The 115343-nt window shown below is 60.3% G+C and carries 96 protein-coding genes (2 of these 96 running past the window's edge); 56 read left to right on the forward strand and 40 right to left on the reverse strand.

The window, feature by feature from the left end; genetic code table 11:
* From J2857_RS21905 to J2857_RS21935, 7 genes are all read right to left on the reverse strand, one after another.
* Positions 1-311, reverse strand: partial view of an ABC transporter permease gene (locus J2857_RS21905; protein WP_037078620.1) — the 5' end (the start) only. The gene continues 550 nt to the left of window position 1, outside the view; only the first 311 of its 861 coding nucleotides appear in the window; it begins with the start codon at positions 309-311; its stop codon lies off the left edge, out of view.
* Positions 308-1315 carry an ABC transporter permease gene (locus J2857_RS21910; RefSeq protein ID WP_210012188.1) on the reverse strand — a complete coding sequence of 336 codons (1008 nt, stop codon included), beginning with the start codon at positions 1313-1315 and terminating at the stop codon, positions 308-310. Before J2857_RS21910 ends, J2857_RS21905 begins: the two co-directional genes overlap by 4 nt.
* Before the next feature lie 63 nt (positions 1316-1378).
* Positions 1379-3277: an ABC transporter substrate-binding protein gene (locus J2857_RS21915; protein WP_210012189.1), complete on the reverse strand. Its 1899-nt coding sequence runs from the start codon at positions 3275-3277 to the stop codon at positions 1379-1381.
* Between the two features lie 424 nt (positions 3278-3701).
* Positions 3702-4007, reverse strand: a complete 306-nt coding sequence (locus tag J2857_RS21920) for a hypothetical protein (protein WP_037078614.1) — start codon at positions 4005-4007, stop codon at positions 3702-3704.
* An 85-nt stretch (positions 4008-4092) separates the two neighbouring features.
* Positions 4093-4914, reverse strand: coding sequence for an alpha/beta hydrolase (locus J2857_RS21925; protein WP_210012190.1), 822 nt, complete (start codon positions 4912-4914; stop codon positions 4093-4095).
* A gap of 13 nt (positions 4915-4927) precedes the next feature.
* A complete protein-coding gene (locus J2857_RS21930; RefSeq protein WP_210012191.1) occupies positions 4928-6415 on the reverse strand; it encodes an NAD-dependent succinate-semialdehyde dehydrogenase in 1488 nt (495 codons plus the stop codon).
* 17 nt (positions 6416-6432) lie between these two features.
* Positions 6433-7659 (reverse strand): iron-containing alcohol dehydrogenase, encoded by a 1227-nt coding sequence (locus J2857_RS21935; RefSeq protein ID WP_210012192.1) that lies wholly within the window; start codon positions 7657-7659, stop codon positions 6433-6435.
* Positions 7660-7876: 217 nt separating this feature from the next.
* Between J2857_RS21935 and J2857_RS21940 the strand changes: the two genes are divergently transcribed.
* From J2857_RS21940 to J2857_RS21960, 5 genes are all read left to right on the forward strand, one after another.
* Positions 7877-8575, forward strand: a complete 699-nt coding sequence (locus tag J2857_RS21940; protein ID WP_210012193.1) for a GntR family transcriptional regulator — start codon at positions 7877-7879, stop codon at positions 8573-8575.
* 73 nt (positions 8576-8648) lie between these two features.
* Positions 8649-10166, forward strand: a complete 1518-nt coding sequence (locus J2857_RS21945; RefSeq protein WP_245363655.1) for a sugar ABC transporter ATP-binding protein — start codon at positions 8649-8651, stop codon at positions 10164-10166.
* Complete coding sequence (locus tag J2857_RS21950; RefSeq protein WP_210012195.1) at positions 10163-11155, forward strand: ABC transporter permease; 993 nt, start codon at positions 10163-10165, stop codon at positions 11153-11155. The genes J2857_RS21945 and J2857_RS21950 overlap by 4 nt, the downstream gene beginning before the upstream one ends.
* A 55-nt stretch (positions 11156-11210) precedes the next feature.
* Positions 11211-12161, forward strand: a complete 951-nt coding sequence (locus J2857_RS21955; RefSeq protein WP_210012196.1) for a substrate-binding domain-containing protein — start codon at positions 11211-11213, stop codon at positions 12159-12161.
* 60 nt (positions 12162-12221) lie between these two features.
* Complete coding sequence (locus J2857_RS21960; RefSeq protein ID WP_210012197.1) at positions 12222-12815, forward strand: DJ-1/PfpI family protein; 594 nt, start codon at positions 12222-12224, stop codon at positions 12813-12815.
* A 75-nt stretch (positions 12816-12890) separates the two neighbouring features.
* Here the strand turns inward: J2857_RS21960 and J2857_RS21965 are convergent, their stop codons facing one another.
* The gene (locus tag J2857_RS21965; RefSeq protein WP_210012463.1) at positions 12891-14033 is read right to left on the reverse strand and encodes an enolase C-terminal domain-like protein; all 1143 of its coding nucleotides are present in this window, start codon (positions 14031-14033) and stop codon (positions 12891-12893) included.
* 60 nt (positions 14034-14093) lie between these two features.
* On the opposite strand from J2857_RS21965, the gene J2857_RS21970 reads away from it, so the two are divergent.
* The 5 genes from J2857_RS21970 (at position 14094) to J2857_RS21990 (ending at position 19093) form a co-directional block, all read left to right on the forward strand.
* Entirely contained in the window at positions 14094-14789 is a 696-nt protein-coding gene (locus J2857_RS21970) for a GntR family transcriptional regulator (protein WP_210012198.1), read from the forward strand.
* Between the two features lie 105 nt (positions 14790-14894).
* Positions 14895-16133, forward strand: a complete 1239-nt coding sequence (locus J2857_RS21975) for an ABC transporter substrate-binding protein (RefSeq protein ID WP_210012199.1) — start codon at positions 14895-14897, stop codon at positions 16131-16133.
* A gap of 74 nt (positions 16134-16207) precedes the next feature.
* Positions 16208-17113, forward strand: a complete 906-nt coding sequence (locus J2857_RS21980; protein ID WP_245363657.1) for a carbohydrate ABC transporter permease — start codon at positions 16208-16210, stop codon at positions 17111-17113.
* Positions 17110-17961, forward strand: a complete 852-nt coding sequence (locus tag J2857_RS21985; RefSeq protein WP_373426767.1) for a carbohydrate ABC transporter permease — start codon at positions 17110-17112, stop codon at positions 17959-17961. The genes J2857_RS21980 and J2857_RS21985 overlap by 4 nt, the downstream gene beginning before the upstream one ends.
* A 10-nt stretch (positions 17962-17971) precedes the next feature.
* Entirely contained in the window at positions 17972-19093 is a 1122-nt protein-coding gene (locus J2857_RS21990; RefSeq protein ID WP_210012201.1) for an ABC transporter ATP-binding protein, read from the forward strand.
* Positions 19094-19232: 139 nt separating this feature from the next.
* Here J2857_RS21990 and J2857_RS21995 read toward each other — a convergent pair whose 3' ends face one another.
* The 8 genes from J2857_RS21995 to J2857_RS22030 all read right to left on the reverse strand — a co-directional run bounded on the left by J2857_RS21995 (position 19233) and on the right by J2857_RS22030 (position 28683).
* Complete coding sequence (locus J2857_RS21995) at positions 19233-20489, reverse strand: NAD(P)/FAD-dependent oxidoreductase (protein ID WP_210012202.1); 1257 nt, start codon at positions 20487-20489, stop codon at positions 19233-19235.
* A gap of 34 nt (positions 20490-20523) precedes the next feature.
* Positions 20524-22023: a tripartite tricarboxylate transporter permease gene (locus J2857_RS22000; RefSeq protein ID WP_210012203.1), complete on the reverse strand. Its 1500-nt coding sequence runs from the start codon at positions 22021-22023 to the stop codon at positions 20524-20526.
* A gap of 10 nt (positions 22024-22033) precedes the next feature.
* A complete protein-coding gene (locus J2857_RS22005; RefSeq protein ID WP_210012204.1) occupies positions 22034-22492 on the reverse strand; it encodes a tripartite tricarboxylate transporter TctB family protein in 459 nt (152 codons plus the stop codon).
* Positions 22489-24870: a molybdopterin-dependent oxidoreductase gene (locus J2857_RS22010; RefSeq protein ID WP_245363659.1), complete on the reverse strand. Its 2382-nt coding sequence runs from the start codon at positions 24868-24870 to the stop codon at positions 22489-22491. Before J2857_RS22010 ends, J2857_RS22005 begins: the two co-directional genes overlap by 4 nt.
* On the reverse strand, positions 24867-25838 hold the full coding sequence (locus J2857_RS22015; protein ID WP_210012205.1) for a Bug family tripartite tricarboxylate transporter substrate binding protein: 972 nt from the start codon (positions 25836-25838) through the stop codon (positions 24867-24869). The genes J2857_RS22010 and J2857_RS22015 overlap by 4 nt, the downstream gene beginning before the upstream one ends.
* Before the next feature lie 113 nt (positions 25839-25951).
* On the reverse strand, positions 25952-26731 hold the full coding sequence (locus J2857_RS22020; protein WP_210012206.1) for an SDR family NAD(P)-dependent oxidoreductase: 780 nt from the start codon (positions 26729-26731) through the stop codon (positions 25952-25954).
* Positions 26732-26741: 10 nt separating this feature from the next.
* Positions 26742-27689, reverse strand: coding sequence for a 4-hydroxy-tetrahydrodipicolinate synthase family protein (locus J2857_RS22025; protein ID WP_210012207.1), 948 nt, complete (start codon positions 27687-27689; stop codon positions 26742-26744).
* A 307-nt stretch (positions 27690-27996) separates the two neighbouring features.
* A complete protein-coding gene (locus J2857_RS22030) occupies positions 27997-28683 on the reverse strand; it encodes a TetR/AcrR family transcriptional regulator (RefSeq protein ID WP_210012208.1) in 687 nt (228 codons plus the stop codon).
* A gap of 481 nt (positions 28684-29164) precedes the next feature.
* Between J2857_RS22030 and J2857_RS22035 the strand changes: the two genes are divergently transcribed.
* Entirely contained in the window at positions 29165-30253 is a 1089-nt protein-coding gene (locus J2857_RS22035; protein WP_210012209.1) for an MFS transporter, read from the forward strand.
* A gap of 333 nt (positions 30254-30586) precedes the next feature.
* On the opposite strand, the gene J2857_RS22040 is transcribed toward J2857_RS22035, so the two are convergent.
* The 5 genes from J2857_RS22040 to J2857_RS22060 all read right to left on the reverse strand — a co-directional run bounded on the left by J2857_RS22040 (position 30587) and on the right by J2857_RS22060 (position 36576).
* Positions 30587-31147, reverse strand: a complete 561-nt coding sequence (locus J2857_RS22040; RefSeq protein ID WP_210012466.1) for a hypothetical protein — start codon at positions 31145-31147, stop codon at positions 30587-30589.
* A 131-nt stretch (positions 31148-31278) separates the two neighbouring features.
* The gene (locus J2857_RS22045; protein ID WP_210012210.1) at positions 31279-31941 is read right to left on the reverse strand and encodes a transcriptional regulator; all 663 of its coding nucleotides are present in this window, start codon (positions 31939-31941) and stop codon (positions 31279-31281) included.
* A 302-nt stretch (positions 31942-32243) separates the two neighbouring features.
* Positions 32244-33482, reverse strand: a complete 1239-nt coding sequence (locus tag J2857_RS22050; protein WP_210012211.1) for a D-arabinono-1,4-lactone oxidase — start codon at positions 33480-33482, stop codon at positions 32244-32246.
* Between the two features lie 9 nt (positions 33483-33491).
* Positions 33492-34259 (reverse strand): SDR family NAD(P)-dependent oxidoreductase, encoded by a 768-nt coding sequence (locus tag J2857_RS22055; RefSeq protein ID WP_210012213.1) that lies wholly within the window; start codon positions 34257-34259, stop codon positions 33492-33494.
* Positions 34260-34488: 229 nt separating this feature from the next.
* The gene (locus J2857_RS22060) at positions 34489-36576 is read right to left on the reverse strand and encodes a carboxy terminal-processing peptidase (RefSeq protein ID WP_210012214.1); all 2088 of its coding nucleotides are present in this window, start codon (positions 36574-36576) and stop codon (positions 34489-34491) included.
* A gap of 569 nt (positions 36577-37145) precedes the next feature.
* Here J2857_RS22060 and J2857_RS22065 point away from each other — a divergent pair.
* On the forward strand, positions 37146-38084 hold the full coding sequence (locus tag J2857_RS22065) for a hypothetical protein (protein ID WP_210012215.1): 939 nt from the start codon (positions 37146-37148) through the stop codon (positions 38082-38084).
* A gap of 124 nt (positions 38085-38208) precedes the next feature.
* Here the strand turns inward: J2857_RS22065 and J2857_RS22070 are convergent, their stop codons facing one another.
* Positions 38209-39555 (reverse strand): ATP-binding protein, encoded by a 1347-nt coding sequence (locus J2857_RS22070; protein ID WP_210012216.1) that lies wholly within the window; start codon positions 39553-39555, stop codon positions 38209-38211.
* A gap of 197 nt (positions 39556-39752) precedes the next feature.
* Here J2857_RS22070 and J2857_RS22075 point away from each other — a divergent pair, with 197 nt between their 5' ends.
* Positions 39753-40664, forward strand: coding sequence for a MipA/OmpV family protein (locus J2857_RS22075; RefSeq protein ID WP_245363661.1), 912 nt, complete (start codon positions 39753-39755; stop codon positions 40662-40664).
* Positions 40665-40824: 160 nt separating this feature from the next.
* Here J2857_RS22075 and J2857_RS22080 read toward each other — a convergent pair whose 3' ends face one another.
* The 3 genes from J2857_RS22080 to J2857_RS22090 form a co-directional block, all read right to left on the reverse strand.
* On the reverse strand, positions 40825-41547 hold the full coding sequence (locus tag J2857_RS22080; protein WP_040124382.1) for a response regulator transcription factor: 723 nt from the start codon (positions 41545-41547) through the stop codon (positions 40825-40827).
* A 388-nt stretch (positions 41548-41935) separates the two neighbouring features.
* Positions 41936-44998, reverse strand: coding sequence for an efflux RND transporter permease subunit (locus J2857_RS22085; RefSeq protein ID WP_210012217.1), 3063 nt, complete (start codon positions 44996-44998; stop codon positions 41936-41938).
* Positions 44995-46230: an efflux RND transporter periplasmic adaptor subunit gene (locus J2857_RS22090; protein WP_210012218.1), complete on the reverse strand. Its 1236-nt coding sequence runs from the start codon at positions 46228-46230 to the stop codon at positions 44995-44997. The genes J2857_RS22085 and J2857_RS22090 overlap by 4 nt, the downstream gene beginning before the upstream one ends.
* Before the next feature lie 498 nt (positions 46231-46728).
* On the opposite strand from J2857_RS22090, the gene J2857_RS22095 reads away from it, so the two are divergent.
* Genes J2857_RS22095 through J2857_RS22110 form a run of 4 tightly spaced genes read left to right on the forward strand, consistent with a single transcriptional unit; the run spans position 46729 to position 51849 of the window.
* Positions 46729-47955 (forward strand): acyltransferase family protein, encoded by a 1227-nt coding sequence (locus tag J2857_RS22095; protein ID WP_210012219.1) that lies wholly within the window; start codon positions 46729-46731, stop codon positions 47953-47955.
* Complete coding sequence (locus tag J2857_RS22100; RefSeq protein WP_210012220.1) at positions 47940-49043, forward strand: glycosyltransferase family 2 protein; 1104 nt, start codon at positions 47940-47942, stop codon at positions 49041-49043. The genes J2857_RS22095 and J2857_RS22100 overlap by 16 nt, the downstream gene beginning before the upstream one ends.
* Positions 49043-50068 (forward strand): glycosyltransferase family 2 protein, encoded by a 1026-nt coding sequence (locus J2857_RS22105; RefSeq protein WP_210012221.1) that lies wholly within the window; start codon positions 49043-49045, stop codon positions 50066-50068. Before J2857_RS22100 ends, J2857_RS22105 begins: the two co-directional genes overlap by 1 nt.
* Positions 50062-51849, forward strand: a complete 1788-nt coding sequence (locus J2857_RS22110) for an ABC transporter ATP-binding protein (RefSeq protein ID WP_210012468.1) — start codon at positions 50062-50064, stop codon at positions 51847-51849. The genes J2857_RS22105 and J2857_RS22110 overlap by 7 nt, the downstream gene beginning before the upstream one ends.
* A 78-nt stretch (positions 51850-51927) precedes the next feature.
* Here the strand turns inward: J2857_RS22110 and J2857_RS22115 are convergent, their stop codons facing one another.
* On the reverse strand, positions 51928-53511 hold the full coding sequence (locus J2857_RS22115; RefSeq protein WP_210012222.1) for a diguanylate cyclase domain-containing protein: 1584 nt from the start codon (positions 53509-53511) through the stop codon (positions 51928-51930).
* Between the two features lie 193 nt (positions 53512-53704).
* A complete protein-coding gene (denD, locus tag J2857_RS22120; protein ID WP_210012223.1) occupies positions 53705-54688 on the reverse strand; it encodes a D-erythronate dehydrogenase in 984 nt (327 codons plus the stop codon).
* 182 nt (positions 54689-54870) lie between these two features.
* On the opposite strand from denD, the gene J2857_RS22125 reads away from it, so the two are divergent.
* The 5 genes from J2857_RS22125 to J2857_RS22145 all read left to right on the forward strand — a co-directional run bounded on the left by J2857_RS22125 (position 54871) and on the right by J2857_RS22145 (position 60250).
* Positions 54871-56316, forward strand: a complete 1446-nt coding sequence (locus J2857_RS22125; RefSeq protein WP_210012224.1) for an FAD-binding oxidoreductase — start codon at positions 54871-54873, stop codon at positions 56314-56316.
* Between the two features lie 34 nt (positions 56317-56350).
* Positions 56351-57061 carry a FadR/GntR family transcriptional regulator gene (locus J2857_RS22130; RefSeq protein ID WP_210012469.1) on the forward strand — a complete coding sequence of 237 codons (711 nt, stop codon included), beginning with the start codon at positions 56351-56353 and terminating at the stop codon, positions 57059-57061.
* A gap of 341 nt (positions 57062-57402) precedes the next feature.
* Positions 57403-57936: a TRAP transporter small permease gene (locus J2857_RS22135; protein ID WP_210012225.1), complete on the forward strand. Its 534-nt coding sequence runs from the start codon at positions 57403-57405 to the stop codon at positions 57934-57936.
* Positions 57936-59213, forward strand: coding sequence for a TRAP transporter large permease (locus tag J2857_RS22140; protein WP_210012226.1), 1278 nt, complete (start codon positions 57936-57938; stop codon positions 59211-59213). Before J2857_RS22135 ends, J2857_RS22140 begins: the two co-directional genes overlap by 1 nt.
* 32 nt (positions 59214-59245) lie before the next feature.
* Positions 59246-60250: a TRAP transporter substrate-binding protein gene (locus J2857_RS22145; protein ID WP_210012227.1), complete on the forward strand. Its 1005-nt coding sequence runs from the start codon at positions 59246-59248 to the stop codon at positions 60248-60250.
* A gap of 79 nt (positions 60251-60329) precedes the next feature.
* Here the strand turns inward: J2857_RS22145 and J2857_RS22150 are convergent, their stop codons facing one another.
* A complete protein-coding gene (locus tag J2857_RS22150) occupies positions 60330-61244 on the reverse strand; it encodes a DMT family transporter (protein ID WP_245363663.1) in 915 nt (304 codons plus the stop codon).
* Positions 61245-61256: 12 nt separating this feature from the next.
* Positions 61257-62459, reverse strand: coding sequence for a mandelate racemase/muconate lactonizing enzyme family protein (locus J2857_RS22155; protein ID WP_210012228.1), 1203 nt, complete (start codon positions 62457-62459; stop codon positions 61257-61259).
* A 500-nt stretch (positions 62460-62959) separates the two neighbouring features.
* On the opposite strand from J2857_RS22155, the gene J2857_RS22160 reads away from it, so the two are divergent.
* From J2857_RS22160 to J2857_RS22240, 17 genes are all read left to right on the forward strand, one after another.
* A complete protein-coding gene (locus J2857_RS22160; protein WP_210012230.1) occupies positions 62960-64744 on the forward strand; it encodes an IucA/IucC family protein in 1785 nt (594 codons plus the stop codon).
* Positions 64728-66464, forward strand: a complete 1737-nt coding sequence (locus tag J2857_RS22165; protein ID WP_210012232.1) for an IucA/IucC family protein — start codon at positions 64728-64730, stop codon at positions 66462-66464. Before J2857_RS22160 ends, J2857_RS22165 begins: the two co-directional genes overlap by 17 nt.
* Complete coding sequence (locus J2857_RS22170) at positions 66461-67741, forward strand: AMP-binding protein (RefSeq protein WP_210012234.1); 1281 nt, start codon at positions 66461-66463, stop codon at positions 67739-67741. Before J2857_RS22165 ends, J2857_RS22170 begins: the two co-directional genes overlap by 4 nt.
* Positions 67738-69039, forward strand: a complete 1302-nt coding sequence (locus tag J2857_RS22175; protein ID WP_210012236.1) for a DUF6005 family protein — start codon at positions 67738-67740, stop codon at positions 69037-69039. The genes J2857_RS22170 and J2857_RS22175 overlap by 4 nt, the downstream gene beginning before the upstream one ends.
* Positions 69040-69298: 259 nt before the next feature.
* The gene (locus J2857_RS22180) at positions 69299-69814 is read left to right on the forward strand and encodes a sigma-70 family RNA polymerase sigma factor (protein ID WP_210012237.1); all 516 of its coding nucleotides are present in this window, start codon (positions 69299-69301) and stop codon (positions 69812-69814) included.
* 100 nt (positions 69815-69914) lie between these two features.
* Positions 69915-70889, forward strand: coding sequence for a FecR family protein (locus J2857_RS22185; RefSeq protein ID WP_210012238.1), 975 nt, complete (start codon positions 69915-69917; stop codon positions 70887-70889).
* A 197-nt stretch (positions 70890-71086) separates the two neighbouring features.
* Positions 71087-73297 (forward strand): TonB-dependent receptor, encoded by a 2211-nt coding sequence (locus J2857_RS22190; protein WP_245363665.1) that lies wholly within the window; start codon positions 71087-71089, stop codon positions 73295-73297.
* Positions 73298-73403: 106 nt separating this feature from the next.
* The gene (locus J2857_RS22195) at positions 73404-73703 is read left to right on the forward strand and encodes a DUF2218 domain-containing protein (protein ID WP_210012240.1); all 300 of its coding nucleotides are present in this window, start codon (positions 73404-73406) and stop codon (positions 73701-73703) included.
* Positions 73704-73747: 44 nt separating this feature from the next.
* Positions 73748-74647 carry a siderophore ABC transporter substrate-binding protein gene (locus J2857_RS22200; RefSeq protein ID WP_210012241.1) on the forward strand — a complete coding sequence of 300 codons (900 nt, stop codon included), beginning with the start codon at positions 73748-73750 and terminating at the stop codon, positions 74645-74647.
* The gene (locus J2857_RS22205) at positions 74644-75621 is read left to right on the forward strand and encodes an ABC transporter permease (RefSeq protein ID WP_210012242.1); all 978 of its coding nucleotides are present in this window, start codon (positions 74644-74646) and stop codon (positions 75619-75621) included. Before J2857_RS22200 ends, J2857_RS22205 begins: the two co-directional genes overlap by 4 nt.
* A 10-nt stretch (positions 75622-75631) precedes the next feature.
* Positions 75632-76573, forward strand: coding sequence for an iron chelate uptake ABC transporter family permease subunit (locus J2857_RS22210; protein WP_210012243.1), 942 nt, complete (start codon positions 75632-75634; stop codon positions 76571-76573).
* Positions 76570-77328, forward strand: a complete 759-nt coding sequence (locus J2857_RS22215) for an iron ABC transporter ATP-binding protein (protein ID WP_210012244.1) — start codon at positions 76570-76572, stop codon at positions 77326-77328. Before J2857_RS22210 ends, J2857_RS22215 begins: the two co-directional genes overlap by 4 nt.
* A 329-nt stretch (positions 77329-77657) precedes the next feature.
* Positions 77658-79490, forward strand: coding sequence for an ABC transporter ATP-binding protein (locus J2857_RS22220; RefSeq protein WP_210012245.1), 1833 nt, complete (start codon positions 77658-77660; stop codon positions 79488-79490).
* A 37-nt stretch (positions 79491-79527) separates the two neighbouring features.
* The gene (locus tag J2857_RS22225) at positions 79528-81063 is read left to right on the forward strand and encodes an ABC transporter substrate-binding protein (protein WP_210012246.1); all 1536 of its coding nucleotides are present in this window, start codon (positions 79528-79530) and stop codon (positions 81061-81063) included.
* 65 nt (positions 81064-81128) lie between these two features.
* Complete coding sequence (locus J2857_RS22230; RefSeq protein ID WP_210012247.1) at positions 81129-82052, forward strand: ABC transporter permease; 924 nt, start codon at positions 81129-81131, stop codon at positions 82050-82052.
* A complete protein-coding gene (locus J2857_RS22235) occupies positions 82049-82903 on the forward strand; it encodes an ABC transporter permease (protein WP_373426768.1) in 855 nt (284 codons plus the stop codon). The genes J2857_RS22230 and J2857_RS22235 overlap by 4 nt, the downstream gene beginning before the upstream one ends.
* Positions 82900-84636 carry a M14 family zinc carboxypeptidase gene (locus tag J2857_RS22240; RefSeq protein WP_210012249.1) on the forward strand — a complete coding sequence of 579 codons (1737 nt, stop codon included), beginning with the start codon at positions 82900-82902 and terminating at the stop codon, positions 84634-84636. The genes J2857_RS22235 and J2857_RS22240 overlap by 4 nt, the downstream gene beginning before the upstream one ends.
* A 309-nt stretch (positions 84637-84945) precedes the next feature.
* Here the strand turns inward: J2857_RS22240 and hutC are convergent, their stop codons facing one another.
* Both hutC and J2857_RS22250 read right to left on the reverse strand, forming a co-directional pair.
* Positions 84946-85671: a histidine utilization repressor gene (gene hutC, locus J2857_RS22245; RefSeq protein ID WP_210012250.1), complete on the reverse strand. Its 726-nt coding sequence runs from the start codon at positions 85669-85671 to the stop codon at positions 84946-84948.
* Positions 85668-87014 carry a formimidoylglutamate deiminase gene (locus tag J2857_RS22250; protein WP_210012251.1) on the reverse strand — a complete coding sequence of 449 codons (1347 nt, stop codon included), beginning with the start codon at positions 87012-87014 and terminating at the stop codon, positions 85668-85670. Before J2857_RS22250 ends, hutC begins: the two co-directional genes overlap by 4 nt.
* Positions 87015-87111: 97 nt before the next feature.
* Here J2857_RS22250 and hutI point away from each other — a divergent pair, with 97 nt between their 5' ends.
* From hutI to J2857_RS22275, 5 genes are read left to right on the forward strand one after another with little or no spacing between them, the layout of a single operon-like run.
* A complete protein-coding gene (gene hutI / locus J2857_RS22255; protein WP_210012252.1) occupies positions 87112-88365 on the forward strand; it encodes an imidazolonepropionase in 1254 nt (417 codons plus the stop codon).
* On the forward strand, positions 88362-89897 hold the full coding sequence (gene hutH / locus J2857_RS22260; RefSeq protein WP_210012253.1) for a histidine ammonia-lyase: 1536 nt from the start codon (positions 88362-88364) through the stop codon (positions 89895-89897). Before hutI ends, hutH begins: the two co-directional genes overlap by 4 nt.
* Entirely contained in the window at positions 89898-90716 is an 819-nt protein-coding gene (gene hutG, locus J2857_RS22265) for an N-formylglutamate deformylase (protein ID WP_210012254.1), read from the forward strand.
* Positions 90717-90729: 13 nt separating this feature from the next.
* Positions 90730-92403, forward strand: a complete 1674-nt coding sequence (gene hutU / locus J2857_RS22270; RefSeq protein ID WP_210012255.1) for a urocanate hydratase — start codon at positions 90730-90732, stop codon at positions 92401-92403.
* 4 nt (positions 92404-92407) lie between these two features.
* Complete coding sequence (locus tag J2857_RS22275; RefSeq protein ID WP_210012256.1) at positions 92408-92995, forward strand: HutD/Ves family protein; 588 nt, start codon at positions 92408-92410, stop codon at positions 92993-92995.
* Positions 92996-92997: 2 nt separating this feature from the next.
* On the opposite strand, the gene J2857_RS22280 is transcribed toward J2857_RS22275, so the two are convergent.
* The 7 genes from J2857_RS22280 to J2857_RS22305 form a co-directional block, all read right to left on the reverse strand.
* On the reverse strand, positions 92998-93756 hold the full coding sequence (locus tag J2857_RS22280; RefSeq protein ID WP_210012257.1) for an SDR family NAD(P)-dependent oxidoreductase: 759 nt from the start codon (positions 93754-93756) through the stop codon (positions 92998-93000).
* A complete protein-coding gene (locus J2857_RS22285; RefSeq protein WP_210012258.1) occupies positions 93753-94772 on the reverse strand; it encodes a ketopantoate reductase family protein in 1020 nt (339 codons plus the stop codon). The genes J2857_RS22280 and J2857_RS22285 overlap by 4 nt, the downstream gene beginning before the upstream one ends.
* A 250-nt stretch (positions 94773-95022) precedes the next feature.
* A complete protein-coding gene (locus tag J2857_RS31310; protein ID WP_281068637.1) occupies positions 95023-95145 on the reverse strand; it encodes a hypothetical protein in 123 nt (40 codons plus the stop codon).
* Positions 95146-95238: 93 nt separating this feature from the next.
* Complete coding sequence (locus J2857_RS22290; RefSeq protein WP_210012259.1) at positions 95239-95655, reverse strand: organic hydroperoxide resistance protein; 417 nt, start codon at positions 95653-95655, stop codon at positions 95239-95241.
* Positions 95656-95830: 175 nt separating this feature from the next.
* Positions 95831-97150 (reverse strand): ATP-binding protein, encoded by a 1320-nt coding sequence (locus J2857_RS22295; RefSeq protein ID WP_210012260.1) that lies wholly within the window; start codon positions 97148-97150, stop codon positions 95831-95833.
* Positions 97147-97887: a response regulator gene (locus J2857_RS22300; protein ID WP_210012261.1), complete on the reverse strand. Its 741-nt coding sequence runs from the start codon at positions 97885-97887 to the stop codon at positions 97147-97149. The genes J2857_RS22295 and J2857_RS22300 overlap by 4 nt, the downstream gene beginning before the upstream one ends.
* A 115-nt stretch (positions 97888-98002) precedes the next feature.
* Complete coding sequence (locus J2857_RS22305; protein ID WP_210012262.1) at positions 98003-99046, reverse strand: alpha/beta fold hydrolase; 1044 nt, start codon at positions 99044-99046, stop codon at positions 98003-98005.
* A gap of 331 nt (positions 99047-99377) precedes the next feature.
* Between J2857_RS22305 and J2857_RS22310 the strand changes: the two genes are divergently transcribed.
* The gene (locus tag J2857_RS22310) at positions 99378-101153 is read left to right on the forward strand and encodes a cytochrome c biogenesis protein DipZ (protein ID WP_210012471.1); all 1776 of its coding nucleotides are present in this window, start codon (positions 99378-99380) and stop codon (positions 101151-101153) included.
* A gap of 48 nt (positions 101154-101201) precedes the next feature.
* Entirely contained in the window at positions 101202-101957 is a 756-nt protein-coding gene (locus tag J2857_RS22315) for an alpha/beta fold hydrolase (protein ID WP_210012263.1), read from the forward strand.
* 120 nt (positions 101958-102077) lie between these two features.
* On the opposite strand, the gene J2857_RS22320 is transcribed toward J2857_RS22315, so the two are convergent.
* Positions 102078-102986, reverse strand: a complete 909-nt coding sequence (locus tag J2857_RS22320; protein WP_210012264.1) for a helix-turn-helix domain-containing protein — start codon at positions 102984-102986, stop codon at positions 102078-102080.
* Positions 102987-103151: 165 nt separating this feature from the next.
* Here J2857_RS22320 and J2857_RS22325 point away from each other — a divergent pair, with 165 nt between their 5' ends.
* Genes J2857_RS22325 through kduI form a run of 8 tightly spaced genes read left to right on the forward strand, consistent with a single transcriptional unit; the run spans position 103152 to position 111054 of the window.
* A complete protein-coding gene (locus J2857_RS22325) occupies positions 103152-103304 on the forward strand; it encodes a hypothetical protein (protein WP_210012265.1) in 153 nt (50 codons plus the stop codon).
* Positions 103301-104185, forward strand: a complete 885-nt coding sequence (locus J2857_RS22330) for a carbohydrate ABC transporter permease (RefSeq protein ID WP_210012266.1) — start codon at positions 103301-103303, stop codon at positions 104183-104185. Before J2857_RS22325 ends, J2857_RS22330 begins: the two co-directional genes overlap by 4 nt.
* A gap of 2 nt (positions 104186-104187) precedes the next feature.
* The gene (locus J2857_RS22335; protein ID WP_210012267.1) at positions 104188-105096 is read left to right on the forward strand and encodes a carbohydrate ABC transporter permease; all 909 of its coding nucleotides are present in this window, start codon (positions 104188-104190) and stop codon (positions 105094-105096) included.
* A 4-nt stretch (positions 105097-105100) separates the two neighbouring features.
* On the forward strand, positions 105101-106210 hold the full coding sequence (locus tag J2857_RS22340; protein WP_210012268.1) for an ABC transporter ATP-binding protein: 1110 nt from the start codon (positions 105101-105103) through the stop codon (positions 106208-106210).
* A 32-nt stretch (positions 106211-106242) separates the two neighbouring features.
* Positions 106243-107499, forward strand: coding sequence for an ABC transporter substrate-binding protein (locus tag J2857_RS22345; protein ID WP_210012269.1), 1257 nt, complete (start codon positions 106243-106245; stop codon positions 107497-107499).
* A 4-nt stretch (positions 107500-107503) separates the two neighbouring features.
* Positions 107504-109018, forward strand: a complete 1515-nt coding sequence (locus J2857_RS22350; RefSeq protein ID WP_210012270.1) for a glycoside hydrolase family 28 protein — start codon at positions 107504-107506, stop codon at positions 109016-109018.
* A gap of 6 nt (positions 109019-109024) precedes the next feature.
* Entirely contained in the window at positions 109025-110170 is a 1146-nt protein-coding gene (locus tag J2857_RS22355) for a glycoside hydrolase family 88/105 protein (RefSeq protein ID WP_210012271.1), read from the forward strand.
* A 35-nt stretch (positions 110171-110205) separates the two neighbouring features.
* On the forward strand, positions 110206-111054 hold the full coding sequence (gene kduI / locus J2857_RS22360) for a 5-dehydro-4-deoxy-D-glucuronate isomerase (RefSeq protein ID WP_210012272.1): 849 nt from the start codon (positions 110206-110208) through the stop codon (positions 111052-111054).
* Between the two features lie 37 nt (positions 111055-111091).
* Here the strand turns inward: kduI and J2857_RS22365 are convergent, their stop codons facing one another.
* Positions 111092-112141, reverse strand: a complete 1050-nt coding sequence (locus J2857_RS22365) for a LacI family DNA-binding transcriptional regulator (protein WP_210012273.1) — start codon at positions 112139-112141, stop codon at positions 111092-111094.
* Positions 112142-112311: 170 nt separating this feature from the next.
* Between J2857_RS22365 and J2857_RS22370 the strand changes: the two genes are divergently transcribed.
* Both J2857_RS22370 and J2857_RS22375 read left to right on the forward strand, forming a co-directional pair.
* Positions 112312-114237 (forward strand): ABC transporter substrate-binding protein, encoded by a 1926-nt coding sequence (locus J2857_RS22370; RefSeq protein ID WP_210012274.1) that lies wholly within the window; start codon positions 112312-112314, stop codon positions 114235-114237.
* Between the two features lie 89 nt (positions 114238-114326).
* Positions 114327-115343: the beginning of an alpha-amylase family protein gene (locus J2857_RS22375; RefSeq protein WP_210012275.1), read on the forward strand. It continues 1092 nt past the right edge of the window; 1017 of the gene's 2109 nt are visible here — the first part of the coding sequence; it begins with the start codon at positions 114327-114329; its stop codon lies off the right edge, out of view.

Here is a 115343-nt window from a genome sequence, read left to right on the forward strand (position 1 = left end):
CCGCCGACATAACCCGAGATCAGCCCGATCACCAGGGAGAGAATGCGGCTGATGAGCGCTACGATGAAGCCGAAGGCGAGAGTATTGCGAATCGCAAAGGTCAATTGCCAGAAAATGTCCTGACCGCGCGAATTGGTTCCGAATACATATTCCAGCGACGGTGGCGCATCCAAGGCCACAAGGTAGGAGTCGATCGGCTCGTAGGGGGAGAAGAAAGAGGCAGCGGCGATGCCGAGGATGATCGCCATGATCACGCATCCGATCGCAAACTCGCCGTTATAGCGGAACAGGTCTCTGAGGACGGCAATCATTGGCTCACCTGTACGCGCGGGTCGATCAGGGGATAGATGATGTCGATGATGAAGACGGCCGCCGAGACCGCGATGATGGCAATCGACGTGATCCCTAGAACGAGCGAATAATCCGCCGCATGGACTGCCTCGACCAGGAGGCGCCCGATGCCCGGGTATCCGAAAACCTGCTCGGTGATTACCGCACCGTTGAAGATTGCGCCGATCGACATCGCAAGGCCGGTGATCTGCGGCAAGAATGCGTTACGCATCACGTAGGACGTCACCAGCCGCTTCTCGGGAACACCGGCGAGCGCAGCGTATGTGACATAGTCGTCGGTAACGATATTCGAGACCAGCGCCCGCATTCCCATGAACCAGCTTCCGACACCGACGAGGATGAGGGAGAGCGAAGGCAGAATGGAGTGCAACAGAACGCTGCCCACGAATTGCGGCGTCCAGCCGGTCGCAAGATTCATCTCGTAGCCGCCGCTGCTCGGCAGGATCGGCAGCAGGAATGTGAAGACGATCAACAGAACGAAGGCGACTATGTAGTAGGGCACGGGATGGAGCCCCATCATGATCATGCCGAGGATCCGAAGGATCCGATTGCGGCTGTAGTAGCCCGCCAATCCGCCGAGGATATTGCCGATAAACCAGCTCAATACGGTGGACACTGTAAGGAGACCAATAGTCCAGGGGATGGCTCTTCCGATCAGTTCACTCACGGGCGTGGGGAATGCCGACAGCGAGGGGCCGAAGTCGAGCATGGCAAGTCGTCGCCAGAAAATGAGATATTCCTCCCACAGATTGTCGCCGACGCCGTAGAGTTCCTTAAGGGACTGCCGAAGAAGTTCGATGGATTCGGGGCTGGAAAAACCAAATGTACTGACTTGAGCGACGGCATGCTCGACCGGATCTATCGGCGTAAGATGCGTGATCAGAAACGTGATGCTGATGCCGACAAAAACGACCAGCGCGAACTGCAGGACGCGCTTGGCCACGTAGATGGCGTAGGAACGCATTGATGCCTCGCATATCGGGATGAGGTCTCCGCCCGGCGCTTGGAGGCGCCGGGCGGCAGTTTCTCACTTTGCCGGCTTGGTCGGCTTCAAGTTAACCATCATGTATTTGGTGTTACCCCAGTTGGCGACCGGGTTCGTGTAAGGCTTGGTTGCGAGGCTCGGGAAACCGGTCCAATACGTCGTGTCCATGGTCGCGAAGACGTTGTAGGCCATGAGCGGAATGATCGGCATCTCCTCGGTGGCCAGCTTCAGATAATCGAGACCGAGCTCGACCCCGCGGGGATCGTCGAAATCGATCGTGCGGATCTCCTCGATGATCTTGTCCAGCCTCGGTTCTTTCCAACGTTGCCAGTTTCTCGGCGGTTGCACCTTGCCGACATCGACGACAAACTGGGAATGCCAGCTGTCGAGGAAGAACGACAGGTCAGGGTGACCACCCCAGGTCTCCACGCTCCAGCCTATGAAGGTGTCGAAGTCGCCGACGCCTCGCCGGTCAAGCATCGTTCCCTGGGCGACGTCGATATTCGCATCGATGCCGAAACGCCGCCATTGTTGCGCGATGATCGATCCGGCGCGTGTCATGACCGGCCTGAGATCGCCTTCCACCATGACTTTCACGGTGAATGGTTGCCCGTCCGGCTGATGCCAGCGCTCGCCCTGTTTGGTGAAGCCGGCTTTCTGGAGAAGTTCGGTTGCCGCCTCCGGGTCAGGTTTCCACCATCCGCGGCCAAACGCTGTCGCAATATCTGCCGCGTCCGTTGGTATCTGGTCCTTGAGGGACGGACGCAGCATGTCGGCGATCTGCTTGCCCGTAGTCGGGTCGTACGGCTTGATCTTCCGCTTGCCCGTGTCGAGTTCGAAGCCTGTCAGCCACTGCTCCATCGGTTCGAAATAATATTTCGGATAAAGTCCAGTGGGCGGCACGCCGATTGCGGAAATGGTGGCCGCGCCTCGATAGGAGGCCATACTGACGGCCTTGATGTCGATCAGCAGTGCCAGCGCCCAGCGTACGTCCTTATTCTGGAATTTCTCCAGCCGATGGTTGAAGATGACCGAAGGCAATGTCGGATCAGGGTGTGCGTACGGGAAACCCTTGAACCAACTGACCGACGACGGCGAGTCCTTGGCGAGCGTGAACATGCCTTCGGGGGACAGGTCGTGGATGACGTCGAGACGATGATTGAGCTGCTCGATGACCCGTTTTTCCGGCGGTCCCGGGTCAATATAGGCGAGGTAACCTGGGCCAGGCTCGCCGAACCGGGCTACCGTGGTACGCTTCCAATCCTCACGTTTCTTCCAGATGAACCACTTGCCGCCGCGGTCGAAATTGTGGAGCGTATAGGCGCCCAGCCCGACCGGCGGGTTGAAGTCGAACTTGAGAACGTCACCGACCTTCTCAAAGACATGCTTCGGCATCATCCACATGGCATTCCAGCGAACCGTAAACAGTGCGTGGAAGCGCGAATTGGGTTTTTTGAGCTTGAAGAGCACTTCAGTCGGGCTCTTCTTCTCGATCGCGGCGACGTTGATCTGGACCGGGGCGCTCCAGCGTAGGCCGCTGGTCTTCATGTGGGTCTCGATCGTGAACACCACGTCGTCGGCGGTGAATTCGATGCCATCGCTCCAGAAGATGCCGGAGCGGAGCTTGACGGTCATCTCCGTGAAATTCTTGTTATAAATCGGTTTTTCCGTCGCTAGGGAATTGTCCCAGACACCGTCGATGCCGTGATCCGGGTCGATGTACCAGAAGGTGTCCATCACGTTCTGATGGAGACCCGTCGTCTGGCCACCGGCATTGATAGCCCAAATGTTGAACCATCCGGCGTTTTTGATTGTACCTTCCGGATTTTCGAGAATCAGCAGCTGTTCTCGGGGCAAATCGTTGCTCGGCACTTGCCCAAGCGCCGGCCTTGTCGCGAGAAATGTTCCCGCGAGCCACATAAATGTCCTTCTCGAAAGCATGCCGTTATCCTCCCAGTTCCAGCGTGCTAATCGGCTATCCGAATGGCTCGGATACTGCCTGAGCGACTGAGAATGTCAACCGAATTTATGATTTATATCATATTTTATGATATGCTGCGCTGAGCTTGGACGACTGCGTCTAAGCCGGGGAGGAGTTCCCCTGATCGCTGTCTCAGGACTTTTACCGCCGAACGGGAGAAGAGGAACGCTATGAGAGATTGTTGCCGGCCGCCGCGGCGGCCGGGAGCGCGAAGGGTTCGGCAGAACCTTCTCACAGTTGAAGATGACATGCGGATCCATGGACGCAAGACAAGCGGAACTCGCAGGACGTCGTCACGGTTCCTGATCCAGCCGGCGAAACGCTCGGTACCGAGGTCATTGCGACGGGTGCAACGCAAGCTGAGCTCGCCGAGGGCGTGACTTCTTAAATCCCTGACCCGTCGAACTGCTGGGCGTCGCTGCCTTCCCAGGGTGAGGGCAGTGAGAGGCGATTGAGGTTGGCCGAGGGCATCGGCATCCAACACTTCAACTCCGGCTCAGCATATTCGATGACGTGCCCGGGCGAGGAATCAGAGGCGCGCCAGCCTTCACCACCGAACTGATCGCCATTCGACCAATACGCGAGGTCAACTTCTGCTGGTCCCTGTTCGGAAGGGCGGATCGTGACCAAGATCCGACTACCGTCTCTCGGTGCGCTTGCCATGTGGCGCCAGCGGTCTTTCTCGTCCATCGTTTTCCTCCTGCCTTGCCGCAGGTTGCAACTGTCGCCTCGTCATCGAAGACGGTCAACTCAAACTTTGGCGGCGGCTCTTCCTTCAAGAAGAAGACTGAATGAGCCTCGTTAAGATATTGCCGGCGTCGGTCCCTGGAATGCCGAGATCTCGAACGCTGTCCATGTGATTTCGGCCCGGTATGATTTTGGAGGATACCGGAAGCCCTTGCTGTCTCAATGACGCGGCAAAGGCGTTTAGCTGCGCATGAAAGGGCGGAGTTTCGTTGCTGCCGACAGCCAGAATTGCGCGGCAGCTTTGATCGTGCTGATGGTTCAGAGGGGTGAAATCGACGACTTCTTCGCGCGTAAGCGCGATTTCCTTCTGCAGAAAAGATCCCTGCAGCGGTGAAAGATCGTAGAGGCCGCCGAGAAGAAATGCACCATTTACATCGGAGTTCGCTTGCTCACGGTGAAACAAGAAGCTGGCGAGATGCGCCCCGGCGGAATGGCCGCTGATTGTGAGGAGCGACGGGGCGCCGCCATATTCGGTGATCCGCTCGAGAACCCACTGTTTCGCCCGCCGCGCCTGGTCGACGAGTACGGCCATCCGCGCACGAGGCATCAGCGCATAATCGACGATGACCGCAATTGCGCCGGCCTTTGTGATCGTGTCGGCAACGTAGGAGTAGTCCCGTTTGGAGAACATCCGCCAGTAACCGCCATGGATGAATATGTGTACGGGAAGGTTCTCGCGTGATCCTGCCGGAAAAAAGAGGTCGAGCGTTTCGCTTTCTCCTTTCCCGTAGGGCACATCCGCGATCATGGGGAGTTTGTCGCGCGTCGCGGCACTTCGTTCGACAATCTCCTCTACGATCGCATCGAAATCCGCGACATGACCGCGGATGCGGAAGGGGTCGGTCTCCAAATCTCCACTCCTGTCAGAAACTGGTAGCGATGTATTTCGCTTCCATGAACTCGGCTATACCATGGTGTTGGCCGCCCTCACGCCCGAGACCGCTTTGCTTGACACCGCCGAAGGGCGCCGCGGGATCGGAAACAAGGCCTCGGTTCAGTGCGATCATGCCGGCTTCTATTTTGGATGAGACACGGAGCCCTCGCGCAAGATCACGAGTGTAGACGTAGGCCGCAAGGCCGTACTCAGTGTTGTTCGCCAGTTCTATGGCCTCCTCTTCGCTCTGAAAACGGGAAATTGGTGCGACCGGACCGAAGATTTCTTCGTGCGCCATATCGGCGTCGGCCGGGACATCGGAAAGCACGGTCGGCGGATAGAAGAAGCCTGGATCCTTCGACAGCTCGCCGCCGCATAGAACCTTCGCACCACGCGTCTTCGCATCGTCGACCAGGCGACCGATTTTCTCTACGGCTTTCCTGGTGATCATCGGCCCGCATTCGGTGAGGGCATCGGTTCCCGCACCGACGTTCAATGCTGCCATTCGCCTCGTCAGTCCCTCCGCGAACGCGTCGTGAATCCCCGATTGGACATATATGCGGTTCGCGGCCGTGCAGGCCTCTCCGGCATTGCGCATCTTGGCAATCATCGCGCCATCGAGCGCGGCCTCCAGATCCGCGTCATCGAAGACGATAAAGGGGGCGTTGCCACCAAGCTCCATGGAGCAGGAAATGACATGTTTGGCCGCTTCCGCAAGCAGGGTGCGCCCGACGCCCGTCGAACCGGTGAAGGAGAGTTTCCTTACGCGCGGGTCGGCGAGGATCGCTGCTGTCACGGGGCCTGGATTGCTGGTCGTCAAGACGTTGACGACGCCGGGAGGTACGCCGGCTTCTTCATAGATCGACGCGAGCGCATATGCCGTGAGAGGCGTTTCGCTGGCTGGCTTCAGGATCACGGGACACCCTGCTGCCAGGGCGGGAGCGATCTTGCGCGTTGCCATGGCAGCCGGAAAATTCCAAGGCGTGATCAACAGGCAGATGCCGATTGGCTGGTAATCGACGATGATCCTGTTCGATCCCGAAGGAGCAACGCCGTACTCCCCGGTGATCCGGACGGCTTCCTCGGCATTCCAGCGGAAGAACTCCGCCGCATAGGCGACTTCGCCTCTCGCGTCTCTCAAGGCCTTGCCGTTCTCCATCGAAATCAATGTCGCCAGCATCTCCGCCCGCTCGATCATCAGTTCGAAGCAGCGCCTCAGGATTTCCGAGCGTTTGCGGGGTGCGGTTTCACGCCAAGAAACGGCAGCACGAGCTGCGGATTCGACCGCGGCGGCGGCGTCTTCGATCGTCGCATCGGGCACGGCGGCCAGAATGGCCTCGGTCGAGGGATCGATGACCTCTATGGTCTTTCCCGACTGCGACGACACCCATCCACCATCGATGTAGAGCCCGCGTGAAGCGGCCTGAATGTCAGGGAATTGACGATCATGATGAAGGTCCGGTTGGGCAACGGTCATGAAAAATACTCCTGGAATTAGATTGCGCTTGCGGCAAGGTCGCCGTCATAGGCTGCCCGGACGAGGCGTTTCATGGCCTCGAGATCGAAAGGCCGGGGATTGTTCTTGATCAACCGGTCGATGCCGAATGCCTGTTCGGCCGTCCAGTCGATCTTGTCTGCCGGCAGACCGAGTGCATCGAGGGTCGGGGTGATGCCGATTGCCGCGAATAGCCGTCTGACTTCCTCGATCGCTGCCTCTGCCATTTCCTGTAGCCCAAGGCCCGTCTGATCGAGGCCCAGCGCCGCGCCGACCTCCGCCAGTTCCGGCGCCGAGGCGGAACTGTTGTAGCTCATCACATAGGGCATCAGAGTGGCGACGCCGAGACCGTGTGCCGTATGGGTGAGCGCCCCAGCCGGATATTGGATCGCGTGAGCCGCCGCGGTTCCAGCGGTTCCGAAAGCGCAGCCGGCGGCGAGTGCGCCCATCATCACATCGGATCGTGCGTCCTCGTCGGAACCGTCGTTGCAGGCTTTCTCCAGGCTGCGGCCGAGTAGCTTTATGGCAAGCAGGGCAAAGTGATCGGTCAATGCGCTTTTGCCGATGAACACGTGGTTCTGAGCAAGAGAGGCATCCGTACCCCGGTGAGCTGCAGTGAACGCTTCGATCGCATGGGTGAGGGCGTCGGCTCCTGCCACCGCAGTCAGGCCGGGCGGGCACGACATCGTGAGTTCCGGATCGCAAATGGCCGTGCTGGCTATCAAATAGGGACTGGAAATGCCGACCTTGAGCGTCCGATCGGGGTCGGAGACCACCGCAACCGGCGTAACTTCCGACCCGGTGCCTGCGGTGGTGGGAACCGCGATGACGGGAAGCGTCGCTGCTGGAACTTTGAACTCTCCATAATAGTCCTGCAGGTCTCCGCCATGGCTCAGAAGTAATGCCGCGCACTTCGCCATGTCGAGGCAGCTGCCGCCACCAATCCCGATCACCATGTCGGGATTGAAGTCTCGCGCATCGTTCACGCACACCGCAACCGTATCGCGCGGAACGTCCGGCAGGACCCCGTCGTGGATCAGGACGTCGATGGATGCCGCTTGCAACGCCGTTACGATTTCAGCGAAGACGGCGGTTTGAGCGAAGCGCTGATCGGTGCAGACGAGGGCCCGCGTCCCAAATCTTGAAGCAACTCTCGGGAGCGCGTGTCGCTGTCCTTTCCCGAACAGAATTTCGGGCGGTAGCCGAATGGCGGCAAAATGGGTCATTGACGATGTCCTTTGACGGTCGGTGTGTCGTGATCCGAAGGGAATTCCTGAGCTGAAGCGAGATACCGACTCCGTCTCCGACGGCCACGTGGCGCCACGTGGAGGGCAGACTCCCGAGTGACCATTAATTTTGTCTCCAATATTAAATCCTATAGGATATGGGATTGAATTGGTCGCAGCATCATGTTAGCGATTGGCCATGTCAAGAGGCAAAAATATGCAGAATACTCCCATAGTTCCCTCCGACGAGGCCGTCGGCAGTTCCTATATCCAACGCAGCAACAGCCTGGCGGGAAGCGTCTACGAGGTCATTTTCGCACAGCTCATGTCGCTAAAAATTGCGCCCGGATCCCGCATCACGGTCGACAACCTGGTGCGAGAACTGAACGTCTCGCAGACGCCGATCAGGGAAGCATTGGGGCGGCTTGAGGGTGAGGGGCTGGTGGTCAAGACCCATCTGATCGGCTACAGCGCAGCGCCGCAGATCACCCGCCGCAGATTCGACGAGCTATACGAACTTCGTCTTTTGCTCGAGCCGGACAGCGCGGCCAGAGCCGCGACCGCGATGGACAAAACCAAACTCGCGGCCCTTCAGGAGGCGGCCGGGGTCATGGGCCGTCGGGAAGGAACCGACGAACGTATCCGCTACTCCACGTTCGCGCGTCAGGACGCCATCTTTCACGACCGGATCATGGAGTTCGCCGGAAACGAACTCATCCGCGAGACGCTCAATCATCAGCACACGCACTTTCACATTTTCCGCCTGATGTTCCACTCGCGTGTGACCGAGGAGGCTCTGGACGAGCATGAGGCTCTGTTGGCGGCCTTTGCCCTAGGAGATGCCTCAGCCGCCGAAAAGGCGATGCGCGTACATATCGAGCATTCTCGCGACCGGCTCCTGCCGGCTTTCGATTGAGGACGCCTCGATGTCGACTGTTGTGAGCCTTGATCGGGTAAGGAGGAGCAACGTGCCTCGAGGCGAGGAAGCCATGCATCAGCCCGTCCTGCGCGCGGAAGGCATCGCGAAGCAATATGGGCCCGTGACAGTTCTGTCCGAGGTCACTCTCGACGTCCTGCCCGGCGAGATTCACGCAATCATCGGAGAAAATGGCGCCGGAAAGTCAACGTTCATGCGCGTTCTTTCAGGGTATGCCGAACCCACTTCCGGAACGCTGTTCATGGCCGGCCATGAGGTTCGCTTCTCCAGGCCCGAACAGGCTCAGAACGCCGGCATCGTCCTCGTGCATCAGGAGATACTGCTCGCCGACGGCCTCACCGTCGCCGAAAATCTGTTCCTCGGACGGGAGTTGATGCGGGGTATGCTCGTCGACGACCGGACCATGCGGCGTCTCGCCAGGGAGAAGCTTGCGGAACTCGGCTGCACTGTCTCGCCAAATGCATTGGTGCGTGACATCTCCCTGGCAGACCGCCAACTCGTGCAAATCGCCCGCGCTCTTCTCGACGACTGCAAGCTCGTTATCTTCGACGAGCCGACTGCGGTGCTCACCGGCGAGGAGGTCGAGCGGCTTCTTGGCATTATCCTGAAGTTGAAAGACCAAGGTGCAGCGGTTCTGTACATCAGCCACCGCCTCGACGAGGTGCAACGGCTCGCCGACAAGGTGACGGTCCTGCGAGATGGCAAGATGGTGGGGACGTTTCCCGGCCACAGTCTTACCCAGATGGATATGGCGCGACTGATGGTGGGGCGGGACCTCGCGGCGCTCTACCCCGAAAGGAGCGTTGAGCCCCGTGGACAGGCAATGCTCAAGGTTCGTGACCTCGCCGTTCCGGGCTTCGCCAAGAATATCTCGTTCTCGGTGCATAAGGGAGAGATCCTGGGGTTTGCCGGCATGATCGGCGCGGGCCGGACGGAGGTGTTCGAAGGCATCATGGGCCTTCGTTCCGCGACCGGCTCTGTCGAACTCGACGGCAAGCCGATCGACATTCGCTCCGCGCGTTCCGCGCTGGACGCTGGCGTCGGTTATCTAACCGAGGATCGAAAAGGAAAAGGGCTGCTGCTTCAGGAGCGTCTCGCGCCCAACCTGACCCTGTCGGCGCTCGGTCGCTTCCATCCTGGACTTCTCATGCACAGGGGACGTGAGCAGACTGCTCTGACCGAAGCAGTGGAACAATACGACATTCGGTTGAAAAGCCTCGGCGTGAAGGCGGGGCAGCTTTCGGGGGGCAATCAACAGAAGCTTCTGCTTGCCAAGGTTTTGCTCACCAATCCGTCCGTCGTGGTCATCGACGAGCCGACGCGTGGCATCGATATCGCCAACAAGGCACAGATCTACGCCTTCATCCACCGGCTGGTTGCCGAAGGCAAGGCATGCATCGTCATCTCTTCGGAAATGCAGGAACTCATCGGCATCTGTGATCGGATCCTCGTCATGCGAGAGGGGCGCATCACGGGAGAGGTTGCCGGCGACAAGATGACGGAACCCGATATTGCGCTGCTCGCCACAAGCGATGTGGCGGCAGCAACGGAGCAGGGAGGAAGACAATGACCGTTATCACGGGTTCGACGCCGCTTCGGCCGGAGCGCGAATGGAGCATCGGCTGGACAGACGTCGGTCCATTCCTGGCGCTCCTGGCGCTTCTTCTGATCGGCTTCTTGATCAATCCGGATTTCCTGTCGGCCACCAACCTTGGAAACGTGATCACGCGCAGCGCGTTCATCGCGATCATAGCGGTGGGTGCGACATTCGTGATCTCGTCCGGGGGGCTCGACCTTTCGGTCGGCTCGATGGCCGCCTTCATCACCGGCGTCACCATTATGTTCATGAATGCCATGGCTCCCGACTGGGGCGTCCTAGCGATCCCGGCCGGCATGGCCATAGCCGTCGCCATCGGTCTTGCCTGCGGACTGCTGAACGGCGTCATCGTCACCGTCGGAAAGATCGAACCATTTATCGCCACGCTTGGGACGATGGGCATCTTCCGAGCGCTGATCACCTACATGTCTGACGGAGGAACGATCCCGATCGACCGCAGCCTGCGGGACGCCTATCGGCCCGTCTATTTCGGAACAGTCGGCGGTATTCCGTATCCTATCCTCATCTCGATCGCTGTCGCCGCCCTGGCGTCCTTCGTTCTCTACAAGATGAAATACGGGCGGAAATGCGCCGCAGTCGGGGCCAACGAAGATGTCGCCCGCTACTCCGGCATCTCGATCATCAAGACCCGCACGATCGCTTACGCCATCCAGGGAGCCTGCGTCGCCGTCGCCGCCATTTGCTATGTGCCGCGCCTCGGTGCCGCGACGCCGACGACGGGTGTCCTTTGGGAGCTACAGGTCATCACCGCGGTCGTCATCGGCGGCACGGCGCTCCGTGGAGGGAAGGGCCATGTCTGGGGCACGGTCGCGGGGGCCGTCATTCTTGAACTGATCGCCAACCTGATGGTGCTGTCCGACTTCGTCTCGGAATATCTCGTCGCAGGTGTCCAGGGCGTCATCATCATCATCGCCATGCTTATCCAAAGGTTTTCGAAATAACCCGTGTCCGGACCACACGGGTTCATGTTTGTGGGTCCAATTCTGGGAGGAATGAATGTTTAGGATTAAACGGATTGCCGCCGTGGCCGTCGGTACCTTGCTGATCGCCGGGCACGCGCTGGCTGCCGACAAGAAGGTTGTCGCGGTCTCCATCCCGGCGGCCGACCATGGTTGGACAGCCGGCATCGTCTATCATGCTCAGGCCGCCGCCAAGGAAATCAACGCCGCGTTTCCAAATGTCGAAGTCATCGTCAAGACATCGCCCTCGGCCACGGCGCAGGTGAGTGCGCTGGAAGATCTTTCCGCACGACGTAAACTCGATGCTCTGGTGATCCTGCCGCACACCTCTGAGGAACTCACGACGCCGGTCAAGGCGGTCAAGGATGCCGGTACATTCATCACCGTCGTGGATCGCGGTCTGAACGACCCCACTATTCAAGACCTTTATGTTGCCGGCGATAATATCGCTGTCGGACGCAACACCGCAAAGTTCATGATCGACAAACTCGGTGGCAAGGGCAATCTTGTCGTCCTGCGTGGCATCCCAACGGTGATCGACGACGAACGGATCAAGGGGTTTCAAGATACGATCAAGGGTACCAGCCTGAAAATACTGGATATCCAGTATGCGAACTGGAACAGCGACGAAGCCTTCAAGCTGATGCAGGACTATCTTGCCAAGTACCCCCAGATCGACGCCGTGTGGGCCAACGACGACGACATGCTGCTCGGCGTTCTCGAGGCGGTGAAACAATCCGGGCGCAAGGACATCAAGCTGGCGCTTGGCGGGAATGGAATGAAGGACATTGTCAAGAAGGTCATCGACGGTGATGCGATGACGCCTGTCGAGACACCTTATCCGCCGGCAATGATCAAGACCGCAATCTACATGACGGTGGCAAACCTGATTGGGCAGGCGCCCGTGCGTGGAACCGTGAAGCTCGACGCGCCGCTGATCACCCGGGAGAATGCCAAGGAATATTACTTCCCGGATTCACCTTTCTGAAAATCACATAATCGGGGCGGCTGTCGCCGCCCCACCGCATAAGGTCAAGAGGAGCAGGCCATGCCAGGCAAGAAGATACTGATGCTGACCGGTGAGTTCACCGAGGAATATGAAATTTTCGTCTTCCAGCAGGCGATGGAGGCGGTCGGGCATACCGTCCACGTCATCTGCCCGGACAAGAAGGCGGGTGATCTGATTAAGACCTCGCTGCACGATTTCGAGGGAGATCAGACCTATACGGAAAAGCTCGGCCATTTCTTCACGATCAACAAGACGTTCTCGGAAGCTGAATGGCAGCTCGAGCAGTACGACGCTGTCTACGCCGCAGGCGGCCGCGGGCCGGAATACATTCGGACCGACAAGCGGGTGCAGGCGATCGTGCGGCACTTCCACGAGAAGCAGAAGCCGATCTTCACGATCTGCCACGGCGTCCAAATACTGATCGCTGTTGATGGCGTCGTCCGTGGCAAGAAGGTCGGGGCGCTTGGAGCTTGCGAGCCGGAAGTCACTCTCGCCGGCGGTACTTATGTCGACCTGTCCCCGACGGAGGCATATGTCGACGGGACGATGGTCTCGGCCAAGGGCTGGACGGCTCTCGCAGCGTTCATTCGTGAATGCTTGAAGGTGTTGGGAACTGAAATCCACCACAACTAAAAATGTGGGGCTGGCGTTTGGCGTCAGCCCCTTGTTTCACCGATCGATTGTCGACCATCGATGTCGACGCGAACGTCAGGCGAGGTATGGCAAGCGAGGGTTTATCGGCGCCGCACCAAGTTCCGATCGGCCGAGGCGCTTCGGACGAGACCAATCCCTGCGGGCCGTTTCGCTGAGAACAAGTCCATGGCCTGGACGGTTTGGCGCAAATGCAAAACCGTCCTTGATCTCGATAGGCTGCTCAACCAGGTGATCGAAATTCTGAAACGAATATTCGAGCCATTCGACTTCCGGAAGTGCGACGGCCATGTGCACCCCGACCTCCAGGAACGTATTGCCCAGGCTGACCGGGACGCCGAGCTCGGCCGCAAGCCAACCGATCCGCATGACGTCGGTCACCTGGCCGTGGACGTTCAGCAGATCGGTCCCGAAATTTTCCATAAGGATCCGTTTTCCCGTGGCATCGAGATACTCTCCGCTGTTGATCTGCGTCCAGTTGACCGCGTGACGGAGCGTCCGGAGCCCCTCGAAGTCATGGCGCAGAATTGGGTCTTCAACCCATAACAGATCATGGCCGGCGTCGCGGATCGCCGTAAGCTTCACCAGGGCTTCCTTCGAATTCCAGGCCTCGTTGGGATCGATCATTATCTGTGAGCCGGCAGGCACGACTTCCTTCAACAAATCGAGACGACGCATATCCCGTTTGAAATCTGGATGCCCCACCTTGATCTTGAACGCCGTGTATCCAAGGCTCGCAGCATGTGAGAACAGCGCGCAGAACGTTTCGTCGCTGAGGTGAAAGTCGAGACCGCTGGCGTATGCGCGAACACGGTCACGACGGCTACCGAGCAGCGCGTGAAGCGGTAGTCCGACTTCCTTGGCGGCAAGGTCCCACAATGCGACCTGCAGGGCCTCGTGAAATGGCAGCGAAAAGGCGCGCTGGTTGCCGCCCCTCGGGCGATGTACGCGATGGACCAACGCGATGGCTTCCTGGCCTTCGATGCCGGGCCAAACCTCGTTTGCAAAAACCGCCTCGATCTCGGCTTGATCCGGGAGGGGATGAAAGAGGGTCTGGATAAAGCCCAGCCCCGTCTTTCCGCTTTCGCCCACAAGTTCGAGGGCCGCGACGTTGACGTCGTCGGCTCGGACCTGACTGTCCCCGATTACCCTGTCGCGGGCGAATTGAAATCGGGTTATACGGAATTCTGATAGGGGCATGACAGCGCTCTCTGATCGTTTAAGTTTGGCAACTGATCTATCAATGGTATTATCGAACGTATGAAAAAATCGCAAGCGCGTAAGGGAAAATCAGCTGATGTCGAGTCCGCCGCGCCGCGGCTCAGCGACGTAGCCTATGAGCGCATCCTCGAGAGTCTGTTCGAACGAAAGGTTCCTGTCGGCGCGTTCATCTCCCAGAACGAGCTTTCGGAAATCGTCGGCGTGCCGGTCGCGCCGCTCCGCGATGCGCTGCGAATGCTTGAGGCCGAAGGCATTCTCACGATCCATCCACGCTCCGGAATCCAGTTCGTTCGACCGGGTCTGGACTTGACGCGTGCGACATATCAGTTCCGCTCGATCATCGAGAGGTCGGCTGTGCGAGTCTTCGCCGAACAGGCCGAAGAGGAGTTGATGAACAGCCTGGAAGTCCGCCATTCCAGGCTTATGCGTAAACTGGAGAGGGATGGACTTACCGCCGATCATCTCGCGGAGATGGATCTCCTCGAGCTCGAGCTTCACGGCCAGATCGTCGCGGCACTGCGTAATCCACTGATCGATACGGCATATCGCAGAATGCACAACTACCTGCGTTTGCTGCGATTGGAACGGAAGGTCACGCCCCCAATCCTCATTCGGACATTGAAGGAGCATCTGGATATTCTGGAGGCATGTTCCACCAGGGATGCCGACGCTGCAGAGAAGGCGCTTCAGGCGCATTTCCAGGCAGCGATACATCGAAATATGGGACTGGTTTGACCGGAACTGCGCGTCCAGTCGTCTTGGCCTTGCCGAGCCTTCGAAAGATTGCTATCTCTGACTGATCGATCAGATTTGCGATCTGATATTTGGGAGGATGGATAGATGCAGATCACCAAACGTGAATTTCTCGCCGCGACGGCGGCCCTGGCACTTGCCGGCAGTATTCGCCCCGCCAATGCGGCGACCGCGATAAACTACTGGCACCATTTCACGAGCCAATCGGAGATGGCCGGCCTGTTGAAAATCATCGAGCTGTTCGGCAAGGCTCACCCGGGCGTCACGGTCACGCAGGAAAGCATCCCGAACTCTGAATACATGGCGAAGGTTTCGTCCGCGGTCGTGGCTGGTGGACGGCCGGATACCGGTATGGTCATCGCGGAACGCTTCGCCGACCTGACGGCGATGGGCGCATTGACGGATATTACCAAGCGAGTGAATGCATGGAAGGGCAGGGCCAATCTGCCGGAAAACCGGTGGACCGGCATGTCCCAAGATGGCGCCGTATATGCCGTTCCAGCTTATGCCTTCGTTGACTGGATGTATTACCGCAAGGACTATTTCGAGGAAGCGGGCCTGGCAGGCCCGCCGAAGACCTTGGATGAGTTCGTCACCGCGTGCAGGAAACTGACTAACCCCGCGAAAGGTCGCTACGCGTTCGGCATGCGAGGTGGCGCGGGAGCGTTCAAATACGTCATCGACATGATCGAATCCTTCGGCTCTCCGATCGTGAAGAACGGGCAGGCGGCGATCGACAAGGCGGCAGCAGTCGAGGCCGTCAGCTTCTACTCGAGCCTTTTTCTAAAAGAGAAAGTCGTTCCACCAAGCACGCCCAACGACAGCTACCGCCAGATCATGGAGGGATTCCGCACCGGTCAGACCGCCATGATCTGGCACCATACCGGGTCGCTGATCGAAATCTCCGCTGCTCTCAAAGCGGGCGAACAGTTCGCCACGGCTCCCATGCCCGCGGGGCCGAAGGCACACATCGCGCGTGTTGCGTACGCCGGGAACGGCATCATGAAGGACGACAATGTCGACGCTGCCTGGGACTGGATTAGCTTCTGGGGTGAAACGGACGCGGCGATCGCCCTGCTGGAAGCGACGGGTTATTTCCCCGCGTCGACGGCGGCGCTTGAGGATAGGCGGATCAAGTCCAATCCGGTCTATCAGGCCGCTTCGAAGACGCTCGAATTTGGTCGACTGCCCAACAGTTTCGTAGGCGCCGCGGGGTGGTCGGAAAATGTCGTCAATCCCGCCTTCCAGTCGGTTCTGACCGGGCAGTTGACACCCGTGCAGGCCGTCGATCGCATGATCGAAGGGCTCGAAGCCGCGCTTCGTTAGTCAACCAGGCGCGATGACCGCAACGTCGTTGCGTCACAGAGGACGGCATGCGCCGCGATCATATGAAGTCAGTCTTGCCACGTGGACCAATCACGCTGCTCGGAAATCTTTCCGAAACGCGGTATTGGGTCTACCTCCTGCTGTTTCCGAGCCTGATCCTACTTCTGCTGGTGGTCGCCTATCCGACGCTCTACGGCTTCGTCATCAGCGTCAGGGAAATGCGCCTCACCCGCCCTGGCCTTAACGGCTGGGTCGGGATGAAGCACTATGTCGCCATGATGTCTGATCGGGTCTTCTGGATCTCGTTGAAAAATACGGCGATCTGGGTGACGGCGGCCATCGCGATCGAAGTGACGCTCGGTTTCGTTGCAGCCGTGGCGCTCAATCGCAACCTTCCAGGTACGAAGCTATTCGGTGTGCTGATCCTGCTTCCCTATTTTCTGCCGAACGTGGTCGCGGGACATATGTGGGCTCTCTTGCTGGATCCACGGCTGGGCGTCATCAACGATCTGCTGGTGCGGATAGGAATACTGAGCACCTATAAGGCGTGGTTCGCCGATCCGGCCACCGCGTTGGCCGCGACTATTCTGGTCGAGGCGTGGCATGGTTTCCCGTTCTTCGCACTTCTGTTTCTCGCCGGATTGAAAGGCATTCCCGAGGACCTGTACAAAGCTGCAGCTGTCGATGGCGCTGGCCCCGTCCGGCAGTTTCGTCTGATCACTGTGCCGATGCTGAAGACGGTGATCGCCGCGGCCGTCATCCTGCGCGTGATCAGTCTCGTCAATTCGCCTGACCTGCTGCTCGTTTTGACCGGTGGAGGCCCCGGCAATGCGACGCAAGTCCTGTCGCTCTACGCGTTCCAGACTGCCTATCGCGAGTTCAATTTCGGGTACGCCGGGGCGCTTTCGGTCGTCATGTTCATCCTCCTCATGCTGTTTGCGACCATCTATATCAGGTTAACGCACGTCACGAAGGAATGAGAATGCTCAAGACCAGCCGCAGCCGACGCCTTGCGGGGGACATCCTGACGTATGTCGTGCTTACAGCTCTGACGACGTTTTGCCTCGGGCCGATCCTCTGGATGTTTCTCACTTCCCTCAAGACGGAAGCGGACATCGTCACCTCGCATATGCAGTATATCCCCCGAACGATCACTTTCCAAAACTACGTCGCCATCTGGACACAATCGAATTTTCCCGTGCTGATTGCAAACAGCTTGGTAGTGACCACAATTACCGTGGTAATCTGCGTTCTGACCGGAACGCTCGCGGCTTATGCCTTCGCACGGCTGCCCTTCAAAGGCCGCGACAAAATCATGCTCGGCTATCTGCTGGTGCGGATGTTCCCGGCCGTTATGGTGATCATCCCGCTCTACGTCATGATGCGGACCGTGGGCCTGGTCGACAGCCGCTTCGGACTGGCGCTTGCCTATACCAGCTTCCTGTTGCCGCTGTTTGCCTGGATGCTTAAAGGCTTCTTCGATGCCGCCCCGAAAGAGCTGGAAAGCGCTGCCCGGATCGACGGCTCCACAAGGCTTGGAGCCATGGTGCGCATCGTCCTGCCGTTGGCGCGAAATGGTCTCGTCGCCAGTTCGGTGTTCATCGCGATCGCTGCGTGGAACGAGTTCATTTTCGCACTCATGTTGACGACAGGGCAGGGCTCCCGAACGTGGCCTGTCGGACTGCAATTAATGGTCGGCGAATTCCAGCTGCCGTGGGGGGTGCTTGCCGCCGGCGGCATACTGAGCATCCTGCCGGTAGTCGTCCTCTTCGCGATCGTTCAACGTGCGATGGTTCAGGGTCTTACCGCAGGCGCGATCAAGGGTTGAGGAGAAAACAATGGCCACCCTTTCCATAAACCGTATCCGCAAATCCTATGGCGCGCTCGATGTCCTCCACGGAATAGATGTCGATCTGGAAGACGGCGGCTTTCTGGTACTGCTTGGACCTTCCGGATGTGGCAAGTCCACCTTGTTGAACATCATCGCCGGGCTTGACGAACCGTCGGCCGGGGATATTGCCATCGCGGGCCGGTCGGTCACTGCCCTACCGCCGAAAGATCGGAACATCGCAATGGTATTTCAGTCCTATGCGCTGTACCCCACGATGTCGGTCGAACGAAACATCGGCTTCGGGCTCGAAATGCGGGGCGTGCCGGAGCAACAGCGCAAGGCAGAAATTCGCAAGGCGGCGGAGATGCTTCAGATCGGGCATCTTCTCGATCGTCTTCCTGCAAATTTGTCCGGCGGCCAGAGGCAACGCGTTGCCATGGGGCGCGCGATCGTGCGCAACCCCGACCTTTTTCTCTTCGACGAACCGCTTTCAAACCTGGACGCGAAACTGCGCGTCGAGATGAGAACCGAGATAAAACGCCTTCACGAACGTCTCGGCACCAGCATCGTCTACGTCACCCACGACCAGATCGAAGCGATGACGCTGGCGACGAAGGTGGCCGTAATGAAGGGCGGCTATGTTCAGCAGCTTGCCGATCCCCGAACCATCTACGAACGCCCTGCCAACATGTTCGTCGCCGGGTTCATAGGTTCTCCAGCAATGAATTTCATTAGGGGGAAACTTCTTTCGGATTCTGCCGGAGCCCGGTTCACGAGCGAGGGCGTGATCGTCTCTCTCGGCGGTCCCGGGGGTGCGAACGGCACGCGGGAGTGCGTGCTCGGCGTCAGGCCGGAAGAACTCAAGGTCGTCGAGATGGAGGACGCTTCTCTTGAGGGAGTGATCGACGTCGTGGAGCCGACGGGTCCGGACACCATGGTCACTGCCATCGTCGGCAATCAAGCTGTCATAGCGAGAGCCGAACCGCGATTTCAAGGTCGGAGGGGGGACCAAATTCGTTTCAGGGTCGATCCTTCGAGCATCAATCTCTTCGACGCCAAAACCGAGGCGAGAATAGATGTCGGCGATGCGTCACTAATCCGTCCAATTCATGAGAACGGCTTTTCATAATCGCGCGGTGTATCGATGCTCTGAGTTCCATAAGATAGATTATCTGATATTGTGTTGCAGCCGCAAAGTTGAAGTGTCCTGTTTCTGCAAAGTAAGAATGTCACTCTCCCCGCGTTTTGAGGACGCGGGAGTTTGCAGATCAACGAAAACGGGCGGCGGATAGCGCTGATAGATCGATGGCACATTGCCGCCCAGCGATCAAGCCTGCAACAAGCGCGCCGCTAACCGGTCCGGCTGCAAGGCCGACATGACCGTGGCCAAACGCGTGAACGATGTCTTCGGAAGACTTTGAAAAACCGATCACCGGAAGGCCGTCTGGAGTCGAGGGACGATGTCCCATCCACCGATCGATAGTCCTGTCTTCGGATATGCCCGACAGTGCCGGATAGGTTCTCCTCGCGTGTTTCAGCAAGATATCAGCGCGGCTCCAGTTCGGTCTTGCCTCGACGCTTGCCAGCTCGACCTGTCCGGCAATGCGAAGTCCGGCAAGAGTCGGATTGTTGCCCATCCTGCCATCGCTCGGCATGATCGGCATCTCCCCCCTGGCCAGATCATGGGGAATGACCACGTGGTAGCCGCGCTCGCTCTGGATCGGGATTGTGTCACCCGCCAGGGCTGCAAGCTTTTTTGAGTGTATGCCGGCAGCGATGACCGCCTTGTCGCACGCCACGATGCTCGCCTCTGTCCGGACACCGGAAAGCCGGTTGCCGGCAAGATTGAAACCGGTCGCCTTCGCATTGATGCGCTGGGCGCCGAGATCTACCGCATGATCCACGATCGCTGCGACATAGCCTCCCGGATCCGGACAATGACCGCCATCCTCGACAAAAGCCGCAAAGGAGTAGCGGAGGGCAAGATTCGGCTCGAGTGCGTGCAGCTCGGCCGAGGATAGCTCGCGATAGGAAATGCCGTTTTCGTGCCGCAGGCGCCACGCAAAAGCCTCGGCCCCGAAAGCCGCGCGATCCGGGTATACGTAGAGCAGGCCCTTGCGCCGGATGAGGTCCGGCCGGCCGATTTTTTCTGCCAGTGCCTCATGCCGGGCCGGAGCATCGTGCAGGAGGCTCGCCAGAATTCTCGCGGTCCGTTCAACTTTGGCTGCAGTCGAACCGGCCAGCATGAACCGCAGCAACCAGGGAGCGAGACGCGCCAGATGCCGCCAGCGAATGGTCAGCGGCCCGGAAGGATCGGCAAGATAGCCAGGCACCTTCCTCCAGAGGCCGGGCATCGACATCGGGATGATCGAGGCAGGGCTCAGCCAACCGCTGTTGCCATAACTCGCGGCGTGGCGACCGCCGGGCTGTTCCGGTTCGACGATGGTAACCTCGTGCCCGTCTTTCAACAGCTCGAGTGCCGTCGCCGCACCGACAATACCCGCTCCGATGACTACTACATGCATGGCGTTTCACCCTGCCTAACGGGAATAAGCTGGTTCATTCCTGAAATGCCTCTTCGCGGACGGCTTTGATCTTCGGCAGGGCGACCATGGCGATGGCAAGCACGGCAAGGACAAGCAAACCTGCCGAAATCGGACGATCGACAAATATGCTGGGATTGCCACGTGCGAGGAACATGGCTCTACGGAAATTTTCTTCCATCATCGGCCCGAGAATGAGGCCCATCACCAGCGGTGCCGGGTCGCAATCGAGCTTGGCGAAGATGTAGCCCGCGACGCCGAAGGCGCCGAGCAACCAAAGATCGAAGACCGAGTTGCTAAGCGAGAAGGCGCCGATCGAGCAGAACACCACGATGGCCGGAAAGAGATAGTGGAAAGGCATCGTCAGCAAGCGCGTCCAGATGCCGATCAGCGGCAGGTTCAAGACCAGCAGCATGACATTGCCTACCCACATCGACACGATGACGCCCCAGAACACGTCAGGGTGTTCGGAAATCAGTGTTGGTCCGGGTGCAATACCTTGCATGATCAAGGCGCCGAACATCAAAGCCATGACGGCATTGGCCGGTAAGCCAAGTGTGAGCAGCGGGACGAACGAGGTCTGTGCTCCGGCATTGTTGGCACTCTCGGGCGATGCCACACCTTCGATCGCACCACCGCCGAAACCTTCGGGCGGGCGAGCAACGCGCTTCTCGATGGCATAGGCGGCGAAGGCAGCGAGAAGCGCGCCTCCGCCGGGCAGAAGGCCCAACACGGAGCCGACCCCCGTCCCACGAAGGATCGGCGCAATCATCCGGCGCCAGTCTTCCCGCGACGGAATCATCGAGAAGAATGGTGCGTTGATGGCCGTACGGCTTTCCGGGGTTTCCAGATCCTTGATCAACTCGCCAATGCCGAATAATCCCATCGCCACCACGACGAAACTGACACCGCTCGACATCTCTTGAAAACCGAGCGTGAAGCGCGGAGCGGCAGTTTGCACGTCCTGACCGACAAGGCCGACCAGAATGCCGATGAAGACCATGGCAAGTGCCTTCGGCAGCGATCCGCGCGAAAGCACGATCGAAGCGACAAGCCCGAGGATCATTAGGGAGAAGTACTCCGCGGGGCCGAACAGCAATCCAATTTCGGCAAGCGAGGGCGCAAACAATGCCAGCAACAGGGTGGCGACGGTCCCGGCAAAAAAAGAGCCGATCGCCGCCGTCGACAGTGCCACGCCCGCTCGTCCGTTACGGGCCATCTTGTAGCCGTCGATCGCCGTAACCACAGACGACGCTTCGCCCGGCAGATTGAGAAGGATAGCCGTCGTCGACCCCCCATATTGCGCACCGTAATAGATGCCGGCCATCATGATCAGCGACGTCACCGGTTCCAGGCCGATGGTGAAAGGCAGGAGGATGGCCATGGTGGCAGCAGGCCCGAGGCCCGGCAGGACGCCGACAAGGGTCCCGAGCAGCGTGCCCATCAGGCACCAGAACAGGTTGGTCGGCAGGATTGCCTGGTCAAGGCCAAGAAGCAGGGCGTTCAGAGTCTCCATGTGACCTTCCCTAAAGTCCGAACCAGGGGCCAATGATGGCAATCGGCATGCCGAGCCCCTTGATGAAGACGAGGCTGCAGGCCGCACCGAGTCCGAGCCCGTACAACGCTGATTTCACCGGCCGCAAAGGACGTGAGGCAAACGAGGAGATGAAGCAGCAACAGAAGACCGCCGGCAGCAACCCGCCTCCCCGAACGACCAGTCCAAACACGACGATCGCTGTAATGATGAACATGACCTTCGAGGAATAAAGGCTCGGCGGTTCTTCCCCGGCGTCATGTCTCCTGGCCGTAAAGGCGACAATAAGCCCCATGGCAATCAAGGCCGAGGCGACCAGGCCGGGAAACGCACCGGGACCGATCTTGCGCCATGTGCCATAGGAGAGATCGAGACTGCCCAACAGGAAAGCCGCGCCGATCGATACGAACACCAGCCCTGCAATCAATTGCGGATTGAGACGTGAGGTCATGGCCATTCCTTTCCGTTGGGGGCTTTCAATCGCGGATCGGGGACCAGATCCGGCGGGCGGTAGGCTCGCACTTCTGGCGGCGTGCCGATGAAGCGGGAAATCTCGACAAGGCATGAGTTCGGGCTCGGCCCCTGTGTGAGACGAGAGGTCCCATGATCCGGCGTCAGTACGTTCGGATTGCCGTTCAGTTCCAGCGACCCGGGCTTCGCGGGATCCGCCGGATCGAACCAGGCGCCTGTCGCCAACTGCACGACGCCGGGCATGACGGCATCGGTGATGGCAACGACCGCCAAGCATGCACCACGGGCGTTCGAAATGGTCACTGCCTCGCCTTGCTCCAATCCCCGAGCCGCCGCGTCATCGGGATGAATGCGCACCGGCTGGCGGCCGCCGCTTTTGGTCTGGCGCGACGGTGCTGCATGGTCCCACTGGCTGTGTAGCTTGTCATGCGGCTGGCAGGACAGGAGATGCAGTGGATAGGTTGCCGCCAGTTTGCCACCCAGCCATTCGACCGGTTCCACCCACGCCGGATGGCCGGGGCAATCGGCATAGCCGAAGCTGGTAATGAGCTGCGAGGAAAGCTCGATCAGACCGGACGGCGTACGCAGCGGATGGGCAAACGGGTCCGCGCGAAACGCGGCAAGCAAAGGCCTGCCCGCGTTTTGGCTTTCCACCTCGATCAGTCCCGCGTTCCGGAACGTGGAAAAATCCGGCAAGGAAATATCGCTTGCCGCGGCGTTCGCCCGCGCGTCGACATAAAGCTTCTCCAGCCATTCGGATTCGCTCAATCCGCCAGTGAACGCCGCTTCAGTCTCCAGCCGTGCCGCGACGCGGCGCAGGATTTCGTGATCCGAGAATACCTCCGCCGGCGGTGCCGCCGTGTGCGTCGAATATCCGAGAAAACCGTCGCGGCCGCTTGCAACCAGATCGTCGCGTTCCAGGAATGTCGAGGCCGGCAACACGATGTCGGCATGCCGTGCGTGGGCATTCCACCAGTGCTCGTGAACGATGATCGTTTCGGGCTTCTGCCAAGCTTCGACCAGTCGATTGAGATCCTGATGATGGTGGAAGGGATTGCCGCCAGCCCAATAGATCAGCCTTATTTCCGGATAGATCCGTTTGTTGCCGTCATGGTCGTATTCTGCTCCCGGCGAAAGCAGCATGTCGGCAATTCGGGCGACCGGAATGTAGTCGGAAACCGGGTTCTGCCCTTGTGGTAGCGAGGGCCATTTCACGGCCGGCGCCGGCTGGCCGATGCCCGATACAGATGCATAACCGAAACCAAATCCCCCGCCAGGCAGGCCGATGCCACCCAGCAGCGATGCCACCGCGATTACCGCCCAATAGGCCTGTTCGCCATGGTCGGCCCGTTGCAGCGCCCATGCCATCGTAATGAAGGTTTTTCGTGAGGCCATATTCCGGGCAAGAGTGCGGATGTCCTGCGTGGCAAGGCCGGTAATGCCGGCTGCCCAAGCGCCGTCCTTGATGACCCCGTCCACCTTACCGAACAGATAATCGCGCAATGCCTGGAAGCCGACGGTGTAGCGTTCGATGAACGCCGCGTCGTGGCGATCCTCCTCGATCAACAGGTGGGCGATGGCCAGCAGCAGGGCAGCGTCCGTCCCGGGTCTCAGGGCCATCCATTGGGCATCGAGCTCGTCTGCGGCATCATCCCGGACGGGCCCTATGTTGATGAAATGGGCGCCAGCGTTTTTGCAGTCAAGCAGACCCTGGCGGGTTTCATGGCGGGAAACGCCACCGGCATTGACCTGAGCGTTGCGAAGCGGCGTGCCGCCGAACATCACGATCAGGTCCGCATGGCCGACGATCTGGTTCCATGGGCTGTGGCCGGAGATCAGCCCATCGGTGGAACCGATGATGTGCGGCAGGATGACTTCGCCGGCGGCATAACTATAGGACTGGACGGAACGAACGGAACCACCATTCATGTTGAAAAAGCGTTTCAGCTGGCTTTGCGCATGATGAAATCGCCCCGCGCTCGACCAGCCGTAGGAGCCGGAAAAAATCGCGCCGTTGCCATGCTCGTCCCTGACGCGGCGAATTTCTCCGGCAACCAGTTCAAGTGCTTCATCCCAGGAAACCTCGACAAATGCCTCGGCTCCCCGCCGCCCGGCACGATAACCCGGTCCCTTTTCAAGGAAGGATCGCCTGACGGCTGGTTTGAGGATGCGGCATGGCGCAAGCCTGTCGGCTGGAAGCTCCCTACCGAATTGAACAGGATCGGGATCGCCGGCCATCGGACGAATGGCGCCATGCAAGCCGTCATGAGTGTAGAACCCCCAATGGGTTGCGACATGGCGCCGATCTGCCGAAGGCTCCGAATGTTGCGTGGTTTTCGGAGCCTTCGTCATCTTCATTCTACCTTGATGCCGGCTTTCTTGACGATCTCGCTATAACGCTTCGTCTCGTCAACCACGAAGGTTTTTAGACCGGCGCTGTTCTTGTACATCGGCTCGAAGCCGAAGACCGTCAGCTTGTCCTTGAATTCAGTGGAGGTGACAACTTCCTGCAGGATCTTGCCGAGATATTCCGCCGCCTTTGGATCAAGATTTTTCGGCGCCCAGACGCCGTACCAGGAGAGCATTTCCAGCGCAGGCATGCCGCTCTCGGCAACGGTCGGGACATCCGGCGCGAGTGGCGAGCGGGTCAGGCTGGTCACCGCAAGCGGCTTCAGCCGCCCTGCCTTGACATGCGGCAGTGACGACAGGATCGGATCGGCGATCAGTTGTACCTGGCCGCCAATCATGTCGGTCAGCGCCGGACCGGCCCCCTTGTAGGTGACGACTTCAGTATCGACGCCAGCTTCGCCCTTCAGGACTTCCACAGCCAAATGACCAGCCGAGCCATAACCCGAGGTGGCGAAGTTGTAGGATTCCGGATCCGCCTTTACCTCGGCGAAGAATTCCTTCAGCGTGTTCGCCTTGTCCGACGGATTGGTGGTGACGAGCAGCGGACCGGCCGCGATGCCGCTGATATGGGTGAAGTCATTGACGACATCGAAAGGCACGTTCTTGTTGATCAGCGGCGTGACCACATGGATCGACGCGTTCAGCAGAAGGGTGTATCCATCGGGAGCAGCCTTGACCACATCGGACGAACCGACCACGCCGCCGGCACCGCCCGCTCGGTTATCAACGACGAACGTCTTGCCCGTCTTGACCGAAAGCGCGGTAGCAAGAACGCGTGCAACGCCATCGACTGCACCGCCAGGCGGATAAGGCACGACAATGGACACAGGCCGGCTGGGATAGTCGTCCGCCTTGGCGAGGCCGGCCGCCAGCAGCGTCATAGACAGAGAAAGCAATGCTGTACCGAAGCGATTCATAGATGGATTCCTTCTAGCTCCAAGAGGGATTTATGCAGTCGAAAGTCATTGTATGCATCGGCAGATTTTTCCCGGTAGCGAGCGGCGGGAGGTAATCCGCTTCATTCTGACCGTCAGAACGTTCCGGGATATTGCCCGCCATCAATCAGCAGGTTTTGGGCGGTGACGAAGCCGGCATTCGCCGAGCAGAGGAAGGCAATGTAGGCGCCAACTTCTTCAGGGCGTCCGTAGCGGCCGGCCGGGTTCTGTGCCGCACGGGCGGCCCAGATTTCCTCGAAAGAGCGGCCGCTTTCCTGAGCAAGCACCTCGACATGCTGGCGCTGGCCATCCGAAGCGACTATGCCCGGGAGAATATTGTTGATCGTCACATTATGGGCGATCGTCTGTCGAGCTAGGCCAGCGACGAAGCCGACGAGGCCCGAGCGTGCCGCATTCGACATGCCAAGCTCGACCTGGGCGATCTTGACGCTCCGCGACACGATGTTGACGATACGGCCGAACTCGCGCTCCATCATTCCGTCCACGGTGAGACGCATCATATCGATCGGTGTCAGCATCATCCGATCGATGCCCCGCAACCAGTCCTCACGAGACCAGTTGCGGAAATCGCCGGGCAGCTCGCCATCGGCGTTGTTGACCAGGATGTCCGGTTTTGGGCAGACTGACAGGACGGCTTCACGACCGGCAAGCGTTGTTATATCGCCGACGATTGTGGTGACGCGGGCGCCGGTAACCGCTCGGATTTCTGCGGCTGTCGCCTGCAGTGTGTCGGGCGTACGGGCGATAATGGTCAGATCCACATTCTCCCGCGCGAGAGCCATTGCGGCGGCCTTGCCCATGCCCCGGCTTGCGCCGGTAACGATAGCGTTCCGACCGGATATCCCGAGATCCATCGGCCCGGCCTCAGGCGGCCAAGGCCGAAGCGGACTGCAGCTTCCAGCCGTATTTCTTGTCGAGGCCGAGATCCTGGACGATGCGAATGCCCTTTGCGAGCGCCTCGCCTTCAAGGCCGGTCAATGGCCGCCGCAGTTCGCCAGCCGGCAGTCCGACAGCCTTCATCAGCGATTTCACGGCCACGGGATTGATGGCCGAGTAATTGTAGTGCAGCAGCGGCAGAAGATTCAAATAGTTGTCGCGGAACCCTTCGGCTTCGGCATAGCTCGTCCACGGACGTGACATCACCGCCATTTCGGCTGGAGCAATATTGCCGCCCATGTTGGCGGTGCCATGACCACCAAGGCTCATTGTCGGAACGACGAGGCCGAGATTGGGGCTGTCGCAGCACATTACCGAGACATCCGGACGGGCGGCGAGAACCTGGGCAACCTGGCCGACGCGCGCGGTGGATTCCTTGTGAATGACGTAGTTGGGATGTTTGAAGATGCGCAGCAGGTGGTCCCAATGTAGGTCGCTCTTCACCCGCGGCGGGTTGTTGTAGAGCCCGAGGGGCAGGTCGGTCGCATCGGCGACCTCCAGGAAATAGCCTTCGATGTCCGCTTCCGGGGCGCAGATATATGCCGGAGCGGCTAGGATGGCACCGTCCGCGCCGTTATCCTTGGCGAACTTCACATTTTCAATCGTAACGTCCGTGTTGTTCCCGGTGCAGCCAAAGAAGATCGGCATCTTGGCCGTTTTCATTTTCGACGTCTCGACGATGATCTTCTTCTTCTCGTCAGCCGACAGCATGGATACCTCGCCGGTCGAGCCCATGATCAAGACGGCGGAGGTGTTATTCTCCTCATGGAAGGAAAGCAATGCGCGGAATGCGCCCATATCGACAGCGCCTGACTTGTCAAACGGGGTGATCAAGGCAACGAAGGATCCGGTGATCTTGGGGGCAGCTGCGGTCATTGCATGACTCCGTGGATGTTAAACAGTGTTTGAAACATAATTTGAGGCAGGGCGGAGTCAATGACTTTAATTGGTCAAATCGCCCAATAATCAAGCAGCGGCCGCCGATGTCGGAAAAATAATCGCTCGATCACAGGGGCATTAGAAAGCCGCCCTAAATTCGAAATATATTCCCAATCATTTTTCTTAGGTTGCAATAAAAAAGATATTTTTCACGAAAAAATTCCGATTTGGTGCCGAATTTTATTCAAAACCAATGTATATATTGCTTTACCGATATATACTTGTAAGCTCTGTGCCATTAGGATCATCGACCGATGACAGGCGCCTGAAATCCAGCGCAGATAAACCTCGAGAGCTGAAGGATGATCTCTTCGTCGTCATCGGTGTCACAAAGGCCGCCTGACAGTTGCTTGAGGCGGTACGAAGCCGGGTCTGAATCGATCAGGACCTGCATGATGGCGCCAATCGAGAAATTGTAGCGCCAAAAAATATCGCGGCGCTGCATATCCGGTAGTGCTCGACTGAAGGCGTCGATAAAACGGAAGACGGCAGGATCGACGCGGCGTATGAAAAAACGGTTGGTCGATTCACGCGGCCGCGAACGGACCTGCAGGATCAGCCGCGTCAAAGGACGGGCCCCTGAGGCATCACGGCTGAACTGCACCATCGGTCGGACAAGAGCCCCGACGACCTCCTCTAAAATCGGGAATCCCGGCCGGGCTGAGGCCTCGCATCTTTCCAAAGCCTCTATCCGGGCATGGGTGTAGGGTTCCATCATCAGGTTAAGCACCTCGCTGATGAGCTCTTCCTTGGAGCCGAAATAATAATTGACGGCAGCAACGTTCACGTCGGCCCGCATCGTGATGTCGCGAACCGTCGCCAGATCGAACCCCTGCTCGATAAATACTTCGCGCGCGGCCGCAACGATACGCTCGCGAGGCTCATCGGCGCGATTGACTTTGGAGGTTCCGCTATATGCCTTTTTTGCCATACATCCCAAATTCTTTGCTTCGTGGCCATCGTCGTCTTGTAACGGACCAACAGGACCCATCAAGCGCAATTTTGGGAAGCATGAGGATTTGTGGGGCAGTCATGGGGCTTGGTTTCGCTTTACTCATGATTGTCGTCGGTCATGCCGGAAGATCGACGGCCAGGAGCCATAGAGGGTCTGCGTGCCAGATTGCAGCAGAAGATCTAGAGGCCCCTGCCCCACTGCATCTGCTGTCCTTGGCGAAATGCGCGAAGACCGGTGGGTTCGCGGAAAGTCAAGAGTTGCACTCCATCGGTTGCACGCCAGCATGTTGCTGATAGGGTCAAAATCGCAACGCCCATACGGGGCGACCCTTAAGACCAAATCATAGGCGGCGGCCCCGGGATACATAAAACCATTGAACTTCGCATCCCATACCTCCCCGTCTCTGACGCCTCCTGCGCGCGGTATCCTTGTCCGTTGGTTCGTGTCAAATAGCCTGTTGTCGGCGCCGCAGGCCGCCGCACCGATCGTCTTCGCCCTGGTGGCGCTACCTCTGACCGGCGACGCGAAAAGCGGTGCTGCGATTGTCATGGCAATGACGGTGGCACAGGTTCTTGGCGCCGTGCCGGTGGCCCGGCTCGGGCGCGCTTATAATGCGGTCAGGTATCTGAAATTCTTGATCGCCATCAGGACGCTCGCCTTGGCGATCATTGCTGTCCTGGCCGTTTGCGAGGCGCCGTTCGTCTGGATGGTCGTCGCCGGCGCCGCCGCCGGCCTGGTCAATGGAGCGGCGAGCGGTTACATGCGGTCGGTTCTCAACTACATCGTCGAACCGGCGCGGCTGCTCAAGGCCTTGGGGATCGCGGCAACCCTCAACGAACTGGCGTTTGTCGCAGCGCCCGTCGCAGCGTCCCTCCTCGGTGCATTGTCCCCGCCCCTCGCCATCGGTGTCATGACCCTTTTGGGAGGCGCGCCGCTTCTCCTGATTCCACGCCTGCCCCATGCCGGCGCCGCCGCGCCGGTTGCCGCGGATGGCACCCTGATCAGACCCTCGATCCTGCTCTGGCTGTTCTGCGCAATGGCCGGTGGGTCGGCAGTGGGCGTCATCGAGGTTGGCGCCGTAGCCCTGGCCTTAGATTTCGAGTTCAAGCCTGCACTGGGCATCATTTTCACGGTGGCGCTTTGCATCGCCTCCGTGTGTGGCGGAGTGTGGGTGAGCGTGCGCAACCGCCTGGCGCGGCGGGGGACGGTGATCCTTCTCCTTGCAGCGGCGACCACCGGGGCAATGCTGGTCTCGCTGCGCCACTCAGTCGAACTCTCGGCGTTAGGCTGCGTCATCGTGGGGCTGATGATAGCGCCTCTGGGCACCTACTATTCGGTCGTCCTCGACAGGCTCTCGCCCCCGTCCAAAAGGGCCGAGATATTCGCCTTGCTCCGGACGGCCAATTCCATAGGCATCATCTTTTCGAGTGCGATGCTCACCTGGACGTCGCTCCCGTCGGCGTTAATTGCCGGCGCGGCGTTCTTGCTCATCGCGACCCTGGCCACCACCGCGGTCGCTTTTGCACTCGGTGATGGGGCGCCCTAGAGCATTTCCGGTGAAAACCGGATCACCTGAAATGCTCTATCTATTTGTTTTCACGCAGTCCGGACGCAAAACCGCTGACGCACTTTTGCTGGACGTGCTCTATATAACCTTCAGGTCAGGCTCGGGACCGGTTGTAAATTGCATTTGTCTTGCCCCTGCATGGTGTCCGGCAACATTGTGATGTCCGGCGCATGCTCCGCCGAGACAGGGTCACGGTCGGCACGGGTTGTGATTCTGCTGCCGTTTGAATTTTGCAGATTCCGTATGGATTACGTCTTCACGAGAGCTCTGCCAGTTCACTTGGCTCGATTGACAACGGGGACAGTGACACGTTCAGCGTTCGAACCGCTCCAACATCCTCTTCAGTTGTGCATTTTGCAGTTGAAGCTTTCTCGCCAGCTGGTTCCGGAGCAGCCTGATCTCTTCATCAAGGCTGATTGCGTCGTCAGAAACGGTGGGAACGCCTGGAGAGGGTGGGGGAACGACTTCAACCCTTTCCGCTTTCTTGCCCCGGCTGCTGCGCTTTCGCGTTGCACCTTCGCCAGCCTGCGAGGGCTTCGGTGCGTCGTGTGCGGCTGTATCAGCGTTATCGGACAATGCCGGATCAGCCGCGTCCAGGGGCCGGGCGCCTTCGATATCTACAGTGCCATGAACACCGCTTGCCGTTTCTTCGGAACGATCAGTATCCACTGGCACCGCCCCCGATCGATCGTAAGCGACCGGCTTTTCGTCGACCGGACGATTAGCGGCGTTCAACCCGTTGTCGGCGGCGGTTTCGATCGGCTTGGCGATGGCCAATACCTCCGGCTTCACGTCATCGGTCAAGCCGTGTTCTTGCCTCTGCTGACGGCGCGGTGACACCAGCCGAGCAAGAAGTTTCCATGGAGACGCCATTTTATTCAACCTCGAATTCTACCCCGCATGCGGACTGCGAGCAAAAGCGTTGGCGGCAGGATTGACTGCCGCCAAAATGTTCATTGCGATAAGCATGAAAATGCGGCCAGCGCTTGGCCGAATGCTGCCGCTCAGCCGAGGTTGAGCCGCTTTCGCAGATCGGCATTCTCAGCACGGAGCTTCTCGGCCAGCAGCTTACGCAGTCTCTGGTTTTCTTCTTCCAGCTGCAGAAGATCCGCGAACTCATCAACAGCCGGCACCGATGGTGCAGTCGCTGTCTGTACAGCCTTCGGAGCACGTTTGACAGGCGCGCGCTTGGCACTCGTCGCACCTTCGTTAGACTTTGCCTTACGCCCTCTTTTCGGCTTTTCAGTTGCGGCATTTGAAGCCGCTGCCGGTTGCGCCGAAACTGCGACGGGGGCCGCTTCAGGCGCGGCCTTCCTGGCGCGAGGTTTGCGTTCCTTCTTCGGGACATCAAGCGCCGCTGCGGCCGGCGTGTCAGCATTAGTCATCGTATTGTTTTCGTCGGCCATTATGGTCTCCTGTAAAGCCAATGCCTTTGTCTCCTGCTCAATCGGCAGTGTCAACAACGCCGCGGCCTGTTCTTCTCTAGAGAACGACATATCGCTGCTGCCAGCCTGAGTACCTACCGGCAGAAATGGCATTGCCTCGTCCTGCAGATCTTGCGCAACGGACTTGAGATCCGTGTCTCCCCAGATCGAGTTCGGTTTGGAATTGAGTTTTCGTCGACCAGATTTGTATTCGACAGCAAAGCTGCGTTGGACTTTTTTCACTTTGGGAAGCCTTGGGTGTATGCGGTGATGTTTCGGCGACGTTTCAGCATCGCAACAAGCCCTGCAAATAACCACTATCGCGCTGGCGGTCCATACCCTTGACGATACTACGCCCCGAACGCGGTTCCGGATTGCCTTTGGTTGCGCCCAAAGGGTCGCCCGGTGGCATTCGAGCGCTGGCCAGATGGCTGCGACACTGATCGCACCTGAACGCACAAACCCGAGCAACCCCGCAACTATGAGCCATCTCCTCAGCAAGGAGGTGGCCGAAGCGCCCAGTCAAGGCTCGACTGGTTTGACGCTTATCCAAATAACATCTTCAAGTGGTCGTTCAGGAACCGGCCCTTCGGATCCAGATCCCGTCTCAGCTCTCGAAATTCCTTGGCGCGAGGGTAAAGCCTTGTGACGTCGTCCGTGTCGAGGAAATGCATCTTTCCCCAATGCGGGCGGGAATTGTATCCCTCGAGAATTTGATCGACATCCTTCAGGAAAGGCCAGTAATCGATACCTGGACCACCCGACACCGACAGGGTGATGCTGTCCTGGCGGTGAAAGGGGCTCATCCATGCGGGATCGCCGGCGGTAAAGCGATATTCGATCGGATAGATGCAGTTGGTGTGCTTGTTCAGCATCAGATCCCGAACCGCCCTCACCGCGGCCTTGCCGTGTTCGAGAGGAACCGCATATTCCAGTTCGACGAAATTCGGCACGTATTCGATAGGATAGACCTCGGAACTATAGGCGATCTTTTCGAATTCGCTCTCCATCGGAGCGGCTTTTGTGATGTCCATCACCTTCATCTCGCAGACATCGGCCAGCTTGTTCGTGCTCGATACCGCAGACGTGTCGGGAAGGCAGTATAGATGGCGGCTTTCCGGTGTCGGGCACCAGAAAAAGCCGAAATGGCGATGCTTTGATGCCAGTTCGTCGTGACGCTCCATGCAGGTCTCGAAATCGTCGCGCCAGAGACGCTCGTGCAGATTATAGGCGTCCATCACGTTGAGCGTCAGCGAGGAGATGATCCCGAGCGTTCCCACAGAGACCTGGGCGGCATGCAGCCTGTCCCTGTCGCGACCGTCGATATCGAGAACATCCCCGCTCGCGGTGACGATACGCATGCCGGCAATCGACGAGGCCAGGTTTCCGAGCTCGATCCCGGTTCCGTGGGTTCCGGTCGTAAACGCGCCAGCGACGGCCTGGCTGTCGATGTCGCCCTGGTTGATCAGGGAAAGACCGTGTTCTTTCAGCGTCCTGCCGACTTCGTTGATGCGCGTTCCGCCTGCCACCGTGATCTGCTTCCGTTCGCGGTCGATGTTCTGCACGCCGCGCAGATTTGCAAGCGACAGCAACAGCCCGTTGGTGCCGACGACGGGAGTGAAGGAATGTCCCGAGCCCGAAACACGGACTGCCAGATCGCGCCTGTCGGCTTCGTGGACAAGCTCCGCCACTTCAGCTTCCGTTTCCGGCGACGCCTTGAATTGTGAAACGCAATATTGATTGCCGACCCAGTTGCGCCACAGGCCGCCTTTTTCCAGAGCCATGTTTTCCCCTCACATCGCTGTAAAACAATTATCGACAAACAGATGGGTACCGCTGACGAAGCTGGCGTCGTCGCTCGCGAGGTAGAGCGCCGCCTTGGCGACCTCGTCCGGCCGGCACATCCTACCCTGCTGAGCCGCGATCGCCGCGTCCGAGACGTCAATCCCGTAGCGGGTCAGTTCTTCGACCTCCTTCTGGCCATGCGGCGTCTGGATGAAACCGGGGCACACCGCGTTGCAGCGGATGTTGCGGTCGCGAAATTCGACCGCGATCGCCCGGGCAAACATGTGGCATGCGCCCTTGGTCGTATCGTAGAGAACTTCCATCGGTGTCGCGGCGACCGCCGAGATCGACGATGTGCAGACGATGGACCCGCCACCGGCCTTGATCATCTGCGGCAGAACTGCCCGCGTCATCAGGAACATGCTGCGGACATTGATGGCCATCAGCCGATCCCAATCCTCCACCGTGGTTTCCAGGAACGGCCGGATGATGATCGTTCCGGCATGATTGAACAGCACCGTTATCGGTCCGAGTTCTGCTGAAATCGTGTCTACTGCCTGTTTCACCTGCAGTTCGTCGGAAACGTCGGCGGGTGCAAATGCTACCTTCAGGCCTTCTTCACGCAAGCGGGCGGTGACCGCCGCCCCCTGGCTATGCGGGAGATCGACGATCCCGACTGCAGCGCCTTCTCGGGCAAACAGCTCGCTCGCGGCAAGGCCGCACCCACCCGCGCCGCCACTGATAAGCGCGACCTTTCCGTCCAGACGACCAGCCAATTCATCCTCCAACATTGTCGATAACGGCCGATCGATGGCTGAGTGGGGCGCTTTTCGCGCCTCTTGTGCTCCGGCCGACGAAGGGCGGCTATGCTTCTGCTTGACAGCTGCAAATTGGCCTAATTTTGCGCGCTGGTCTATTGCTGACTTGGCCCGTGCTATTCAGAACATTTTAGATGAGGTGGCTTCGCCGAAATCATGGAAAATCCGCGGGCTGTCGTCATTATGTCTATTGCTTTCGAACATTTTTCAACAAATCGACCTCATCGGCAACAATGGAGGCTGCTTCGTTCCTCAAGACGTCCTTTGCGTTCTTGCGGGCATTCTCGATCGCGATGTCGGCGCTCAAACTACGCTCATTTGCTTGCAATCCATCATCTTTACCGGGAACCAAACCGTCGTTTGTTTGCTCGCGCGCCTTGAGACGGGTCGTGAGCGCAATGAGTTCGTTTCGACGTTCAACTTCATTGAGGGAGATGACACTTTTTTCGCGTTGAGCCTTCAGTTCGGCAGCGTCCTCTACGAAACGTTGAAAATCCCGATCGTCTTGCACCCGAGCATCATGCCGGCTTTGCAGTTGCTGCAGCAACGCAGTCATGTTGCCTGCGGCTGCATAATTTGCAGGCTTGATCTGGGCCCAGGGCAGCGCATTGTCATAACTCGCCTCACCGAGAATCCTGGGGTCAGAGAGGCCCGGCAAGCTGATGTCTGGTGTCACGCCGCGCAGCTGTGTCGTCCCGCCATCGACGCGGAAAAATTGCGCAATCGTCAGCTTCAGTTGACCGAATTTCGGTTTACTGTTGTGGGCCACCTGGTCAAGATCGACCACCGTTTGCACCGTACCCTTACCGAAGCTAGGCTCGCCGACGATCACGCCGCGACCGTAATCCTGTATCGCTGCAGCGAAAATCTCTGAGGCCGACGCTGAGCCGCGATTGATCAATACCCCGAGCGGCCCCGCCCAGGCGGGCGTGGACAGATCATCGCTTTCTATCTTGATCTTGCCTTCGGCGTCGCGCTGCTGAACCACCGGCCCTTTCCCGACGAACAGGCCTGTCAAATCAATCGCCTCGGCCAGCGAGCCTCCACCGTTGTCGCGCAAGTCGATCAGGACGCCGTCAACGTTCTCCCGCTTCAGCTCGCCAAGAAGCTTGGCAACGTCTCTGCTTGCGCTTCTGTAGTCTTTGTCGCCCTTTCGCCGGGCTTCGAAGTCCTCGTAAAACGCCGGCAAGGTAATCACACCAATTCTGCGCACGACACCGCTATCCCCTATGGGCAGGACGGTCTTCTTTGCGGCCTGTTTTTCGAGGCTGATTTTGTCTCGCACCAGGCTGATGACGCGGCGGTTTCCACTCTCTCCGGCATCTGCTGGCAAGACGTCCAAGCGCACAACGGAACCTTTCGCCCCGCGTATCATTTGCACGACTTCATCAAGGCGCGTGCCCACGACTTCCTTTACGGCGCCGTCATCGCCTTGACCGACACCGATAATGCGATCACCGACCGCCAGCTTTCCGGACAGTTGCGCGGGTCCACCCGGTACGAGCTCGCGGACCGTCGTGTAACCATCGCGCTCCTGCAGCACCGCGCCGATACCGACCAGTGAGAGCTTCATCGAAATGTCGAAATTAGCCGAAGCGGCGGCGCCAAAATAGTCTGTGTGGGGATCAACGGACGTGGTGTAGGCGCCCATGAATGACTGGAACACGTCGTCACTCTTGTATGTGTAAACGCGCTCCAGGATATTCTTGTAACGTTTGTCGAGGGTATCGCGAATCGCCGCATCGCCTTGACCCGCAAGTCTCAAACGCAACCAGTCGCCTTTGACGCGCTTACGCCAGAGATCATTACTTTGCTCTTCGGATTTCGGCCAAGGCTCTTTGTCGCGTGACAGGGGATAGTCTTCCTTCACGCTGAAATCGAAGCCCTGTTTGAGCAGGTTGCGGGCATATGTCATGCGGTCCACAACTCGCTGCGAATAGATGTTGAAGATCGAAAACGGAACCTTCAGGTCTTCGCCGACGATGGCATCATCGATCTTGGTGCTGTCGGCCGTGAAGTTGTCGATGTCGGCTTGCAGGAAAAAGCTCCGGTCGGAATCCAGAGACTCGATAAACCGATCCATAATTTTAGCCGACAAGGCATCGTTAAGTGGGATAGGCTTGTAAGCATAACGTGTCAGGAATTGTGCACTCAAATGAGCAGCTTGCGCTTGCTCCTGTAGCGGAGACAAGACCGGCGGCGGCCCGAGTTCCGAGGAGTATGCCGACGGTGCGATTGCAAGGAACAGGCCAAGGAAACCATATCGTATGCGCATTCAGCTTTGATCCCATTTGCAAAGTCGAGTTTGTCCTGCACATGGTGGTGCAGCAATGATGCCGTCTTGGCAACCGGATGAATACGCAATATCTCGTGTTCATCGTCGAAAATGGCGCGCATGCCTGGGTCAATGAAGGATTGTGTTACCCGATCGGGCTACCTTAGCCTTTGTTGGCGGCCCTCACGAACTTGGCAAGTTCCTTTCCGCAACGAACCGGCTCTTCGTAAAATGGGCTACCCGTGACGCCGCTGCCCGGCGGGATGCCATGCGGTAGCGCATTGCGGAGGCACTCCCGCCTTTCGCAACCAAGGCCGAGGCAAACGCGCTCGGGCCTTGAAGTACGAATCTGCGGTCAGCCACGCCGCTCGGCGCCATATGGCAACGTCGGACCGTTGAAATATACTTCAATCCAATCAAATGACTGCAGCTTGCCTTCGACAATATCGATCAGACCTAGCCGCAGCGCCGACATCAATGATAATCGTCGGCAATGTGATATAATAACAATAAACAATCACCCGCGCCAAAGTCGCTTAAACCGTCTCCAGATTCTCGAATGGAGCGGCATGTTGGTCACGATTGTTTGCATGAAATGGGGCGCGGCCTTCACCTCCCGCCATGTCAATGCTCTGTATGCCGGTGTATTGCGTAACATGGAGGAGCCATTCGACTTTGTCTGCTTGACGGACGATCGTCGCGGCCTTGCCTCCAGCATTCTCACTCGCCAAATCCCGAACCTCGGCCTGCCTGAACAGGCGTGGAGACGAGGTTGCTGGCCCAAGATCGGAGTGTTTGCACCGGGTCTTTTCCCACCCGGAGACGTTGTGCTTTTCCTCGATCTTGACGTCATGGTCCAACGATCGCTCGCCCCGCTGATCGGGCTGCTTCGAGAGCGCCGTCATTTCATGATTCAACGGGAATGGAACCCGGATCTCTGGACCCTCCTGCCAAGTAGCTTCAGGCCGGACCGGGGTGCTCAGTCGTCCGTCTTTGGATTTCATGCGGGAAACGCCGACGGAATTTACCACGATTTTATATGCAACGCTGACGCGATTATGGCGCAATTCAAAAACGACCAATCCTACCTGACACATGCGGTGAGGCAAAGAAGTTATTGGCCGACAAGTTTCTGTGTCAGCTTCAAGAGAAGCTGTACGAAATATTTTCCGATCAATCTGCTTTTGCCGAGGATCAAGCAGCCTCGGAACGCGAGGATCATCGTCTTTCACGGGAAACCCAGGCCTTGGGATACGATGGTCGAAAAGGGCCAGCGCTGGGGCTCGACAAGGCGATTCGGGGTCGGTCCCGTCCCATGGATCAGACAATATTTCAATCAGGCGGACGCGATGTTGGCTTCCCTCACCGGCGGCCCGGACCCCGTTGTTCCACACGCTTGGCGCACAAATCCCATATCTGCCCCCGGATCTGCCGACAATGTGGAGGCAGGCGCGCATGCCTCCACAACAGTACCGGAAGACATTCAAGAACGTTCGCAGCGGCGTTAGGCCAGGATCGACATGCCGCGATCGTTACCGATCCCGCACAGCTTCATTTCAATATCGCCGCATTTATCCAGCGTATTCGCTTTCACGCGGCGGATTAAGCCACTTGCCCAAACGCTCACCGAAACTAGGCCGCGACGCCGTCGGCCTGGAGAGTTGCCGGAAACGTTAACCGCGCCAACAGCCCGGACGGCTCCCCGTCCAACAGTTCCAGCGTTCCTCGGTGAGCTTGCACCACTTCCGCAACGATGGACAATCCCAGCCCGAACCCAGCGTTGCCCTCAGTTCTCGCCGGATTCAGTTTGAAGAATGGCTCCAACACCTTAGCACGTGATTCCTTCGGTATCCCGGGACCATTGTCCGATACGTCGACCACCACCTTGTCTCCGCTTCGCTTCAGTTCGATTGTGACCCTGTCGCCAAATTTCACAGCGTTCTCGCAGAGGTTGGTCACTGCACGGGTCATCGCGAGAGGCTTGCAATTGGCGGACAGATGATTGGGGCCGATATAATTGATCTTATGACCCACATCGTCGAATTCGCTGCGGATCGTCTGCAGCGTCGTTGCCAGGTCAATAGTTTCCACCTGCTCTCGATGATGGTCGTCACGCAGATAGCTGAGGCTCTCTTTGAGAAGGCTATCGATGCGAGAGATGTCCGCCAGCAATAAATCGCGCAATTGCCCGTCGCCGACCCGCTCTACTCGAAGTCTTAGTCTCGTCAATGGCGTGCGCAGGTCGTGGCTCACCCCGCGGAGCATCCGCGTCCTGCCTTGGATCATATCGGTGATACGATCGCTCATCTCGTTCAAGGAGCGTGCAACAGCGACGATCTCCACGCTGCCTTTCTCTTCGAAGATTACCCGGCCGGACGTGATGTCGGCATTCGCAGCCGCTGAAGCAATCTTCCGCAGCGGCCGCGTGATCGCCCAGACCCCGAAGGAAGAAAACAGCACGATCAAGGTGATGAGCGCCAGTAGATAGTGTGGCCCCCGGACGAGGACCTCACTCCAGAACGCCGTGCTTGGAAGACCGCCCAGAACGAGGATTGTTTTATCGTCAACCTCGGTTGAGACGACGCGCTCGCCATCAACAAATGTTTGCCAGCCACCAAGTGGCATCTGCCTCCCGTCGGGGGAAAAAAGCCAATCTATCGTCGCGTCCAGGACGCTTTCCTGCGGCGATGAGTTCTTGAACGTTTCCGCCAAGGCACGAGGCCGCAGATTGAGATCCCAACCGGCACGATTGGCTGCCTGAAGAACGACGTCGCGCTCTTCGGGCGTGGCAGTTTTGAGGAGGGAACCTATCGTAAACACACTGTCGGCGAGCTCCTCAACGTCAACTATCGGATATTCATTTTCAACACGCTGCTCGAAAAAAGAGCCGCCTAAAACGGTAATAGTGAGGCCGAGAAGAATAATGCCCGTGATCTGACTATGGATGGTCGATAGGCCTGGAAGCCGGCGGAAGAACATGAGCACCCTTTTCGAATTGCGAAGCGCGCTTGAGCCGAGGCCGCTCAGCAAAGCAGGAGTATAGTCGAACTCCGTTACGAGATCCCGCGTTTCCTACTGCGCGATTATTACGTTTTGTTACGACAGGGCCGCCTCGTTGCCGATCGCGGCGTCTGCAACAAAGCGTAACAAAAAAACATGCACCGGAGGGCTCCGGCATGAAACACAAGCCGTCGCAGGCTCCTCTGTTGGGGGGACTGATAACCTGTTCTGGAGCCCTTATGCTACATCTTAAAAAAGCCAAGCGGCGTCTTTCGCCCCTCGCCTTATGCGCCGCATTCAGCGTTGCTGGATTGTCCCCAAACGCCTATGGCGCCGACCAGACCACCATGGAGCAGACGCCGGAGCCACCTTTCGACAAGCAGCGTTTCGACAAACGCCAACCGGAGCGCAATTGGAGCCTGATTATTGGTGCCGGCGCTTCTTACGAGCCCAAATACGAAGGGAGTGATGAATTTAAAGCCAGCCCCATCCCCTTCGTGGTGTTCACCTATGGCGAATGGTTGGAAATCGATCCAGGTGGGATCAGCGTTACTGTCCTGGATCAAGGCGGATTTTCCATCTCCGCTGAGGTTGGCTACGAATCGGGACGAGATGAGGGTGACGGTGATCGCCTCCGCGGTCTCGGCGACATCAACTTCGCCGCAACAGTCGGCGCAAAAGTCGGCTATGATTGGGGTCCGGTCGAAATCTATGCGAGCGTCGACCAGACTATCGGTGGCAGCGAAAGCTTGATTGGAAAGTTTGGGGTAGAGTACTCGGCCCCGGTCACGGAGCGTCTCATTTTGGGCGCACGCGCCGAAGCGATCGTGGCCGATGAGAAACATATGCAGGCCTATTTTGGCGTCGATGCCGCTCAGTCGACACGTTCAGGCCTCCCTGAATATAAGGCAAAAGCAGGCTTGAAGCGCGTCGATTTTTCTGCCTCTGCCACATACGCACTGAGCGATCATTGGCTGGTGCGCGGTGAAGCGGGCATCGGAGTGCTCACCGGAGATGCCGCGGATAGCCCAGTCGTCGAGAAAAAAATCCAGCCTTCCGTTTCTGCTTTTGTCGGCTACAAATTCTGACGCCAGGGAGAGGAATAGATGGCGTGTCGCCTGCGCGGGTCGCTTCCGATCCCGCAGGCGACACGCGTTGCCGTGCGGCGATATTTTCAACTACCAGATGCAGTTCTGTGGCGATCCTAAGCAGGCGCCCAAGCGCCGGAGAACGATCAAGGCATCTACTTCAGACTTCCTCCACCGACGCGGTGAAAGTATATCCTCCCAGCCTGACCGTCTGCAGGAGCGTTGGTTCGCGAGGATCAGCCTCGATCTTTTGACGGAGCCGGCTGATATGCACGTCGATACTGCGCTCGATCGGTCCCGCCAACCCGGAATGGGTAAACAAGAGCAGTTCCTCGCGGGTGATGACCCTCCCCGGATTTCTGCAGAACGCCAACAGAAGATCGAATTCCGTTGTTGTCAAAGCGATGCGAGCGTTGCCGGGATCGTGAAGCCGGCGCCGCATTGGGTCAATCACCCATCCGTCAAAGCGCAGCTTCCTTTGCGCAGAGCTGCTGGTAAGTCCGTAAGAGGCGCGACGCAGGAGACTGCGAATCCGAGCGACCACTTCTCTTGGGCTGAAGGGCTTTGTAATGTAGTCGTCGGCGCCGACTTCCAGTCCTACGATCCGGTCGACTTCCTCTCCGAGTGCCGTCAACAGGATTATCGGGATCGTTCTTTCCGAACGGATGCGTTTGCAGATGCTCAGGCCATCCTCGCCCGGCAGCATGACATCGAGAATAATAAGGTCATAGGAATTGCTGCGAAGCAGGGACTGCATCACGTTTCCGTCCTCAGCCACGGTCGGCAGCATCCCGCTTTCCTGAATTGTCGAGGCCAGAAGATTGCCGATTTCGAAGTCGTCTTCCACGATCAATATCTTCGCGGACGCTGAATTGGGCTGCATTAAGTCTTTCCCTGTTTGAGGACCCTATAGTGGGCCGGCGGCTGGTCCTCGGATATTTCGCTTTATTAAGTTTTGTTACGGTTCGTACTCGCAGTGTACAGGATACCGAACGCGCCCTGCTATGGCGACAAGCGCCGCAACCGCTCGCCCCGCGACGCAGAATTGACGTGACCGACGGAGTGGCGGCGCCGCGGAAAACCGCTCTACTAGAGCACGTCCAGCAAAAGTGCGTCAGCGGTTTTGCGTCCGGACTGCGTGAAAACAAATAGATAGAGCATTTCAGGTGATCCGGTTTCACCGGAAATGCGCTATATATACGGCAGGGCCGGCCAGGTGGTTGGCCGGCCCTCCGCTGGTAGTGCAAGCGCGCTTGCGCCGCCTGCAACCTTCAGATCTCGGCCGACTGGAGGAGGGGCTTGAAGATCCGAGCGGTACGATCGCCAAAGTCGGAAACGATCAGGTGGAGCGACGGGATGACGATCAACGATAGAACCGTGGACACGAGCAGACCGCCAATTACCGCGATCGCCATGGGCGCCCTGAATTCGCCTCCGTCCCCTACCCCGAGCGAGGAGGGGACCATTCCGCCGATCATAGCAAACGTGGTCATGACGATGGGTCGGACGCGCTTCGAACAGGCCTCGACGATCGCATCGACCCGAGGCAGCCCATGGGCTTCGCGTTCAATGGCGAAGTCCAGGAGCATGATGGCGTTTTTCGTGACGATCCCCATCAACATCAAGATTCCGATGACGACGGGAAGTGAGACGGCGTTGCCGCTGAACATGAGGCCGGCTGCAACGCCTCCGATCGACAGGGGAAGGGAGGCCAGGATAGTCCAGGGCGCCAGCACGCTTCCGAAGAGGAGGATAAGAACGACAAGGACGAGCATGACACCTGATCCCATCGCCACCGCAAAGCTTGAGAACACCTCGCCTTCAGTATCGGAATCCCCGGTTGTTTGAATGCGCACACCTGCCGGCAGATTCTTGACGCTACCGATCTGGGCCAGCCTTTCGAGACCCTGGCCCGACGTCATGCCGTCAGCCATGTCGGCGGAAATCTCGATGCGACGCTGGCGATCAAATCGCTCGATGGCGGCGACCCTCTCATCGAAGCTGATGTCGGCGACAGAAGATAACGGAACTGACGTCCCTCTCGTCGTCGGTACTGATAACATTTCAAGGGTTGGCAAATCATCGTGAGCATGCCTCTGGAGCAGCACACGAATTGGAATTTGTCTGCCTCTATCAATGAAGTTGGGCAGTCGGCTGTCGACGTCGCCCACCGTCGATACCCGGATCGTGCGGGCAAGTTCTGCCGGAGATACGCCGATCGTGGAAGCCTTGTCCGGGTCAACCTTTATCCGCAGTTCCGGGCGCGTTGTCGCGTTGTCGGCAGTCGGGTTGACGAAGCTTTTGTCGGCGGTGAGCTCCTGCAGTATGTTGTCTGCCGCGCGCTGAGCGAGAGCGCCATCCGCGGACACGACAGCGAAAGACACATCCCGACCGCCACGCGTATTAAGAAAGCGCAGCCTGACGTCCGAAATGGAAGAAAGCGCCTTTTCAAGATCGGCTTGTATCGAGAACGATGAACGGTCACGCCCGGATTTGTGGAGCAGATCGATCAGGACAACGGCATATCGTACATCTTCCAGTCCGGCCGTATTCGACCCCGCCCTGACGAATACCCCTTCCACCGCGGGATCCCGCCGGATCAGGGCGGCTATTTCGTCCGTCGCTGTCCTTGTTTCGTCCAAAGTCGCCCCAGGAGGCAATTCCACGGAGAACGTCAAACGGCCCGTGTCCTCCTCCGGCAAAAAGGCGGTCGGCAGAGAGCTCAGGCCGTACAAAGCCAATGCAAAGACCGCAAATGCGCATCCGACTGTGATCCATCGCCACCGCAGGCTGACCTTCAGCAACCCTTCATACGCCAACACCATACGCCATCTCCTAGTGTGTGACGGAGGGGCGTTCGTCATGATGTTTGCAGCCATGATCGGCGTGATCAATCGGGCCACCAGAAGTGAAAAGAACACCGCTATCGCAACGGTCAGTCCAAATTCTCGAAAGTACAGCCCGACCACTCCGCTCATGAAACCGACGGGAGTGAAGACAGCCATGATCGTCGCGGATATGGCTATGACAGCAAGCCCTATTTCGTCGGAGGCATCCAATGCAGCTCGGTAGGCGGATTTGCCCATGTCGCGATGACGCACGACGTTTTCAATTTCAACGATCGCATCGTCCACGAGAATTCCTGTCACCAAGGTGATCCCAAGCAAACTGAGAATGTTGAGGGAAAAACCCAGGAGATCGATGGCAAAGAAGGTCGGGATGATCGACAGCGGAAGGGCGATTGCGGCTACGACCGTAGCTCGCCAGTCGCGCAGGAATAGAAACACGACGGCGATTGACAGTGCAGCGCCCTCATAGAGGGTATGTATCGCCGAATTATAGTTGCCCGCCGTGTAGGACATATTGTCGTCGACCAGCGTGAAGCGGATCGCCGGCTGTTCGAGATTCAGCTTCTCCAGTGCGGCGGCCACTTTCTCCGCAACAGCGAGTTCGCTCGAACCCTTTGAGCGGTATACGGCGAAGCCTACGACCTCTTCTTGATCCAAAGTAGCAAAGGCTCGGGCTTCGGCGATGGTATCTTGGACGTTGCCGACATCGTCCAATTTCACACTGACGTCGTCCGACAGGAGGATACGAGAACCACCGAGGTCCGCAATCGTCTGCGCCGCCGCAGCGGTCGTCAGCGTCCGTTCTCTGCCATTTAGGTTGCTGCGCCCCCCGGAACGATCCAACTGACTTCCGATGAGGCTTTCGTTAACTGCATTTGCCGTGAGAGAGAGCGCCTGCAATCGCGAAGGATCGAGTTCGACATGAATCTCCCTATCAGCACCTCCGACACGATCAATGCGGCCAACGCCCTTCAGCCCCTGCAACTGCCGGGCAACGACATCCTCGACGAACCACGAAAGCTCTGCAACGGTCATGTCCTGGTTTGTAACGGCATAGGTCACAACCGCTTGTGCTTCCTCCTCAGCCCGTTCGATGACAGGCTCATCTATTCCATCGGGAAGATCGCTGCGGATTTTAGCAACTGCGTCGCGTACGTCGCCCATGGCGCGATCTGGCGAAATGACGCCGAGCTCGAATTCGACGGCGGTAACGGAACGGCCTTGTGTGACGGTCGACTTGATCTCTTCTACGCCTGCAAGGGATGCTACTGCGTCTTCAACAAGACGCGTGACTTCAGTCTCCAACTCGCTCGGCGCGCCGCCGGGTTGGTCGACAATCACATTCACGGCCGGCTCGTCGATGGTCGGGAAGTAGGTAACGGGCAGCCGTGAAAAACTGTAAAGACCCGTGGTGACAAGGATGAGGAATAGGAGGATCGAGGGAAGCGGATTACGAATCGCCCAAGCCGATATGTTTCCGTTCATTGAAGTCGAGCTCCGAGGCGATCGGGGGTAGATATGGATGCGTCTGCACGCGTTCCCGGCGTCATGGCCAATACAGGCCTCACCCGCTCCCGCGCCTTCAGGAAAGCACCTGATTTCAGGACGACCTCCTCACCTTCCCTGATGCCGTCGACGATTTCTACGAAGCCGCTTTGCTGCGATCCGATGCGGACCGGGCGGATATCCACGAGTCCGTCTGAAACGACGTAAACGTTGTGGCCAGCCGCTGTGCTTTTGACGGCTGTTCCCGGGAGGAGAACATTCTGCCGGTCTTCGATACTGACGCTGCCCCGCGCAAAGACGCCTGGAACAAGTCTGGCTTTGTCTGCAAGTTCGATCCGCACCGTCCCACTTCTTGTCCTGGGATCGAGTTGCGCGGCATTCAGCCGGACGGTTCCTGCGATGGCTTGGTCGCGTCCTGGCAAGGTAATTTCGGCGCTCATACCTTCACGCAGCCGAACGAAGCTTGTCTCCGTCACCTGCGCTACGAACTCGATATCATCATCGTCAGCGATGACAAAAAGAGGCCCGGCTGAGCTCGATGTCATCGCACCTACACGCGCGTTCCGGCTCAATATCCGACCTGAGCCGGGCGCTCGCAAGGTGCTCCTCTGAACAGTCAGTTCGATTTCCCGCCGCTCGCTAACGATCAACTGCTGATCCGCGTTGGCGAGCTCCAAAGATTGGCGCGCCAGTCGCAACTCGGCGACGGCTCGGGCGTATGCGTTCAAGTCTTCGTCGAGGACATTGTCAGCGATAGCACCTTTTGGCTGGAGGGAGCGGCTGCGTTCCATCTTCTTGCGCGCTTCGGCCTCAGTGACCATCGCCACCTCTATCTTGCTGCTCTCAACCGCCACGGCAGCTTTTGCTCGAAGGAGGCTTACCGCATTCTTGTCCAACAACATCAGGGCTTCAGTCGTGTCCAGGAATGCGAGCGCTTGGCCACGTTCAACATGTTGTCCCGCCTCTACCAGAATCTGCCGCACCTCCTTGCCGAGGACAGCGGGATAGACTTCGATCTCTTCCCGTGCCGCGAGCGAGCCCACCACCTCGATCCTCTCCGTCAGCACACCTCGCTTGGCGACGATCGTCGTTACCGGCCTTTGAGCATCTGCGGACGCCTCCGTTGAAAGTAGGCATGCGAGCAACGCCGCTTTCCCGACAAGCTCGCAGCAGCGTTGAAGCGTGGATGATATGATCGATAGCGGGATCATTGAGTGGACCTTTTAAGTGGGCCGCCGAGCGCCCTTGGCTTTCTTTGGTCACACGATAGCGATGGGGAGGAGCCGCACTGTGTAGTCACATTAAGAAATGTTACGGCACGCCCGTGCGCCAGGTCTCAGGAGCGCGATCCGTTCTGCGGCCGCACTAGGCGGCATAGCGACGCCTCTGGAAATTCCGCCTGTTGGCGCTCGTTTAATCGAGCGCTTAAACCGGGACCTGGGCGGGCACGCGTGGCGATGCACGGCCTAATGGGCTTGAGATCCTTTAGACAATGTGCGGTCGAAAGTTTGCGTCGCCAGTTAGGACTAAAGGCCACCTTCCTGGAGGGGCTAAAGTCTGAAACTGCCGTGGCGGCCACAGTTCGGCCGGATTTAGCCTAAACTTTTCAGGCTGACGAAATACTTTGCTGGATTCCAAACAAGGGCACGGCTGCAAAATGCGAGCGGTGCGCGGGAGTAACAACAAGTCCTGCGCAACTGGGGGGCTCCATGCTTCATGCACGCGACCGACAATTGGATGGCCTTAGAACCATTGCCGTCTCGATGGTCCTATACGCGCATTTTTTCGCGGCCGATGGGTCCCACTGGGGCCATATCGGCGTACGCCTGTTCTTCGTTCTCAGTGGCTTCCTGATAACCCGACTCTTGCTGGAAGCGCGCTTTGCTACTCAGTATGAACCAGGCACCGCGATAAGGTCGTTCTATATTCGCCGGGCCCTGCGCATTTTTCCGGCCTACTTTGCAGTGCTGAGCTTCGTCTGGCTGGTCAATCTCGAGCAGGCTCGCGGCAGCATCAAATGGCACGCCCTTTACCTTTCGAACTTCTGGTATGCCCTTCGCGATGAATGGACGCCCTGGGTGCTTTGTCACACCTGGAGCCTGAGCATCGAAGAGCAGTTCTATATCGTGTGGCCGCTCGTCATCCTGCTCGCCCCGCGTCGTTGGCTTGAACCGATCTGCTTCGCTCTTATCGCGTGCTCGCTCGCCTATCGGTTCTATTGGCCCTTCACGGGGACGCCTTCGCTCGCGCGGGACCTTCTTCCTCCGGCATCAATGGACGCTCTGGTGGCCGGAGCGCTCCTTGCGCTCCGTCGCGCGCGGTCGCAGACATTGCCGCACTGGATGCGGGTGAGCTCGGCACCCTTGCTTGTTGCATCAGCCATTTTGATGTGGCTGAAACCGCTACCCCTGTCGCCGGCCCTCGCATGGATGAATTGGATTGGACTGGAGGTTTTTCCTCTCATCCCGCTCACGGCCCTGGTCGGATACTGTTCGTCCGGCCTGCGGGGAGCTCCCGGCCGTCTATTGGAACTCTCCCCGGTTACCGCTGTGGGGCGTGTCAGCTACGGGGTCTACCTGTTCCATCCGATCGTTCTCTCTTTCGTCGTAACTGCGCAACCCTGGATTCCGCTCAACGTCTCGGAACAGGGTATCGGACGCCTCCTCGTAGCGACCACGGGAACTTTGGTATTGGCCGCGATCTCGTGGCTGGCTTTCGAAAAACCATTCAACCAGCTCAAACGCTATTTCCCATACGTCCCCCGAAGCAAGCAGGCTACCGTCCCGTCTTTCGGCAAGCCGGAAGGATCCGGAGACCTACGTTATACGGACCCGACGTATGATGCGCAGTCTGCCACAGCCATTTCGGAGGCTGCGCAAATGCAGGAACTTCGATTTGCCACGCCATTGCGAGCCGAACGATGTCCTCCCCGCTGATCTCCGTCGTATTGCCCGTCTACAACGGCGAACCTTATCTCGCTGCCGCGGTCGAGAGCATTTTGCGTCAGGACCATAGGCGCCTTGAGATCGTCGCCATCGATGACGGCTCGAACGATCTCTCGCTGGATATTCTTCACAGATATCGGAAGATCGACAATCGCGTCCGCATCGTCTCACGTGAGAACCGCGGGTTGATTGCCACCCTGAACGAGGGCATTGCCCTGGCGAAGGGTGACCTGGTCGCCCGAATGGATGCGGACGACATCTCCTATCCAACCCGCTTTTCCCGTCAGGTCGCGCTCTTTCAGCAGCGGCCTCAGCTTGCGATCAGCGGAACGGAAGTCGATCGGCTTCTCGGCGACCGCGTCGTGCGCAGCACGCCTAATCCCATCTATCAGTCTGGGGATTGGCACATACTGTCGCTGTTCTTCACGATCTTCCTGCATTCGACGGTGATGTACAATCGCAAGGTCATTCCCGAAGATATGCTGGTCTATGACGCAAGCTATGTCCACGCGGAGGACTTTGATCTCTTCAGGCGTATTACACGCGAGTTTCCAGCAGCGATGATCGATGAGAGCCTGATCGCCTATCGTATACACTCCGACAGCGTTACAAACAGGCACAAGCGGCAAATGCGCCGAACCCACCTGAAGATCGTCGCCGAAAATCTCGAACGACAGGGTTTTAACGACGACCCCGACGCTCTTCTCGATATCGGCGCAGCCGTTACGCCAGATACGGTGCGCCGAGCCGCCGATTGCATGCTCGCGATCGAAAGAAAAGTCGCCGAGCAAACCGGTACAGTCGCTCGCAGCTACGCGGAAGGAGCCTTGTGCTTCTTCTATTTCCTCTACCAATTCATTGCTGATGAGCAACGTCCGGAGCTGACCCACGCGTTTCTTATGCGCACGGGAAAATGGGACGTCATCCGGCGGCGGGAGCGCTACGGGCTTCGAGCCGCCGTCGCTGCGCCCTGGTTGAGCCGCATGTCGGAAGGGGCGATCCGGAGGCTCGATGGGATGGCACGATACTATCAATCGGTGCCGGCCAAGACGGTGTTACCGCTTCGAGGACTGGCCTGATGTCCATGGAGCATAAGCAAGTCCTCGATGTACATGCCCGGCCGCCCTTATCTCCTGAGGGGCGTCACCCCATCGATGCAAGCTTTATCGTCTGCACCCGCAACAGGGCAGCCGCGCTCGAGGCATGCATCAGCTCGATCGAAGCCGCCTGCCAAGCTTGCTCCCTAAGCTGCGAACTGGTGGTGGTCGACAACGGATCCACCGACGATACAACCCAGCGCCTATCCCGCATCGCGGCGAAATCCGCTGTTCCTCTCAGATGGATGGTGGAGCTGCAGCCCGGCCTGGCTGCCGCGCGCAATACAGGAATGGAGCGGGCGCGCGGCAGATTTTTCATCTTTATCGATGATGACTGTATCGTCGAGAGCACCTATCTGCAGGATCTGAACCGGCATTATTCGGCAGGTGAGCGATGTATTGTCCGAGGCGGCCGCGTCGATCTCGGCAACCCGCACGACCTGCCTTTCACAATCAAGCGGTCGCGATTCCGGGCCCGTTTCACGCCGGATGTACATCCGGGCGGATTCGTGCTCGGCTGCAACATGACCATGCATCGGGAAGCTGCAGTCCGCATCGGGCGCTTTGACGAACGGTTTGGTGCCGGGGGCCTGTTGCGGTCTGCAGAAGATACGGATTACCTCGTTCGCGCCTATCAACTCGGCATTCCGATCGAATATGTTCCCGACATGGCGGTCCAGCATTTTCACGGCCGAACCACACGCGATGCGATCGAGCGGCTTCACCGTGACTACAGCTTTGGAAACGGTGGCCTTTGCGTCAAGCACGCGTTCAAGGCCCCCTGGCTGCTTCGTCATTTCTGCTGGACGACCAGATCGGCCTGGCGAGAACTGTTCGGCGGCTATCGTTTCGATCCGGAGATCTCGCTGTCCCACTTGACGATCGTGGTCATGAACCTCGTCGGAGCAGCGAAGTTTGCGTTGCTTGCCGTTCGCTGGCCAAAACAGGCGGATGTCGACAGAAGCAGCCGCCTGCGCCACCCCCAGCGGGAATCGCCGCCATGCTAGATTTCCTCACGTCGAGTTCTCACCTCCTCCGGGAGGCTCTGGGAAAAAACACCGGCCTGTTGGCAATCGTGGTTATCCTGGGACTGAGCAGCGCCGTGCTCGAAGGCACCGGAATCGGTCTGGTCATCCCGATGCTCAGCATCATTGCCGGCGAGAACGATGCTTCGGGAATGGCCGGCCTTTCCGCCGTTTTTCAACGGGTGGGAACCGGATTGGACGACCAGACGCGGCTGGTCGTCATCGCGGCCGCCATTCTCGGATTGATCACCGTGAAGAACGTGCTGGCCTTTGCCAACGCGGTGCTTGCCAATTTCATTTACGGCAAGGCCGGTCATTCGATCCGGCATCGTCTCGCCGACCAGCTTTTGACGATCGGCTATCCGTTCTTCCTGCAGCAAAGCCCAGGGCGGCTGCTGAACATCATCTCCAACGAGTCCTGGCGGGCCTCGGATGCGGTCCAGACCATCCTAGCCGCGATCGTGAATGCATCGGCGGCCGTTATCCTGCTCGCATTTCTGCTGCTGCTTTCGTGGCAGATGTCGCTGTGCGTCACACTTGGGCTTGTCCTGATCCAAGCCATCCATGCCTTGCTGTCGGCCGGCCTGAAAGGCCCGAGCCGCAATGTCACGTCATTCAACAGTGAACTTGCCGCGAGGATGCTTCACCTCGTTCACGCCGGGCGTCTCATCCGTGCATTCGGCCAGGAATCGCGCGAAAGAACGATCTTCGACGCGGCTTCGAATGCCGTGCGAAAGGCGGGTTTCATTCTTAACAGCCGCCAGGCAGCTCTCCCGCCGCTAACCGAAGTGCTGCATTCCGCGCTCTTTCTGGGCGTGGTTGTCAGCGCATGGCGGGTGGGGGTCGGTTTTCCGGTCATCGTGGCCTTCGTCGTCCTGCTCTATAGGCTGCAACCGCATGTGCGAGCGCTGCAGATGGCCTGGAGCCAGATCCAGGGGTGGAGTGGGGCGCTGGAAGAGGTCGGATGGCTACTGGATTCCTCCGATAAACCAGCGGCCCCCCAAGGTAGTCACCCGATCCGGGGGCTCCGCCAGCTGATCAAGTTCGACCAGGTGACTTTCAGGTATCCGGGCTCCAGCACACGGCCGGTGGTCCTGCGTTCGGTAAGCTTCGACATTCGCCAGGGCCGCTCGACCGCAATTATCGGACGGTCGGGCGCCGGAAAGAGCACGATCGTCAATCTCCTGTGTCGGTTTGTTGAGCCGGATCAGGGGAATATTCTTGTCGACGGCGTATCGCTCGACCAAATCGATCCCGCTGAGTGGCGCCAACAGATTGCGCTTGCCAGCCAGGATCTTGAATTGGTGGACGGCACCATTCTTGAGAACATCGTCTACGGCCACGATACCTCCCTCCCCGAGGCGGAAAGCGCGGCCAGACTTGCCGAAGCACATGAATTTATCGAGAAGCTGCCTGACGGATATGAAACTGTCGTCGGCTACCGGGGGGCGAGCCTGTCGGCCGGTCAACGACAGAGGATCGCGCTGGCAAGAGCTCTGGTACGCGATCCGGAAATCCTGATCCTGGATGAGGCCACGAATGCCATGGACGGTCTATCCGAGGCATCGATCGTGGAGACTTTGAAATTAAGAGCCGGACGCCGCACCACGATCGTTGTCAGCCACCATCACAGCACCATTTCCTTCTGTGACGAGGTCGTCATTCTCGGCGCCGGCCGCGTCCGCAATCAGACGCCCTTTTCCGAAGTTGCGTCCCTGAGCATGGAACAGCTTTACGAACATGAGATGTCGCATGGCAGCTGATCTGAGGATCACTTTGAAACTCGGCAAACGTCCCGAAAGCGAGCGGCTGGGTGAAGAGGCTGAAATACGTTCATCGCGTCAGCGGACCGTGACGACCAACGGCATAATCTCGTCTTCGGCTATCCGCCAGGTGTTGCGGCCGGCCGACTTTGCCCGATAAAGCGCACGATCCGCGGCCTGGACAAGCGTTTCTCGGTCACCGGCGACAACACTTGCAGCGGCTATTCCTATGCTGACGCCGATGCTGATCGACAATCCCTTGATTCTGAACGGTGCGCTCAAGGCCGATATGCATCGATCCGCAAGGCCGATATCCGCCTGGTGTTCGGTTTTCACGAGGATGGCGAATTCGTCGCCGCCGAGGCGAGCCACCAGATGTCCGCCCGCAGCCGAACGCAATCGCTCACCGGCAAGCTTCAAGACCTCGTCGCCGGCGGCATGGCCGAACGTATCATTAACCGGCTTGAACCCGTCGAGATCGAGGCAGTAAACGGTGACAATTCCCTCGTTCGCTTCAGGCTTGAGTGCCTCATCGAGAGCTTTGTAGAATTGCATCCGGTTCGGCAGGCCCGTCAGAACATCATGATGCGCCAGCCTGTTGGCCTCGGCCTCCGCCAGCACCCGATCGCTGACATCCGCGATCGTCAGCAGGAGCCGTCGATCGCCGCCGTCGTGGAGCAACCGGACATAAATGAGGACGTGGTGTTCCCTACCCTGCGCAGTTCGCTGGCGCCACACGGTACGCGCTTCGCAGTCGCCGCTGAGATTGCGGAGCCTCGCGGCGAACTCCTCGCCCTGGCCTTCAGCGTGCATGTCGAAAACGGCTTTGGCAAGAATGACGGATCGCTCGTAGCCATAGAACTGAAGCGCCGCGTGATTGGCTTCAAGAATCGCAAGGCTGTCGCCATCGCAGAGCAGCATCGGCATCGGGTTTGCGTCGAACAGTTGCCGAAGCCACTCTTCCCGTTGCTTGAGGCTGGTAATGTCTATGCGCATTCCAATGGCGCCGCCATCCGGCGTGCGGCGATCGTCGTAGCGCAACCATCGCCCGTCTTTCATTTGCCGCTCTTCCTGTGATACGGGCTGGCGAAACTTCGCCATGCGCTCGCTAAGCCAGACGCCCTGGTCCGGCACTACCTCCTGAATGCTGCCGCCTGCAAGACTGATCTTCAAAATCTCCTCGAACGGAATTCCGGGCGTCAGGTATTCGGCGATATCGGCATAGAGATCAGCGTATCTCTGGTTCCAAAGGACGTAACGGTCCTTGGCGTCGAAGACACAGACGGCCTGCGGCAACATCTCGATGACATATCGCAGGCGAAGATTGGCTTCCCGAGCGGCATGCCCGGCGGATCTTTCCTGCGCCCCGGCCTCGATCCAGACCACGGTGATCGGCGCGCCTGATGCCGGACATGACGAAACTCTGACGTTGCAGTTCCGGATTTCTCCTGCCCTGCAGCTCAAGAGAACCGACGAACCCTCGGGATTATCCAGCGGCCATCCAGGCAGGAGATCGGCGATACCTGTGCCACACAACATGTCCGCTTCGTCAAAAAGTGCTCTTGCCTCGGCATTCGCAAAGGTGACGAAACCCGCCGCGTTCACAATGAGCGCGGCGAGCGGACAGGATTCCAGCAGGATCATCACTTCCGCACCAAGCATCGCTCCCTCAAGCACAGCCGATCTGCCCGGAAAAATTTACGGATGAAGGATAAGCGGGAAGAATGAAATAAATCGCTAAAGTTCAAATGCCACATATAAATGACGCGTCCTCGCTCCGAGGCTTTCCGACATCTGAGCGAGGGCACCGTTCGTCTTGAAGGCCAAACCCTTCAGTCCGCGCGCGGATTTCCGATCACAGGCGGCCTCCAAGTTCGTCCTCGATATGGACGCGGATGATCTCGTCGAAATTTTTCTCCGCGGTAAAGCCGAGGGCGGTCGCACGTTTTGCCTCGAAACCAGGTGCCCAGCCCGCAACCATTCTCATGATCATCTCGTCGGGTACGCGACGAATGAGGTTTACTGCCCTTTCGCCCGCCACGCGGCGAAGCGCATCGATCTGCTCGCCGACGGTTGCGCTGACGCCCGGCATCGAAAGATTGCGATGTGGACCGACCGGCTCGACATCCATATTCGCCGCATGGACGAGGTATCCGACAGCCGAGCGAGGCGATGTATGCCAGTGGCGCACCTCATCCGACACGGGCAGAATCGCCTCCTGCCCGATCAGCGGTTCGCGCAGAATATTAGAGAAGAAGCCCGAAGCGGCTTTGTTGGGTTTGCCTGGCCTGATGCACACGGTCGGTAGCCGGATGCCGATGCCCTCGAAGAAGCCCCGGCGGGTGTAGTCCGAAAGGAGCAATTCCGAAATGGCTTTCTGGGTGCCGTAGCTGGTAAGCGGCGTCAGGTGGAAATCATCGGGAATGGGGAACGGCAGCGGAGCACCCGCGACAGCGATGGACGACGTGAACACCACCCGCGGCTTGTAGCCGCCCTCTCCGTTCGCGAGGCGGATCGCATCGAACAGGTAGCGGGTGCCATCCAGATTGACCCGGTAACCCTTTTCGAAATCGAGTTCCGCCTCCGCCGAGACGATCGCGGCAAGGTGAAAGATCACGTCGGGGCGGGACCCGATGAGCTTTTCGGCCTCACCCGGCATCGAGAGGTCGGCGTCGCTCGTCATCACGGATCCGGAAAACCCCTCCGGATGATCGGGCTTCACGACGTCGAACAGGGTCAGCTTGTCGATCGGCTTGCCGAGAACGCCGCCATCGGCGATGAGACGCGCCGTCAGTTTGCGGCCCACCATGCCGGCCGCGCCTATGATCAGAATATGCATGCTTCCTCCCATCTCGACCCGAAGCGCACGTCTGCCCGGATACGCCAAAATTTATATTGTACGGTTGTCTGATAACCTTATATGCTTCCTTTGAAAACAGGATAGTTGTGCGCCGGGAATAAGGCGCGGGGCAAACCGAACTATCCAGCCAGGGGACGGATCATCCGGAGGAACCACTGAGAATGACGAGCCTGCAGACTGACCCGGTCGGGAAACATCGCCTCCTCCTGCGATCGATGCTTGGCGAGGACCTTGTCCTGACCGATACGGATTCGATGGCGCGATACTGTCGCGACTGGCACGGCGACGTGACCAGTGCTGCGGTTGCCGTCCTGAGACCGCGTTCGACGGACGACGTGGTAGCTTGCGTGAAAGGCTGCCGTGATCTCGGCCTCACCATAGTCCCTCAAGGAGGCAATACAGGCCTCGTGCTGGGCGGCCTTCCCGATATGCCGGAGCGTCAGGTGGTCCTCAGCCTGGAACGCATGAACCGCATCCGCAAGATCGATGTCGACGACTTCTCCGCCGTCGTGGAGGCGGGCTGTATCTTATGGGAGTTGAAGGAAGCGATCGCCGCAGAGGGAATGTTCTTCCCGCTGGCGCTCGGCGCGCAGGGAAGCTGCCGGATCGGCGGCAACGTCTCGACCAATGCCGGCGGCATCAATGTGCTTCGATACGGCATGACGCGCGAACTGGTGCTGGGCCTGGAGGTGGTCCTGCCGGACGGTACGATTTTCGCCGGTCTCTCGACGCTCAGGAAAGACAACCGCGGCATAGACCTGAAGCAGCTCTTCATCGGCGCCGAAGGCACGCTCGGCATTGTTACCGCCGTGTCGATCAAGCTGACGCCCAATCCTGATCAGGTGGCGACCGCCCTTGTCGGCCTCGCCTCTTTGGAGGACGCGATCACCCTTTATCGCCGCGCCCGGCGCGACTGCAGCGATTTGATGTCCGCCTTCGAATTCATGCCGCCCCTTGCCTTCACGCTTGCCCGGGAAGCCATGCCGGATCTGTCGATCCCGATGGCCACCGACTATCCCTCCTATGTTCTCATGGAGGTTTCCGGCTCGGGCCTCGTCGATATCGCCGACCTGATGCAGCGCTTCCTTGAGGGCGTCATGGAAGACGGCATCGTCCTCGACGGCGCGATTGCCTCGTCGCAGGCGCAGGCGCGAAACCTGTGGCTGATCCGGGAGGGAATGAATGAAGGCCAGGCGAAACGTGGTATCCATATGCGCAGCGACGTTTCGGTTCCGCTCTCCAAGGTGCCTTCCTTTGTCGCCGAGGCCGAAAAGGCTATCCACGACGCGTTGCCCGACTGCGTGTGCGTCTCCTACGGTCATGTCGGCGATGGGAATGTCCATCTCAACGTTCTGCCATCCGTGGAGCTGCCCCATCAACAGCGGCTCGAACGGATCTACCAGTCGAAAACCATCCTGAACCAGGTGCTTGATCGGTTCCATGGCAGCCTCAGCGCCGAGCACGGCATCGGCCGCCTCAAGCGGGCGGATTTCGATGCGCGCCTTCCGGAAACGAAGCGCCGCCTGTTGACGTCCATCAAGAATGCCATCGATCCCGACATGGTGATGAACCCAGGCTGCCAGTTGAATTTTACCCGGAAGTCATAGAAGAGCGTCACAAGGGAGAGCCGGCGCCGTGGTAATGGACTTCAGCCAGATCAGACGAAACGAACATCTGCCCGCGCGGATCGCATCGCAGATCGGACGCGAGATCAGCGAGGGCCGGATCGCGCCGGGCGAGAAGCTGCCGACGGAACACATTCTGGCAAAGACCTTCGGCGTCAGCCGGTCGGTCGTGCGCGAAGCGATCGCGCAGCTTCGCAATGAGGGTCTGGTCGAGACCCGGCAGGGTGTCGGAGCGTTCGCCACCGATTTTGAGCACAGGCAGTCGATTCGCATTGAACAGGGCAATCTTGCCGACCACGCAAGTTTTCAAAGCCTGTTTCAGCTCCGGTTGCCCCTTGAGATCGAAGCTGCCGGTCTCGCAGCCACCAATCACACCGCCGAAGACCTTATGAAGCTCGACGAAGCGCTCGAACAGATGACCGGCGGAGAGAAGTGGACCGAAAAAGGCGTCCTGGCCGACCTCGCCTTTCATCGCCAGATCGCAGCTTCCACGCATAACGAATACTTCCTGCTATTCCTCGGTTTTATCGCTGAGCGAATTCATCTGGCGATCAATATGGCCCGAGAGGCAGCGGTATTGACCGAGATCGTCGAAGTGACGATCGCGGAACACGTCGCAATCCGCGATGCCCTTGCGAGCCGCGATCCTATCCGCGCACGGGAGGCGATGCGCCATCATCTCCACGGTGCGGCAAGTCGTCTCGACCTTCAATTGAAAGTTTATTAAGTTCTACCCGGCCGCCCCGTTAGATCGATCCAGGAGATTTCCTGAAAGCAGTCAAGGGCCGCTGGACAGCGAGTAAAACTCTCTTTAGAAATACCACCGGTGGAGAGTTGTCAGACATCCTGACAATAAGCAGGCCGCGGGAGATGCGCCTTGTAAGGGCAGTGGAGGAGATGCTGATTACACATGAAATCGGAGACACCGAATATAGAGTCTTCAAGCTCGGGCATTCGTTCCATCAGCGGGAACACGGCGACAAATGCCGGGAGTGGAGCTTTGGGCCATCGGCCTTGATGAAAAACCTCGCCGGGCGCGGGCTTATTTAGACAATACGGGAGGGGAATATGCAAAAAACAATCAATCTCTTTTTCAGATTTCTGGAAATCCTGCTGATCGTCCTGCTCTCGGCGATGGCGATCATGGTTTTCGCCAATGTCGTCCTGCGTTACGCCTTCAATTCCGGGATGTCCGTCTCCGAAGAACTGTCCCGCTACTTCTTCGTCTGGCTGAGTTTCATCGGCGCCGTCGTTGCCTTTCGCGAGCATGGCCATCTCGGGGTGGAAAGCGTGGTGGCGCTCTTCGGCCGCACGGGCCGCCTGGTCTGCATGATCCTGTCGAACATCATCATCCTCGCCTGCTCGGCAATCTTCTTCTGGGGCACCTGGCAGCAGTTCGAGATCAACGCCAGCATGAGCGCGCCGGTGACGGGCATTTCTATGATCTGGGTCTACGGCATCGGCCTGTTCACCGGCGCCGGCATGTCGCTGATCGCGCTGGAACGCCTCTTCCGATATCTCACCGGTCGCGTGACGGAGGAAGAGATCAGCATCTTCGCCGGTGAAAACCTGACGATCGAGCAGATGGCGGAGCGTACCTGATGACACTTGTCGTATTCATCGTATCGCTTCTGGGCGCCATGGCGATCGGCGTGCCGGTGGCCTTCTCGCTGATGTTCTGCGGTGTCGTGCTCATGTGGTACATGGACATGTTCAACACCCAGATCATCGCTCAGAACATGATCGCAGGTGTCGATACCTTCACCCTGCTCGCCATTCCGTTCTTCATTCTCGCAGGAGAACTGATGAACTCGGGCGGCCTGTCGCGCCGGATCATCGACTTTGCCATTGCCTGCGTCGGCCATATCCGCGGCGGCCTTGGCATCGTCGCGATCATGGCGGCAATCATCATGGCGAGCATCTCGGGCTCGGCCGCGGCCGATACCGCCGCGCTTGCCGCCATCCTCATCCCGATGATGGCCAAGGCTGGCTATAACGTTCCGCGTTCGGGCGGCCTGATCGCCTCAGGCGGCATCATTGCGCCGGTCATCCCGCCATCGATGGCCTTCATCGTCTTCGGCGTAGCCGGCAACGTCTCGATCACCCAGCTTTTCCTTGCCGGCATTTTCCCCGGCATCCTGATGGGCCTGTCACTGATCATCGCCTGGCTCATCGTCGTGCGGAAGGACAATGTCCAGCCGCTGCCGAAGGCGTCGACGAATGAACGCCTGCGAGTCACCGGCCGTGCCGCCTGGGCGCTCGGCATGCCTGTGATCATCCTCGGCGGCATCAAGGCCGGCATCATGACGCCGACCGAGGCCGCCGTCGTCGCCGCCGCCTACGCGCTCTTCGTCGGCATGGTGATCTACCGCGAGCTGAAGCCGAGCGAGCTGCCGCATGTCATCCTGCGGGCAGCCAAGACCACCTCGGTCATCCTGTTCCTAGTGGCCGCGGCACTCGTGTCCTCCTGGCTGATCACCGCTGCCAATATTCCGGCCGAGGTCGTCGGTTACATCGAGCCGTTGATCGACCGCCCGATGCTGCTGATGTTCGCCATCATGATCCTGGTGCTGGTCGTTGGGACGGCGCTCGACCTGACGCCGACCATCCTGATCCTGACACCGGTCCTCATGCCGATCGTCAAGCAGGCAGGTATCGACCCTGTCTACTTCGGTGTTCTGTTCATCATGAACAACTCCATCGGCCTCATCACGCCACCTGTGGGGGTGGTGCTGAACGTGGTCAGCGGCGTCGCCCGCATTCCACTCGGAAAGGTGACGGCTGGTGTCTGGCCGTTCCTGATTGCCGAGACGCTCGTGCTCTTTCTGCTCGTCCTGTTTCCAGACCTCGTCATCGTGCCTGCACGCTGGCTCCATTAAACCTGTCTCAAACTCATCCATGGGAGGATAAAATGAGAAAACTTCTACTGACCACCACTGCCCTTGCTATCGCCTGCTCGTCGGCCGTCCCGGCCTTCGCCGAATTTAAGGCACGCAACATCCGTGTCTCGAACGGCATCAATGCCGACCATCCGGTCGGCAACGGCATCAATGCGATGCAGAAATGCCTGGACGAGAAGTCCGGCGGCAAGATCAAGCTGACGGCCTTCTGGGGCGGCGCTCTCGGCGGCGACCTGCAGGCCACGCAGGCGCTGCGTTCCGGCGTCCAGGAAGCCGTGGTGACGTCCTCGTCGCCACTGGTCGGCATCGTCCCGGCGCTCGGCGTCTTCGACCTGCCCTTCCTTTTCGGCAACGCGCAGGAAGCCTACAAGGTCCTCGACGGCAAGTTCGGCGACATGATGAACCAGAAGCTGGACGCTGCCGGCCTCGTCAACCTCGCCTATTGGGAAAACGGCTTCCGCAACCTGTCGAACTCGGTTCGCCCGGTCAACAAGTGGGAAGATTTCTCGGGGATGAAGGTTCGCGTCATGCAGAACAACATCTTCCTCGACACCTTCCAGAACCTTGGTGCCAACGCCACGCCTATGGCCTTCGGCGAAGTCTTCTCCGCGCTTGAAACCAAGGCGATCGACGCGCAGGAAAATCCCTATGTGACGATCGACACCTCGAAGTTCTTCGAAGTGCAGAAATACGTCACCGAGACCAACCACGCCTATACGCCGTTCCTCTTCCTGTTCTCCAAGGCGATCTTCAATACCTATGCGCCGGACGAGCAGGCGGCGCTGCGCGCCTGCGCCGTGGTCGGCCGCGATGTCGAACGCCAGGTGATCGGCGACCTCAACAAGAAGTCCCTCGACAAGATCAAAGCGGCCGGGCTTCAGGTGAACACGCTTTCACCGGAAGAGCAGAAGCGCATTCGCGAGAAGTCGATGGTGGTTTATGAAAAGCATAAGACCGAAATCGGCGCCGATGTGGTCGACGGCATCGTTGCCGAACTCAAGGAAGTCCGCAAATAGAGTAAGAAGCCGCTTCGTCTGAAGCGGTCAATTCTCCAAAGTAACAGGCTCGCGGCGCTTCAGGCGCCGCGAGCCTTTATCATTCGGGGATCGCCGGAAGCACCGCCGGGCGCTTCTTGAGCGTCTGTTCGCGGATGAAGATGAAAAGGCCGGAAGCGACAATCAGGGCCGCCCCTGCCATCATGCCGAACCGGGGCGTATCGCCAAAGAAAATCCACCCGAAGATCACCGCCCAGAGCAGCAGCGTATATTGCAGCGGCGCGACAGTCGCAGCATCGGAAATCTTGAGGGCGCGGTTGACCAGCATATGCGCTGCCATGGCAACGATCCCGAGCAGGCCGAGCAGAAGAAAATCGCGGCTCGATGTTATCGGTGACCAGTCCACGGGCGCGAAGGCAAGGCCCGCTACACCGGCGCCCATGACCTGGAAGAAGACCAGCGCACTATCCGGCGTGCCGCGCAGGAAACGTCCGGAGATCAGCATGAAGGCAAAGGCGGCGCTGCCGACGATCGAAATGACTGCCGGCGCGCTGAACATGGCGCTCGAAGGTTCGAGCGTGATAATGACACCGATGAAGCCGACGGCGATCGCCGTCCAGCGCCGCCAGCCGACCTTTTCGCCGAGCAGGAAGGGCGAGCACGCCGCAACATAGATCGGCGCCGCCAGCCAATAGGTCATGACGTCGGCGAGCGGCAGGTACATGACCGCATAATAGAAGCAGAACACTTCAGCAGTCGAAAACGCCACGCGGAAAAACTGCATGCCCGGTCGTTCGACGGTCAACAGATTGCCAAAGCCTGCCTTCCAGACCATCGGCACGAGGATGATCAGTGCCGCAAGGCTGCGGATCAGGACAACCTGACCAAGCCCGTAATTTGCGACGAGCCACTTGCCCATGGCATCGTTCAGGGCAAACATCAGCATGCCCAGGAGCATCAGCATCGGACCGGTCATGCTCGCGGTCTTGAGCACGGTCGCCGAGGATATATTCATTTGAATTGCACCTTAGAGAATGGAGACGTCGGACGTCCGCCGGCTGACGGTGAAGGCGCGATCGAGCTCGGGGTTGAGATCCAGCCCCAGACCCGGACCTGGCGGCACGGTGATCATGCCGTTATTCACCTCCGGGAGCGCCGTCACCAGATCGCGGTACCACGTTCTGTAGAACGCGCGCACGCTTTCCTGCACCAGTGCGTTCGGCGCGTTGAGAGACAAATGGGTCGAGGCACAGAGAACGACCGGGCCGGTGCAGTCATGCGGCGCGACCGGCAGATGCCAGGTTTCCGCCATGGACGCGATCTTGCGGGCCTCCGAAAGGCCGCCGCACCACGAAATGTCCAGCATGACGATGCCTGCGACGCCGGTTTCCAGGTAATCACGAAAACCCCAGCGGGTCGCAAGCGTCTCAGAGGCTGAGATCGGCGCCGGCGATACTTCTGCATAACGCTTCAGGCTCGACAGGCTATCCATCTTGATCGGATCTTCGTGCCAGAAGGTCTGGTACGGCGTCAGGGCCTTGGCGATCTGCATGGCCGGGAGGAGTTGCCACATGGAGTGGAACTCCACCATGATATCCATCTTGTCGCCGACGGCCTTGCGGATCTTTTCGAAAGGCTGAAGTGCAAGTTTCAGATCCGGCATCGAGATATATTGGCCTTTCGTCTTCTCCGCAGCCGCGTCGAACGGCCAGATCTTCATCGCCGTGATGCCCTCTTCAAGCAGCGACTCGGCCAGTTCGTCGGCGCGATGCAGAAAACCGTTCAGGTCGTCATAGGCTGTGCCACCGGTCAGACCGTAGTTGGCGGTCGCCTGTCCGGTCGCCTTCTTGATATATTCCGTGCCGGCGCAGGTATTGTAGGTGCGGATTTCCCGGCGGCTGAAGCCTCCCAGCAGTTGGGCGATGGGCTGGTTGGTGACCTTCCCGAAAATGTCCCAGAGGGCGATATCGAACGCCGAATTGCCCCGAACTTCCGCTCCAGAAGAGCGAAAACCCACATAGCCGACGAGTTCCTGCGCCAGAAGGTCGATCTGGAGCGGGTCGCGGCCGATGACCCGCGGAGCCACGTATTCGTGGATATAGCTCTCCACGGTCTCGGCACCGAAGAAGGTTTCGCCGAGGCCGGTAATCCCCTCATCGGTGTGGACGAGGACCCACAACAGGTTCGCACGCTCTGCAACGCGCACGGTTTCAAGCTTGGTGATCTTCATGTTTCCTCCCTTTGCGAAATTCAACCACAGGCCAAGGGCCTTGGTAAGGCAAGCCCCGCTATTTTGTCGCCCACAGGATAGTCATCCAAACTGGGCCTGCTGGCGCAGATCGAAAATTCTGAAAGCGATGAAAAAAAGGAGCGGACAGATCGTCCTTGTTGCGGAGCGCCTGTAGAACAAGAGCAAGGCGCGGAAAAACGAAAGACAGGAACGGGTTCGCCGCCATGAGATCACAGCTTCAGGCACCGCAGACCAAAACGAAGCTGCCGCATCGCGACAATGCGGGACGCTCGGCTCTTCCTCTTCCTGCAGGGCCAGAGGTCAAACAGCCCCCTGCCCGGGTGCCGCAGCCGGCAATCCGGAGAACCCATCCGCAGCAACCAGATCACTGTCGGCGCAGGCCTGGCTGAAGACCGGCACAGGCTGTCGGCTCCGGCCGCCCGACGCCGACCGGAAAGCCATTGCATGGTCGTCGGCTTGCGCAATGGGGATGGAGACATATGCAATCGTCAAGGCAGACCGCGGAAGCGGCTACATTCCAGAGTTTTGCGAACTGCTATCTGCGGGAGGTCAGTTCCGGCACCCGGATTGTCCACCGCAGCATGAGCGGAACGGTCGATGCCATCGAATGGCCACTGCCGCAGCAGCAGATCTTGCTGCGCGCAGAGATCGTCTCCGCGTCCGTCTGCGGACCGCAGCATTTCGGCAGGTTGTGGACGCGCACCGTGTCCGATACGTCCTGGCGGGCGGTCGAGCCGATGTCGGCGCTGCATTTCCTCCTCCAGGAAGCCTACCGGCAGATCGAGGACGGCCGGACCGATGCCCTGCGCAGCTTTGAACTGGAGCTGCTGGCGCGCGTTCTCGACAGCTATCAGCAGATGACGCTCTACCTCGAAAAGGCCTCTCCCGCGCCGCCGGACGAGGGACATTTCATCGAGGCGGAACAATCGCTCGTCTTCGGCCACTGGCAGCATCCAACGCCGAAGAGCCGGCAGGGCATGACATTCTGGCAGCAGGAACGATATGCCCCGGAACTGCGCGGACAATTCCAGCTACAGTATTTTGCCGCCAAGACAGAACATGTCCGCGAGGCTTCCGCGCGAACGATGCAGGCGCACGAAATCATCCGCTCCGAGCTTGGCGCATCCGGAGCCGGTCTCGGCATCGAAACGGACGAGTGCCTCATACCCATGCATCCGCTACAGGCCGAAGCGCTGCTTCTCGATCCGGGCGTGCAGACGATGCAGCGCGACGGCCGCCTGCGTCACCTCGGTCCCGCCGGGTCTCTCTTCACCGCGACGTCGTCGGTGCGCACCGTCTACAGCCCCCATTCCGACTGGATGCTGAAGTTCTCGCTTCCCGTGCGCATCACCAATTCCGTGCGCATCAATCGCCGCCCGGAGCTTGAAGCCGGGGTAGCGATGGCAAAACTGATAGAGGGCATCGGCTTTGCCGAGCGTTCCAAAAATTTCCGCATCCTCCAGGATCTCGCCTACATCACTCTCGATATACCGGGTCGGGAGGAAAGCGGTTTCGAAGTCATCCTGCGCGAGAATCCATTCAAGGGCGCGAGGGCACAGGGCGTCGTGACGGTCGCCGCCCTCACCGCCGACCCGCTTCCCGGCGACCTGTCGAGACTGGAGCGGACCATCCGCAGGCTCGCAGCCAGAGGCGGCGACGGCATTTCAAACACCGCGCTTACCTGGTTCCGGCGTTATCTTGGCTGCGCCGTCGAGCCATTGATCCGGCTTTACGACGACTACGGCGTGGCTCTCGAAGCCCATCAGCAGAACGCCCTCCTCGATATCGGCATGGGTTATCCGACCGCCAGCTACTATCGCGACAACCAGGGCTTCTATCTCTCGGATCGGTATCGCAGCCTGCTTGCCGGGCATGCGCCGGAAACGGAAACGATCGCCTCGCTCTATTTCGCTGACGCAGAAATCCGTGGCCGGTTCGCCTATTACCTGATCGTCAACCAGGTCTTCTCCGTCATCAGCCGCATGGGCCATGACGGACTTTGCGACGAGGGTGTACTCCTATTTGCCCTGCGGGCGCATCTGGAACACTGCGCCGAAACGATGTCCGGCGCCGGCCGGGATTTTGCAAGGCACGTTCTCGATCTGCCGACGATCACCTCGAAGGCCAACCTCACGACCCGCCTTTTCGATGTGGACGAACTGCAGTCGAGCGGCGTGCATTCCCTTTATCGGCCCATCCCGAACCCGCTGCGGGTTCCGATGGCGCTTGCAGCACCGAGGGCCGGCCATGCCATTGCCTCTTGAAGCCGCGGGAGAGCCTCGCGACCGCGTCATCCGCCAGCTCGTGGCGGCACTGCTGTTCGAGGGCATCATAGAGGTGCGCGAAAGCGCCTGTGACGGTGCGACGCAATTTCAGTGGATGCTCGGTGGCCGGGAATTCCGGTGCCGCGGCACGATCGGCCCGTTCGGACGCGCCCGCATCGCGACGGGCTCGGTGGAGATGAGGGCCGTGGATGGCCATTGGGAAAGCGCCTCGCTCGGCGCGATCATCCCGTCATTGCCCGGTACCGGGATCACGCGGGGCAAGCTGCTCGGCGAACTGGAGCAGACGATCGCCTTTTCCGAATGGAACCACCAAAATCTGCCCCTGAAGAACCGCCGCGCCCTCGCCTTTGTCGAACTGGAAGGTGCCATCGACGAAGGGCATCCGTACCATCCCTGTTACAGAGCCCGAAGCGGATTTTCGTTTGCCGATCATGCCGCCTACGGACCGGAAGCCGGGCAGGCATTCCAGCTCGTCTGGGTGCTCGTCGCGCAAAAACATCTCGCTCAGGCGCTACCGGGCAGCAGAGACGCCTTCTGGCGGGCCGAACTCGGCGACGAGACGTGGGCCGTGCTGGAGGCGAGGCGGAAACGGCTTGGCTTGGCAGCCGGAGATTTCGGGCTGGTGCCGCTCCACCCGTGGCAATGGAAAGACCTTGGCGAAACCATGGGCACGGGGTGGATCGCCGCGGGAGAGGCGCATTACCTCGGCCCCGCGGGTGATCGCTACGTGGCAAGCCAATCGGTCCGGTCCCTGTTCAATGTCGACCGACCGCTCGCGGCAAGCATCAAGCTGCCGCTCAACATCGTCAACACTTCGTCGCGCCGGACGCTGGAGCCGCATTCGGTGTGCACGGCGCCGGTGCTGTCCGCCTGGATCACCGGCATCGTCCGCGGTGACCCGCTGTTTGGCCGGGAATTTCCCCTCACCGTCCTGCAGGAATATGCCGGGATCATAGCCGATGCCGGAGGTCCATTGGCCGGCCAGCTGGGCGCGGTCTGGCGGGAGAACGCCGAGGCGATGCTGTCCCCCGGTGAGGCAATCATCCCGTTCAACGCCCTGATGATGGTCGAAGCGGACGGAAAGCCCTTTGCGGATGAGTGGATCGAGCGTTTCGGACTCATGCCATGGATGAACCGGCTTCTGGAGGTCGCCGTCCTGCCTGTCTGGCACCTCCTTGTCGCCCACGGGATCGCCGTTGAAGCCCACGGCCAGAACATGCTGCTCGTCCACCGCGACGGCTGGCCGGTGCGGCTTATCCTGCGCGATTTCCACGAGAGTGTGGAATTTGCGCCCGATTTCCTGCGCGAGCCGAAGAGAGTTCCGGATTTCGCTGCGCTGAATCCGCTCTACCGCCACGCGGAACCGGATCAGTATTACTGGACGGACAACCTCGATTCCCTGCGGGAACTCGTGATGGACACGCTTTTCGTGTTCAACCTGGCGGAAATCTCGCATCTTCTCGACGTCTGCTACGGACTTCCGGAGTTCCGTTTCTGGCAGCGGGTCGAAAGTCTGCTCGCCGGCTATGCGCAAGAGCAGGGCATGCAGCACCGGCAGTCGCTGCTGGGGCATGACCGCGCGCTCATCCTCACCGAATCCCTGATCACCCGAAAGCTCCTCGCGCTGAAGCCGGAATATCACCACGAGGTGCCGAATGCCTTGGCTGCCAAGACGTCTGAACGAAGGAGAAAGCCATGATCCAGATCGATGGACGGCTCTACGATCACGCCTATTTCGATGAAACTTCGCGAGACATTGCCGCACAGATCGGCCTTGCTGAAAACGACAGCGGACGCTACGCGGTCTGCTTCAGCGAGACGACGCAATGGCTTTCCCTGTTCTTCGCCATCCGCAAGGCCGGCGCCAGCGTCCTGCCGATCCATCCCGGCACACCCTATGCCGCCGCCCGAAAACTGGCGATCACGGCCAACTGCGACCGGCTGTTCTACAACAGCCTGACGGCCGAAGTGCTCGACGCGAAGCAAGAGGCGCCAAAGCCGGGCCGGCTGCTGCACATGAGTTCGGGAACGACCGGGGCAGCAAAATGCATCGCCCGGCCCTGGGCCGAAATCGACCGGGAGGTCGAAAGCTATGTTGCGACCTTCCGCCAGCCCGAAGGCATGACGCCGGTCATCTCCTGCCCGACCACCCATTCCTACGGGCTGATCTGCGGGATTCTCGTGGCTCTCAGGCGCGGCCAGGTCCCCGTCATCGTCGAGACCGCCAATCCCAAATATCTCCTGAAAGTCCTGCGCGAAACCGAGCGGCCGCTCCTCTATTCCTCCCCGGCGATCCTCCACACGCTCTCGCGGCTTTTGCCCGAGGGGGAAAAGCTTCATGCGGCGATGACCTCCGGCACACTGCTGCCCGATCCGTGGTTCGTGCAGATCCGTGCTAGAAGCGAGCATCTCTTCCAGCAATATGGCTGCTCGGAATCCGGCTGCATCGCCATCAACCCGGACATGCGTGCCGCCGGGGACATGGGTTTCGTCCTGCCGCATCTGACGGCCGAGACCGGATCGGGCGTTGACGATGCCGGTGAGATCGTCGTCCGGAGTGATGGCGGCGCGGCAATCCACACCCGCGACCTCGGTTACCGCCGCAGGGACGGCATGCTGGTCTTCGTGTCGCGCATGGACGACATGATCAACGTCTCAGGTCTCAACGTCTATCCCGGCGACGTGGAGGATGCGGTGATGGCTATGCCGGGCGTCACCGACGCCGTCGCCTTCCGCAGGAGCGACCGTTTTGCCGGCGAACGCGTGGCATTGCTCTACAGCGCCAATCAGCCGGTGCCACCGCAGGATATCCGCGCATGGTGCAGCCGCCATCTCGCCAGCCACCAGTTGCCGATGGAAATGATCCAGATCGCAGAAGTCCCCCGCCAGGCGAATGGCAAGATCAGCCGCCGCGAGGTCGCGGCCCGCCATGCGGCCGGCGAGTTCGCAGCCCCCGAAGCAGGAGTTGCCTCATGACGCGCGAAGATATTCTCGAAGCCGTCCAAACCGTGCTTTCCGAGCACATGACCCATCCGCATATGCGTGGCTTCGCACCGGAAGCGCGCCTCAACGAGGATCTTTATCTCGATTCCGTTCTGATCCTGCAGATCTTCCTCAATCTCGAGCTGGAATACGGCCTTGCCATGCCGGAAGAAGCGATCGCGCGGCAGGAACTCGACACGGTTGCGGATCTCGTGGCGCTCTATGTGCCGAAGGCCATCATTCCGTCATTCCCGATGACGGGCGGGACGGCGGATGAGGGCGTCCACGGTGAGGCCTACTACGACATCAAGGTGCATTGCTTCGTCAGTTGCGTCTGCGACGGTCTGAAACGGCAGGGGCTCGACCAGCGGCCCTTCTATTTCGGGGTCTGGGATGCGAGATTCACCGTCAGCGACAGCTTCCATCTCCTCTATCATTCGCCGGAGATAACCCAGGACTTCTTCCGCGACTGGTTCCAGCGGCTTTACCAGGTCCAGGTCCGGGAGTGGTACGACCCGGCAAAATCGAAGAGCGACAACCTCGCCACGCTTGTCGACCTCGTCGACAGCCGCCCGCAGACCGGCTCGGTCATGGTTATGCTCGACATGTTCCACCTCCCCGAGCGCGAGAACAAGTTCAACCAGAACCCCTTCCCGCATTATCTGATGCTGCAGAAGAGCGCCGACCCGGACAAGTGGTTCGTGCACGATCCCGATTACCGATGGGAAGGCGAGATCGAGCGGGAAAAGGTGATCCACGCGATCATGCAGCCGACGGTCGGCGGCGGCTACGTGTTCGACAACGCCCAGGCACGCAATCCCGCGCCGGAAGACCTCAGGGATTATTTCGAGGCCTGCTTCGTCGCTGAGCGCAATCCGTTATCCGACGCCGTACGCGGCATCATCACAGCCCATATCGACGGCCGCAACGGGCTGCAGCTAGCGAACCTGGCATCGGCGGTTCGCGAACTGCCGGTGATCAGCATCCGCAAATATGCCTATGAGCACGGTTTCGCTTTCTTCTGGCGCGCCCTGAAACTGCCTTCCGCCGAATTCGAAATCTGGTGCGAGGAGATCGAAGCGCTCGTGCAATCGCTGAAAAACCTGCATTACGGCTGCATGAAACTCGGCCAGACCGGCGACAGAAACCAGGCCGGTGCAGTCTTCGAGCGCCTTGACGAGGCCGATCGGCTGGAACGCAAACTGAAGGCCAGGCTTGGCGAGGTCTTTTCCGACTGGTGCGACCAAAATGTGCCGCTCACCGCCCCGAGGCTCAGAAGGGCCGCCGGATAAGGCGGAAACATGCATCTATCTCGCCGCTTCGCTTCTCCCAAAGCGTCGCGATGGGTCGGGGGGACTGATGACGGCAGCAAAGGCAACCTGGCCTTTGCTGCCGTCATCATAATATGACTATTGCATTCAAGTTTTTGATGGTAGATATGCGTCGCATGATAGGTAGTCCAACCATGTCATTCATATCATCGACCCATCCGTTGCATATCGTGGCGAGCGCTGGGTCAGCATATTAGACGAGCTCAGATACTCTGACCCCATGACCTTGGAAGCTGAAAGTCGTCACAGCCTCTATCTCGCCCACCGCTCTGCGCTGGTCGACTATGCCGCTCGGATCCTGGGCTCCCGGGAGGCGGCCGAGGATATCGTGCAGGAAGCCTATCTGCGTTTCGCGCCGGGCAAGACGACCGGCGAATCGGCGCGCCAGGGGCTTGCCTATCTCTATCGCATCGTCCGCAATCTCTCCTTCGACGTCCTGAAGCGCCGCAAGATCGAATATCGTGGCCATGCCGAAGACCCGCCTTTCTGGACCATTCCACAAGCCGCCGACAATCCGGAACAGACGGTGATGTTCGGCGACGAGCTGCGCGTGGCGGCAGCGGCACTCGATGCGCTTCCAAGCGAGATCCGGATTGCTGTGGAAATGTACCGGTTCGGTGGTCATACGCTCGAAGGCGTGGCCGACCACCTGGGCATCTCCGTCGCTACCGCCCATCGCCACGTGCGGACCGCCATGGTCAAGATCGCCACGGCGCTCGACAGGAAAAACGCCTGAATATCTCCACGCATGCGAAAAATCCGGACCAGTCAATCGTTCCTACGCAAGAAGGGGAATTTCGGATAGAGATCGCAAGACATCCGAAGCAGGTTGAGACTTGGCAGGGCACGACAAAACGGACGAGAGCATTCTGGAGGAGGCGATGGACTGGTTCCTGCGCCTGCGCGAACCACATCGTACAGCCGCCGACGAGCGCGATTTCAGCCTCTGGTTCAACCAGTCGCCTGCAAATCGCGATGCCTGGACGAAAGCCTGCAAGACCTGGGAGTTGATGGGTGAGACGACGCCCATCCACGAAGACCTCTGGCGTCCGGCCAGCCAAGCGAAAATGCTTGCCGCCCGCCGCCGACGGCGCGTCTGGGCTGCGGGTGCTGCGCTCGCGCTGGCGGCCTGTCTTGTGCTGGCGTTGGCCGGCCCTTCCCTCTTCATTCGCTACCGGGCAGATTTCAGGACGGCGACGGCCGAGCTGCGCAAGATCACGCTCGAGGACGGCAGCGCGGTCGAACTCGGCGCCGAAAGCGCAATCGATACGGATTTCGCCAACGGTGCACGGCATGTGACGCTGCTTTCCGGCGAAGCCTTCTTCGACGTCAAGCACGATCCGGCGCGGCCCTTTACCGTCACCGCCGCCGGCGTGAAGGTCACCGTGCTCGGCACCGCGTTCGACGTCCATATCAAGCCCGAAAATACGACGGTGGAACTTGTTCGCGGGGTAGTCGGCCTCACGGTCGACGGCGCGGCGCGCACTTTCGAGCTGTCTCCCGGCGATTCCGTGACCGTCAGCCGCACGGATGGCCAAGTGTCGCGAGCAAGACTGGCGCCGGAAGACATGGCGGCCTGGCGGAACGGACGGCTGTTCGTCAACGACGTGACGGTCGCCTCGGTGGTCGAGGAGCTGCAGCACTATCACTCCGCGTGGATCAGCATCCCGAGCGGCGATCTTGCCAATCGGCGCGTCACCGGCCTCTACGATCTCTCCGATCCCGATCGGGCGCTCGAAGCTCTGGTCCAGCCCTATGGCGGCAGGGTGCACCACGTTTCGCCCTATCTCAGGGTGCTTGCGCTTTTCTAGGCGGTTAAAATTCCCTGAAAATTTTTGCGATGGGGTGAAAAAAGCGCCGGGCGCAGTCGTCTCTACCCTGAAGCGCAGGCCGGGGGGCCTTGGCGAACACAGTGTAGCAGGAGACGGGGCGGATGATTTTGCCGGTGAGTGAAGTAGCGCGTGGCTTGGGGGCAAAGGGCAAGCGGAACGCTTTTGCAGTGAGCTTGATGGCAACGGTCGCAGCGGCCGCGATTGGCGGAAGCGTGATCTTTGCCGCCCCGGCCCTTGCTCAGACGGCGACGCGCAGCTTCAATATTCCGGCTCAGCCGCTTGCTTCGGCTCTCAATGCCTTCGGCCGCCAGTCCGGCCTCCAGGTAACCCTCGCTGCCTCGACGTCCCGCGGCGTCACAGCGCAGGCCGTCAGCGGCAATCTCACACCGGATCAGGCGCTCGCCCGCATGCTCGCGGGGACGGGCGTGAACTACAGGATCGCCAACGGCACGGCCGTCATCGGCACTCCAACAAGTGCTTCCGGCGATGTGCCGGCGGAAGGAGCCACGACGCTGAGGCCGATCGTCCTGCAGGGCCAGCCGGGTGCCGAAGGCGATGTCGGAGAAACCGTCATCGGACCTGAGCAGCTCGAGCGCATCAACCCGACCGACCTCGCGGACGTGTTCCGGGAACAGGCCGGCATACAGGTGGGCAGTTCGCTCCCCATGTCGCAAAAGGTCTACGTCCATGGGGTCGAGGAAACCAACCTCGCCGTCAGCATCGACGGCGCGCGCCAGAACAACAAGGTCTTCCACCACAACGCGACCAACCTGATCGACCCGAGCCTGCTGAAGGCGGTGGACGTGGACGCAGGCATCGCGCCGGCCGACGCCGGCCCCGGCGCGCTCGCCGGCTCGATCAACTACGAGACCAAGGATGCGATCGACCTCCTGGCGCCGGGCAAATCCTTCGGCGGCTTCGTCACGTCGACCTACAACTTCAACAGCGATACCGTGACGAACGGGCTTTCCGCTTACGGCAAGCGTGAGGGCTTCGAGTTCCTCGGCTATTTCAATTTTGCCAAAGGCGACGATTTTGTCGGCGGCAACGGCAGAGAAGTGTCCGGCACGGAGACCGATCTGCTCTCCGGGCTTGGCAAACTCGCCTATGAAGCGGAGAGCGGCGACCGCTTCGAGATCAGTTACGATCGCAGCCGCGACGACGGGCTGCGCCCCTACCGCGCCAATGCCGGGCATATCGTGCGGCCGCCATGGGAACCGCTGACACGCAATTACGAGATCGACCGCCAGAACTTCGTCTTTACCTATACGGACACGTCGCCCGAAGGCTGGTGGGATCCGAGAGTGGTGCTTGGCTATAGCGGCTCGGAAGTCACCGTGCCGGTCTATAGCTCTCTGGGGTATCAATATGACGCCACCGGCAACACGACCAGCTTCAATGGGAAGTTCGAGAACAAGTTCTCCTTCGATATCGGCAATATCGTCGCAGGCGTCGACTTCTATTCCGACATTGCGGATCTCGATGCCAACGTAGATTCGTCGAAGGAAAAAGCGCGGAATGTTGGCTTCTATGCACAGGCACGGCTGGAGCCTTGGGACCGCACCCGCCTTTCATTCGGCGGACGAGCGGACTACCAGTGGTTCACCGGTGTGGGTGGGCAGGATTACGACAATGGCGGCCTGAGCGCCAATATCTCCGGTGAATACGACCTGACGGACGTGCTGACCGCCAAGGCCGGCTTCTCGCATGTCTGGGCCGGCATACCGCTGGCAGAAAACTTCGTCATGAACCCGGCCTGGACCTATGGCACCGACGGGCCGGAACCAGTCACCGCCAATAACTACATGGTTGGGCTAGAGGCGGAATATGAAGGCTTCACTGCAGAGGCAAGCCTTTTCCGGACCGACATCTACAATGCGCGTGCGGTACGCTACAGCCCGCCCGCGACAGGCGCTATCATCGAACGGGACATGGTATCACAAGGGTTCGAACTCGGCGCAGGCTATGAGTGGGCGAATGGCTACGTGAAGGTCAAATACGCTCATATTCGAGTGGATATCGATGGCGTTCCTGCCGATTCCGATACCGGCAACTATCTCGCAACGCCGGTCGGCGATATCATAACCATCACGGCGGCCCACACATTCGTCGACTGGGGCCTGACCATCGGCGGCGATATCGAGATCGCCCCGGAATATGACCATGTCGCCGGCGGGGCGCCGGCCTACAAGGCCTATGAGGTGGTGAACGCCTTTGCCGAATGGAAGCCCGAGGCTATGCCAAACTTCACTTTCCGCGCCGAGGTCCAGAACATCTTCGACGAGACCTATGCCGACCGCGCCACCTACGGGCAGGAATTTGGAACCGTCAGACCGCTCTATGAGCCGGGCCGCAGCTTCCTCCTGACCGCCAAGGCGACGTTCTGAAGAACAGGATCTGCATTCACATGGCCGTGCGGCAATCGCACTCTGGGTTGCCGTGGCAGTGCGGGCGATATAAGTGGATATTATTACTCACCTTAAGGAGAGCGCTTTGTTACAGGCAACCGCAGAATGGCACACCGAGCACGGCGGAAAATACCTCGTCCAGTTGTGCAAGCATTTCGCTCACAAGATCGACGTCTCCTACTCCGAGACCCATGGGGAGTGCCGCTTTACCTGCGGCACCGCCATTCTCGATGCCGGTGACGGTGGCCTCAAGATCCTCGCAACGGCAGCCGACGAGGAACGGTTGGCGGAAACTGAATCGGTGATCGAGAGGCATCTCGTGCGCTTCGCATTTCGTGAAAACCTGGAAGTCCTGCAATGGCAGAGAGCGGATCGAGCCGCCTGAGGCCCGATCCGGCATTCGGCCAACGGCCAAGACATGGTGAGAGAATGAACTTGAGGACGGTCGCGGCTTTTGCCGCCTTTGCTTTTTTGGCTCTTCCTGCGCACGCGGTGAACATCCCGACTGCGAAAGGATCGGTGCAGGTTGCCACTTCGCCCGCCAAAATCGCAGTCTTCGATATCGCGGCGCTCGATACGCTCGATCACCTCGGCATCAGGCCAGCCGGCGTTCCGCAGAAGCTATACCTCCCTCAACTTGAGCCTCTGAAACAGGGCGCGGAAATCGTGGGCGATCTCTTCGAGCCCGATCTCGAGGCTCTCAGCGCGCTCGGTCCCGACCTGATCATCGTTGGTGGCCGTTCCTCGACCAAGGCCTCGGCGACTGCGCAGGTTGCGCAGACCATCGACATGACCATGGATGGCGACGATCTGGTTGCCCAGTCCAAGGAGCGGTTGGCCGCCTATGGCGCGCTCTTCGGCAAGACGGACGAGGCCGCTTCCGCCGTGAGGGACCTCGATGCCCGGCTGGAGGCCGCAAAGGCGGCGGTTGCCGGCAAGGGCAAGGGCCTGATCATCATGACCAACGGGCCGAAAGTCACCGCCTATGGTCCTGGCTCGCGCTTCGGCTGGGTGCATGCCGCGCTGAATCTGCCGGCGGCGGTGCCGGACATCGAAGCCGCCAATCACGGCGAAGCGATCTCCTTCGAGTTCATCGCCAAGGCAAATCCCGACTGGCTGCTGGTGCTCGACCGCGCCGCCGCGATCGGTTCCGGCGAACAGGGCGCCGAGGCGACGCTCGATAACGAACTGGTCGCCCGGACGACGGCCTGGAAGAAGAACCAGGTGATCTACCTGCCGGCCGCAGAATTCTATATAGCCGCCGGCGGCGTGCAGTCGATACAGCGTGTCGTTGCGACCATCGCCGAGGCGTTCACCGCCGCCAGATGAGCATCGCCGCCGCCCAGCAATCGTCGAAAACGGGGTGGATCGCCGGTCTGACGCTCGCGGTCTTTTTTGTTTGCAGTCTTTGTGTCGGCGTCAGCGACATGCCGATCGCCCGGCTGTTCTCGGACGGGCGGGCGCTCGAACTCCTGCTCGTCAGCCGCCTGCCCCGGACACTCGCGGCCATCCTCACCGGCGCCGGCCTGGCGATCGCCGGGCTCATCATGCAGACGCTTGCCCGCAACCGTTATGTGGAACCGTCCACGGCCGGAACGGCCCAGAGCGCCGAGCTCGGGATCCTGCTCATCACCCTCTTCTTCCCCTCCGCCAGTCTTCTGTTCAAAAGCCTGGCAGCGAGTGCCGCCGCTCTTCTCGGAACCTTGCTCTTCCTGATGACGGCGCACCGGTTTCCGCCGACGCAGCCCTTCCTCGTGCCGCTTTTCGGGCTCGTTTATGGCGGTGTAATCGGCGCGGCAGTCACCTTTGTCGCCTGGCAGGCCGACCTTCTGCAATATCTCTCGGTCTGGACCAATGGCGACTTTTCCGGTGTCCTGCGCGGCCGCTACGAACTCCTGTGGCTTGGGGCAGCGATGGTGGTGATCGCCTGGATCGTCGCCGACCGGCTGACCATCATGGCCCTCGGCCGCGATGCCAGCATCGGGCTCGGCATCGACTACGCCCGCATGCTGCAACTCGGGCTGATTATCGTTTCCGTTATTTCGGCGTTGAGCGTCGTCGTTGTCGGCATGGTTCCCTTCGTCGGCCTCGTTGTGCCGAACATCGTCTCCCGTCTGATGGGCGACAACATGCGCGGCACGCTGCCTTTCGTCGCCGTCAGCGGCGCAATCCTGGTGCTGGGCTGCGACATCCTCGGGCGGCTGATCCGCTATCCTTACGAGATTCCGGTTGGAACGGTGATGGGTTGCGTCGGCGGGCTCATCTTCCTCTGGCTTCTGTTCCGGCGGTCTTCCGATGTCTGAGCGTCGGCGCATGCCCGATCGTCGCCTTCTCTGTCTTGCCGCAGCCGCGCTCCTTTGCATGATTGCTTTCATGACGATCGGGCTGCGCGGCAATATCGGCTTCGTGCTCTCCCTGCGCGCCGCGAAACTTGCAGCCCTTTTGCAGGTCGGTGTCTCTATCGCCGTCTCGACGGTGATCTTCCAGACCGTTACCAACAACCGTATCCTGACTCCGTCGATCATGGGGCTCGACGCGCTTTACCTGTTCGGCCAAATGCTGCTCGTCTTCCTGCTTGGCGGACTTGGCTATGCCGCGCTCGACGCGCAACTCAAGTTCGGTGGCGAGATTATTGTACTGATGGCACTGGCAACCGGCCTCCTGCTGCCGATGCTCCGCCGCCGCACAAACATGGGTCTGATGCTGCTCGCCGGCATCATCTTCGGCATCCTGTTCCGCAGCCTGCATTCCCTGCTGGCACGCCTGATCGATCCCAATGACTTCGCCGTCGTCCAGGGCGTAAGCTTCGCCGATTTCAACGACGTCCGCACCGACCTTCTCGTCTTTGCAGCAATCCTGACCGTCGCCGGCATCGTGATTGTTTGGAGAGCGCGGCATGTGCTCGACGTCGTCGCACTCGGAGCCGATACGGCGACTGGGCTCGGGATCGCCTGGTCGCGCACCGTCACCGGGCTGCTGCTGCTCGTCTCGGCGCTTGTCGCGGTTTCGACGGCGCTGGTGGGACCTGTGGCATTTTTCGGCCTCCTGATCGTGGCACTTGCCGAACGCCTCGTCGATACGCGTCGTCACGCGGTTCTGCTGCCGGCATCCATGTTGACGGCCGTCATCATTCTCGTCGGCGGGCAGACGCTGTTTCAGCATGCGCTGGGCAGCAGTTCGACACTCGGCGTCGTCATCGAATTCGTCGGCGGCCTCGCCTTTCTTGTTCTGCTCGTTTTCGGGAGCCGCAAATGATCCGGATAGAAAACGTCTCGCTGCGGCACGGCCAGACGCAGATCCTCCATGACATTTCGCTGACGATCCCGAAGGGCGGCATCACCGCCCTGATCGGTCCAAACGGCGCAGGCAAGTCCTCGCTCCTGTCGCTGGTCGCCAGGCTGCAGCCGTTACAGGCCGGCAGGATCAGCGTCGACGGTTGGCATGTCGGCACGACGCCGAACCGCGATCTCGCCCGGATCCTCGCCATCCTCCGGCAGGACTCGATCGTCGCCAGCCGCTTGCGCGTGCGCGAACTCGTCGGCTTCGGCCGTTTTCCGCATGGGCGCGGGCGCCTGACACCCGACGATTATGCCGTCATCGACCGGTCGCTGCAGCAGTTCGACCTCACCGATCTCTCCGACCGCTTCGTCGAAACGCTTTCCGGCGGCCAGCGGCAGCGAGCCTTGGTAGCGATGGCCTTTGCCCAGGGGACGGACTATCTGCTGCTCGACGAACCGCTCAACAATCTCGACATGTATTTCGCCCGCGAACTGATGCGTTCGCTGCGCACGATCGCCAACGAAAACGGAAAGACCATCGTCATCGTGCTGCACGACATCAACCAGGCGGGCACCCACGCGGACCGGATCGTGGCAATGAAGTCGGGTCGAATCGTCGCCGATGGCACGCCTTCCGCGTTACTGACGCCCAAAACCCTTAAAGCCATCTTCGGTTTCGAGATGCAGGTGGAAACATTCGACAATACGCCGGTTGTCCTGCATTTCCGCTAACTTAGGGATCTTCAACGGGCGGAAATAGTAAAATTGCCCGGGTAGGCGAGCATCTGAGCCTTCGCCCTCCGACGATCGGGAATATCAGCTTGCGGCACCGTTGACAAATTGTCGACAAAGTGATGACATATTCTCATCAAGGCAGGGATGAGGCAATTGACGGGAAATCCGAAAGAAATTCGGGGCCGCCAGAGACGGAAGAGCAAGCGAGTGCCGATGGGCGTGGCTGCCAACAGCCGCCTTGCGGAACGTCATGAGCATCTCGTGGATTCCGCTGCCGATGCCTTCAATCAGGCGGCCTGCCCCGCCATCGGCAGGGAGTTCCCCGAGTGACGCCAACCGCCTCCACCCCCCTTCTGGCCGTGGACGACCTGTCGGTCGAGTTCGGCGCGTCGCGCGTCATCGAGAACCTGAGCTTTTCCGTTTCGGCGGGCCAAACAGTCGCGATCGTCGGCGAATCCGGTTCGGGCAAGTCGGTGACATCGCTGTCGATCATGCGGCTTGCGGACATGCTCGGCGCCAATTATCCGACCGGGCGAATTCTGTTCCAGACATCCGGCGGTGAGATCGATCTCCTGAAGCTCGACCAGAAGAGGATGCGCAGCATTCGCGGCAAGGAGATCTCGATGATCTTCCAGGAGCCGATGACTTCGCTCAATCCAGTCTTCACGATCGGCGACCAGGTGGCCGAAATCCTGAAGCTTCACGAGGGCAAGTCGAACAATGCAGCACTCGCCGAGGCGAAGCGCCTGCTCGACATGGTCCGCCTGCCGGATGCGGCGGAATTGCTGACCCGTTATCCACACCAGCTTTCCGGCGGCATGCGCCAGCGCGTGATGATCGCCATGGCGCTCGCCTGCCGGCCGCGGCTGTTGATCGCCGACGAGCCGACGACGGCGCTCGACGTCACCATCCAGGCGCAGATCCTCAATATCCTGCGAGATCTGCAGAAGGAACTCGGTGCCGCAGTCATCTTCATCACCCATGACATGGGCGTCGTCGCCGAAATGGCGGACGACGTCGTGGTCATGTGGAAGGGCAAGGCGGTGGAAAAGGGCAAGGCGCTCGATATTTTCGAAAGGCCAACCAATGCCTATACGCGCACGCTCCTCGCAGCAGTGCCGAAGCTCGGCAGCATGACCGGCGAGGAATTTCCCAAGCGCCTGCCATTGACCGTGCTCGAAGACGGAGAACCGAAGCTCTCGGGTGTCGAGCGTGTCCAGAATACCGCCCGCTACGCTTCCGCACCGCTGCTGTCGGTACGTGATCTTGTGGTGCGTTTCGACATCAAGAAGGGCCTGCTCGGCAGGGTCACCCACCGCGTCCATGCCGTGGAAAAGGTCTCCTTCGACATCCATCCGGGCGAGACGCTGGCGCTGGTCGGCGAATCCGGATCGGGCAAATCGACGATCGGCCGCACCATCCAGCAGCTTCAGAAGGCGACGGCCGGCAATATCACCTTCTCGGGCAAACCGCTGTCGGCGATGAGCATGGCCGAGCGGCACAACCTGCGCCGGGACGTGCAATATATCTTCCAGGACCCGTTCGCCTCGCTCGATCCGCGCAAGACGGTCGGCTTCTCGGTCGCCGAACCGATCCGCACCCATGGCCTTCTCGACAGTGAGAAGGAGATCGCAAAAACCGTCGATGCGCTGCTCGAACGGGTCGGGCTTACCTCCGCGCATGCCCGCCGTTATCCGCACGAATTTTCCGGCGGCCAGCGCCAGCGCGTCTGCATCGCCCGCGCGCTCGCCTCAAAACCGAAGCTGATCATCGCCGACGAGGCACTTTCGGCACTCGACGTGTCGATCCAGGCGCAGATCATCAACCTGTTCATGGACCTGCAGGAAGAGCGCGGCCTCGCCTACCTCTTCATCAGCCACGACATGGCCGTCGTCGAGAAGATGAGCCACCGGGTGGCGGTGCTCTATCTCGGCCAGATCATGGAATTCGGCAATCGCCGCCAGATCTTCGAAACGCCTTCGCACGACTATACGCGCCGGCTTCTGTCTGCCGTGCCGGTCGCCGATCCGCGCCGGCGCAAGCCGCTGGTGATGATCGAGGGCGACATTCCGAGCCCGGTCCGGGCTGTCGGTAACGAACCGGTCCTTCTCGCCCGGGAAGAGATCGCGCCAGGACATTTCGTGGCACGCGGCGCGTGACGATTTGACATTCGGTTTTACAACAGGAGCAAAAACGATGATAAAAATGCAGAGGGGTTTGCGGACGGCATTCGTGGCGATGGCGCTCGCAGGCACGGTTTTCGCGCCGGTCTCGGCTCTCGCCGCCGGCAAGCTGACGGTGTCCTCGCCGCAGGATCCGGGCAGCTGGGATCCGATCGACACTTTCCTGGTCAACTGGGCCTCGGTCTCGACCAACATCTTCGACGGCCTCACCTATCGCGGCCCGGACCTGAAGCTCGTGCCGGGTCTCGCGACTTCCTGGGAAGTGCTCGACAACGGCATGCGCATCCGTTTCAAGCTGCGGGAAGGCGTAAAATTCCACAATGGCGAGGCCTTCGACGCCGAAGCGGTGAAGTTCACCTTCGACCGCCTGCTCGGTCCGGAAGGCGCCAAGGGCCCGCAACAGTCCAACTACAACTCGATCGGCAGCGTCGAGATCATCGACGCCAACACGGTCGAATTCAAGATGAAGGTCGCCGATCCGGTGATCCTGACCAAGCTCGCCGGTTACGGCGGCATGATCGTTCCGCCGAAATACATCGCCGAAAAGGGCGATGCCTATTTCAACGCCCATCCGGTCGGCACCGGTGCCTTCAAGTTCGTCTCCTATGAGCCGAAGGTGAATATCGTTCTTGCCGCCAACCCCGATTACTTCGGCGGTGCTCCGAAGATTTCGGATCTGGAATACAAGTTCATCTCCGAGCCGGCGACAGCGGTTGCCGAACTGCAGGCCGGCCGTGTCGATATCGTCATTCCGCCGACCATTCCGATCGGCATGATCCCGACGATCCAGGGCAATGCCAAGCTTGCCGTGGTCACCTCTCCCGGCCCGACGGTCTATGCGCTGCGCTTCAATACGCGCGACGGCATCACCAAGGATCCGAAGGTCCGCCAGGCGCTGATCATGGGCGTCGACCGCGACGCGATCATCAAGTCGATCCTCGGCGGCCAGGCACAGCCGATCGCCAGCTTCCAGGGACCGCTGTCTTTCGGCTTCGACAAGGCCATGAAGCCGCTTCCCTACGATCCGGCCAAGGCACAGGCTCTGCTGAAGGAAGCCGGCGTCGCGCCGGGCACTGCCCTGCAGATCGACCTTCGCGGCAACGAGGCGACCTTCATCGAAGTCGCCCAGGCAATCTCCGCCTACCTGCAGACGATCGGCATCACCGCCACGATCAAGCCCTATGAGACCAACGTTCTGCTGAACGACATCATCCCGAATGGCAAGACGGGCGCGATGTTCCAGCAGTCCTGGGGTGGCTGGACGCTCGACTACGACAACACTGCGGTCGCGATGTACAAGACCAAGGAAAAGTGGAACCCCTACGACAGCGACCCGAAGATGGACGACCTGCTCGCCAAGCAGCGCACCATCACCAATGTCGCCGAGCGCGAGAAGGTGCTGCAGGAAATCGCCCATTACGCCGCCGACCGGGCGCTGGAAATGCCGCTTTACAACCTCAACGCCATCTTCGGCATCAACAAGCGCGTGAAGAATTTCACGCCGGTGCCGGACAGCCGTCTGAAGTTCACCGACGTCACCGTCGACTAAAAACTGCGCAGCCGCCGCCTTCGATCGGAGGCGGCGGCTCGAACAAGAACAAGGGAACGAGAGATTTGGCCGCATTCCTGATAAAACGCTTGGCGCAGGCGATTTTCGTGGTGATCGCCGTGACCCTGACGGTCGCCTTCGCGATCCGCCTCACCGGCGACCCGGCGCTGATGCTGACGCAAGGCGCGGGCAGCGTCACCGAGGCCGATCTCGTGAAAATTCGCGAGGGATTGGGGCTCAACGAGCCGTTCCTGGTCCAATATTTCAATTTCCTGAAGGGCATCGTGACGCTCGATTTCGGCAACAGCTTCCTCGGCGGCACGCCCGTTTCGCTACTGATCGGCAAGGCTTTGCCCGCGACGCTGTCGCTGGCCTTCACCTCCCTGATCGTCTCGATCGTGATTTCCATCCCGCTTGGCATCAAGGCCGCCACCGCCCGTGGCAAATGGGCCGACCAGATGATCCGAATCCTGTCGCTCGTCGGCCTGTCCTTCCCGAATTTCTGGCTGGCGACCATGCTGGTGCTGCTGTTTGCCATCTCCATCCCGCTGCTGCCGCCAAGCGGCATGGACGGATTTGAAAGCTTTGTCATGCCCGCCGTCACCATGGGCATCATCCTGACGGCGACCAATGTCCGCCTGGTGCGCACCACCATGCTGGAAACGCTGCGCTCACAATATATCATGGTCGCCCGCGCCAAGGGTCTCAGTGAAAATGCCGTGCTCTACAAGCATGCGCTGCGCAACTGCGCCATTCCGCTGATCACCTATTTCGGCCTGCAGTTCGGCGGCCTGCTCGGCGGCATCGTCGTCGTCGAGCGCGTCTTCAACTGGCCGGGGCTTGGAACGCTTGCCTTCGACGCCGTCGGCGCCCGCGACTATCCGGTGCTGCAGGCGGTTATCACCGTCCTGTCGCTGATGATCATCGGCATCAACCTTCTGGTCGACATTGCCTACGGCCTCGTCGATCCCCGCATCCGGACGGAGTGAGAGCCATGGTCTCGCGCAGTGCTTCCTCGAATTTCCTGAAGCTCGAATTCGTCCTCGGCGCCCTTCTGGTCGGCGTCATCGGCCTTGCCGTCATCTTCTCCGGCGTGATCTTTCCAGGCGGCGCCGAAAAGATCGACCTGATGTCGCGGCTGGTGCCGCCATTCACGAAGCCGGCACATGTCCTCGGCACCGACCCGCTCGGCCGCGACGTGCTGGCGCGCGTCATGGCCGGCGGCAAGATCTCGCTGCTGGTCGGCTTCGTGTCGGTGGCGGGCGGCGTGGTCTTCGGAACCGTCATGGGCCTGGTCGCCGGTTATTACCGCGGCATCTGGGACATGCTGGTGATGCGCTTTGCCGATATCCAGCTGGCGCTTCCCTTCATCCTGCTCGCCATCACCTTCATCGCCATCGTCGGCGGCGGGCTGGCGAACACCATCATCCTGCTGATTGTCTCGCAATGGGTGCAATATGCACGGCTGGTGCGCGGCTCGGTGCTGACATTGCGCGAGCGCGAATTCATCCTTTCGGCGCGGGCCATCGGGGTCAAGGACTGGCGGATCATTGTCCAGCACCTGCTGCCCAACCTGATCGGACCGGTCATCGTGCTGATGACGCTCAACGTCGCCACCAACATCCTGCTCGAATCGAGCCTCACCTTCCTCGGTCTCGGCATCGACCCGACCATTCCGAGCTGGGGCGGCATGCTGGCGGAAGGCCGCACCTACCTGCAGACGGCCTGGTGGGTCAGCGTCTTCCCCGGCCTTGCCATCCTCCTCACTGTGCTGGGCCTCAACCTCCTCGGCGACTGGCTGCGCGACAGTCTCGATCCCACAGGCAGAACATCCGCATGACACTGATCCACGAACAAGAGGTCGAGCGCACGCTCGATACCCTCATCGAACGCTTTTCCAGCGCCAAGGGTACCAAGCTCGAAGCCTGGGTCTTCGACGACGAGAAGAGCCGCAGGCAAGCCGAAGCGAAGCTTGCCGCCCAAGGCATCGAGGCAAAGTTCCGCAGCGCCTACAAGCCCCTGCTGCATTTCTTCCTCGAAGAGGTAGAACTTGAGAACCTCACGGCCCTGCATGTGGTCTATCCCGTTTACAAGGCCTGCCCGAAGAACCGTTTCCTGCTCGAAGCCTATCCTCTGGCGGGCCTCGCCGGTGAAGCACAGCCGACCTTCGAAGCGGGGAACGAGGATGCCTTCTACACGGTGACGCTGACCGCCAAGAGCGGCGGCACCGAAACGCACAAGGTCTTCGCTCCGAACCGGCTCCACACGGATTTCATCGGCGAAACGCTGCTGTCGCCGACAGGCTGGCTGGCGGTCGATGGCGGAATTGGCGAGCGGCTGGAAACCGATTACGAAGTCCTGTTCATCTCCGCCGTCGAAGCCGTCGCGGCCCATGACTGGGGGGCGAAGGAACCCTATTTCGACGAACTCAACATCACCGTCATCCTGCCGGCCGAAGACCGGCGCCTGGCGGTGGGCGAAGAGGTCGTCAGCCTACGCGAGGCGCTGCACGAGGATTTCTATTTCACGCTGCTGGAAGTCTTCCAGAAGAAATCCGGCCGTCCGATCGGCGACCGTGGCCTGCAACCGGGCCAGATCATTCCGGAAATCCGCGAAGGCGAAACCATCTCGGTCCGCATCGAAACCCGGCCGCTCTGGACCTCCGAGGCGGTGGCTGAGCCGCAGCGCCTCGCCTCCGCCGTGTCGCCGATCCCGGTTTCGCAGATCCGCCGGGAACTCACAGCCATAAATGGCGTCGCCTTCGAAGCCCGCTCACGGAGCGGCCGTGCCATCGAAGCCCGTTATCACGCAGGCGGCGACAAACCCGTCATCATCAGCGGCGGCCAGCATGCCAACGAGACGACCGGGATCGTCGGCGCGCTACGCGCCGCACAGACGCTGAACTCAAGAGAAGACGCGCATTTCGTCATCTCGCCGCTCGAAAATCCGGACGGTTACCAGGTGCATTGGCGCCTCCGCGCCGACAACCCGCTGCACATGCACCACGCGGCCCGCTACACCGCGCTCGGCGACGACCTCGAATATCGCTCGGGCAAGGAGCTTTTCGAAAAGGCGATCCGCGTCGAGGCGGAACGCCTGAGCGGTGCGAAGCTGCACGTCAACTTGCACGGCTATCCTTCGCATGAATGGACGCGGCCGCTTTCCGGCTACGTGCCGCGTACGTTTGCGATGTGGACCGTGCCGAAGGGCTTTTTCCTCATCATGCGACATCACGCCGAATGGACGGCGCAGGCGGAAATCCTGATCGACCGCGTCAGCCGCCACCTTGCCGCCATTCCCGGCCTCGTCGCCTATAACACTGCACAGATCAAGCTGTTCGAAACCCATGCCGGCGAGACCGGCTTCCGCATCGTCAACGGTTTCCCCTGCCTGATCTCGATCGACGACCGCCATACGGTCCCGCTGACGCTGATCACCGAATATCCGGACGAAACCATCTACGGACCGGCCTTCATCCAGGGCCACACGGCGCAGATGGAGACGGTGCTTGCTGCCTATGACGCGATCCAGGCGATCGAGGAGCCGGCCCCGATCTCGGAACCCGCGGTATAGTCACCGGTTAAATGCAGGACAAACATTTCCAGGTGCACACGACATTGGCGCGTCGCGTGACTTGGGGCCTGTTGACAAAGAGGATTCCCAAATCTGCGGAAGCGCCATGGGGCGCTCATTTGCGCCTTGCCGATATCGGGCACCCGTTGCATGTCAGCAGACATGGACGTGGTGAAGGTCCAGCCGAGATCGATCTGGCCATCTTCTAGGCCGAGGCGTGCGGATTATGGGAAAGCGTGGTGATTGCCATGGAAGGCTTCGCCAAGTGTGATCAGCCCGTGGGCCGGCAAATTGCAGCCCCGGACCGCACTAGCTCTCTCCGCCGGGCGTGAAGCGGGCGACCAGCGCATGCCGGTCACCCGGATAGGTGAAGCGCACGAACGTTACCGGGCCGTTGCTGCCCCATGTTCGCCGTTCGATGACGAGACAGGCCGCGCCCCTGGGAATATCGAGCGTTTTTGAGACCTGCGCATCGGCTGACAGCGCGTAAATCCGGTGTTCGGCAGTGCTCCACGGGATCTGGCTGATAAGCCAGGTCCCCGGCGCCGATTTCGAAAAGTCCTCGCCTGTCGCTTCGGGCACGGTCGCAAGGTTGATCAATCGCTCTTCAAGGCAGAACGGCCGCTCACCGGCGTGATGAAGGCAGACGAGATCGAGGACCGAAGCGGCTCCCGAAAGCTCCAGATGTTGCCGGTCGATGGGGCTTGCCTCGCGCTGAAACCGCTTTTCCAGCCGATAGGAATAGGGAAGCTTGAGGGAACGAACTTCCGCCTCGATACTATGGATTTCGAGCACGGCGGCCTGCGTCGCCGGTTGCGCCACGAAACTGCCGGACTTCTTGCGCCGTTCGATCAGCCCGGCCCGTGCCAGATGCGTCAGCACCTTGTTGGCGGTCATCCGGGAGCAGCCATATTGCACGGCAAGATCGACCTCGAAAGGCAGGCGGTACCCGGGAGGCCATTCACCGGAAACGATCCGTCCCTCTATGTCGCTCAAAATGCGATGATGGAGGGTGGCTTCCTTGCCATTGGTCATAGTGTCAGCATTTCCTGCATTACCGTCCTGAACCGCCGGCCGATCACATCCCGTTGGACATGCCGTCCGCCTTCGACCTGTTTGCGGCCAAGCGCCCAGACGCAATCCACCGCAATGCCGCCCGAAAATATCCAATGATCGAGAATCTGATCGGCGGCAAGGTAGGGAACTTGCTCGACATCGAGCGAAACGATATCGGCGTAATTGCCCTGAGCCAAGCCGGGGGCCGCTTTGAGCGCCATTCCGCCGCCCGAAAGCGCCGCTTCGAACAGCCGCCGCCCTGTCGACCCCTCCGGCCTTGCCAGGACGTTACGCCTCTTCAGGCTAAGGCGCTGGGAATACTCAAGCTGACGCAGCTCCTGCGCCACGGAAATCAGTATGTTCGAATCCGAGCCGATGCCGACGCTGCCGTTCTGGCCAAGGAAGAGATCACCGGGGAATATCCCGTCGCCAAGATTGGACTCGGTGATCGGGCAAAGCCCGGCGACGGCGCCGCTGTCGGCCATGCGGCGCGTTTCATCCTCCGTCATGTGCGTTGCATGGATGAGACACCAGCGTTCGGTGACCGGCATGTTCGTGAGCAACCAGTCGACGGGTCGGGCACCGGACCAGGCGAGGCAGTCCTCGACCTCTTTCACCTGCTCTGCGACATGGATATGCACAGGCCCATCACTTGCCATCGGCACGACCTGCTTGAGATCCTGCGGGGTTACGGCTCGGAGACTGTGGGGAGCGACGCCGAGTTCCGCGCCGGGCATCGCCGCAGTCAGGCGCTGGCAAGCATCCATGGTCTTGGCGAAATCATCGACCGAGTGGATGAAACGGCGCTGGCCTTCGATCGGCTCCGCGCCGCCGAAGCCCGAATGGGCATAAAAGACCGGCAGCAGGGTCAGGCCAATTCCCGCCTCCGCGCTTGCAGCCGCGATGTGTTCGGCCATCTCGGCGATATTGGCGTAATGCCCGCCATCCCTGTCGTGGTGGAGGTAATGAAATTCGCCGACCCGCGAAAAGCCGGCTTCCAGCATTTCCATATAGAGCTGTGAAGCTACGGCCTCGACCTGCTCCGGCGTCATCGACAGCGCGAACTTGTACATCAGCGTCCGCCAGCTCCAGAAGCTGTCGTCGCCCGGACCGCGAACTTCCGTAAGGCCTGCCATGGCGCGCTGGAAGGCATGGCTGTGCACGTTCGGCATCGCCGGCAGCAGAACCTTGTGACGTTCGTCTTCTGCCGTCGCCTCGACGCCGATCTCCACCCGGGCGAGCCGGTCTGCCTCGATCGTCAACCTCACATTCTGCTGCCAACCTTCCGGCAGAAGAGCCAATTGCGCATGAAGCGTGGCCATGGGCGCCTTCCCTTTTCCTCAAGGAGACCAAAATTCTTCTTGTCACTCGAATTATTATGTATATACATGTTCCTCCATAAGGAAAGGCAAAAAGCTTATGGATGGGGAAGAATCTTCAAAAGCTGCAGCGGGTTCCGCATCGCTTTGGCGCAATGCGCGGATCGCCACTTTCGCTCCCACGGCATCCGGCCTCGGCGAAATCGAAGCCGGCGCGCTCGCCGTGCGCAACGGGCGGATAGCCTTCGTCGGCGCACTGGCCGACCTGCCTGCCGAATTTAAAGATTCCGAAAACCAAACCGATTGCGAAGGGCGCTGGATTACCCCGGCTTTGATCGACTGCCACACCCATCTGGTATTTGGCGGCGACCGCGCGATGGAATTTGAAATGCGCCTTGCGGGGTCGACCTATGAGGAGATCGCACGGGCCGGCGGCGGCATCATCTCGTCCGTGAAAGCAACCAATGCCCTCTCGGAAGAGGAGCTTCTGGAGCAGGCGCTTCGCAGGCTGGACGCGCTGCTGGCCGAGGGTATCTGTACGGTCGAGATCAAGTCCGGCTACGCGCTGAACATCGAGGGCGAGCTGAAGATGCTGCGGGTTGCCCGCAGGCTTGGCGAAGTCAGGCCGGTGCGGATCGTCACGAGCTGGCTTGCCGCGCACGCGACACCGCCGGACTACAAGGGCCGCAACGGTGATTACGTCACCGACGTGGTCCTGCCGGGCCTTGAGGCTGCTCATTCGGAGGGGCTCGTCGATGCTGTCGATGGTTTCTGCGAAGGCATCGCTTTCTCGCCCGCCGAAATCAGCCGAGTTTTCGACAGAGCGAAGGCATTTGGGCTTCCCGTCAAACTGCATGCGGAACAGCTCTCCGATCTCGGCGGCGCGCGCCTCGCCGCCTCCTATGGCGCGCTGTCGGCCGACCACCTCGAATATCTTTCCGCACAAGACGCCAAGAGCATGGCTGAAGCCGGCACGGTGGCCGTGCTGCTGCCAGGTGCCTTCTATACGCTTCGGGAAAAGCAGGCGCCGCCCGTCCAGGCATTGCGCGAGGCCGGCGCCCGGATCGCGCTTGCGACCGACAGCAATCCGGGCACCTCACCGCTGACCTCGCTGCTCATGACCATGAACATGGGCGCGACACTGTTCGGCCTGACGGTCGGGGAATGCCTTGCCGGCGTCACGCGGGAGGCCGCGCGTGCACTCGGCCTTCAGGCCGAAACCGGCACGCTTGAAGTCGGCAAATCCGCAGATTTTGCGATCTGGGATATCGAGCGGCCGGCCGAGCTTGTCTATCGCATCGGCTTCAATCCGCTGACGGCACGGATCTACAAGGGCGAGAGGGTTTCCGCATGAACATCGTTCTGACACCCGGCTCGGTGAGCCTCCGCGAGCTTCAGGACATTTATTGGAACGGTACGCCGGCCCGTATTAATCCTTCGTTTGACGCGGGGATCGAGAAGGCCGCGGCCCGGATCGCCCAGATTGCCGCAGGCAACGAGCCGGTCTACGGCATCAACACCGGCTTCGGAAAACTGGCCTCGATCAAGATCGACAGCGCCGACGTCGCAACGCTCCAGCGCAACCTGATCCTGTCGCATTGCTGCGGCGTCGGCGCGCCGCTTGCCGAGAATATCGTTCGCCTGGTCATGGCGCTGAAGCTCATCTCGCTCGGGCGCGGCGCATCCGGCGTCCGTCTCGAACTGGTCCGCCTGATCGAGGCTATGCTGGAAAAAGGCGTGATCCCGCTCATTCCGGAAAAAGGCTCAGTCGGTGCCTCGGGCGATCTGGCGCCGCTCGCGCATATGGCGGCCGTGATGATGGGCGAAGGCGAAGCATATTATCAAGGCACGTTGCTGCCCGCCGCCGCCGCCCTTGCGAAAGCCGGATTGAAACCGGTCGTGCTTGCGGCCAAGGAAGGCCTTGCCTTGATCAACGGCACCCAGACCTCCACGGCATTGGCACTGGCTGGCTTGTTCCGCGCACATCGTGCCGCCCAGACAGCACTGGTAACCGGTGCGATGTCGACGGATGCAGCCATGGGCTCCTCCGCACCTTTCCACCCGGATATCCACACGCTTCGCGGCCACAAGGGCCAGATCGACGCGGCCGCGGCTCTGCGCGCGCTGCTGTCGGGTTCGGCCATCCGCGAAAGCCATCTGCAGGGCGACGAACGGGTGCAGGATCCCTATTGCATCCGCTGCCAGCCCCAGGTGGACGGTGCGTGCCTCGACCTCCTGCGCTCGGTCGCCCGCACGCTCGAGATCGAAGCCAACGCAGTGACCGACAATCCGCTGGTACTTTCGGATGACACCGTCGTTTCGGGCGGCAATTTTCACGCCGAGCCAGTGGCCTTTGCCGCCGACCAGATCGCACTCGCCATTTGCGAAATCGGCGCGATCTCCCAGCGTCGCATTGCGCTGCTCGTGGACCCGACCCTCTCCTATGGGCTGCCCGCCTTTCTCGCCAAGAAGCCGGGGCTCAATTCCGGGCTGATGATCGCGGAAGTCACCTCCGCGGCCCTGATGTCGGAAAACAAGCAAATGTCGCATCCGGCTTCGGTCGATTCCACGCCGACCTCCGCCAATCAGGAAGACCACGTTTCTATGGCCTGCCATGGCGCGCGCCGGCTTCTCCAGATGACCGACAATCTCGCGACCATCGTCGGCATCGAGGCGTTGACCGCGGCCCAGGGTGTGGAACTGCGCAGCCCGCTGACGACCAGCCCGGAACTTCAGAAGGTGATCGCCACCATCCGCGCGGTCGTTCCGAGCCTGGAAGAGGACCGCTACATGGCGAACGACCTGAAGGCGGCCACCGATCTCGTCGCCACAGGGGCGCTCGCTGCGTCCGTCTCACCGGATATCCTCCCGGTCCTGGAGGCGTGAATGGCTGTCTTTGAAACCAGCCAGGGCACTTCCCCCGTCATTCTCGGTTTTCCGCATACGGGAACCGAAGTGCCTAAAGCGGTCTGGGACCGGCTAAACGACAACGGCCGTCTGCTTGCCGATACCGACTGGCACATCCACCGGCTCTATGACGGTCTTCTGGCGGATGCGACGACGGTGCGCGCCACATTCCACCGTTATGTGATCGACGCCAATCGCGACCCGCAAGGTGCGAGCCTTTATCCCGGTCAGAACACGACCGGCCTCGTGCCGGAGACGGATTTTGACGGCAAGAGCATCTGGAAGCAGGGCGCCGCGCCGACCGGGGCCGACACCGCCGATCGGCTGCGGGATTTTCATGCGCCCTACCACGCCGCACTTGCAGCCGAAATCGAGCGGGTAAAATCCATTCACGGAATAGCCGTACTCTACGATTGCCACTCGATCCGCTCGCATATTCCGTTCCTGTTCGAGGGCATCCTGCCCGATTTCAATATCGGCACGGACATGGGCAGGACCTGCGCCCCGGCGATCGAACAGGCGGCACTCGCTGTGAGGACCGCAGCTTCGGGCTATACCAGCATCATCAACGGTCGCTTCAAGGGCGGCTGGACGACCCGGCATTACGGCAGACCGGAAACCGGCGTCCACGCGATCCAGATGGAGCTTGCCCAGTCTACCCATCTTGCGGCGGAGACCCCGCCCTTCGCCTACGACCCGGCCAAGGCAGAGCGTCTGCGAGTCCATCTCAAAGATATCCTGACGCGGATCGAGCGGATCGCCTTCGACCTCGTGTCACAGAAAAACAACAACCGATAAAGGGAACGTTCCGATGACCAATCCCCGCCACAATATCCGTGAAATCCGCGCCCCGCGCGGCAACCAGCTCAACGCCAAAAGCTGGATGACGGAAGCGCCCTTGCGCATGCTGATGAACAATCTCGATCCCGATGTGGCAGAAAACCCGAACGAGCTGGTCGTTTATGGCGGCATCGGACGCGCCGCCCGCACCTGGGACGACTTCGACCGTATCGTCGCGACGCTGAAGACCCTCACGGAGGAAGAAACGCTACTGGTGCAGTCAGGCAAGCCGGTCGGCGTCTTCCGGACCCATAAGGATGCGCCGCGCGTTCTCATCGCCAACTCCAACCTCGTGCCGCACTGGGCGACATGGGACCATTTCAACGAACTCGACAAAAAGGGCCTTGCCATGTACGGCCAGATGACGGCCGGGTCGTGGATCTATATCGGCACCCAAGGCATCGTGCAGGGCACCTATGAGACGTTCGTGGAAGCCGGACGCCAGCATTACGGCGGCAATCTCAAGGGCAAGTGGATCCTGACCGGCGGTCTCGGCGGCATGGGCGGCGCGCAGCCGCTTGCCGCCGTCATGGCTGGCGCCTGCTGCCTGGCGGTCGAATGCAATCCGGACAGCATCGATTTTCGCCTGCGCACCCGCTATGTCGACGCGAAGGCGGAAACGCTCGACGAAGCCATGGAGATGATCACCCGCTGGACGGAAGCGGGCGAGGCAAAGTCTGTCGGCCTGCTCGGCAATGCCGCGGAAATCCTCCCCGAAATGGTCCGTCGCGGCATCCGCCCGGACATGGTCACGGACCAGACCTCCGCCCATGACCCGATCAACGGCTACCTGCCGAAGGGCTGGACGATGGCCGAATGGAAGGCCAAACGCGAAAGCGATCCGAAGGCGGTGGAAAAAGCAGCCCGCGCCTCGATGCGCGAACATGTCGAGGCGATGATCGCCTTCTGGAACGCCGGCATCCCGACGCTCGACTACGGCAACAACATCCGCCAGGTCGCCAAGGACGAAGGGCTGGAAAACGCCTTCGCCTTCCCCGGCTTCGTACCGGCCTATATCCGCCCGCTCTTCTGCCGCGGCATCGGCCCGTTCCGTTGGGCAGCCCTCTCCGGCGATCCGGAAGATATCTACCGCACCGACGCCAAGGTGAAGGAACTGCTGCCGGACAATACGCATCTGCACAACTGGCTCGACATGGCGCGCGAACGGATTTCGTTCCAGGGCCTGCCGGCGCGCATCTGCTGGGTGGGCCTCGGCGTCCGCCACAAGCTCGGCCTCGCCTTCAACGAGATGGTCCGCAACGGCGAGTTGAAAGCGCCGATCGTGATCGGCCGCGACCACCTCGATTCCGGATCGGTCGCCTCTCCCAACCGGGAGACGGAAGCGATGAAGGACGGCTCGGATGCGGTATCCGATTGGCCGCTGCTGAATGCGCTCCTGAACACGGCCTCCGGTGCCACCTGGGTATCGCTGCATCACGGTGGGGGCGTCGGCATGGGCTTTTCGCAGCATTCCGGCATGGTCATCTGCTGCGACGGCAGCGAGGACGCCGACCGCAGGATCGAACGGGTGCTCTGGAACGACCCGGCCACCGGCGTCATGCGTCACGCGGATGCAGGCTATGAGATCGCCGTGGATTGCGCTGTGGAAAACGGACTTCGCTTGCCCGGCATTCTCGGAAACTGAACCCATGAAGATCCTGCGCGCATCCGACTACAAGCGAATGCCGTGGAAGAACGGAGGCGGCGAGACGGTGGAGATCGCCGTCTTTCCCGCCGGCGCATCGATGGAGGACTTCGACTGGCGTGTCAGCATAGCGACCATCGCCTCAGACGGGGCTTTCTCGACCTTTGCGGATGTGGACCGAACCCTGTCGGTCCTTTCGGGCGGCGGGATAGAGCTGACGATCGACGGCTGCAGGCCCGTCACTCTTGAGGATAGTTCCGAGCCCTATCCGTTTCCTGCCGACAGGCCGGCTGTGGCCACGCTGCTCAATGGCGTGACGACAGACCTCAACGTGATGACGCGGCGCGGGCGGTTTTCCCACCGCGTCATCAGGTATCCGACGCCCGTGTCGCTGCCCGCATCCCCATCTCCAAGGTTGGTTCTTGCCACCGGGAGGCACACGATTGCATTTGGTTCGGAGAAAACTGATCTCGGACCGTTTGATTGCCTTGCCTTCGGTGCCGAAGTGACGGGCGACCTCGTTATCTCAGGTGGTTCAGCGGTTTTCGTAATTGAGTTCAATCCGGAAGGTGGGATACCCTCCTCGGCCTGAACTCACTTGCCGCCGTCCACGCTGATGATCTGCCCGGAGATCCAGCCGGCGAAGTCGGATGCGAAGAACATCACCATCGCCGCAATGTCGTCGGGTGTACCGAGGCGCTTCAGCGCAATATTCTGCAGGAGCCGCGCCTGCCCTTCCTCGCCCATCGCCTCCCATTGTCGTTCGGTCGCCGGGTTCGAGCGCACGAAGCCGGGCGCGACATTGTTGACGGTGATGCCCCACGGCCCCAGTTCATGGGCGAGCTGACGCGTCAGCCCGATCTGGCCGGCCTTGGCGCTGGCATAGGCCTGGATTCCCGTCAGCGAAATTCCGAGGCCGGCGCCGCTGGAAATATTGATGATGCGCCCGGCGTTTTTCCGCTTCATGCCCGGCGCGACCGCCTGGGCCATGAAGAAGGCGCCGGACAGGTTGACGTCGAAGATCGTCTGCCAGTCGCTTTCGGATATCTCCTCGATCGGCCGGCCCACCTGCCCGCGCACGCCGCCGGCGTTGTTGACCAGGACGTCCGGCGCGCCGGAGGCCACCTCGATCGCCCGGACGATCTCCTGCACGGCACTGCGATTGCCGACATCCAGTACATGCGCCTCGGCCTTGGGGCCGCAGAGCCCGACCGTTTCCTGGAGCCCCGCCGCATCGACGTCGCAGAGATGCACCGCCGCGCCGCGGCTCGCGAAGCCCTGCGCGATCGCCCGTCCGAAGCCGTGGGCGGCACCTGTGACAATCACCACTTTGCCGTCAAACGAAATGTTCATGCCGTCACCGTCGCCAGCTCTGCGAGATTGGCCATGTCGAGAGGCCGTTTGCCATCCTCGATCTCGTGAATCATGGCGATCAGGCGGGCGGCAAGCGGCGTCGGAACACGCGATTCCTTTCCGATCTCGACAACCGGCATAACCTGCGCGTCCACCTCAGTCTTGCGCTTGCGCACGGCAAGATCGCGCCAGATGCCTGAATGCGACTTTGCCGACCTGCGGTTATGGGCCACCATGTCGTCGAACGACTTGTCAGTCTGTTCCGGTGAGGCCAGCGGCCCGAAGGCGGCTGGATCGAACCCATCGAAGGCTTCCGGCTGGATGTTGTTGATAGCCGCCACCGTCGCCACTTCCAGCGCAAGCCGACGCAGGACCGGGCGGGCGCTCGGATTTTCGAGCACATCGGCAATGCTGTCATTGGTGAGAGCCGTGCCGAACAGCAGCGCACCATAGATGAGCTTGCCCCACAAAAAGCCCCAGATATTGCTGGTGATCAAAGCCTTCGGCTCGACCTGCCGCATCAACTGATAGATATCCTCGGCCCGATCGGTGAAAAGCCCGTCGAGCTCGCCGATCACCACGGCGCCATGGCCGCTGTACTGCACCACGCCCGGCTCCAGATAATCCGCCCCGAAATTGACGAAGCAGCCGATGACGCGATGTTCTCCGACGATGCGGGCAATCACTCGTTCATTGAGCCCGTTCTGGGCGGAGACCACATATCCGTCGGCGGGGAGATGCTGGACGAGAGACCTTGCCGCCGCCTCCGTATGATGGGCTTTGACGCAGAGAAAAGTCCGCTGATATTCGCCCTCCAGCTGTTCCGGCAGATACGCTCTGGCCTTGACGATGTCCTCGAAGATCGGACCGACGATCTTCAGTCCCCTCTCGTTGATCGCCTCGACATGTTCCTTGACATTGTCGACGAAGATCACATTCTCGCCGGCACGGATGAAAGCCGCACCCAGCGTGCCGCCGATCGCGCCGGCGCCCCAGATCAGAATTGGCTGGCTCATGCCCAAGGTCCCTCCAAGAACGCCCGCGTTGCTGCGGCCGCGACATCCCACATTGCCTAACGTGCGCTCGTTGCAGTTTGCTTAAAACCGCCCGGCGGCGTGACGATATTGATCACCCGCATGCCGGGCTATCCGCATCCCGAGGATTAGAACACTACGGTCCCGTGGTCGAGCACAGCGTGGAGGTCGAGAAGCGTAGCGACGGCGCCCGGTTCGTGCCTCCGGTCCGCCGCTTTCCGAACGGGAACTTTCAGAACGAGGAACCTGCGGCCAGGAGACCTGCCAAAGCCGAAGGCTCCAGCGAGGTTAGGTCGTATATGCAGGGCGCCGCGAAGACGGCCGCTCCCAGGATGCAGATGATCACCAATTTCATGGGGTTCTCCGGGGACGAGGCCCCTGCCTCGTCGTGTTGGCAGTTATGACCTGGCGCCGCGGCCGATCCGGCGCGACGCGCCATCGCGATTCCTCAGGCGAGGATCAGCTCGACATTGATGTTGCCGCGGGTCGCCTTCGAATAGGGGCAGGTCTGGTGAGCCTCTTCGACAAGCGCCCTGGCAAGTTCCGGATCGATACCCGGCAGGCTGATGTTGAGGCGGGCCTGCAGGAAGTATGCGCCTTCGGTGGTTCCGAGGTCCACCTCGGCATCGACTGCCGTCTCGGTGGGAAGCTTGATCTTCCGCTTGCCTGCGGCAATGCCCATGGCGCCGATGAAGCAGGCCGACCATCCGGCTGCGAAGAGCTGCTCGGGATTGCTGCCGGTATGGGCGCTGCCCGGAGGCGAAAGCTTGACGTCGAGCTGCGCATCGTCGCTGCGCGAGAACCCGTCGCGCCCGCCGGTCGTGTGCGTCTTGCCGGTATAGAGAACCTTGTCGATCTTGGTCATGGAACACTCCTTTGTTCGTGTCGCCGATTGCGACATCCGTTGACGGGGAGTGGTTTGAGGGATGGACGTATCCGGCATGTTTCCGAAACCGTCGGAAATGTATCGAAGCGTAGCGCGGACCTCACCGGACATCCTTTCATACAAAACGCTTCGAAAAATCGGCCGATTTCCGATATCAGCGGATGGTGACTTCGGCAGCCAGCCCGCCGCCGGCGCGATTGTAGAGCCTCATCGAACCGCCGATCGCCGCGGCCAGTTGCTGGGCGATCGCAAGGCCGAGCCCCGTGCCGCCGGTCTCACGGTTGCGGGATTGCTCCAGCCTGAAGAACGGCTGCATGGCCGCCTCCAGCATGTCTTCCGGAATCCCCGGCCCGCGATCGAGGACCGTGATGACGATGTTGCCCTCGCGTCTTCGCTCGACGCTGACCTCGGCGGCGCCGGCGAATTTCACGGCATTGTCGATGAAGTTCGAAAGGATGCGGCGCAGCGCGTGCGGTTTGGTGGACGCGGTTCCCCGGACAAGACCGACAACGGTCACCAACTTGCCGGTGTCCTGGTAATCATAGGCAATGCTGTCGATGAACGAGGCAAGGTCGATGCGGGAAACCTTCTCGCCATTGCCATGCGCGCTGCGCGCATAGGCTATGCCATCCTGCACCAGCCGCTCGATTTCGCCGAGGTCATGCACCAGCTTGTCCCTCTCGGGCGAATCGTCCGCCATGTCGGCGCGCAGCCGCATGCGGGTGATCGGCGTCTGGAGATCGTGGGAGATGGCGGCGAGAATCTGCACCCGTTCCTCGAGATAATGGGCGATCCTGTCGCGCATGGCATTGAAGGCTCGCGCGGCATGGGCGACTTCGCTCGGGCCGGCCTCGCTCAAGGGCGGGCCTTTTTTGTTGGGGTCGAGCGCATCGGCGGCAGCCGCGAGGTCTCCCAGCGGGCGGATCGCCTGCCGGACCGCAAACCATGTGCAGATCACCAGAAGCGCCATCTGGACGGCGAACACGTAAGGCAGCCATTCGGCGATCGGCATGACACCGGTCGGCGTGACGTCGATGGTGAGCGGCGAGCCGTCGGAAAGCGTCAGATGACCCTGCAATCGCCTGCTGTCGCCGGGAATGGATTCCACCCGCAGCGGGAACCGATGCCCAACCGCCTCCTCGATCTTGCCGGCGATCTCGGCGGCGCGGCCCGACATGTCCGGCACGCCGGCAAGCCCTGGGCCGAGCACGAGGCGGTAATTGCCGCGGCTCAAGCGGTTGAGCCAATCGGCGCGCTCATTGGCCGGCAGCCGATCGAGAATGGCGATCGATGTCGCAAGATCGTTTTCAAGCGTGCCCAGCATGACGGCCTTTGCCGACATGTAGCGCTCGATAAAGAGAATACTGAAGGAGAGACCGTAGGCGATGGCGAGGCCTGCAAACAGGATCAGGAAAAGCCGGTCACGCAGGGTGCTCGGCCACCATTTGCCGGAACAGGGGACGCTGGCGTTCACGGCTTGGGCTCCGAAATCTCGACGGGAACCGATAAGACATAACCTTCGCTGCGCACCGTTTTGATATAGGTCGGCTCGCGCGCGTCGTCGCCGAGCCGCTGGCGAAGCCGGCTCACAAGCAGATCGATCGAGCGGTCGAAGAGGTCCGCATCGCGGCCCTGGGTCAGGTTGAGGATCTGGTCGCGGTTCAGCACGCGCTGCGGATGGTCGATGAAGACACGCAGCAGCCGGTATTCGGCGCCGCTCAGCGCGATTTCCGTGCCCTGTTTGTCGAGCAGATGGCGGCCGACCGTATCGAGCTGCCAGTCGCCGAAGGTCAGCAACTGGCCGGCCTCGCTGATCTGCAGGTTGGGCGGCAGCATTCGCGTCCGGCGCAGGACCGCCTTGATGCGCGCCAGCAGCTCGCGTGCGGCAAACGGTTTCGGCAGATAATCGTCGGCGCCCATTTCGAGCCCGATGATCCGGTCCATCTCGTCGCTGCGGGCGGTCAGCATCAGGACCGGCGTCGCCTTGTGCTTGCCGGCCCTGAGTTCGCGGCAGAGCACGAGCCCGTCATCGCCCGGCATCATCACGTCGAGCACGATCAGGTCGACCGTATTGGCTTCGAGAAAACTGCGCATCTGACGGCCATCGGCGGCCACCGTCGCGCGAAGGCCGTTCTTCTTCAGATAGCTCGACACCAGCTCGCGGATTTCGCGGTCGTCATCGACGATCAAGATATGGTCGACATGATCCATCTTTGGACTTCAGATCCCTTTTCCATGGGAACGGTATCGCACCGCTCTTCCTTCCTTAAACCGGAGGATGGCTGCCGCGAAGCGGAGAAATATCTCCGCGGCAGCCGTTAGAGGTTTAGAACCGGTCGACATCCAGAACGGCCTGCGCAAAGGCCTTCGGTGCCTCCTGCGGCAGGTTGTGGCCGATCCCGCCGGTAATGGTGCGATGCTGGTATTTTCCGGAGAACTTGCCGGCATAGGCCGAAGGCTCGGCATGTGGCGCGCCGTTCGCATCCCCCTCCAGGGTGATGGTCGGCACCGAGATCGTCGGCCCCGTGGCGAGCTGTTTTTCAAGAGCATCGAACCGGGTCTCACCTTCGACAAGGCCCATCCGCCAGCGGTAATTGTGAATGACGATCTCGACGTGATCGGGATTGTCGAATGCGGCGGCAGACCTTTCGAAGGTTGCGTCATCGAATTTCCAGGTCGGTGAGGCCGTCTGCCAGATGAGCCGGTTGAAATCGCGCCGGTTCTGCTCGTAACCCACCCGGCCGCGCTCGGTGGCGAAATAGAACTGGTACCACCAGGCAAGCTCGGCTTTCGGCGGCAGAGGCTTTTTGTTGATCTCCGGGCTGCCGATCAGGTAACCGCTGACCGATACCATCGCCTTGCAACGCTCCGGCCAGAGCGCCGCCATGATGTTGGCGGTTCTCGCGCCCCAATCGAAGGCAGCAACGATCGCCTTGTCGATCCGCAGCGCATCCAGGAGAGCGATCATATCGGCCGCAACGGCCGACTGCTGGCCGTTGCGCGGGGTGTCTTTCGACAGGAAGCGGGTCGAGCCATAACCCCTCAGATAGGGCACGATGACGCGATAACCGGCCGAGGCGAGCAGCGGCGCGACATCCACGAAACTGTAGATATCGTAGGGCCAGCCATGCAGCAGCAGGACGACCGGACCGTTTGCCGGACCGGCCTCGGCATAGCCCACATCGAGCACGCCCGCCTTGACCTGCTTCAGCGTTTCGAAGGAAGCGTTGGTGCCGGCGTTCAATGGCGTTGCAGCAGGCGGCGAAGACTGGGCGCCGGCGGGGCCGGCCATTCCGAATTCGACTGTGGCGACGGTCATGGCGGCAACGCCGAAGAACCGGCGACGCTGGTGGTTGATTAGGTCGGACATCGATCTCTCCAATCAGTATTGATCACGATCGGAAGAAAGCCGGGACCATGTATCCCCTATGTGTCCCGACCCGGCGGTTTTGAATGAGGATGTAGCAGACGGCCACCGAGATACGTTCTGATACAATTCGGGCACCGTCGATCAGCTGCCTTCCGCCGCGCCTGGCGATTTGTGTCGCTGTGTAGCGCGCCGGCGGATTTCTACATTTCGGTACATTTCCCCACGAACCCGGACACATCCGGGATACGTCGCGCCGACCAGATTGGCCCGGTTGCGGGTCGAGCCGCATCGCCGCCCAGAACCCGAACATCCGGTTTCAAAGGAAACGATGATGACGCTTCTTATCATTGCCTATCTCGGAGGGGCGCTGACAATCCTCAGCCCATGTATCCTCCCCATCCTTCCCTTCGTCTTTGCCCGCGCCGGACAGCCGTTCGTCAGGAGCACGCTGCCCATGCTCGTCGGCATGGCCGCCACGTTTGCGCTCGTCGCCACGCTTGCAGCCGTCGGCGGCAGCTGGGCCGTCCACGCCAACGAATACGGTCGGCTCGCCGCGATTATTCTGCTGGCGGTCTTCGGCGTCAGTCTCCTTTCACCACGCGTCGCAAGCGTCGTCACCCGGCCGGTCGTCGATCTCGGCAACCGGCTCCTGAATGCCTCGGGCAAACCCGGTACCGTACCCACAGTGGCTAGCTCGCTTGTCCTCGGCGTCGCGACCGGCCTGCTCTGGGCACCGTGCGCCGGTCCCATCCTCGGCCTCGTCCTCACCGGTGCTGCGCTGCAGGGCGCCAACCTCGAAACGACAGTCCTGCTCGCCGCCTATGCCGCCGGCGCGGCCACATCCCTCGCCGTTGCACTGATCGTCGGCGGAAAGGTCTTTGCCGGAATGAAGCGTTCGCTCGGCGTCAGTGAGCGCATCCGCCAGGTCCTGGGCGCCGCCGTGCTTGCCGGCGTCGCAGTCATTGCGCTCGGCCTCGATACCGGCCTACTCGCTCGTCTGTCCTATGCCAGCACCGCCTCCTTCGAACAGGCCGTGCTCGACAGGCTGCATTCCAAACCCGCAACCGGCTCGCCCTCGGAAACCGCCAGCAACGGCATGATGGCGGCCACAGCCGATACCGCCCGGCCGTTCCGCAGCGACCTGCCGGTCGAGGGTCGTGCGCCTTCGCTCGATGGCGCGGTCGAATGGCTGAACTCTGCCCCGCTGACGACGGAACAGCTCCGCGGCAAGGTCGTGCTCGTCGATTTCTGGACCTATTCCTGCATCAACTGCATCCGCACCGTACCTTACGTCCGCGCCTGGGCCGAGAAGTACAAGGATCAGGGCCTCGTGGTGATCGGCGTGCACGCTCCGGAATTTGCCTTCGAGAAGAAGATCGACAATGTCAAAAAGGCCGTCGGCGACTTCAAGATCGGATATCCGGTCGCCATCGACAACGACTACAAGATCTGGCGTGCCTTCGAAAACAGCTATTGGCCCGCGCAGTACCTGATCGATGCCAAGGGTCAGATCCGCTATCATCACTTCGGCGAGGGTAACTACAAGCAGTCCGAGCAGGCCATCCAGGACCTGCTACGCGAAGCAGGAAGCGAGATGGCGGCAACCGCATCGGTTGTGCCCGACGCCAAGGGCGCGGAGATTAGCCCGGACCTCAGCAATGTCCGCTCCGGCGAAACCTATCTCGGCTACAAGCGAGCCACGAATTTCGCCTCCCGGGAAACCCTGCGCGCCGACGCCGCCCGCGACTATTCGATCGAGGAACCCAGCCTCAACGAATGGGGCCTCTCGGGCACCTGGACCGTCGGGGCGGAACAGGCGACGCTCAGCCAGCCGGATGGCAGCATCGCCTATCGGTTCAGCGCCCGCGACCTGCATCTCGTCCTCGGCTCCGGCGCAGCCGGCAAGCCGGTGCGCTTTAAAGTGACAATCGACGGCAAGGCTCCGGGAACAGACCATGGCGCCGATATCGATGCCGATGGCAACGGCACGGTGACTGCGACAAAGCTCTACCAGCTCGTCCGTCAGGCCGGCGATATCGAAGCGCGCAATTTCGAGATCCGCTTCCTCGATCCCGGCGTCGAAGCCTATGCCTTCACCTTCGGCTAGACCTCATCCCAGAACCCAATCTCACATCAACTGACAGGAGTTAAGCTCATGAAAAGACGTATTTCCACTTTCGCACTTGCCTTCGCAACCAGTGTCATCGCCTTCGCAGCGCAGGCCGCAGAAGTCAAGAACATCGTTATCGTCCACGGGGCGTTGGCCGACGGCTCAAGCTGGCGCAAGGCGACGGAAATCCTCGAAAAGCGCGGCTTCAACGTGACGATCGTTCAGCAGCCGATCACCTCGCTGGCCGACGATATCGCCGCCACCAATCGGGTGCTGGACCTGCAGGACGGCCCGACCCTGCTCGTCGGACACAGCTATGGCGGCATGGTGATTACCGAAGCCGGCCACAGCCCGCATGTCGCCGGCCTCGTCTACGTGGCGGCGTTCCAGCCCGACAAGGGCGAAAGCCTGCTCAGCCTCGCCAGCTCCAAACCGGCTGGGGGCATGAACATCCGCGAGACGAAGGACGGCAAATATCTCTATATCGACCCCGCCGCGTTCCCGGGCGATTTCGCGGCGGACCTGCCGAAGGACGAAGCACGGTTCCTTGCCCGGTCTCAGGTGTTTGCCGCCAAGGAGGCTTTCTCCGCCAAGGTCGGCAATCCCGCCTGGCATACCCGGAAAAGCTGGTCGATCGTCGCCACCGAGGACCGCTCCATCAATCCGGAACTGGAACGGGACATGGCCCGGCGAGCCGGCAGCGACATCACCGAGATCAAGGCAAGCCATGCCGTCTTCGCCTCCCAACCGGAGAAGGTCGCCGACGTCATCGAGCGCGCGGCCAGGCAGGCGGGCAAATAGCTCGCTGAACGATCACCCGGCGCCGGAGAAATTCCGGCGCCGGGCTGCCAATCTGCCGCAAAGTTGCCCTGAAACCCGCGCGATCCAGCCTTTGAACCCGGCCCAAAGGCTTCAACCTATTCAGCGGGTCAGCGGATAGATGAGCTGGCCATCCTCCTCGCCCCTCGGGAAGGCGCCCTCGCGGCTGCGCTTCTCGGACTGCTGATAGCCCTGCGGGCTGATGCCGATATAGCGCTTGAACATGCGGGAGAAATAGTAGGCGTCCGTATAACCGGAAAGCTCGGCGGCACGCTTCACCGTACAGCCACCCGCCATCAGTCCCATGGCCCGCTCCATCCGCTTGAATTCCTGGAACTTGTCCGGCGTCCAGCCGACACGCTTGCGGAATTCCCGTTTGAAATAATCCGGATTGTAGGGCACCGAATCGATCGTTCTTCCGACGATCTCCTCGTCGAGTGGATCGGCCGCGATCTGGCTCGCCGCCACCATAACCGAGAAGGACAGCGCATCCGGATTGTTGACGTTGCCGACCGACTGCTCCTTCCAGCCAATATGCGCCTGTTCGATGAATTCGATCAACAGGAACATGAAGAGGTGATGCTGAAGCAGCGTCGTCGAATAGGGCGGCGAGTTGTCGTGATAATAGCGCGTCAGCGGCTCCATCATCTCCCAGCGGGCGAGCGTGACGGCCTGCTTCAGGTTCATCTGCGCGATCAGGTCGAGCCGCCCGAAAAGGTCGAGCGTGAAATGCTGGGCGATGCCGGTATAATTCTCCTGTGACGTGGAGCGGCCGGAGAACCACGTATCGGCGCGCAGTAACATTGCCCTGCCGGGCGCCATCTCGATCGTCTCGCCCTCGACCTCATAACGCGCCGACCCCGTCAGGCAGATGATCAGATCATGCACGCTGTTCGATTTGTCGACGCCCCAGGTAGGCGAATGCTGCATCCTTATGGTTGAACGCGTGAGCGTCAACGCCATCGCGTTCATCGGAATCGCCGACAGGATGCTACCTTCGATTTTCTCCATCCTTTTCCCCGAATTCGTCGATTTGATCTCCCAGGCAAAATGAGAATATCCGCCCGGGAGCTGAGATCTCAACACGTCTGAGACAGAAATGGGAGGAAATGGCGTTTCTTTCTCGGAAACCTGACGGGTCAGGTCGGTCCGCGGATCGAAGTGCCAGAGGTTGCTATGCACAATAAAGGAAGTGTCTCTTCGTTCAATACCGCCTGTATCGGCGACAGCTTGCTCAACTGGGCGACGAAATTCATTGCTGACCTCGCCCATGACGGAACCGTTGCCGTCGATGTCCCGCTCCACGCCAGATTGGGGCAGGCGGCATGAGTGGCGACAACAGGTTTCTGGGGCTTTTCTACCTGTCGCCCTTCATCATCGGGCTCCTGGTCTTCACTGCCCTGCCCTTCCTCGCGTCGCTCTATCTGAGCTTTACCAACTATAACCTGATGAACGAGCCGGTCTTCACCGGCCTGCAGAACTATATCCGGCTGTTCACCAACGACCGGACATTCCGGAAATCGCTTTGGGTGACGCTGATCTACGTGTTCACCACGGTACCGCTGAAGCTCGTCTTCGCGCTCTTCATGGCGGTGATCCTCAATTACAAGCTGAAGTTCATCAACGTTTTCCGGACGGCCTATTACGTACCGTCGATCCTCGGCGGCTCGATCGCCATCGCGGTTCTCTGGCGCTATATCTTCGCCGATGTCGGCCTCGTCAACATGGGCCTCACCATGCTCGGCTTCGAGCCGGTCAACTGGTTCGGTGACCCGACCAACGCGCTGTTCACCATCACGCTCCTACGCCTGTGGCAGTTCGGCTCGGCCATGGTGATTTTCCTCGCAGCCCTCCAGAGCATCGACAAGACGCTCTACGAGGCCGCTTCGATCGATGGTGCCGGCAAGTGGACGAGTTTCGTCTACATCACCCTGCCGCTGATCACGCCGGTGATCTTCTTCAACCTGATCATGCAGATGGTCCAGGCCTTCCAGGAATTCAACGGCCCCTACATCATCACCCAGGGCGGCCCTCTGAAATCCACCTATCTCCTGCCGATCTACATCTATGACGAGGCCTTCAAGCGCTTCGACATGGGGTATGCGTCAGCGATCGCCTGGGTCCTGTTCCTCATCATCATGGCCCTCACCCTCATCGCCTTCTGGTCTTCGCGCCACTGGGTCTATTACGCCGGCGACAAGAGGAGTTGACCATGACCGATCACATCCTCTCCCAGAACACGCCCGCCGCCCGTGACATCGACATCGTCCGCAGCCGCGAAGCGCGCCGCCACCGCTTCAATGCCGCCCTGCGTTACGCTCTGCTGACCGCCGTTGGCCTGCTGATGCTCTATCCGCTGATCTGGCTGATCGGCGCGTCGTTCAAGACCAATTCGGAGATTTTCGCAAATCCCGGCTTCTGGCCGGAACACCCGACGCTCGACGGTTATATCAAGGGTTGGAAGACCTCGACGCCCTATTCCTTCGGCACATTCTTCATCAACACGCTGTGGATCGTCATTCCGAAGGTGATCGGCACGGCGATCTCATGCACGGCGGTCGCCTATGGTTTTGCCCGCTTCGAGTTCCCGGGCAAGAAGATCCTGTTCGCCGCGCTGATCGCGACACTGCTGCTGCCCAACGTCGTCACCCGCATTCCGCAATACCTGATCTTCCGCGATCTCGGCTGGCTCGACAGCTACCTGCCGCTCTGGGTGCCTTCGGCGCTTGCGGGTGATGCCTTCTTCGTCTTCATGCTGGTGCAGTTCCTGCGCGCCATTCCGCGCGACATGGAGGAGGCTGCCCGGGTCGACGGAGCGACCACCTGGCAGACGCTGATCTTCATCGTCGTGCCGCTTCTGATGCCGGCGCTGATCTCGGTCTGCCTGTTCCAGTTCATGTGGACGATGAACGATTTCCTCGGCCCGCTGATCTACATCTCCTCGGTCGACAAATACCCGATCTCGCTGGCACTGAAGCTGTCGATCGACACGACCGAAGCCTTCGAATGGAACCGGGTGCTCGCCATGTCGGTCCTGTCGCTGGCGCCGGCCCTCGCGGTCTTCTTCCTCGCCCAGAAATATTTCATCGACGGCATCTCCTCCGGCGGGATCAAAGGATAGTCACATGGCGCGTCTTCAGCTGAGAAACCTTGAAAAGGACTACGGTTCGTTCCGCGCCGTGCATGGCATCAACCTCGATGTTGAAGACGGCGAGTTCATGGTGCTCGTCGGCCCGTCCGGCTGCGCCAAATCCACGACGCTCCGGATGATCGCCGGGCTGGAACGGGTGACCGGCGGCGAGATCCGCATCGGCGGCGAACTGGTCAACGACAAGACGCCGGGCGACCGCGGGATTTCCATGGTCTTCCAGAATTACGCGCTCTATCCGCATATGAAGGTGCGCAAGAACCTCTCCTTCAGCATGCGGCTGAAACGCCGGCCGGCCGTCGAGATCGAACAGGCCACCAATCATGTCTCCGGACTTCTGGAGATCGATCCGCTGCTCGACCGGTTGCCGAAGCAGCTTTCCGGCGGCCAGGCGCAGCGCGTCGCGGTCGGCCGGGCGCTGATCAAGAAACCGCAGGTCTTCCTGTTCGACGAGCCGCTCTCCAACCTCGACGCCAAGCTGCGGGCCTCGATGCGGGTGCGCATCACCGACCTGCACAAGCGGCTGAAGGCGGACGGCCAGCAGGCGACCGTCATCTACGTCACCCACGACCAGACCGAAGCCATGACCATGGGCGACCGGATCTGCGTCATGAGGGACGGCCATATCATGCAGGTCGCCGATCCGGTGACGCTTTACAGCCGCCCGGCCAACACATTCGTCGCAGGTTTCATCGGCAGCCCGGAAATGAATTTCCTCGACGGCACGTTCGAGGGAGAGAACAGCGTGCGGGCCGCAGAGCAGGTGATCATGCTCGGCGACGAGTTCACCAAACGGATTTCCGGACGCAGCGAGCACGTCACGCTCGGCATCCGCCCGCAGCACCTGCGCATCGTCGCGGCCGAAACGCCCGGCACCATCAAGGGCAAGCTTACCCATATCGAGTTCATGGGCCACGAAGTCTACCTCTATGTCGACATCGGCCCGAAACGCCTCATCGCCGTGGTGCCGTCCGCGTCCTACGACCGCGGCGCGCTTCGCGACGACTGGGTCCGGCTGAGTCCGGACCCGAAGGGAGTGCATCTGTTCGACCGCCAGTCCGGGGAGAACATCAGCCTGGCGATTTGAAACTTCATTGTTCCAACTTGGGAGGAGCCAAAATGAGAACCATGTTCATGACGGCGGCTTTGTTTGCCGCCACCAGCCTTTCGACCGCATTCGCTTCGGATCTGCGCATGTCCTGGTGGGGCAGCGACGACCGCCATGTCGCGACCCAGCAGGCCCTGAAAGTCTGCGGCACGAAATTCGGCCACACGATCGCGCCTGAATTCACCGGCTTCCAGGGCCATCAGGAAAAGATCGCCACGCAGCTCGCCGGCCGCACCGAGGCCGACATCATGCAGGTGAACTGGCCCTGGCTGCCGCTGTTCACAAAGAACGGCGACGGCTTTGCCGACCTGAACCAGTACAAGGACATCATCGACCTCACCCAGTGGTCGAAGTCGGATCTCGACAGCGGCTCCGTCAAGGGCAAGCTGAACGGCATTTCCGTCTCCACGACCGGCCGCGTCTTCATGTTCAACAAGACGACCTACGACAAGGCCGGCATCCCGATCCCGAAAACCTGGGAAGAGTTGATCGCCGCAGCACCGAAGATGAAGGAAAAGCTCGGCAAGGAGTATTTTCCGTTCGAAGGCGCCGCACTCGACGCCCGCCTGATGGTGATCCTGCGCACCACCCAGAAGACCGGCAAGGACCTGATCGACCCGGCCACCAACAAGGTCGCCTGGAGCGAAGCCGAACTCGCCGAAGGCCTGGAATTCTACAAGACGCTGGTCGACAAGGGCGTCATCGAGAGCTGGAAACAGGTCGCCGCCGGCGGCAACACGCCGCTGCATGAAAACCAGAAATGGGCCAAGGGCCAGATCGCCGGCACCTACCAGTGGGACAGCACCTACGGCAAGATCGCCACACCGATGGAAAAGGGCCAGGAGCTCGTGCCCGTCAAGCTCTTGACCATCGAGGGCGCCAAGACCGACGGCGTCTATCGCAAGCCCTCGATGCTGTTCTCGATCTCCAGGAACAGCAAGGACCCGAAGGGTGCCGCCCAGGTGCTCAACTGCCTGCTCAACGATCCGGAAGCGGTCAAGATCATGGGCGCGACACGCGGCATTCCGTCCAGCAAAGTGGCGCTCGATACGCTGACCAAGGAAGGCAAGATCAAGCCGGTGCAGCTGGAAGCCTACAAGCGGGTGATGGAGCCGACCAGCCCCGGCGTCTCGCCGCTCAACGAGCATCCGCGCGTCACCGAAGTCTTCGACACCAATTTCGAAGCCTTCGCCTATGGCCAGCAATCCTCCAAGGAGGCCGCAACCGAGATCATCGCCGGCATCAACCAGGCGCTGACGGGGATCTGAGGACGTGACGGACGCCGCCATCGAACTCCTGATTGCCGGCCCCCGCGGCGCGACCTTCCGCGTCGATGCCGAAAGGCATCTTCACACACGCGATGACGCGCTTGCCTGGGAGGTTCAGGAGGTCGATGGCGCGTTGGTCGCAGAGGGGGTGACACGCACTGTCGCCCTCACGGTCACCCAACTGGAGCCGGGCACAACCTACCTATTCCATGCAGGTGATGCCCGGCTCGAATTCGCCACACGGCAGGAAACCGCGCTGATCGACATCCGCGACTTCGGTGCCACGCAGGAGGCGCCGGACAATGCACAAGCGATCCAACGGGCCATCTCGGCACTCGTCTCCGGGGGCACGTTGAGGATACCGGCCGGTCGCTGGCTGAGCGGTCCCCTCTTCCTCAGAAGCCATATGACTCTGCTCATCGACGACGGCGCGGAGCTTGCGGCAATCGCCACCAGGGAAGACTATCCGATCCTGCCGGCGCGTCATCCGGATGGCCGAATTCTTGGCACATGGGAAGGCGTGGCGGAGGCCTGCTATGCCAGCCTGGTCAACGCCATCAATTGCCGCGACGTGCGTCTCGCCGGCACCGGCATCATCGACGGCGGCGGCGACCGCGGCGATTGGTGGTCCTGGCCGAAGGAAACACGCCAGGGCGCCAGGCGCCCCCGCACCATATTCCTTTCGGCCTGCGAGGACGTCTCGCTTTCCGGCCTTACCATCCGCAACTCGCCGTCCTGGACGGTCCATCCGGTCCTCTGCAAGGGGCTCATCGCGGCGGACCTCACCATAAAGAACGATCCGGATTCTCCAAATACCGACGGATTCAACCCTGAAAGCAGCTCCGATATCCATCTTGCCGGCCTGCACATTTCGGTCGGCGACGACTGCATTGCGCTGAAGGCCGGCAAACGCAGCCCGCGCGGCGGACCGGACCGCCCGACCGAGCATGTTCGGATCGAGAACTGCCTGATGGAGCGTGGCCATGGCGCGGTCGTCATCGGCAGCGAGATGAGCGCCGGCATAAGCGACATCGCCATCCGCAACTGCCACTTCAGGGGAACCGATCGGGGGCTGCGCATCAAGACGCGCCGGGGACGCGGCGGCACGATCGCCGGTATCAGTCTTGCCGACAGCCTGATAGAGGACGTCGCAACCCCGGTCGCCGTCAATTCATTCTATTTCTGCGATGCCGACGGCCAGTCAGATTACGTCCAGTCCCGGTCACCGCTGCCGGTCTCCCTGGAAACGCCGAGCATAAGCTCGATCTCCGTCGAGAACGTCACCGTTACCGGCGCGCGAACGGCAGCCGCCGTCTTCTACGGCCTGCCGGAAGCGGCGATCCGCGACATTGTCTTCGAGAACTACACCGTCTCCTTCGCGCCGGATGCCGAAGCCGAGGTGCCGGAAATGGCGTCTCTTCTCCTGCCGCTCCGGCATGCCGGGATCGTTGCGGAGAACACCGTTTTCAGCCGTCTCGCGCGGCTTTCTCCCGTTTCGATTCATCCAGCCCAAGACTGAAATCCGATGCTTCAAGACTATTTCGAAACCTACGCACGCGATTATGAATATTATAAAGGCGGAGCCTGGTGTTACGAGGACGGCTGCCTCTATCGCGGCCTGATCGCGCTTTACGAAGCGACCGGCGAGCGCCAATGGCTGGATCATCTAATCCGGCTGGTGAGCAAACAGATCGATGCACGGGGCCGGCTGGTCGGCTACGAGATCGACGAGTTCAACATCGACAATATCCTGCCCGGCCGCGCTCTCGTGTTTCTTTACCGGCTGACAGGCGAAAGCCGCTGGCTCGATGCCGCCCTACCCTTGGCGCGGCAGCTCGAAACGCATCCGCGCACCGGCAGCGACGTCTATTGGCACAAGCTGCGTTACCCGCATCAGATCTGGCTGGACGGGCTCTACATGGCGCTGCCCTTCAAGGTGGAATACGCCCAAGCGGTCTCAAAGCCCCCGGCCGTCGAGGAAGCGCTCCGGCAGTTCAGGACGGCGCTCGACCTGACTTATGATCGGCAGGCCGATCTTTATCGCCACGGTTACGACGAGGCCCGGCAACAGCCCTGGGCGGATGCGGAAAGCGGTCTTTCGACGGCGCATTGGGCAAGGTCGATCGGCTGGCTGGCAATGGCCTTCGTCGACATCATCGAAAACCTGCCCGCCGGCGCATCCAGAAGGGGACTGATCGATCGCGCCGCTGCTCTTGCATCCCGGCTCATCGCCCTTCGCACCGCGGATCATCGCTGGCTGCAGGTGATCGACAGGCCGGACGAGGCGCAGAATTATCCGGAAAGCTCGGCCACTGCGATGTTCGCCTATTTCCTCCAGAAGCTTGCGCGGCTCGGCGGCCCGCCCGAGGTTGCCGGGGCCGGTCGAGCGAGCCTGAAATCGCTGGCAGGACAGGAGCTGCGACGGGATGCGGATGGAAGGCGCAGGCTCCACAACATCTGTTGCGTTGCAGGTCTCGGAGGCTTCAACGGTCGCTATCGTGACGGAACTGTCGGCTATTATCTCTCCGAGGAAATCCGCCCCGACGATATCAAGGGTGTTGCACCACTGATGATGGCCTATGCGGAAACGCTGCTGGACACGCAATCGGCCATGCCCCAGTCTGGGCGGACCGAGGAGCGGGTCGAGCTCAGCGCCGCGATCAAGCGCTAGCAACGCGGCCCGAGAAACAGGAGAAAAAACAGATCATGACGATCGATGTCCGGACGCGCCATGCCGTTCACTACAGCCAGTCGGAGCGCATGACGAGCGCGGACCTGCGTGAAAATTTCGTGATCGAGGATATCTTTGTCGCGGGGACGCTGCAGGCCGTCTACACCCATTACGACCGCATGCTAGTGGCAGGGGCGGCGCCGACGCAGGCAAGCCTCGGCGTCGGCGGCGAGCTGGCGAAACTTGTCGGCGCGGATTACCTCCTGGAGCGCCGCGAACTCGGGCTGATCAATATCGGCGGACCGGGCCGCGTCATCGCCGATGGCCAGGCTTACGAACTCCAGCCCATGGACGGGCTCTATCTCGGCATGGGAACGACGGAGATTTTCTTCGAGAGCGACGACCCGTCGGCGCCGGCGAAATTCTACATCAACAGCGCGCCGGCGCACGCCACCTTGCCCTCTCGGATCGTCAGCAGCGCGGACGCGATCGAGAACAATCTCGGTGACAGTGGTACGTCGAACAAGCGCAAGCTCTACCAGTATCTACATCCGAAAGTGCTTCCGACCTGCCAATTGCTGATGGGGCTGACGCGGCTGGAAACCGGCAGCGTCTGGAATACCATGCCGGCGCATCTGCATGACCGGCGGATGGAAGCCTATCTCTATTTCGAACTGCCGGAGAACGCCTTCGTCGTTCACCTGATGGGCCGGCCGGCGGCCACCAACCATCTGATCATCCGCAACGAACAGGCCGTGCTCTCGCCGCCCTGGTCCATCCATTGCGGCGCCGGCACCGGCGCCTACGCATTCATCTGGAGCATGGCGGGCGACAACCAGTCCTTCACCGACATGGACATGGTGGATATGAAGAGCCTCAAATAGGCCATCGAAGCCCATCCGCCACCCATGGCAGGAACCGTCAGACGGAAACTATGCGCGGTTCCTGCCGAGGCGCGCTGCGATCGCCTGGATGCGCGGTGGCCTTGCATGGGCCGGTGGAGCGGCGCTCGACGATCCTCGACACGACATGAACCCTGCGGGCGGGCGTTCCCGGCTGGCGCGGGTTCTCGATCCGCTCGAGCAGGAGCCGCAGGCCAACGGCTCCACATTCCTGGCCTTCCATGCGCACCGTCGTCAGAGCCGGCGAAATCTGCTTTGCCGGCGAAAAATCGCCAAAACCGACCACTGATACGTCATCGGGAATGCGATAGCCCTGGCCCAGGAGTTCGGAAACCACGGTGAGCGCCAAGCCATCATGCGCGCAGAAGAAGGCGGTCGGCCGATCACCCTTGTCCTTCAGCCCCCGATAGGCTTCGGCAAAACCATTCTCCTCCTCGAACTGCAGGACATGTAACGTAACGCCCTGGTAACGTTCGGCAATTTCGCGTGCGCCATAAAAGCGCTCGCGGCGGCCGCGATAGCCGGGGACTCCATAGACATAGGCGATGGAACGGTGGCCGAGGTCTATCAGGTATTGGATCACGGCCTGCCCTGCCTCGTGATCGGTCCCGGAGACCTGATCGGCATCCTCTAGCGGATCGACCCAGCCGAACCGGATGATCGGAGTGCCGGTCGCCATCGCAGCGCGGATCGCCTCGCGGTCGTGCGGTCCGACCAGCAGCAATCCAGCACAAGTGCGCGCCAGTTCTTCAAGTTGACCCTGGCTGTGGGTCCATAAGAGTCGAAGCCCCATGCCGAGCCTGTGCGCCTCGGCCTGTACGCCGTTCTGGATCTGCATGTATAGCTCGCTATTGACCGGATCGAGGTCGTGAAAGACCACCGCAATATCGCCGGACGCGGCTTGGTTGGCGGGCTTGCTGTAGCCGAGGCGCTCTGCCGTTTGGCGTATCCGCTCGCGGGTTTCCTCGCTGACCCCGCTCTTGCCGGACAACGATCTGGACACCGCATATTTCGAGAGGCCGACCTCGCGCGCGATCGTCTGTAAGGTGACCCGTCCCCTGCTCTTCATCCCACACCCTCCGCAACCGGCCCTTTGATGCACTTCTGCGCTGCACAACGCAATTTTTCCAAACAAGGCTACATAACACTTTACCTAACAGTATTCGAATGCAAACTTTTCGTTATCCACGCCCAAGGGAAATAATAGGTAACGGCGGGGACTGTGTGGAGGAGACACTCATGATCAAGCTGAAACGTCGTGCGTTTCTGGCCGGGAGTTCGGCCGTTTTGATTTTGCCGGCCCTGCCGGCACTAGCCGTCGACTACAAGGAAGCAGGCCTTTTAAAGGACAAGGTCGCCAGCGGCGCCCTTCCCCCTGTCAAGGATCGGCTGCCCGCCAACCCGCTTGTCATCAAACCTGTCGAAAGCGTCGGGAAATACGGAGGCGACTGGAAGCTGGCGCTGGTCGGCGGCGGATCGCTCTCCATGCTGTTCCGCTACCAGGCCTATGAGCCCTTGTTGCGCTATACGCCTGATTGGTCCGGCGTAACGCTGAACGTGGCGGAAGCCTTCGACGGCAATCCCGATTCCACGGTCTACACCATCCGCCTGCGCAAGGGCATGAAGTGGTCCGACGGGCATCCCTACACCACCGCCGACGTGAAATTCTGGTATGATACCGTGCTGACCGACAAACGCGTCGCCGTCACCAGCCAGGGCCACTGGAAGACCGCCGGCAAGCCCGCCAAGCTGGAAGTGGTCGACGAGCAGACCTTCAAGGTGATCTTCGAGAAACCTAACGGCATGTTCCCGCTGCAGGTCGCGTGGTCCAACTGGGATCATACCACCCGCTGCCCGAAACACTATCTCGAACAGTTCCATATCGACTACAATCCCAAGGCGGACGAGCTTGCCAAGCAGCGCGGTTTCCAGAGCTGGATCGCCGCATTCCAGTCGGCCTCGGGTTTCCAGGACGACAATGCCTTCTTCCTCAATTCCTCGAAGAAGCCGACCCTCAATGCCTGGTATTTCACGATCGCGCCGGGCGAAAATACCGAGCGCGCGGTGGCCGAGCGCAATCCCTACTACTGGAAGGTCGATACCGCGGGCAACCAGCTGCCTTATATGGATCGCATCGTCTATCAGATGGTCGCCGACCCGCAGGTCCTGCTCTTGAAATGTATGCAGGGCGAAATCGACCTGATGGACCAGTATATCGCCACACCGAACAACAAGTCGGTGCTCTACGACGCGCGCAAGCAGGGCGACTATGATTTCTACACGCTGACCTCGACCGAGGCCAATGTCATGAACTTCATCTTCAACCTGAACCACAACGACGAGACAAAGCGAAAACTCTTCCGCAACAAGAAGTTCCGCGCAGCTCTTTCGACGGCGCTTGACCGTCAGACGCTGATCGACGCGGTGCTGGTCGGCCAGGGTGCGCCGGCCCAGCCGTCAATCAAGGAAGGCGATCCGCTTTATAACGACCAGCTCGCCAAGCAGTTCACCGAGTACAGCGTCGACAAGGCGAATGCCATGCTCGATGAGCTGGTCCCGAAACGAGACGGGCAGAATTTCCGTCTCGACGAGAAGGGCCGGCGGCTGACGATCATCTTCGAGATCGACCAGGCACGCCCGATCTTCCTCGATCTCTTCCAGCTAGTCATCCCGATGTTCCAGGCGGTCGGCATCGATGCGCAGATGCGCACCATGGACCGTTCGCTCTGGGAAACGCGCGTTCGCCAAGGTCGCGACTTCGATGCCACCGCGCACCAGTTCGGCGCCAATGGCGGCGTCGCGGCGATGCTCGATCCACGCTACTACGTACCGACCGACAGCAACGCGATGTATGCCCCGGCCTGGCAGCTCTGGTATCTCGATCCCAAGAATGCCAATGCCGAGGAACCGCCGGAGGACACCAAGAAGCTGCTTACGCTTTACGACAAGCTGAAGGCGACCTCCGACCAGGCGGGCCAGCGCGAGATCATGAAACAGATCCTGCAGGGGGCCGCGGAAACCTTCTATGTCTTCGGTATTTCGCAGCCGCCGGACGGCTACGGCATCGTCAAGAACAACATGAAGAACATCACCAAGACCATGCCGAACTCGTTCGGCTGGCCGACCCCTGCCCCGACCATGCCGGAGCAGTTCTACAAGGTCTGATGGCCTCGCCCATTCCGATGTTTTCCGGGCGCCGGCGTAATCCGACCGGCGCCACGGGGCCCCTTTTTTTTCGATAACTGGATGCTATCATGCTCGAGGCGAGACGACAGAACACCGACACCTTGCGGACTCCGGACTGGTTCAGGACCGCCACGCGCTGGACCCAGCTGACCTTCGTGGAGGATGATCCGGACAAATACGACCCGGCCTTCTGGATCGACGTCTTCAAGCGCACGAAATCCAATGCCGTATGCCTCAGCGCCGGCGGTTACATCGCCTATTATCCAAGCAAGGTTCCCTATCACTATGTCAGCCAGTATCTGGGCGACAAGGATATTTTCGGCGCGCTCGTCGATGCGGCCCGCAAGCTCGACATGCATGTCATGGCCCGCGTCGATCCCCATGCCATCCATGACGACGCGGCCAGGGCCCATCCGGAATGGGTGATGATCAATGCCGACGGCACACCGCGCCGCCATTGGGCCTACCCGGACGTCTGGGTCACCAATGCCTATGGCGATTACAATTCGGTATTCATGCCGGAGGTGGTGAAAGAGATCGTCCGCGAATACGATATCGATGCGATTTTCGCCAATCGCTGGCAGGGCCACGGCGTCGACTACAGCGAGGACAGCGCCCGCCGTTTCAAGGACATGTCCGGTTACGCCCTGCCGAAGAAGGCGGATGCCGAGGACCCGGCCTGGCAGGCCTGGCTGCAATGGCGCCGCCGTGCGCTGACGGACATGATCGCCCAATGGGACGACGCGGTCAAAGCCATCCGGCCGCATGCGAGCTTCATCCCCAACATGAGCGGCGCGTCGCTGATGGAGTTCGATCTCTCGGTCATCACCAGACATTGCCCCTTCCTCGTCGTCGACCATCAGGGCCGCAAGGGGCTGGAGCTCGGCTGGTCGGCCGGCCGCAACGGCAAGCGCATCCGTGCCACCTTCGCCGATCGTCCCGTGGTGCTCATCACCTCGATCGGTCCGGAGGAGGAATACCGCTGGAAGGATGCGGTGACCTCAGGCGAGGAAATGCAGCTATGGATCAACAACGGCACGGCCCACGGGCTTTTCGCCTGGTTCACGAAGTTCAACGGCGTGGTG

Origin of the sequence: Neorhizobium galegae, assembly GCF_017877055.1 — a bacterium.
GTDB classification, from domain to species: Bacteria; Pseudomonadota; Alphaproteobacteria; order Rhizobiales; family Rhizobiaceae; genus Neorhizobium; species Neorhizobium galegae_D.

What these genes read in the sequence shown, in the direction of transcription:
- J2857_RS21955 (WP_210012196.1), top strand. Translation starts at nt 11,211, where the DNA reads ATGTTTAGGATTAAACGGATTGCCGCCGTGGCCGTCGGTACCTTGCTG.
- J2857_RS22300 (WP_210012261.1), bottom strand. Translation starts at nt 97,887, where the DNA reads ATGGATCATGTCGACCATATCTTGATCGTCGATGACGACCGCGAAATC.
- J2857_RS22105 (WP_210012221.1), top strand. Translation starts at nt 49,043, where the DNA reads ATGTCCATGGAGCATAAGCAAGTCCTCGATGTACATGCCCGGCCGCCC.
- J2857_RS22285 (WP_210012258.1), bottom strand. Translation starts at nt 94,772, where the DNA reads ATGAGCCAGCCAATTCTGATCTGGGGCGCCGGCGCGATCGGCGGCACG.
- J2857_RS22010 (WP_245363659.1), bottom strand. Translation starts at nt 24,870, where the DNA reads ATGAAGATGACGAAGGCTCCGAAAACCACGCAACATTCGGAGCCTTCG.
- J2857_RS22170 (WP_210012234.1), top strand. Translation starts at nt 66,461, where the DNA reads ATGATCCAGATCGATGGACGGCTCTACGATCACGCCTATTTCGATGAA.
- hutC (WP_210012250.1), bottom strand. Translation starts at nt 85,671, where the DNA reads ATGACCAATGGCAAGGAAGCCACCCTCCATCATCGCATTTTGAGCGAC.
- J2857_RS21940 (WP_210012193.1), top strand. Translation starts at nt 7,877, where the DNA reads ATGCAGAATACTCCCATAGTTCCCTCCGACGAGGCCGTCGGCAGTTCC.
- J2857_RS22180 (WP_210012237.1), top strand. Translation starts at nt 69,299, where the DNA reads ATGACCTTGGAAGCTGAAAGTCGTCACAGCCTCTATCTCGCCCACCGC.
- J2857_RS22215 (WP_210012244.1), top strand. Translation starts at nt 76,570, where the DNA reads ATGATCCGGATAGAAAACGTCTCGCTGCGGCACGGCCAGACGCAGATC.
- J2857_RS22210 (WP_210012243.1), top strand. Translation starts at nt 75,632, where the DNA reads ATGCCCGATCGTCGCCTTCTCTGTCTTGCCGCAGCCGCGCTCCTTTGC.
- J2857_RS21910 (WP_210012188.1), bottom strand. Translation starts at nt 1,315, where the DNA reads ATGCGTTCCTACGCCATCTACGTGGCCAAGCGCGTCCTGCAGTTCGCG.
- J2857_RS22130 (WP_210012469.1), top strand. Translation starts at nt 56,351, where the DNA reads ATGGACTTCAGCCAGATCAGACGAAACGAACATCTGCCCGCGCGGATC.
- J2857_RS22310 (WP_210012471.1), top strand. Translation starts at nt 99,378, where the DNA reads ATGACGCTTCTTATCATTGCCTATCTCGGAGGGGCGCTGACAATCCTC.
- J2857_RS22160 (WP_210012230.1), top strand. Translation starts at nt 62,960, where the DNA reads ATGCAATCGTCAAGGCAGACCGCGGAAGCGGCTACATTCCAGAGTTTT.
- J2857_RS21920 (WP_037078614.1), bottom strand. Translation starts at nt 4,007, where the DNA reads ATGGACGAGAAAGACCGCTGGCGCCACATGGCAAGCGCACCGAGAGAC.
- J2857_RS22365 (WP_210012273.1), bottom strand. Translation starts at nt 112,141, where the DNA reads ATGAAGAGCAGGGGACGGGTCACCTTACAGACGATCGCGCGCGAGGTC.
- J2857_RS22315 (WP_210012263.1), top strand. Translation starts at nt 101,202, where the DNA reads ATGAAAAGACGTATTTCCACTTTCGCACTTGCCTTCGCAACCAGTGTC.
- hutU (WP_210012255.1), top strand. Translation starts at nt 90,730, where the DNA reads ATGACCAATCCCCGCCACAATATCCGTGAAATCCGCGCCCCGCGCGGC.
- J2857_RS21985 (WP_373426767.1), top strand. Translation starts at nt 17,110, where the DNA reads ATGAGAATGCTCAAGACCAGCCGCAGCCGACGCCTTGCGGGGGACATC.
- J2857_RS22205 (WP_210012242.1), top strand. Translation starts at nt 74,644, where the DNA reads ATGAGCATCGCCGCCGCCCAGCAATCGTCGAAAACGGGGTGGATCGCC.
- J2857_RS22190 (WP_245363665.1), top strand. Translation starts at nt 71,087, where the DNA reads ATGGCAACGGTCGCAGCGGCCGCGATTGGCGGAAGCGTGATCTTTGCC.
- J2857_RS22100 (WP_210012220.1), top strand. Translation starts at nt 47,940, where the DNA reads ATGTCCTCCCCGCTGATCTCCGTCGTATTGCCCGTCTACAACGGCGAA.
- J2857_RS22075 (WP_245363661.1), top strand. Translation starts at nt 39,753, where the DNA reads ATGAAACACAAGCCGTCGCAGGCTCCTCTGTTGGGGGGACTGATAACC.
- J2857_RS22115 (WP_210012222.1), bottom strand. Translation starts at nt 53,511, where the DNA reads ATGCTTGGTGCGGAAGTGATGATCCTGCTGGAATCCTGTCCGCTCGCC.
- hutG (WP_210012254.1), top strand. Translation starts at nt 89,898, where the DNA reads ATGGCTGTCTTTGAAACCAGCCAGGGCACTTCCCCCGTCATTCTCGGT.
- J2857_RS22290 (WP_210012259.1), bottom strand. Translation starts at nt 95,655, where the DNA reads ATGACCAAGATCGACAAGGTTCTCTATACCGGCAAGACGCACACGACC.
- J2857_RS22095 (WP_210012219.1), top strand. Translation starts at nt 46,729, where the DNA reads ATGCTTCATGCACGCGACCGACAATTGGATGGCCTTAGAACCATTGCC.
- J2857_RS21990 (WP_210012201.1), top strand. Translation starts at nt 17,972, where the DNA reads ATGGCCACCCTTTCCATAAACCGTATCCGCAAATCCTATGGCGCGCTC.
- J2857_RS21950 (WP_210012195.1), top strand. Translation starts at nt 10,163, where the DNA reads ATGACCGTTATCACGGGTTCGACGCCGCTTCGGCCGGAGCGCGAATGG.
- J2857_RS22145 (WP_210012227.1), top strand. Translation starts at nt 59,246, where the DNA reads ATGAGAAAACTTCTACTGACCACCACTGCCCTTGCTATCGCCTGCTCG.
- hutI (WP_210012252.1), top strand. Translation starts at nt 87,112, where the DNA reads ATGGATGGGGAAGAATCTTCAAAAGCTGCAGCGGGTTCCGCATCGCTT.
- J2857_RS22340 (WP_210012268.1), top strand. Translation starts at nt 105,101, where the DNA reads ATGGCGCGTCTTCAGCTGAGAAACCTTGAAAAGGACTACGGTTCGTTC.
- J2857_RS21930 (WP_210012191.1), bottom strand. Translation starts at nt 6,415, where the DNA reads ATGACCGTTGCCCAACCGGACCTTCATCATGATCGTCAATTCCCTGAC.
- J2857_RS21975 (WP_210012199.1), top strand. Translation starts at nt 14,895, where the DNA reads ATGCAGATCACCAAACGTGAATTTCTCGCCGCGACGGCGGCCCTGGCA.
- J2857_RS22355 (WP_210012271.1), top strand. Translation starts at nt 109,025, where the DNA reads ATGCTTCAAGACTATTTCGAAACCTACGCACGCGATTATGAATATTAT.
- J2857_RS22345 (WP_210012269.1), top strand. Translation starts at nt 106,243, where the DNA reads ATGAGAACCATGTTCATGACGGCGGCTTTGTTTGCCGCCACCAGCCTT.
- J2857_RS22015 (WP_210012205.1), bottom strand. Translation starts at nt 25,838, where the DNA reads ATGAATCGCTTCGGTACAGCATTGCTTTCTCTGTCTATGACGCTGCTG.
- J2857_RS22330 (WP_210012266.1), top strand. Translation starts at nt 103,301, where the DNA reads ATGAGTGGCGACAACAGGTTTCTGGGGCTTTTCTACCTGTCGCCCTTC.
- J2857_RS22275 (WP_210012256.1), top strand. Translation starts at nt 92,408, where the DNA reads ATGAAGATCCTGCGCGCATCCGACTACAAGCGAATGCCGTGGAAGAAC.
- J2857_RS22240 (WP_210012249.1), top strand. Translation starts at nt 82,900, where the DNA reads ATGACACTGATCCACGAACAAGAGGTCGAGCGCACGCTCGATACCCTC.
- J2857_RS22070 (WP_210012216.1), bottom strand. Translation starts at nt 39,555, where the DNA reads ATGTTCTTCCGCCGGCTTCCAGGCCTATCGACCATCCATAGTCAGATC.
- J2857_RS21945 (WP_245363655.1), top strand. Translation starts at nt 8,649, where the DNA reads ATGCATCAGCCCGTCCTGCGCGCGGAAGGCATCGCGAAGCAATATGGG.
- J2857_RS22050 (WP_210012211.1), bottom strand. Translation starts at nt 33,482, where the DNA reads ATGGCTCTGGAAAAAGGCGGCCTGTGGCGCAACTGGGTCGGCAATCAA.
- J2857_RS21960 (WP_210012197.1), top strand. Translation starts at nt 12,222, where the DNA reads ATGCCAGGCAAGAAGATACTGATGCTGACCGGTGAGTTCACCGAGGAA.
- J2857_RS22110 (WP_210012468.1), top strand. Translation starts at nt 50,062, where the DNA reads ATGCTAGATTTCCTCACGTCGAGTTCTCACCTCCTCCGGGAGGCTCTG.
- J2857_RS22025 (WP_210012207.1), bottom strand. Translation starts at nt 27,689, where the DNA reads ATGACCGCAGCTGCCCCCAAGATCACCGGATCCTTCGTTGCCTTGATC.
- J2857_RS22225 (WP_210012246.1), top strand. Translation starts at nt 79,528, where the DNA reads ATGATAAAAATGCAGAGGGGTTTGCGGACGGCATTCGTGGCGATGGCG.
- J2857_RS22140 (WP_210012226.1), top strand. Translation starts at nt 57,936, where the DNA reads ATGACACTTGTCGTATTCATCGTATCGCTTCTGGGCGCCATGGCGATC.
- hutH (WP_210012253.1), top strand. Translation starts at nt 88,362, where the DNA reads ATGAACATCGTTCTGACACCCGGCTCGGTGAGCCTCCGCGAGCTTCAG.
- J2857_RS22080 (WP_040124382.1), bottom strand. Translation starts at nt 41,547, where the DNA reads ATGCAGCCCAATTCAGCGTCCGCGAAGATATTGATCGTGGAAGACGAC.
- J2857_RS22250 (WP_210012251.1), bottom strand. Translation starts at nt 87,014, where the DNA reads ATGGCCACGCTTCATGCGCAATTGGCTCTTCTGCCGGAAGGTTGGCAG.
- J2857_RS22155 (WP_210012228.1), bottom strand. Translation starts at nt 62,459, where the DNA reads ATGAAGATCACCAAGCTTGAAACCGTGCGCGTTGCAGAGCGTGCGAAC.
- J2857_RS22335 (WP_210012267.1), top strand. Translation starts at nt 104,188, where the DNA reads ATGACCGATCACATCCTCTCCCAGAACACGCCCGCCGCCCGTGACATC.
- J2857_RS21970 (WP_210012198.1), top strand. Translation starts at nt 14,094, where the DNA reads ATGAAAAAATCGCAAGCGCGTAAGGGAAAATCAGCTGATGTCGAGTCC.
- J2857_RS22020 (WP_210012206.1), bottom strand. Translation starts at nt 26,731, where the DNA reads ATGGATCTCGGGATATCCGGTCGGAACGCTATCGTTACCGGCGCAAGC.
- J2857_RS22065 (WP_210012215.1), top strand. Translation starts at nt 37,146, where the DNA reads ATGTTGGTCACGATTGTTTGCATGAAATGGGGCGCGGCCTTCACCTCC.
- J2857_RS22030 (WP_210012208.1), bottom strand. Translation starts at nt 28,683, where the DNA reads ATGGCAAAAAAGGCATATAGCGGAACCTCCAAAGTCAATCGCGCCGAT.
- J2857_RS22005 (WP_210012204.1), bottom strand. Translation starts at nt 22,492, where the DNA reads ATGACCTCACGTCTCAATCCGCAATTGATTGCAGGGCTGGTGTTCGTA.
- J2857_RS22320 (WP_210012264.1), bottom strand. Translation starts at nt 102,986, where the DNA reads ATGGAGAAAATCGAAGGTAGCATCCTGTCGGCGATTCCGATGAACGCG.
- J2857_RS22060 (WP_210012214.1), bottom strand. Translation starts at nt 36,576, where the DNA reads ATGCGCATACGATATGGTTTCCTTGGCCTGTTCCTTGCAATCGCACCG.
- denD (WP_210012223.1), bottom strand. Translation starts at nt 54,688, where the DNA reads ATGCATATTCTGATCATAGGCGCGGCCGGCATGGTGGGCCGCAAACTG.
- J2857_RS22085 (WP_210012217.1), bottom strand. Translation starts at nt 44,998, where the DNA reads ATGAACGGAAACATATCGGCTTGGGCGATTCGTAATCCGCTTCCCTCG.
- J2857_RS22370 (WP_210012274.1), top strand. Translation starts at nt 112,312, where the DNA reads ATGATCAAGCTGAAACGTCGTGCGTTTCTGGCCGGGAGTTCGGCCGTT.
- J2857_RS31310 (WP_281068637.1), bottom strand. Translation starts at nt 95,145, where the DNA reads ATGAAATTGGTGATCATCTGCATCCTGGGAGCGGCCGTCTTCGCGGCG.
- J2857_RS22200 (WP_210012241.1), top strand. Translation starts at nt 73,748, where the DNA reads ATGAACTTGAGGACGGTCGCGGCTTTTGCCGCCTTTGCTTTTTTGGCT.
- J2857_RS22000 (WP_210012203.1), bottom strand. Translation starts at nt 22,023, where the DNA reads ATGGAGACTCTGAACGCCCTGCTTCTTGGCCTTGACCAGGCAATCCTG.
- J2857_RS22325 (WP_210012265.1), top strand. Translation starts at nt 103,152, where the DNA reads ATGCACAATAAAGGAAGTGTCTCTTCGTTCAATACCGCCTGTATCGGC.
- J2857_RS21935 (WP_210012192.1), bottom strand. Translation starts at nt 7,659, where the DNA reads ATGACCCATTTTGCCGCCATTCGGCTACCGCCCGAAATTCTGTTCGGG.
- J2857_RS21965 (WP_210012463.1), bottom strand. Translation starts at nt 14,033, where the DNA reads ATGCCCCTATCAGAATTCCGTATAACCCGATTTCAATTCGCCCGCGAC.
- J2857_RS22165 (WP_210012232.1), top strand. Translation starts at nt 64,728, where the DNA reads ATGCCATTGCCTCTTGAAGCCGCGGGAGAGCCTCGCGACCGCGTCATC.
- J2857_RS22150 (WP_245363663.1), bottom strand. Translation starts at nt 61,244, where the DNA reads ATGAATATATCCTCGGCGACCGTGCTCAAGACCGCGAGCATGACCGGT.
- J2857_RS22125 (WP_210012224.1), top strand. Translation starts at nt 54,871, where the DNA reads ATGACGAGCCTGCAGACTGACCCGGTCGGGAAACATCGCCTCCTCCTG.
- J2857_RS22175 (WP_210012236.1), top strand. Translation starts at nt 67,738, where the DNA reads ATGACGCGCGAAGATATTCTCGAAGCCGTCCAAACCGTGCTTTCCGAG.
- J2857_RS22040 (WP_210012466.1), bottom strand. Translation starts at nt 31,147, where the DNA reads ATGGCGTCTCCATGGAAACTTCTTGCTCGGCTGGTGTCACCGCGCCGT.
- J2857_RS22280 (WP_210012257.1), bottom strand. Translation starts at nt 93,756, where the DNA reads ATGAACATTTCGTTTGACGGCAAAGTGGTGATTGTCACAGGTGCCGCC.
- J2857_RS22135 (WP_210012225.1), top strand. Translation starts at nt 57,403, where the DNA reads ATGCAAAAAACAATCAATCTCTTTTTCAGATTTCTGGAAATCCTGCTG.
- J2857_RS21995 (WP_210012202.1), bottom strand. Translation starts at nt 20,489, where the DNA reads ATGCATGTAGTAGTCATCGGAGCGGGTATTGTCGGTGCGGCGACGGCA.
- J2857_RS22305 (WP_210012262.1), bottom strand. Translation starts at nt 99,046, where the DNA reads ATGTCCGACCTAATCAACCACCAGCGTCGCCGGTTCTTCGGCGTTGCC.
- kduI (WP_210012272.1), top strand. Translation starts at nt 110,206, where the DNA reads ATGACGATCGATGTCCGGACGCGCCATGCCGTTCACTACAGCCAGTCG.
- J2857_RS21915 (WP_210012189.1), bottom strand. Translation starts at nt 3,277, where the DNA reads ATGCTTTCGAGAAGGACATTTATGTGGCTCGCGGGAACATTTCTCGCG.
- J2857_RS22090 (WP_210012218.1), bottom strand. Translation starts at nt 46,230, where the DNA reads ATGATCCCGCTATCGATCATATCATCCACGCTTCAACGCTGCTGCGAG.